The organism is Breznakiella homolactica (assembly GCF_016616095.2).
Lineage (GTDB): Bacteria > Spirochaetota > Spirochaetia > Treponematales > Breznakiellaceae > Breznakiella > Breznakiella homolactica.
Map to the genome: position 1 here is coordinate 2,590,413 of NZ_CP067089.2, position 115,343 is coordinate 2,705,755.

The 115,343-nt window shown below is 50.8% G+C and carries 98 protein-coding genes and 2 tRNA genes (2 of these 100 cut by a window edge); 38 read left to right on the plus strand and 62 right to left on the minus strand.

Annotation, left to right across the window (positions count from 1 at the left end; all coding sequences use genetic code 11):
* On the plus strand, positions 1-1,210 hold the 3' portion of the coding sequence (locus tag JFL75_RS11715; RefSeq protein ID WP_223292841.1) for an MATE family efflux transporter. The gene continues 173 nt to the left of window position 1, outside the view; 1,210 of the gene's 1,383 nt are visible here — the last part of the coding sequence; its start codon lies beyond the left edge, outside the window; the stop codon is at positions 1,208-1,210.
* A 34-nt stretch (positions 1,211-1,244) separates the two neighbouring features.
* Here JFL75_RS11715 and JFL75_RS11720 read toward each other — a convergent pair whose 3' ends face one another.
* On the minus strand, positions 1,245-3,398 hold the full coding sequence (locus JFL75_RS11720; RefSeq protein ID WP_215626871.1) for an autotransporter adhesin family protein: 2,154 nt from the start codon (positions 3,396-3,398) through the stop codon (positions 1,245-1,247).
* Positions 3,399-3,654: 256 nt separating this feature from the next.
* Here JFL75_RS11720 and JFL75_RS11725 point away from each other — a divergent pair, with 256 nt between their 5' ends.
* A complete protein-coding gene (locus JFL75_RS11725) occupies positions 3,655-4,212 on the plus strand; it encodes a hypothetical protein (protein WP_215626872.1) in 558 nt (185 codons plus the stop codon).
* A gap of 145 nt (positions 4,213-4,357) precedes the next feature.
* On the opposite strand, the gene JFL75_RS11730 is transcribed toward JFL75_RS11725, so the two are convergent.
* From JFL75_RS11730 to JFL75_RS11770, 9 genes are all read right to left on the minus strand, one after another.
* A complete protein-coding gene (locus tag JFL75_RS11730) occupies positions 4,358-6,586 on the minus strand; it encodes an alpha-amylase family glycosyl hydrolase (RefSeq protein ID WP_215626873.1) in 2,229 nt (742 codons plus the stop codon).
* A 210-nt stretch (positions 6,587-6,796) separates the two neighbouring features.
* Positions 6,797-8,293: a tripartite tricarboxylate transporter permease gene (locus JFL75_RS11735; RefSeq protein WP_215626874.1), complete on the minus strand. Its 1,497-nt coding sequence runs from the start codon at positions 8,291-8,293 to the stop codon at positions 6,797-6,799.
* 121 nt (positions 8,294-8,414) lie between these two features.
* Positions 8,415-9,440, minus strand: a complete 1,026-nt coding sequence (locus tag JFL75_RS11740; RefSeq protein ID WP_215626875.1) for a Bug family tripartite tricarboxylate transporter substrate binding protein — start codon at positions 9,438-9,440, stop codon at positions 8,415-8,417.
* Positions 9,441-9,467: 27 nt separating this feature from the next.
* Complete coding sequence (locus JFL75_RS11745) at positions 9,468-9,968, minus strand: tripartite tricarboxylate transporter TctB family protein (RefSeq protein WP_215626876.1); 501 nt, start codon at positions 9,966-9,968, stop codon at positions 9,468-9,470.
* A gap of 58 nt (positions 9,969-10,026) precedes the next feature.
* Entirely contained in the window at positions 10,027-10,725 is a 699-nt protein-coding gene (locus JFL75_RS11750; protein WP_215626877.1) for a GntR family transcriptional regulator, read from the minus strand.
* Between the two features lie 83 nt (positions 10,726-10,808).
* A complete protein-coding gene (locus JFL75_RS11755) occupies positions 10,809-11,795 on the minus strand; it encodes a phosphoglycerate dehydrogenase (protein ID WP_215626878.1) in 987 nt (328 codons plus the stop codon).
* 18 nt (positions 11,796-11,813) lie between these two features.
* Positions 11,814-12,827, minus strand: a complete 1,014-nt coding sequence (locus tag JFL75_RS11760) for an NHL repeat-containing protein (protein WP_215626879.1) — start codon at positions 12,825-12,827, stop codon at positions 11,814-11,816.
* A 1-nt stretch (position 12,828) separates the two neighbouring features.
* Positions 12,829-13,629, minus strand: a complete 801-nt coding sequence (locus JFL75_RS11765; RefSeq protein WP_215626880.1) for an SDR family NAD(P)-dependent oxidoreductase — start codon at positions 13,627-13,629, stop codon at positions 12,829-12,831.
* Between the two features lie 13 nt (positions 13,630-13,642).
* Positions 13,643-14,782, minus strand: a complete 1,140-nt coding sequence (locus tag JFL75_RS11770; protein ID WP_215626881.1) for an amidohydrolase family protein — start codon at positions 14,780-14,782, stop codon at positions 13,643-13,645.
* Between the two features lie 374 nt (positions 14,783-15,156).
* Between JFL75_RS11770 and JFL75_RS11775 the strand changes: the two genes are divergently transcribed.
* Complete coding sequence (locus JFL75_RS11775; RefSeq protein ID WP_215626882.1) at positions 15,157-16,137, plus strand: phosphoglycerate dehydrogenase; 981 nt, start codon at positions 15,157-15,159, stop codon at positions 16,135-16,137.
* Positions 16,138-16,228: 91 nt separating this feature from the next.
* On the opposite strand, the gene JFL75_RS11780 is transcribed toward JFL75_RS11775, so the two are convergent.
* The 9 genes from JFL75_RS11780 to JFL75_RS11820 form a co-directional block, all read right to left on the minus strand.
* Complete coding sequence (locus JFL75_RS11780) at positions 16,229-17,578, minus strand: helix-turn-helix domain-containing protein (RefSeq protein ID WP_215626883.1); 1,350 nt, start codon at positions 17,576-17,578, stop codon at positions 16,229-16,231.
* 626 nt (positions 17,579-18,204) lie between these two features.
* A tRNA-Met gene (locus JFL75_RS11785) sits at positions 18,205-18,277 on the minus strand.
* Positions 18,278-18,504: 227 nt separating this feature from the next.
* Positions 18,505-19,419, minus strand: a complete 915-nt coding sequence (locus JFL75_RS11790; protein WP_215626884.1) for a reverse transcriptase family protein — start codon at positions 19,417-19,419, stop codon at positions 18,505-18,507.
* Positions 19,406-19,696, minus strand: coding sequence for a helix-turn-helix domain-containing protein (locus JFL75_RS11795; protein ID WP_215626885.1), 291 nt, complete (start codon positions 19,694-19,696; stop codon positions 19,406-19,408). Before JFL75_RS11795 ends, JFL75_RS11790 begins: the two co-directional genes overlap by 14 nt.
* A gap of 503 nt (positions 19,697-20,199) precedes the next feature.
* Positions 20,200-21,252 carry a phage/plasmid replication domain-containing protein gene (locus JFL75_RS11800; RefSeq protein WP_215626886.1) on the minus strand — a complete coding sequence of 351 codons (1,053 nt, stop codon included), beginning with the start codon at positions 21,250-21,252 and terminating at the stop codon, positions 20,200-20,202.
* Positions 21,253-21,537: 285 nt separating this feature from the next.
* Complete coding sequence (locus JFL75_RS11805) at positions 21,538-21,729, minus strand: helix-turn-helix domain-containing protein (RefSeq protein ID WP_215626887.1); 192 nt, start codon at positions 21,727-21,729, stop codon at positions 21,538-21,540.
* Positions 21,730-22,386: 657 nt separating this feature from the next.
* Entirely contained in the window at positions 22,387-23,499 is a 1,113-nt protein-coding gene (locus JFL75_RS11810; RefSeq protein WP_215626888.1) for a hypothetical protein, read from the minus strand.
* 121 nt (positions 23,500-23,620) lie between these two features.
* A complete protein-coding gene (locus tag JFL75_RS11815; protein ID WP_215626889.1) occupies positions 23,621-23,968 on the minus strand; it encodes a hypothetical protein in 348 nt (115 codons plus the stop codon).
* 9 nt (positions 23,969-23,977) lie between these two features.
* Positions 23,978-24,283, minus strand: a complete 306-nt coding sequence (locus JFL75_RS11820) for a hypothetical protein (protein WP_215626890.1) — start codon at positions 24,281-24,283, stop codon at positions 23,978-23,980.
* Between the two features lie 114 nt (positions 24,284-24,397).
* Between JFL75_RS11820 and JFL75_RS11825 the strand changes: the two genes are divergently transcribed.
* Positions 24,398-24,736, plus strand: a complete 339-nt coding sequence (locus tag JFL75_RS11825) for a helix-turn-helix domain-containing protein (protein WP_215626891.1) — start codon at positions 24,398-24,400, stop codon at positions 24,734-24,736.
* Positions 24,737-24,868: 132 nt separating this feature from the next.
* Here the strand turns inward: JFL75_RS11825 and JFL75_RS11830 are convergent, their stop codons facing one another.
* The 4 genes from JFL75_RS11830 to JFL75_RS11845 all read right to left on the minus strand — a co-directional run bounded on the left by JFL75_RS11830 (position 24,869) and on the right by JFL75_RS11845 (position 29,213).
* Positions 24,869-26,887 (minus strand): hypothetical protein, encoded by a 2,019-nt coding sequence (locus tag JFL75_RS11830; RefSeq protein WP_215626892.1) that lies wholly within the window; start codon positions 26,885-26,887, stop codon positions 24,869-24,871.
* 105 nt (positions 26,888-26,992) lie between these two features.
* Positions 26,993-28,303: a tyrosine-type recombinase/integrase gene (locus JFL75_RS11835; protein ID WP_215626893.1), complete on the minus strand. Its 1,311-nt coding sequence runs from the start codon at positions 28,301-28,303 to the stop codon at positions 26,993-26,995.
* A gap of 129 nt (positions 28,304-28,432) precedes the next feature.
* Positions 28,433-28,505: transfer RNA gene (locus tag JFL75_RS11840), tRNA-Met, on the minus strand.
* A gap of 36 nt (positions 28,506-28,541) precedes the next feature.
* Positions 28,542-29,213 carry a PrsW family glutamic-type intramembrane protease gene (locus tag JFL75_RS11845; RefSeq protein ID WP_215626894.1) on the minus strand — a complete coding sequence of 224 codons (672 nt, stop codon included), beginning with the start codon at positions 29,211-29,213 and terminating at the stop codon, positions 28,542-28,544.
* Between the two features lie 636 nt (positions 29,214-29,849).
* On the opposite strand from JFL75_RS11845, the gene JFL75_RS11850 reads away from it, so the two are divergent.
* Both JFL75_RS11850 and JFL75_RS11855 read left to right on the plus strand, forming a co-directional pair.
* Positions 29,850-30,407: a shikimate kinase gene (locus JFL75_RS11850; protein WP_215626895.1), complete on the plus strand. Its 558-nt coding sequence runs from the start codon at positions 29,850-29,852 to the stop codon at positions 30,405-30,407.
* A gap of 57 nt (positions 30,408-30,464) precedes the next feature.
* Positions 30,465-32,513 (plus strand): EAL domain-containing protein, encoded by a 2,049-nt coding sequence (locus JFL75_RS11855; RefSeq protein ID WP_215626896.1) that lies wholly within the window; start codon positions 30,465-30,467, stop codon positions 32,511-32,513.
* 9 nt (positions 32,514-32,522) lie between these two features.
* Here JFL75_RS11855 and JFL75_RS11860 read toward each other — a convergent pair whose 3' ends face one another.
* Positions 32,523-35,117, minus strand: coding sequence for a tetratricopeptide repeat protein (locus tag JFL75_RS11860; protein ID WP_215626897.1), 2,595 nt, complete (start codon positions 35,115-35,117; stop codon positions 32,523-32,525).
* Positions 35,118-35,735: 618 nt separating this feature from the next.
* On the opposite strand from JFL75_RS11860, the gene JFL75_RS11865 reads away from it, so the two are divergent.
* The 10 genes from JFL75_RS11865 to JFL75_RS11910 all read left to right on the plus strand — a co-directional run bounded on the left by JFL75_RS11865 (position 35,736) and on the right by JFL75_RS11910 (position 46,205).
* The gene (locus JFL75_RS11865) at positions 35,736-37,040 is read left to right on the plus strand and encodes an ABC transporter substrate-binding protein (RefSeq protein ID WP_215626898.1); all 1,305 of its coding nucleotides are present in this window, start codon (positions 35,736-35,738) and stop codon (positions 37,038-37,040) included.
* Positions 37,041-37,513: 473 nt separating this feature from the next.
* On the plus strand, positions 37,514-38,353 hold the full coding sequence (locus JFL75_RS11870; protein ID WP_215626899.1) for a MerR family transcriptional regulator: 840 nt from the start codon (positions 37,514-37,516) through the stop codon (positions 38,351-38,353).
* Entirely contained in the window at positions 38,340-38,975 is a 636-nt protein-coding gene (locus JFL75_RS11875; RefSeq protein ID WP_215626900.1) for a GyrI-like domain-containing protein, read from the plus strand. Before JFL75_RS11870 ends, JFL75_RS11875 begins: the two co-directional genes overlap by 14 nt.
* 87 nt (positions 38,976-39,062) lie before the next feature.
* On the plus strand, positions 39,063-39,638 hold the full coding sequence (locus tag JFL75_RS11880; RefSeq protein ID WP_215626901.1) for an RNA polymerase sigma factor: 576 nt from the start codon (positions 39,063-39,065) through the stop codon (positions 39,636-39,638).
* Positions 39,632-39,949: a hypothetical protein gene (locus tag JFL75_RS11885; RefSeq protein WP_215626902.1), complete on the plus strand. Its 318-nt coding sequence runs from the start codon at positions 39,632-39,634 to the stop codon at positions 39,947-39,949. Before JFL75_RS11880 ends, JFL75_RS11885 begins: the two co-directional genes overlap by 7 nt.
* Before the next feature lie 2 nt (positions 39,950-39,951).
* Positions 39,952-40,404, plus strand: coding sequence for a hypothetical protein (locus JFL75_RS11890; protein ID WP_215626903.1), 453 nt, complete (start codon positions 39,952-39,954; stop codon positions 40,402-40,404).
* Between the two features lie 84 nt (positions 40,405-40,488).
* A complete protein-coding gene (aroA, locus tag JFL75_RS11895; protein ID WP_215626904.1) occupies positions 40,489-41,886 on the plus strand; it encodes a 3-phosphoshikimate 1-carboxyvinyltransferase in 1,398 nt (465 codons plus the stop codon).
* A 3-nt stretch (positions 41,887-41,889) separates the two neighbouring features.
* On the plus strand, positions 41,890-43,296 hold the full coding sequence (gene trkA, locus JFL75_RS11900; RefSeq protein ID WP_215626905.1) for a Trk system potassium transporter TrkA: 1,407 nt from the start codon (positions 41,890-41,892) through the stop codon (positions 43,294-43,296).
* On the plus strand, positions 43,293-44,738 hold the full coding sequence (locus JFL75_RS11905) for a TrkH family potassium uptake protein (RefSeq protein WP_215626906.1): 1,446 nt from the start codon (positions 43,293-43,295) through the stop codon (positions 44,736-44,738). Before trkA ends, JFL75_RS11905 begins: the two co-directional genes overlap by 4 nt.
* A gap of 21 nt (positions 44,739-44,759) precedes the next feature.
* Entirely contained in the window at positions 44,760-46,205 is a 1,446-nt protein-coding gene (locus JFL75_RS11910; RefSeq protein ID WP_215626907.1) for a TrkH family potassium uptake protein, read from the plus strand.
* Between the two features lie 106 nt (positions 46,206-46,311).
* Here JFL75_RS11910 and JFL75_RS11915 read toward each other — a convergent pair whose 3' ends face one another.
* The 5 genes from JFL75_RS11915 to JFL75_RS11935 form a co-directional block, all read right to left on the minus strand.
* A complete protein-coding gene (locus tag JFL75_RS11915; protein WP_215626908.1) occupies positions 46,312-46,899 on the minus strand; it encodes a GNAT family N-acetyltransferase in 588 nt (195 codons plus the stop codon).
* Between the two features lie 568 nt (positions 46,900-47,467).
* Positions 47,468-48,976 carry a nitrilase-related carbon-nitrogen hydrolase gene (locus JFL75_RS11920; RefSeq protein ID WP_215626909.1) on the minus strand — a complete coding sequence of 503 codons (1,509 nt, stop codon included), beginning with the start codon at positions 48,974-48,976 and terminating at the stop codon, positions 47,468-47,470.
* A 315-nt stretch (positions 48,977-49,291) separates the two neighbouring features.
* Positions 49,292-49,735 (minus strand): hypothetical protein, encoded by a 444-nt coding sequence (locus JFL75_RS11925; protein WP_215626910.1) that lies wholly within the window; start codon positions 49,733-49,735, stop codon positions 49,292-49,294.
* The gene (locus JFL75_RS11930) at positions 49,736-50,179 is read right to left on the minus strand and encodes a LytTR family DNA-binding domain-containing protein (RefSeq protein ID WP_215626911.1); all 444 of its coding nucleotides are present in this window, start codon (positions 50,177-50,179) and stop codon (positions 49,736-49,738) included.
* A gap of 439 nt (positions 50,180-50,618) precedes the next feature.
* A complete protein-coding gene (locus JFL75_RS11935) occupies positions 50,619-51,014 on the minus strand; it encodes a hypothetical protein (protein ID WP_215626912.1) in 396 nt (131 codons plus the stop codon).
* A 711-nt stretch (positions 51,015-51,725) separates the two neighbouring features.
* Here JFL75_RS11935 and lysS point away from each other — a divergent pair.
* Positions 51,726-53,324, plus strand: coding sequence for a lysine--tRNA ligase (lysS, locus tag JFL75_RS11940; RefSeq protein WP_215628595.1), 1,599 nt, complete (start codon positions 51,726-51,728; stop codon positions 53,322-53,324).
* Positions 53,325-54,158 (plus strand): RNA polymerase sigma factor, encoded by an 834-nt coding sequence (locus JFL75_RS11945; RefSeq protein WP_215626913.1) that lies wholly within the window; start codon positions 53,325-53,327, stop codon positions 54,156-54,158.
* Here JFL75_RS11945 and JFL75_RS11950 read toward each other — a convergent pair.
* The 6 genes from JFL75_RS11950 to JFL75_RS11975 all read right to left on the minus strand — a co-directional run bounded on the left by JFL75_RS11950 (position 54,108) and on the right by JFL75_RS11975 (position 61,494).
* Positions 54,108-54,425, minus strand: a complete 318-nt coding sequence (locus JFL75_RS11950; protein WP_215626914.1) for a hypothetical protein — start codon at positions 54,423-54,425, stop codon at positions 54,108-54,110. The two genes, JFL75_RS11945 and JFL75_RS11950, sit on opposite strands and share 51 nt — an antisense overlap.
* A 435-nt stretch (positions 54,426-54,860) precedes the next feature.
* Complete coding sequence (locus tag JFL75_RS11955) at positions 54,861-56,648, minus strand: glycoside hydrolase family 2 protein (RefSeq protein ID WP_215626915.1); 1,788 nt, start codon at positions 56,646-56,648, stop codon at positions 54,861-54,863.
* 45 nt (positions 56,649-56,693) lie between these two features.
* On the minus strand, positions 56,694-57,539 hold the full coding sequence (locus tag JFL75_RS11960) for a carbohydrate ABC transporter permease (RefSeq protein ID WP_215626916.1): 846 nt from the start codon (positions 57,537-57,539) through the stop codon (positions 56,694-56,696).
* Between the two features lies 1 nt (position 57,540).
* Positions 57,541-58,440 (minus strand): carbohydrate ABC transporter permease, encoded by a 900-nt coding sequence (locus JFL75_RS11965; protein WP_215626917.1) that lies wholly within the window; start codon positions 58,438-58,440, stop codon positions 57,541-57,543.
* Positions 58,441-58,525: 85 nt separating this feature from the next.
* A complete protein-coding gene (locus tag JFL75_RS11970) occupies positions 58,526-59,965 on the minus strand; it encodes an ABC transporter substrate-binding protein (protein WP_215626918.1) in 1,440 nt (479 codons plus the stop codon).
* 74 nt (positions 59,966-60,039) lie between these two features.
* Positions 60,040-61,494: a sulfatase family protein gene (locus tag JFL75_RS11975; RefSeq protein ID WP_215626919.1), complete on the minus strand. Its 1,455-nt coding sequence runs from the start codon at positions 61,492-61,494 to the stop codon at positions 60,040-60,042.
* Positions 61,495-61,641: 147 nt separating this feature from the next.
* On the opposite strand from JFL75_RS11975, the gene JFL75_RS11980 reads away from it, so the two are divergent.
* Positions 61,642-62,559, plus strand: a complete 918-nt coding sequence (locus JFL75_RS11980) for a helix-turn-helix transcriptional regulator (protein WP_215626920.1) — start codon at positions 61,642-61,644, stop codon at positions 62,557-62,559.
* A 466-nt stretch (positions 62,560-63,025) separates the two neighbouring features.
* Here the strand turns inward: JFL75_RS11980 and aspA are convergent, their stop codons facing one another.
* The 5 genes from aspA to JFL75_RS12005 all read right to left on the minus strand — a co-directional run bounded on the left by aspA (position 63,026) and on the right by JFL75_RS12005 (position 70,039).
* Positions 63,026-64,462, minus strand: a complete 1,437-nt coding sequence (gene aspA / locus JFL75_RS11985; RefSeq protein ID WP_215626921.1) for an aspartate ammonia-lyase — start codon at positions 64,460-64,462, stop codon at positions 63,026-63,028.
* A gap of 326 nt (positions 64,463-64,788) precedes the next feature.
* Positions 64,789-65,646: a carbohydrate ABC transporter permease gene (locus tag JFL75_RS11990; RefSeq protein ID WP_223292638.1), complete on the minus strand. Its 858-nt coding sequence runs from the start codon at positions 65,644-65,646 to the stop codon at positions 64,789-64,791.
* On the minus strand, positions 65,643-66,533 hold the full coding sequence (locus tag JFL75_RS11995) for a carbohydrate ABC transporter permease (protein ID WP_215626922.1): 891 nt from the start codon (positions 66,531-66,533) through the stop codon (positions 65,643-65,645). The genes JFL75_RS11990 and JFL75_RS11995 overlap by 4 nt, the downstream gene beginning before the upstream one ends.
* Before the next feature lie 39 nt (positions 66,534-66,572).
* The gene (locus JFL75_RS12000; protein ID WP_215626923.1) at positions 66,573-67,844 is read right to left on the minus strand and encodes an ABC transporter substrate-binding protein; all 1,272 of its coding nucleotides are present in this window, start codon (positions 67,842-67,844) and stop codon (positions 66,573-66,575) included.
* An 11-nt stretch (positions 67,845-67,855) separates the two neighbouring features.
* Positions 67,856-70,039 (minus strand): FAD-dependent oxidoreductase, encoded by a 2,184-nt coding sequence (locus tag JFL75_RS12005; RefSeq protein WP_215626924.1) that lies wholly within the window; start codon positions 70,037-70,039, stop codon positions 67,856-67,858.
* Between the two features lie 179 nt (positions 70,040-70,218).
* Here JFL75_RS12005 and JFL75_RS12010 point away from each other — a divergent pair, with 179 nt between their 5' ends.
* Complete coding sequence (locus JFL75_RS12010; RefSeq protein WP_215626925.1) at positions 70,219-71,115, plus strand: helix-turn-helix transcriptional regulator; 897 nt, start codon at positions 70,219-70,221, stop codon at positions 71,113-71,115.
* A 101-nt stretch (positions 71,116-71,216) separates the two neighbouring features.
* Here JFL75_RS12010 and JFL75_RS12015 read toward each other — a convergent pair whose 3' ends face one another.
* The 8 genes from JFL75_RS12015 to thrS form a co-directional block, all read right to left on the minus strand.
* Entirely contained in the window at positions 71,217-72,470 is a 1,254-nt protein-coding gene (locus JFL75_RS12015; RefSeq protein WP_215626926.1) for a CotH kinase family protein, read from the minus strand.
* A 124-nt stretch (positions 72,471-72,594) separates the two neighbouring features.
* Positions 72,595-73,206: a DUF3157 family protein gene (locus JFL75_RS12020; RefSeq protein ID WP_215626927.1), complete on the minus strand. Its 612-nt coding sequence runs from the start codon at positions 73,204-73,206 to the stop codon at positions 72,595-72,597.
* Positions 73,203-73,649 (minus strand): C-GCAxxG-C-C family protein, encoded by a 447-nt coding sequence (locus JFL75_RS12025; RefSeq protein WP_215626928.1) that lies wholly within the window; start codon positions 73,647-73,649, stop codon positions 73,203-73,205. The genes JFL75_RS12020 and JFL75_RS12025 overlap by 4 nt, the downstream gene beginning before the upstream one ends.
* 9 nt (positions 73,650-73,658) lie before the next feature.
* Positions 73,659-75,509 carry a 2-aminoethylphosphonate aminotransferase gene (locus JFL75_RS12030; protein WP_215626929.1) on the minus strand — a complete coding sequence of 617 codons (1,851 nt, stop codon included), beginning with the start codon at positions 75,507-75,509 and terminating at the stop codon, positions 73,659-73,661.
* A gap of 10 nt (positions 75,510-75,519) precedes the next feature.
* Positions 75,520-76,617, minus strand: a complete 1,098-nt coding sequence (aepY, locus tag JFL75_RS12035; protein WP_215626930.1) for a phosphonopyruvate decarboxylase — start codon at positions 76,615-76,617, stop codon at positions 75,520-75,522.
* 43 nt (positions 76,618-76,660) lie between these two features.
* Positions 76,661-77,959, minus strand: coding sequence for a phosphoenolpyruvate mutase (gene aepX, locus JFL75_RS12040; RefSeq protein ID WP_215626931.1), 1,299 nt, complete (start codon positions 77,957-77,959; stop codon positions 76,661-76,663).
* A 236-nt stretch (positions 77,960-78,195) separates the two neighbouring features.
* Positions 78,196-78,792, minus strand: a complete 597-nt coding sequence (locus JFL75_RS12045) for a hypothetical protein (protein WP_215626932.1) — start codon at positions 78,790-78,792, stop codon at positions 78,196-78,198.
* Between the two features lie 107 nt (positions 78,793-78,899).
* Entirely contained in the window at positions 78,900-80,687 is a 1,788-nt protein-coding gene (thrS, locus tag JFL75_RS12050) for a threonine--tRNA ligase (protein ID WP_215626933.1), read from the minus strand.
* Between the two features lie 786 nt (positions 80,688-81,473).
* Here thrS and JFL75_RS12055 point away from each other — a divergent pair.
* The 6 genes from JFL75_RS12055 (at position 81,474) to JFL75_RS12080 (ending at position 87,519) form a co-directional block, all read left to right on the plus strand.
* Entirely contained in the window at positions 81,474-82,514 is a 1,041-nt protein-coding gene (locus tag JFL75_RS12055) for a tetratricopeptide repeat protein (RefSeq protein ID WP_215626934.1), read from the plus strand.
* Positions 82,515-82,528: 14 nt separating this feature from the next.
* Positions 82,529-83,116 (plus strand): hypothetical protein, encoded by a 588-nt coding sequence (locus JFL75_RS12060; protein WP_215626935.1) that lies wholly within the window; start codon positions 82,529-82,531, stop codon positions 83,114-83,116.
* A 91-nt stretch (positions 83,117-83,207) separates the two neighbouring features.
* Entirely contained in the window at positions 83,208-83,852 is a 645-nt protein-coding gene (locus tag JFL75_RS12065) for an SH3 domain-containing protein (RefSeq protein WP_215626936.1), read from the plus strand.
* 47 nt (positions 83,853-83,899) lie between these two features.
* Entirely contained in the window at positions 83,900-84,925 is a 1,026-nt protein-coding gene (locus JFL75_RS12070; protein ID WP_215626937.1) for a hypothetical protein, read from the plus strand.
* A 10-nt stretch (positions 84,926-84,935) separates the two neighbouring features.
* On the plus strand, positions 84,936-85,700 hold the full coding sequence (locus tag JFL75_RS12075) for a hypothetical protein (protein ID WP_215626938.1): 765 nt from the start codon (positions 84,936-84,938) through the stop codon (positions 85,698-85,700).
* 826 nt (positions 85,701-86,526) lie between these two features.
* Positions 86,527-87,519 (plus strand): hypothetical protein, encoded by a 993-nt coding sequence (locus tag JFL75_RS12080; RefSeq protein WP_215626939.1) that lies wholly within the window; start codon positions 86,527-86,529, stop codon positions 87,517-87,519.
* 411 nt (positions 87,520-87,930) lie between these two features.
* Here the strand turns inward: JFL75_RS12080 and JFL75_RS12085 are convergent, their stop codons facing one another.
* Both JFL75_RS12085 and JFL75_RS12090 read right to left on the minus strand, forming a co-directional pair.
* On the minus strand, positions 87,931-89,328 hold the full coding sequence (locus JFL75_RS12085; RefSeq protein ID WP_215626940.1) for an MATE family efflux transporter: 1,398 nt from the start codon (positions 89,326-89,328) through the stop codon (positions 87,931-87,933).
* Positions 89,325-89,774: a MarR family winged helix-turn-helix transcriptional regulator gene (locus tag JFL75_RS12090; RefSeq protein ID WP_215626941.1), complete on the minus strand. Its 450-nt coding sequence runs from the start codon at positions 89,772-89,774 to the stop codon at positions 89,325-89,327. Before JFL75_RS12090 ends, JFL75_RS12085 begins: the two co-directional genes overlap by 4 nt.
* A 234-nt stretch (positions 89,775-90,008) precedes the next feature.
* Here JFL75_RS12090 and JFL75_RS12095 point away from each other — a divergent pair, with 234 nt between their 5' ends.
* Positions 90,009-91,244 carry an NHL repeat-containing protein gene (locus JFL75_RS12095; RefSeq protein WP_215626942.1) on the plus strand — a complete coding sequence of 412 codons (1,236 nt, stop codon included), beginning with the start codon at positions 90,009-90,011 and terminating at the stop codon, positions 91,242-91,244.
* A gap of 68 nt (positions 91,245-91,312) precedes the next feature.
* Here JFL75_RS12095 and JFL75_RS12100 read toward each other — a convergent pair whose 3' ends face one another.
* From JFL75_RS12100 to JFL75_RS12110, 3 genes are read right to left on the minus strand one after another with little or no spacing between them, the layout of a single operon-like run.
* Entirely contained in the window at positions 91,313-92,065 is a 753-nt protein-coding gene (locus tag JFL75_RS12100; RefSeq protein ID WP_215626943.1) for an SDR family NAD(P)-dependent oxidoreductase, read from the minus strand.
* 9 nt (positions 92,066-92,074) lie between these two features.
* Positions 92,075-93,058, minus strand: a complete 984-nt coding sequence (locus JFL75_RS12105) for a transketolase family protein (RefSeq protein WP_215626944.1) — start codon at positions 93,056-93,058, stop codon at positions 92,075-92,077.
* A 12-nt stretch (positions 93,059-93,070) separates the two neighbouring features.
* A complete protein-coding gene (locus JFL75_RS12110) occupies positions 93,071-94,123 on the minus strand; it encodes a transketolase (RefSeq protein WP_215626945.1) in 1,053 nt (350 codons plus the stop codon).
* Positions 94,124-94,370: 247 nt separating this feature from the next.
* Here JFL75_RS12110 and JFL75_RS12115 point away from each other — a divergent pair, with 247 nt between their 5' ends.
* From JFL75_RS12115 to JFL75_RS12135, 5 genes are all read left to right on the plus strand, one after another.
* Positions 94,371-95,372: a TRAP transporter substrate-binding protein gene (locus JFL75_RS12115; RefSeq protein ID WP_215626946.1), complete on the plus strand. Its 1,002-nt coding sequence runs from the start codon at positions 94,371-94,373 to the stop codon at positions 95,370-95,372.
* 63 nt (positions 95,373-95,435) lie between these two features.
* Positions 95,436-95,906 (plus strand): TRAP transporter small permease, encoded by a 471-nt coding sequence (locus JFL75_RS12120; protein WP_215626947.1) that lies wholly within the window; start codon positions 95,436-95,438, stop codon positions 95,904-95,906.
* A 1-nt stretch (position 95,907) separates the two neighbouring features.
* A complete protein-coding gene (locus JFL75_RS12125) occupies positions 95,908-97,185 on the plus strand; it encodes a TRAP transporter large permease (RefSeq protein ID WP_215626948.1) in 1,278 nt (425 codons plus the stop codon).
* A 17-nt stretch (positions 97,186-97,202) separates the two neighbouring features.
* The gene (locus JFL75_RS12130) at positions 97,203-98,228 is read left to right on the plus strand and encodes a zinc-dependent alcohol dehydrogenase (RefSeq protein WP_215626949.1); all 1,026 of its coding nucleotides are present in this window, start codon (positions 97,203-97,205) and stop codon (positions 98,226-98,228) included.
* Positions 98,229-98,255: 27 nt separating this feature from the next.
* Positions 98,256-98,945, plus strand: coding sequence for a GntR family transcriptional regulator (locus JFL75_RS12135; RefSeq protein WP_215626950.1), 690 nt, complete (start codon positions 98,256-98,258; stop codon positions 98,943-98,945).
* A 15-nt stretch (positions 98,946-98,960) separates the two neighbouring features.
* Here the strand turns inward: JFL75_RS12135 and JFL75_RS12140 are convergent, their stop codons facing one another.
* The 3 genes from JFL75_RS12140 to JFL75_RS12150 all read right to left on the minus strand — a co-directional run bounded on the left by JFL75_RS12140 (position 98,961) and on the right by JFL75_RS12150 (position 102,716).
* Positions 98,961-101,024 carry a methyl-accepting chemotaxis protein gene (locus JFL75_RS12140; RefSeq protein ID WP_215626951.1) on the minus strand — a complete coding sequence of 688 codons (2,064 nt, stop codon included), beginning with the start codon at positions 101,022-101,024 and terminating at the stop codon, positions 98,961-98,963.
* Between the two features lie 142 nt (positions 101,025-101,166).
* Positions 101,167-101,877, minus strand: a complete 711-nt coding sequence (locus JFL75_RS12145; RefSeq protein WP_215626952.1) for an MBL fold metallo-hydrolase — start codon at positions 101,875-101,877, stop codon at positions 101,167-101,169.
* An 8-nt stretch (positions 101,878-101,885) separates the two neighbouring features.
* Entirely contained in the window at positions 101,886-102,716 is an 831-nt protein-coding gene (locus JFL75_RS12150) for an acetate and sugar kinases/Hsc70/actin family protein (RefSeq protein ID WP_215626953.1), read from the minus strand.
* A 149-nt stretch (positions 102,717-102,865) separates the two neighbouring features.
* Between JFL75_RS12150 and JFL75_RS12155 the strand changes: the two genes are divergently transcribed.
* The 5 genes from JFL75_RS12155 to proC all read left to right on the plus strand — a co-directional run bounded on the left by JFL75_RS12155 (position 102,866) and on the right by proC (position 107,942).
* Positions 102,866-103,381, plus strand: a complete 516-nt coding sequence (locus JFL75_RS12155) for a GNAT family N-acetyltransferase (protein WP_215626954.1) — start codon at positions 102,866-102,868, stop codon at positions 103,379-103,381.
* A gap of 13 nt (positions 103,382-103,394) precedes the next feature.
* Positions 103,395-104,564 (plus strand): DNA glycosylase AlkZ-like family protein, encoded by a 1,170-nt coding sequence (locus JFL75_RS12160; RefSeq protein WP_215626955.1) that lies wholly within the window; start codon positions 103,395-103,397, stop codon positions 104,562-104,564.
* Positions 104,565-105,014: 450 nt separating this feature from the next.
* Complete coding sequence (locus tag JFL75_RS12165; RefSeq protein WP_215626956.1) at positions 105,015-106,277, plus strand: glutamate-5-semialdehyde dehydrogenase; 1,263 nt, start codon at positions 105,015-105,017, stop codon at positions 106,275-106,277.
* An 11-nt stretch (positions 106,278-106,288) separates the two neighbouring features.
* Positions 106,289-107,077 (plus strand): glutamate 5-kinase, encoded by a 789-nt coding sequence (gene proB, locus JFL75_RS12170; RefSeq protein ID WP_215626957.1) that lies wholly within the window; start codon positions 106,289-106,291, stop codon positions 107,075-107,077.
* 37 nt (positions 107,078-107,114) lie between these two features.
* On the plus strand, positions 107,115-107,942 hold the full coding sequence (proC, locus tag JFL75_RS12175) for a pyrroline-5-carboxylate reductase (protein WP_215626958.1): 828 nt from the start codon (positions 107,115-107,117) through the stop codon (positions 107,940-107,942).
* A gap of 29 nt (positions 107,943-107,971) precedes the next feature.
* Here proC and JFL75_RS12180 read toward each other — a convergent pair whose 3' ends face one another.
* Genes JFL75_RS12180 through trxB form a run of 5 tightly spaced genes read right to left on the minus strand, consistent with a single transcriptional unit; the run spans position 107,972 to position 112,832 of the window.
* Positions 107,972-108,892, minus strand: coding sequence for a DUF4349 domain-containing protein (locus JFL75_RS12180; RefSeq protein ID WP_223292639.1), 921 nt, complete (start codon positions 108,890-108,892; stop codon positions 107,972-107,974).
* Between the two features lie 39 nt (positions 108,893-108,931).
* Positions 108,932-109,336 carry a secondary thiamine-phosphate synthase enzyme YjbQ gene (locus JFL75_RS12185; RefSeq protein ID WP_215626959.1) on the minus strand — a complete coding sequence of 135 codons (405 nt, stop codon included), beginning with the start codon at positions 109,334-109,336 and terminating at the stop codon, positions 108,932-108,934.
* A gap of 52 nt (positions 109,337-109,388) precedes the next feature.
* Positions 109,389-110,219 carry a GNAT family N-acetyltransferase gene (locus JFL75_RS12190; protein ID WP_215626960.1) on the minus strand — a complete coding sequence of 277 codons (831 nt, stop codon included), beginning with the start codon at positions 110,217-110,219 and terminating at the stop codon, positions 109,389-109,391.
* The gene (locus JFL75_RS12195; protein WP_215626961.1) at positions 110,212-111,894 is read right to left on the minus strand and encodes a glycoside hydrolase family 3 protein; all 1,683 of its coding nucleotides are present in this window, start codon (positions 111,892-111,894) and stop codon (positions 110,212-110,214) included. The genes JFL75_RS12190 and JFL75_RS12195 overlap by 8 nt, the downstream gene beginning before the upstream one ends.
* The gene (trxB, locus tag JFL75_RS12200; RefSeq protein WP_215626962.1) at positions 111,891-112,832 is read right to left on the minus strand and encodes a thioredoxin-disulfide reductase; all 942 of its coding nucleotides are present in this window, start codon (positions 112,830-112,832) and stop codon (positions 111,891-111,893) included. The genes JFL75_RS12195 and trxB overlap by 4 nt, the downstream gene beginning before the upstream one ends.
* A 200-nt stretch (positions 112,833-113,032) precedes the next feature.
* Here trxB and JFL75_RS12205 point away from each other — a divergent pair, with 200 nt between their 5' ends.
* Positions 113,033-114,532 carry a hypothetical protein gene (locus JFL75_RS12205; RefSeq protein ID WP_223292640.1) on the plus strand — a complete coding sequence of 500 codons (1,500 nt, stop codon included), beginning with the start codon at positions 113,033-113,035 and terminating at the stop codon, positions 114,530-114,532.
* 9 nt (positions 114,533-114,541) lie between these two features.
* Here JFL75_RS12205 and JFL75_RS12210 read toward each other — a convergent pair whose 3' ends face one another.
* Positions 114,542-115,343 carry the end of a right-handed parallel beta-helix repeat-containing protein gene (locus JFL75_RS12210; RefSeq protein ID WP_215626963.1) on the minus strand. The gene runs 2,189 nt beyond the window's last position, so 802 of the gene's 2,991 nt are visible here — the last part of the coding sequence; its start codon lies beyond the right edge, outside the window — the gene reads right to left on this strand; its stop codon occupies positions 114,542-114,544.

Here is a 115,343-nt window from a genome sequence, read left to right on the forward strand (position 1 = left end):
CGCCGGTGCTGTGATGAACATTCTTTTCTTTCTCATATTTGGTATTTCCATGGGTGCTTCCGTGATAATCGCGCAGTATTACGGCGCGCGCAGAATTGCTCTGGTAAAAAAAGAAATGGGGACTGCCTGTACAGCGGGAATGCTCTTTACGGTTTTTATAATAATACTTTCTTTTTCATCGGCGGACTGGGTACAGAGAACCATAAAAACCCCGGATGAAATTCTGCCGCAGGCGGTACAGTATTTACGGATTATAATAGGCGGGCTCATTTTTACGTTTATCTATAATATGCTGTCATCGGCGATGCGGGCGCTGGGTGACGCCAACGCGCCTGTGATATTTCTGATACTATCATCCGGATTGAATATTATTCTTGATCTCATATTTATCCGCTCTTTCGGCATGGGAACTTCCGGGGCCGCCTGGGCAACAGTTATATCCCAGGCGGCGGCGGCAATCCTGTGCGTTATCCATATCCGGCGTAAGGTTCCGGCTCTCAGGCTGGCCGGACAGGATTTTACAGTCGACCCGAGGCTGCTCCGGCAAACCATACGGTTCAGCGGAGTATACGCCGTCCAACAGTGTGTGCTGTACTCCGGGGTACTCCTGGTGCAGGGTACGGTTAACAGCTTAGGCATTGACGCGATGGCGGCTTATAACGCTGGGACAAAAATAGACAATTTTTTTCTCATGCCCGGGGACAGTCTGGCAGCCGCGTTGTCAACATTCGCCGCACAGAATACGGGCGCCGGAAATACCAAAAGAATCAAGGCCGGCCTGGGGTACACCATCGGTATCGGATTGGGTTTCTGCGGAATACTCGCGCTTCTGCTTCTTCTTACCGCGCCGCGGATGATGGGACTTTTTCTGGATTCCAGCGATTCCGCAGTCATCCTCCTCGGTACTTCGTATCTGAGGATGATGGCAGTGCTCTATCCCCTGACGGCATTGTGCAATTCCTTTCAGGGCTTCTTCCGGGGAATCGGCAATATGAAGGTCACCCTTATCGCGACACTGCTCCAGATACCCATCCGGGTCGTTCTTTCGGCAATCCTGGTACACCGTTTTGCGCTAAACGCGGTCCCCGTCGCTGCGGGCATCGGGTGGATTGCCATGATTCTGTATGAATTTTATGAGTACAATAGATACCGGAAAAGCATCAGCTCCGGAAATCCGGCGGATAAAACCGCGGAGCGTTCTCTTGCCTGAATCGGGATCAGCCTCGCCCGGCAGGGCCTGCCGGTCAGGGGTTTGTCTCGTTAGGATTATTGCCCGATACAGTGCCGGTTCCCTGGTTAAACACTGAACCGGATATTCTATAAACTCCGCCGCCGTCCAGAGCGGTATTGCCTTCACCGTTATTGCCGGAATTCAGGCCGATCGCGGAAGTGCCGGACATGGTAAGGTTTCCATTAAATGTGGTCCCACCAACAGAAGGATTCCCCAGATATGCGCCGCCGCCGTATTGGGAGGCGTGATTGCCGGAGATATTGGCGGTCCCGGACATATTCACCGTCCCGCCGGAAATCGAGACCCCGCCGCCGTTATTCGCGGCGGTATTCCCCCTGCCGCCGCCGGCCAGGGTTTTCCCCACGGATCCGCCGGACATGGTAAATGTCGTATTAGCCCCCACATGCACGCCGCCGCCGCCGCCGAGTGCGGTATTTCCGGAAATAATTGAGTTCCCGGACATGGTGAAGGATTTACCGTCCGTACGGCTGCTATCGAAGCATAACCCGCCGCCGTCAAGGCGTGCCGTATTCGCATCGGTTTCAGCGGTACCGCCGATGGTGCCGCCATTCATGATAAACGCAGCAACTCCGATAATGTACGCCCCGCCGCCGAAAGAATTCGTATAGTTTCCTGAAATTACACTGGAATCGTTCATGGTCATCGTGACCGGGGTACTGGCGGTGCCGGAAATCCATAGCCCGCCGCCGCTGTTCCCGCTCGCGGAATTGCCGGAAATTCTTGAATTTCCGTTCATGGTAAAGGTTCCGCCCTCTATAGTTACCCCCCCGCCGCCGCCGGTCGTAGAGTTCCCGGATATTTCAGCGGTGCCGTTTAACACAGCAGTGCCGTTAGTGATACGGAGGCCCCCTGCATAAAATGAAATGTTGTTGCCGGTAATCCGGACCTTATCGTTCAGTTCAATCTTACCCAGGCTGTTGACAACGACCACGGACATATTGTTGTTCTTATTGCCCTTGAGGGTTAATCCCGCGGCAGCTCCCGCTTCGCCGAGGATAAGTTTTGCCCCGGACTGGACCGTAAACAGGCTGCCCCGGCCCGTAATTTCCACGGTTTTTGACCCGTTGGGGTCTGCGAGTATGGTGACGGTTTTGGAATTATCTATAGTATATCCAGCCGCAGTCTGAATATCCTTAAGAATGGTTATTTCCGCGGTATCCCCGGCGGAAAGAGCTGACAACGCGCTGCCCAGGTTCTCGTAATAAATTTCATCCGAAGGAGCGGCGCTTTTTACCATCATTACCGCGTGGTTTCCGCTGAGTTCCGTAACGCTTTCAAGCTCGTCTTTATTTGTAAAAACAAATTCGCAGGAGAACGACGTGATGCTGCTGTCGGGATTGTCAATTTCCGCATCGTACAGCCGCGTATGGGGAGAAGCGGACACCATGGTACTCGGGGACATCCGGATCAGAGGATCAGCCGCCGCGGGGGTCCAGTCATAGGAACCGTCCCGGGTAAACTCCCATGTTTTTTCGGCGCCTCCGTTGACGGCGCAGGTTATTTTCAGGAAACCCGCGTCCTGGACGGTGCCTTCAAGATCCTGATTCCAGGAAAATTTTACGGTCTTCCGCACGTTGGGATATTGAATTTGCACGTTTTCCATTCCTGAAGGAAAATCGTTATAGCATATTCTTGGAAGCTCGTAGGTCTCGGCGAAATCCCGGCCGGTGGCAATTTCCTTCAGCCGGAGGAGGAAGTAGTATTCATCCCCGATAATGGGGAAATCAGCGGCCTGCCCCAATACCACTTTTACCAGATTCGGCTCCGCGAACTGGGTGCCTGTCCAGGCCTGATGGGCGCTTCCGCCGAGATCATCCAGAAGCGGATCGATATCGTACAGCCGCGGATTCCGGAGGCGCAGGGTTAAAACAGTAGCCTCACTCCCCGGCCGTATTACCTGTGTTCCGTCGCTTTTTATATGAACCGGCGGCGGATAAATAGTCAGCAATTGTTCCGCCGCAGCGCTGTTCACGTATTCATCAATATATTCCGGAACGGAAAGATTAAACACATCACAGGCAGACAGGAGCAGCGCCGCGGGAATAAGGATCCCGGCGGCGGCAATCCGCAGGAAAACGCGGATTTTACGGGTTTTATTGTTGGGAAGCTGCGGCCTCAATCTGAAAAACACTGCCTTTTCTCGCACAGCGGATATTCCTTCTCGCGGATGCATACATCGGGACATTGTACAACGGAGTAATTATACCGCAATAACGGGGTTAAGAAAAACTATTTTTTTAGTTTTATATTTGGTTTAGACTTTTTAGAAAGAATAGCTTTCCGGAAAATATCCCTCCGGCGTAACAACCCATTCCAAAAAATCCAGCAAATTGATTTCCGGTATCTGCCGGTATATATTGGATGTATCAATTTACAGTTCAAAGAAATTCTAGGAGGATACATTGAAAAGGGGTTATTACGTTCTTGGTGTTGTTTTGTTTCTCTCGCTGCTGATGAGCTGCGGGTCATTCTCCGTGGCCGTATTTGATCCGGACCTGCCCGATGAAGAGATCACAACCCTATGTTTCGTTGGAGGGATGACATCCGCTCCAAGGAACTTCTATGTCAGATCGATTAACGGAATAGCGGCAGAGAAGAAATATACTTATTTTTTGAAAATTCCCGCTGGAAAGACAACATTAGTGGGTGATGTAAAGGTTGAGTCGTTCACATCGTCAATAGTTTATACCGCCGATGATGTTGAATTCACCTACACTTTTGAACCGGGGAAGGCCTATTATATTGATCCCATAGTCGAAGGGTCAGCCACTTTTACCGGCAGCTCATTGACGGGTGTTAAGGTTGACAGCGGCCAAATGGATATGTATATAAAGATATATCAAGTTGAAGTGGAATATAACGGAAATAAAATAAAAGGCGTTAAGGATTATAACGAAATGTTTGATGGAGAACCGCTGGCAAAGGTGCCTACCGGTGTGGTCTTTAAGAAAGAAGAATAACGTTAATACCGCGGTTCTCCGCAAATAAAAAAACCGCCCCTTCTGGTTTTCAGGTCCTGCTTCACAGGTATCCATCTGTACCCAGAAGAAAAACGCCTGCCCCTAATTAGGAGCAGGCTTATATCATACTCAGAAAGATGTTACGTTACTTCAAAAGCTCCCAAGCCTGATAGCCCCATCCGGCAAGACTGACATCAAGTGATTCCCCGCCTTTAACGGTTTTTCGTTTGGAAGAGAAGTGATCGTAGAAAACGTACTCTTTACCCTTTTCGAGTCCAAGGGCGGAAACATCTATCTTCACTTCTTTTAAATCTTCTCCGCTGAAATTGAGCACCGGAATTACAACTTGCCCTTCATAATCGCGCAGCATCGTAAAGACCATATCCGCGTCAGCCTTGATAGCCAGATAATCACAGGAGCCCCGTAACAGCGCCGGCACTTTTTTGCGGGTCGCGATGAGTGTCCGGTAGATAACCTCACTGCCCTTTTCGGCTTCCGAAAAATTGAGAATGCCGCCGCCGGGCGCAAGGCAGCAATAGGCAAACAGGTTGCGCGCCTGCTCAATACCGAACAGCTCTCGGCGGTAGATACCTTTGCGGGAACACAGCTCATGGGTGTCATGGGCGTCGCAGAAATGCACCTTGATTAACGTTGAAGGCAGGACCTTCTGACGCATGGCGAACCAGTCCGCTATTTCGCCGGCATTGAGGTACCGCATGTCCGGGTGATTAAAGAAGGACAAACTCGTAACGCCGAATTTCGGATCAGGCCTGTAGATGTTATCATATACCCAGATTTCATCGTAAATATACGCAAGCTCACAGGAGCTTCCCGGGAGCGGCCCGGTCGGTTCCGTAAAGAATACACAGTCCGGCTTAATCTCACGGCATACGCGGCGGGCATTTACAAGCAGTCCATAGGCTCCCAGGAAGCTTTCATAGCCGTGGTAGGGAAGCCCCTTATCGTAGTTGGGAAAGGAACTCCAGCTCGGCGCGTCAACACGGAATCCGTCGACATCCCATTCGCGGACATAGTACGCAAACACGTCTTCCAGATATTTCCGGACTTCCTTTTTGCGGAGATCAAAGGCATGGGTGTATGTATGGGCGAACTCACCGTTCTCCTGCCGCATGAACCAGTCGGGATGTTCTTCGAGCATGGGGTGGCGGTCCCAGATGGGATCGTCGGGCGCGCGGTTCGCGTCGGCGGCGCGGAGCTCACCCATGTATTTAATGCTTTCCCTGTCCATAACGCCGTGGAGTACAATATCAAAGAAAACCCGCATACCGAGCTCATGGCATTTGTCAATGATCTTTTTAATCCAGACGGGATCGCCGTAGCATTGCAGTATGTTGTAATAATCATACACGACGTATCCGGGCCACGGGAATTTCGGCATAAGTTCAAGGACCGTATACCCGAATTCCTTGAGGTATTCCAGATCGTCATACATATCCTTCTCGGTCGGATACGCTTTATGCCAGCGCGATTCGTCGCGGTATTTCTTTACACCCACATGGGCTTCGCAGATGAAGACTTCCTTTCCCCAGTCGGGGGTTCTGTCTTTGAGTACAAGGCCAGCTTCATCCAGGAAGGCGCTGACATTATTGAGGCCCTCAAGAAACTCGCCTTTGCCGGCATAGAGATACTGAGTCTCAAGGGTGATCTCGTCAGCCGGGGCAATGCGGCATCCGCTCAGCCATTTCTGTTCAAACCAGGTTCCTGTCATGCCGCGCCAGATCCTCCAGTATATCGGCATGGTGTCTCCGGCGTATAATTGGGAAATCATGTGGAATCCCTTCTGCGCCAGTCCGATGACGCCGGCATTCCAGTCAGGGGCGGGATGGGTATCCTCAAAGACACGCTTCATCGAACCGCAGTAACCGTAATTTACCTTTTCGTGCAGGAAGCTGGCAAACCCCGGCATCTCCATAAGCCAGTCGTCTTCGTCGGCGATTACGGGCATCCTGGTCGCGGTCCAGCGCATCAGTTCTTCTTTTTCGCCATGGTGAGCAATACGGAAGGTCCGCTCTACGCGGACTTTTGAAGCGTTATACGCGAAAGTCTCGGTAATGGTCCATTCTTTATTGCCGTACGTGAGGATAAGGGTATCCTTTTCTTCCTTATAATTATTCAGAAGAAAATCCGCTCCGACCTCAGTACAGTCGCGAACACTCCACACCTGCTCGCGGCCAAACGTCTGGGTCATCACTCCGTTGAGGGTGAGTGTAATGGGGGCAAGGCCGGAGCTGCCCCTGAGGATTGTTTTACCTTCGGCGCTGAAACCCGTCCATGCGCCGTTTTTTTCGCTGAACTCAAGGTTAAATTTTCCCGCAGAAAAAAGTATTTTTCCGTCTTTTATTGTAACTGACATGTATACTCCATGGATTTAAGGATAGCGCATGCCGCGTGAGCGGCCGTACAATCGAGGTGATTTCAGAAAATGAAATTTTGAAATCACCTCCCTAGATGCAGTATGGAAAGCGTGTTTATCACGTTTTCTGCCGAGCCAAGTTCAAACCCAGCCTCAGACTGAAGGTCCGCGTTTTGAACTTGGCTCGATCAATACCTTTTTTGAACTGACTTAGATTGCCTGCGCTGCTTTCTTTTTCTTAATGTTTGAATAAACCATTACGGCCACAAACAGTACAAAAATCCCCAAGACAATAAGGCAGATCGGCCGTCCCAGTATAAACATAGGCAGAGAAACTCCCTGGGAACCTGCGAGCGCCACTGACCGCCGGTAATTCAACTCAATAAGATTTGACAGCACGGCGCCTATCATAAGGGGTGAAAGGGGTATATCAAAAGTGCGCAGCACAATTCCCAGAATCCCGAAGATGAGAGCCACAAACACATCGAACATACTGTTGTTTATGCTGAATGAACCAAAGATGGAAAAACACAGGACAAGGGGAATAAGGTACTGCATTTTGACTTTAAGTATTTGATTGAAAAACCGTATGCCGAAAGTTCCGATTAAACCCATAGCTATGGTCACAAAAATCATGCCATACATAAAAACGTACGCCACATCGGGACGTGTTATAAAGAGATCCGGGCCCGGTATAATACCGTGCATCATCAATCCCGCGCCGACGAGCGCCGCGTTGAGCGAGCCCGGGATGCCAAGGGTCAGGAGCGGTATACACGCTCCGCCGACAACGGCGTTGTTGGAAGCTTCCGCGGCGATAACGCCTTCGATATTGCCTTTGCCGAAACTGTCGGGATCCTTGGAAGAACGCTTGGCTTCACCATACGCAACAAAATTACTTGTTCCGCCGCCGATGCCGGGCAGTATCCCGAGAAAAATCCCGATGACCGTTGATTTAATCAGGACCCGCCATTTCGCAAACATCTCCCGCAGTACGGTTAACCTTTTTATGGGGATGTCCTTAAACTCGAAGGTAGCCGCTTTTTTCTGTCCGATGTTTTTAAACATTTCACCGAAACAGTAAAACCCCATAACCATGCTTATCAGGTTTATGCCCGCGCTCAAAGGCCAGATTCCAAAGGTCATGCGCCGGACGCCCGAAATGCTGTCGGTACCGATGGTGGCAATAAAGAGTCCGAGGGCGGTGGCAAAAAGGGCCTTCCAAATATTTTTACCCGCCAGGCTGCCGACAATGCTTAAGCCCACCAGCGAAACAAGCAGCATTTCCGACGCGCCAAACTTAAGGGATATACTCGCGAGGGGCGGTGTAAAGAATACCAGGCACAGTACGCCGACAATGCCGCCGAAGGTACTGGCAAAAATCGAGAGATAGAGAGCCTCTCTGGAGCGGCCCTGCAAAGCCAGCGGGTGTCCGTCCCAGGCGGTTGCGGTGTTTTCTACCGCGCCGGGGACATTAAGGAGAATCGCCGTAATAGACCCTCCGTACTCCCCGCCCATATAGATGCCGCCAAGCATCAGAACGCCCGCTGCCGGTGAAAGAACATAGGTAACCGGGAGAAGCAGGGATATCCCAATTGCAGCATTGAGTCCCGGAATAGCGGAGAAAATGATACCTAAAATAGTCCCAAACAATGAAAAACCAATTACTTCGGGATTTAATAACTGCAAAAAAATATCCCAATTCATATTAGGTTACCTCCATATATCGATTACTCGAACCAATTTCAAAAGACAGATCTTCGGTCTGAAGTTGGTTTTGAAATTGGCTCCGCGGAAAGTGTGACGAACACACGTTCCGCGCTTTTTATCAGTAATTCGGACGAATTTCATCTCCGTAGGTCTCAACAAGATTTTTAGCTTTATTATAATACCCGGTAAACAATGCGGTTAAATCGTCACCGAAAACCGGTTCGTATAAATAATTAAGATCTTCGATTCTTTTACGGAAACCATACGCGGGATCCTGGGCGATTTTTTTACAAGCGTCGGTGAGTTTATCCAGAATTTCCTGGGGCACATCCGCGGGCGCGACTAAGGTAGTTCTTACACCAAGGAAATCAAGAATAAGACCCGAGGCATTCGCCAATTCAATGTTGGGATAGCTTGGAGGGGGAACCGGGTCGCCCCACAGGATGGGGAAAGCGCCAAGAGCTTCCATACTTGAAAGAGCGCCTGCGGTGGTACTCAGAATATCCACATGGTCTCCCAGGAAAGCCGCCTGGGCGTCGCCGCCGCCGGGGTAACTGATGGGACTGAATTTGATATCGTAATGCTTCATAACAGAAACCGCAAAAACACGGTGCATAAGTCCGCCGGGGGCCGTGGAGGTAAGTTTACCCGGATTGGCTTTGGCGTATGCGAGGAATTGATCCCAGGATGTTATGCCGTATTTATTATTCTTCTTCATAAAATACGCGTTTATGGTATTGGGAAGCGCCGCGATGTAGCGCACACTCGTAGGGGTGCTGAATTCCTTGGCAAAGTCAGGATTAGACAATTCCGAAAGAAACATATCCGGGCAGTTCATGATACCAAGGGTATAGCCGTCCGGTTTGGCTTTTACAATGTTCAGGGTGCCCATTTCACCGCTGGACCCGGGTTGGTTCACCACGACAAAGTTAGCTCCCAGCTCCCGGTTAAGGGCATCTGCCCACATCCGGCCGATAAGATCAGCCATCCCACCCGGGGAATAGGGGATTATCAGAGTAATCGGCCGTGCTGGCCAATTCTCTGTTGAGGATGACTGCTGACCGCCGGCAAAGGCGAAAGTCCCCGCGCACAGCAGCAGAACCAAAGAGAACATGATCACGCTTGTTGCTGATGTCCTTTTCATGAAAAACACCTTCCTTAAAAAAGAAATTTAAAACCCCCAAGGGCCGATTGGTACTGGTAACCGAAGCAAAACGGAAAAACAGACATAGAAAACTACGCAAATTGCCGTTGTGCTTATCAGGAGCGTAATCACATCTTTTCGTTTAAGGGAAAATTTCCCCTTTATGATTACATCCTGTAAAATGTAGATGACAATAAAAAGAAGGAAACAGCCTAAATAGAAGCCTATGACTGTCATCAAAGCGCAGATAGCAAACAAAATGCCCGAGGGTATTAAGGCGATCAGCACAAACTCCTTAAAGCTGATGGACTTCTCTTCTCTTTCTTCCGCTTTGCCTTTTTTCTGCCGCCAAAGCGATCTGACGATAATTCCTACCGCCGCTATAAGCATTAAAGCAAGCAGCACCCGTGGAAACTCCGCGGCTTTCGGAGGCAGGTTCACGGTCTGGCTATAGAATATTCCGACAAATACAATGATACCTATGCCGAAAAATACATCCTTGCTTTTCATCCGAACTTCGTTTTCCATCTGAACCTCTCTTTAAAAGGTATTTCACCGCGATGCGGCTAACACACTGCCTGAACAGTCAGTCTCCCTTATGCTTTATGTTTTCAAGCGCTTCGAGATAAATATCCCTTGAACCGCCCATAAGATGTTCTTCAATAACCTCAACTGAATTAGGCCATTTTTGAATAATGCAATCGGAAAGTAATTTATGTTTTCGGTAGGTTTCATCCGCGGGAACATGGGATCCGTTTATATTGATAATTTCCTGCATTAATGTAGACGCCGATTTCCAGGCCATGAAGATTGCTTTGTTGCCGCACATTTGAAACATGGCAATGTGGACATTAAATCCCAGCTCCGCCATTTTGACAGGATCGGCAGTGCCGCCTTTATTATTTTCTTTATTTAATAAATTCATGATCTGGACCAGCGGACTGTAATCCACATGGTCTTTTTCCAGGAGTATCTGCATGGCCCTTTTTTCAAGCCAGAGCCGCATATCGTACATATCGATAATATCCTGAACGGATATTCCGATTACCGATACTCTGCCGTTAGGTTCGCTTTCCACAAGACCTTCCATTTCGAGCTTGTGCAAGGCGCGGGTTATGGATCCCCGGCTGACCTGATATTCCTGAGCAAGGACTTCCGTTTTTAAATGCTGCCCAATTTCATACTTTCCGGTGAGTAAATCCCTTCGCAAACTGTGCAAAGTATCCAATGAGGTGGGTGAATGCATAAACATATTATCAAAAATGGACATAATTAATATTACCATACCTTTGAAAATTGTCAACATTTTTTTTATAATGTCAACAGAATATAACCGTAACAATCTGAGCTAATACCGACGGTATCAGCTCAGATCTTCTTTTCAAGAATTTCGGGATTACGGAATCCCTTGGGATGTTCTCCGTCCGCAAAACGGATGAGGTTTTGTATTGCCGCGCCTACCACCGCGTTTTTTCCTTCGTAGGAAGTACCGGCGTTGTGGGGAGCCAGCAGCAGATTGTCCAGTTCCAGAAGGGGGCTCGTGGGCGGCAGCGGTTCTTTGTCGAAAACATCCAAACCGGCGCCGAAGATTTTTCGTTCCTTCAGCGCATGGTACAGCGCCGCCTCATCTATAAGGCCGCCCCGGGCACAGTTGATCAGAACCGACAAAGGCTTCATCAAACCAAAGGCCCGCTCTCCGATCATCCCCCGGGTCTCATCAGTTAAGGCTGTGTGGATACTGATGAAATCACTTTCCCGCAGCAGATCGTCCAGAGGAAGGAAGGTAATCCCGTGCTCCCCGGCAAAATCCATGTCCGGAAACGGATCATACGCGACCACCCGCATCCGGAAACCCTGTACCAGCCGTACCAGCCATTTCCCGATATCCCCGAGGCCGATAATGCCAAGGGTTTTACCGTATACACTGGGACCGATAACTTTCTCCCATCCATGGCGCACCTTGTAATCCCCCTGTATCATCTGGCGGCCGACGGCAAGCATCATGGCAAGCGCCGCTTCCGCGACAATATGGGAGTGAGCGCCGGGGGTGGTTAAAACCGCGATTTTCCGTTCCGTGGCGGCTTTTACGTCCACCGAATCGTAACCGACGCCGATGCGGGAAATTACCTTCAGGGAAGGAATCCGGTCCATTGCCCGGGCAGTCCAGCGGTCGGAACCGCAGACCACCGCATACAGGTCGTCCGGAAACTGAAGGACCTCTTCTTCAGGCATGTCGATCTCTTTGGGATGAAGCATCACCGTGAAGCCCTTGGCTTCAAGGCTTTCAATCATCCTGTCAAACTCGGTGACATAGGAGGCCGGCCACGGCTGGGTTATCAAAACTTTTCGTTTCACAATGGTACCTTCTATTTGTTAAGCGTTATTGCGGCTGGTGAGCCTTAAGATTGGGTAACCCGGGAAAGAATGGAGGGTGAACCCATACAGGACACCCTGCCCATTGCCGCACAATCCATGAAACCGCAGAGAAGAAAAGGGAAAGCCCAGCTGGGCAGCAATGTTCAGATCCATGTCGAATATGGTTAAACCACCTCCCCGTTCTCCGGCGTAGATATACTGGCTGTCGCCCCAAAGACTCGAAGGCTGGTAAAAGCATTCGGCAGCATACCCCAGAAGTTCTCCGTCCCCGGAGAAAACATGAACAGCGCTGCCTTCCCGGTCGGCGACCCAGACCCGGTCAAGGACATCTATCCAGATGCTGTGCACCACAAGAAATTTCCCGGGACCTTCACCCGGTTCTCCCCAGGTCTTGAGCAGCTGGCCGTCCTTGCTGAATTTATGCACGGCTGCGTTTCCGTATCCGTCGCTGAAGTACATTTCTCCTTTGGAGTTGAAAGCCACGCCGGTAGGTTTGTTGAAAGGCGGCGCGGTTCGTTTTATGGTTCGGACCTTTTCCAGAAATTCAAGATTAGGATTGGAATATTGATCATACGTTACCAGCCGGCCTGCTGCCCGCAGCTTCTGCCAAATATTCGGATCGTAACCGGTATCGCTGGGCTTGCCGAGATTTCCGATATCCCGGATCAGCTCTCCGGTCATACTTAGTTCCCGTGCTCCGTGCAGCCCGTCATCAACACACAAAAGAGTTCCCGCCGGTGTTATTTTGATGTCGTGAATGGTTTTGAAAAGCCCTTTGCCAAAATCGCGGAGGTAATTTCCATCGCTGTCGAGTACAACAACAGGGTGATCGATGTCCCTGCAGACGGCGTAAATAGTACCTGTCTCGTCACAGCAGCCGGTGGGAAAACCGGCTGCCGCTAAATGGGCAGGCACCTTGGCAAAGTCCGGCTCCAGCTGATAGCTGAAACCGTTATTCCGGTAAAACTGTTCAGCTGATTTTGTTCTGTCGTTCCCTTGTATCCGCTTCATATCAATTATCCCCTAAATATGTACTAGGACGGAGGAGTTCCCCTCCGTCAGCTATAACCGTGGAACCGGTCATAAATGAGTAAGCGTCGGTGACCATGGTGGCAATGATATTTCCGGCATCCGCGGGAACTCCCAGACGGCCGACGGGCAGTTTCTTCACCTTGTCATCGAAAATTTCCTGTTTTGAAAAAATATCCTTGTTAATGCCGGTGAGTATGCATCCGGGGGCGAAACTGTTGACACGTACCCCATAAGGCGCCAGGGTCGCTGCCAGACTCTGCATCAGCGACTGCAGCGATGCCTTCGTGGTAGAATAGATCGCCTGATCCGACAGCGGGAAAAGGCCATTGACCGAAGTAACAATCACAATACTGCCGCTGCGCTGGCCCTTCATGATGTTTCCGGCATGCCGAAGCCCGAACCAGGCTCCTTTAAAATTAGTCGTCATTAACGCGTCAAATTCTTCTTCCGTAATGTTCAGGGCGTCTTTCCGGATCTGGCGGCCGGCGTTGGAAATATAGATATCCAGCCTTCCCTGTTCTTTGCGGTACTTTTCAAAGAAAGCATCCACCTGTTCTTTTTTGGAAACATCCACGATATGGGATGAGCTTCTGCCGTTTATTTTGGCAATTTCCTCGGCGGTGGCGTCGAGCCCTTCGGCGCTGCGGCCGATGAGCGCGACCTCGGCGCCAAAGTTAGCTAACGCTACTGCCGCTGCCTGGCCGATTCCCGAGCTGGCACCCGTAACAACAGCCTTCCGGCCGTCCAGAGAGAAATATTTCCGGATATATGATTCGTTCATTTCTTTCTCCGCTTTAGAAAAAATCAGTTTGGCGGAAAACAGGTTCCCCGCTTTTAAGAGTCATCTCGCAGCGGATGAGCCGGCTGCCTTCCAAAACTTCGCCTAAATAGTCGGTAAAGCGGACCGGTTTTTCCAGAACCCGCAGAATAGCCAGATCAGCCGGCGCACCGGGCCGGATAAATCCGGCTTTGTTGCCGAGGAACGCCTTCGCGGGGGTTTCCGTACTCAGCCGGATAAGCTCTTCCACAGAGAAACCCAGGTGAAGGTATTCGCTGAGAATATAACCGAGCGAATGAGCGGGCATGCGGTACAGGGAAAAACGGCTCAGGTCCGAAGTGATCAGATCCGGCTTAAAACCCTGATCCAAGGCGGCCCTGGCCATCTTGATAGAAGCGCCGCCCCGCCCGTGGGCCACATCGAACAAAACACCCCGGCGCTGTGCCTCGAATACCTCCGGCAGAACGTTTCCGTTCTTGTCGAGAATCACGCCATCCCCTGTATTATGGAAGACGTGACAGTACACATCCCCGGGCGCAAGCTGCGGCAAGACCTCATCCACCGGGAGCGGGCAGTCGATCATGTGAACCACCAGCGGCAGGCCCGCCTGCCGGGCAAGCTGCACTGAAGCGGTCAGCGCGCCGGTACCGTGGTTTTTCAGCATGGGCGCCCCAAGGCGGAGTTTGATGCCAACGATGTTGTCCCGGTATTTTTCACAATAACGAAGGATCTTCTCAGTCTCAAAACGGGCGGGATCCAGTTCCTCCGGATTAAGATGTGAAGTCTGGCCCACGGAGCCGACGTTCAGGAATGATTTGATCGTAACCTGGCTGCCCGCGATGACAGAATTATAGAAATTCTGAAAACCGGATACACCGCAGGTCCCGCCGTCCAGCACGGTGGTGACACCGCTCGGAAAGCAGCCGGTCTCTGCCTGAAAGGAATTATCACTGGAGCCGTAGTTAACATGGGCGTGGGCGTCAATCAATCCGGGAACCACCAGGCATCCCGCGGCGTCGATTATCTGAACATCCTCAGCGGCGCTGGAAGATTCCGGCATAACAATAACGCCGTCCTCAACCGCGAGGTCCATCACCGTATCCACACCCGAAGATGGATCAAGCACACGGCCGTTTTTGATCAAAAAAGAATACATACGTTTTCCTATTTCTCCTTATTAGTGCAATTTCAATTAATCCATCCAATAAGTGGAGTTATCGGACAAATTTTCTATAAATTACAAATTATATAAAATAACTATTGCAAACAAACTGGATTGATTATACCATGTCTTTATGAATTGTCAACAATTTCTGTTTTATGTCAGCATTTTATCTGGCCACAAAATTGAAGCTGTATTTCCGCCATCTTTACAGACAGCCTGCAATACCATTAAATCAGTGGAAAAAATCCGCCCGCAGTGGCCAGCGTGGAAGGACCATTTTCGGTAAATTCCAAACCGGTCAGCCAAAGACTGGAACCGGACTATAGATACCTGATGTTTTGTCAGGTTAAGGAGAAGGAGAAAAAATGAAAGTTCTGATCTCTTTGCCATGGAAACGGGATGATATTCTGCGCTTGGATGAATTTACGAAAAAACTGGAAGCAGCGGGCTGCCGCGTAACCGTGAGCCCGGGAACCGCGCGCATGACAGAGGAAGAGCTCATCCGGGCGGCGCAGGGCTGCTGTGCCCATATATGCGGCGGCGATGCCTGGACCTCCAAAGCGATGGACGCGCTGCCGGAGATACGGATTATCTCACGGATCGGTGTTGGACATGAAACAGTGGATATTGAAGCCGCCAGAAACCGGGGTATCGCGGTTACAGTGACTCCGGGCGCAGGGGCTCAATATGTTGCGGAGTATGCCTTCACCGCGCTGCTGGCCCTTTCCCGCCGTCTTTATCAGAACGATACGCAGATGCGGGAAGGGAACTGGAGTCCGGTGATCGGCAGGTCGGTAAGCGGGAAAACCTTAGGCGTGGTTGGATTCGGGCTGATCGGCAGACAGCTTGCCCGGTGGGCCCAGGGTTTCGGAATGAAAATCACCGCCTATGATCCCAAGGAAGATCCGGATTATGCCCGGTCTAATCAGATTACGTATCTTCCGCTGGAAGAACTTCTGCGGACCAGCGACTATATCAGCCTGCATCTTCCTCTGCTGCCTTCAACCCGTAATTTAATCGGGGAAAAAGAATTAGCCATGATGAAAAAAACCGCGGTTCTCATCAACACTGCCCGCGGAGGAATCGTTGACGAGGATGCGCTTTTCCGGGCGCTGCAAAAAAAACAGATTGAAGGAGCGGCTCTGGATGTTTTCTGCAATGAACCTTTGCGGGAGAAAAGCCGCTTTGCCGCTTTGGATAATATTCTGCTGACCCCGCATATTGCGGGCGGTACGTATGAAGGGCTTACCAGTATTGTTGAGATGGCGGTGGACAACGTTCTTAAGATTATCAACGGAGAAACTCCGCCCGGCCAAATCACACCATTACGCCGTAATAAAGAATGACCTTATATGGGCATATCAGCAGCAAAGTTTTTCCGAAAATAAAAAGCCGCCCGCAGAACAGCCTCAGGTTTAAAAAAACATAGCGGAAAACTTATCGTGATATACAGTAAACATCGGTGTTGACCGGAAAGGCTCCGCCGTTTTCCCGGTATTTCCCAGGGCTGGTTTTGGTGTATTGTTTAAATATCTTGGAAAACCAGCTTTGGTCCTCAAAGCCACAATCTGCGGATATTTGGCTTATCGAGGCATCGGTCTCAATCAGCATGCTGGCAGCCTTATCCACCCTGAGTCTATTCAGATAGGTTGTAAGGGTTTCCCCCATTTCGTTTTTAAAAACAGCACTGAAATAGGGAGCTGACAAACCTGATGCGGCAGCAACTTCCCGCAGAGTTATTTTTTTGCTGAGATGCTCATTGATATACCGATCCGCCTTGCGGAGTGCCGTTGCGTGCCGTATCCCCTGGAAAGAAAACAGCCGGTTCGAAATGTGATCCACCGCAATGTTAAGCAGTTCCCGTAAGGCATCGGTGGTTTTTACTTCCTGAGCCCACCGAAGGAAATAATTATTTTCCTCCATCAGAACTTTCCTGCCGATTCCGGACTGAATAGAAGACCGGGAAAGAATCACCAATAATTCAATTACCCGGAACTGTATGGCCTTAAAATTATTGGTGTTGGTGAAAAATAAATCATCAAGCAGTTCATTGAGAATGTGTTTTCCCATGGAAGTATCGCCCCGGCGCAGCGCCGCAATGAGATTTTTTTCCTTTTCCCAAGGATATGCCGGCAGATCTTGTTTGGAAGGATGCTCACTCTCCGGGATATCCGCAAAACGGTCTGTTTTAAATTGATGTTCCGTACTCCGTTTAAGGGCTTCATACCCATCATTTTCTTTTATAAGGATTTTACTATTTATTAAGAGCATTTTGGCCAGAGCCTGGATTCGGTCAGTGCTGACATCAGGAATGTCTTGGAGCATTTCCTCTGCTTTTTCAAAGGAAATGGTACCGCTGCTCATACGCTGAACCGATTCTATTGCTGCAATTCTGGAAACTGACAATACATGACCGCTTGAGAAGGCTCCCATAAAGCGGCCCCGGTAAACCAAGCGGCATATCCAATACATAAAACCACGATTACATCGGTATATATATACACCGCCAAAATTCTGGGCTTCTTCAATGGCATACTGATGTAATTTTACACAGGGATACTCATCCTGCTCCAGGAGCTTTTGATTATCCGCATAATAATGCCTGCAATGGTTGCAAAAAACCTTCTGTAACCCCTTCTTGTCATCTCCCACAATATGACCGTCCGGTCCCAAAACGCAGCAACCAACCCCGGTTGATTTCCGGTACATATCGACAATCATTAACGCATTTCTATAAAAAGAATCTGTTTCCCGGCGGTATGTCACCGTATTCACCCCATTCAACATATCGATTCTCCTCTCAATCTGTATTTATCTTAAGAAGACTATCTTTATCCCGCATCACCCGAATGGGTAAAAAATGAAAGCTTCTATAAAACGACTCGAAGGCTATATCTATAGCCTCTTTCTCGGTTTCTTTTTTAGTGTTGGTTTCCGGGAGATATTTCCCCGTTTGTTCGCTTTTAAATCTGACTGTGCAGAATCTTCGATCGTTTCGTTTTAAGACGGTAAAAGGAAGGCGTTTTTTCATGTCCATAACCTTTACAGCGCCGTTGAAAATGGGATTTACGCCATTTTTTGCGGTACTTTTCGCTATATGCGATGATTAAGGACATCGTTGTTTGGCAGTCCTGCCATAATTCTGTATAACAAAGGTTTGGAGAATAACGAAACAAACATTGCTATCCTCCGAAAATAAAAAAACGTCCCGTTTTGGGACGTTTTGCATTCCTAGCAGGGACAGGACTCGGCTTCCGGTCGCTGACTTCCTGTCAGCTCCCTACAGCCCGCCTCCGTTCCTAAACCGGCATCCATGCCGGTTTGCGCTCCCTTCCAGTCGCGCCGGAACTTCGTTTCGAGTCCTGCTTTACAGGCACAAAAAAAACGTCCCGTTTCGGGACGTTTTGAATTCCTAGCAGGGACAGGACTCGAACCTGTGACCTCCGGGTTATGAGCCCGACGAGCTGCCAACTGCTCTACCCTGCGTCGTGTTGCGATGTGCTTAAATCAACTATAGCCAGTATTTCTAAGCAAGAAAAGGTAAAAAAATTGCTGATTTAGAGGCCTACAATGGTTCTTAGAAAAGCCCAAACTGTGTTTCTATGTACGTTTTCTGTTTACTTTTTCAATAAAAAGTATAGTAAATCAAAAATTGATTACATAAAAATGATTTTAATAGTTAATTTATTGAATGGCTTTTATCTATGATAGAGCTAAGCTAATTGCTTCTTAATAATTTGACTTAATCGTTTTTTAGTATTAATGAAAATATCTGGCTCAATTTGTTGCGAACTACTTATTAATCCAGTTAACTTCATTAGCTCTCCTTCTGGAATAGTATTCAAAGACGGATATTTTCTCATAATCGAAATTAACTTTTTTCTGTGTTTATTAGGTACTCTGAATTTGTGATCAGACGTGATAACACAACCAGTAATATGTTTATTCTCTCGCTTATTATAATATCTTATCTTTTTCCTTTTAAGATCTAACCTATATTTCTTTACGATTGCTTGAACTTGAAGATGCAAATTTTTAGCCAAAGATAATTCTACAGATGAAATAGTTAAATCGTCAACATATAATGTAAATATTTTATCTTTATTTAAGATAGCAATTTCATCAAACATTTGTTTATAAGACCAATAAGCTATCAATTGACTTATAGGACTTCCTGTAGGTATTATCTTTCCATAACAAGAAATATTTGCCAGAATATGTGCAATATCATCACTCTGATTTAAACGATAACGATAAAACCGAAAAACGTATTCTCTATTAGCGTTCTTATAAAATCCTTTAATATCCATTTTCAAGAAATATGAAGAATTAATGTGTCTCTTAGCATTATCTACGTAAGACAAACCTCTTTTTCCTGAATATAGGTAAGTAGGGGTATCGATTCTTGATAGATATCGAAATAATCTATCATGAATTTTTCGAAGTAATCCTATAGGTTCTTGAATTTCCCTCCCATTAATAGAAAATATTCTATAAGAGTTAGTAAGTGGTAGATGGATTAATTCTTCATTAGTACCTATGTCTAATAGCTCACGTAATTTTCTTTTATTCTTAATTCCATATAGAGGGCTAAAAGTAATGTCATATATTTTATTAACTTTCCTCATTTGCATATTTCTCAACATTTTGTAATACATCTATAATTTTATTTCTAAAAATATTTCGAATTTTACCATCCTTTTTATCGTATTCTTTAACGAATGCAAATAAAGCAGATGAGGTTGTCCCAAAAACACTAGCATATTTATCAAGTAATTCTATGGAAATTTTTTTCTTGCCTTTTTCAATTTCAGATAAATAGCTAGTTGAAATTTCTAACTTCTCAGCTAATTCATATGATTTCATATCGTTAAAGACACGCAACAATCTTAATGCATCGTTCATATATGATTTATCCTATTAAAAAGTTCACAGGCGCTAGTCATTTTAAAGTTTTATCCTTGGGAAACAATGCAATAATCTGGAAGATAAAAAGGATAAACTTAATTATCTCTTTTCTGTTCTTCCAGCACCACTTATAAAACTTTACGATGACAGGATCTCGTTTTGAGACCTTTCTGCTATGAAGTCTTTTCTTCATAAGCGACCTCTTTACCCCTTTGAAGATTTAGTGCTTTTACACACTAGAAAGGGTTTACGCTAAAGAGGTTGTGGAACGATCTCTTTTCGCTAACCTATAACCTTTGTGTGGCGTTGATTACGCAACGCCACATTGCCGACGATGGCTGCCGTGACGGTGATGGCCGTCGGGCGCTTCCCCCGGGCAAGAATTGACTACCTATACAGGCAGTCTCGGGTTTTATCCCACATTTACTATAAAAGTATGCGTAAGGCCACTTGCGGTCTCAAAAATATACTATCATGACTACTATACCTTGTCAACAATATTATTCGCTATTTGCGAATTTTATTCGCAAATATTTTCTATCATTTTCAAGAGCTTCTTCAACTTTACGATCTAGCTCCGCAATGATTTCAATAGGTTCAACGGGTGTATAATTCAAATCTTCTTTCCAGGTTACATTATTGATATCTCCGAATGTCTCTTTATTGATGATATTATTATCATAGAGGGTTTGAACAAAAGAAGCATATTCATCAAAATGCCTTTGCCGTTGATAATAGGCCCATAACTTTAATGCTTTTGCCTTCGTAATCTGCTTAAGGGATTCTTGCCTACTCTCAAAATCTTTAGGCTTACATTGTTCATTTTTAAAATTGTCTGGTTTCAGCGTTTCTAGTGAATCTATTAATAATCGCCTACCCATCTTTGGAATAGATTTATAGAACTGATAAAGTAAATCTTGTAATTTAAAATAAATCTCTGGATTGCAAAGGTCCGTCAGCACTAAATTTCTTTTAAATTTACGTTGAATACCTACGCTGCCTATTAGTCTGTATTCTAGGCGTAAAATATTCTTACCTTGAAAATCAACAGGTATAGAATGATTGTGTGCTTTCATTTCATTGGTTTTATTATAACAGGTAAACCAAATACGACCGGTCTTTGAACCCTGGCCTGATGTTTCAAGATCAATTACCCTAAACATTTCTTCTCCATAAATAGTACCCATTCTATGAGATTTGTACCTACGGGGATATGCAAATGTTGAAATATAGCTATTCACCTTATGATCAAGAATGACGCAGAATCCTATTTCAACTCTTGTCAATTTGGCTTTTGTTAAGTCTATGCCAGTTATAATGCCAAGTCTTTCTATAGCCTGCTTAACATCAAGCCAGGTAAATTTAACAATATTGTTACCATGAAAATATTTACCAAGGCTGCCTTGTATCTTTATATGGCTATTCGTTTGATTAATTTTTAAATTACCTAACTCAGCAGAATAAGAGTTTTCACTATAATTTCTGCTTGGAATTCTTTTATACCATTCATTACCGGCCTCAAGTGGAACCACAAGATTAATATTGTCAATCATTTGTAGTCTCCTTAAACAGTGTACGAACCCCCCAATTTTTACCCCTATCAAGATAGTTCCTCCTGAAAAACGTTAAAAACTCTATGTTATTCAATTCCGCAAGGTGTTTAGTGACTGATACCTGGCACTCCCTACAAAAGATTGTTCCAGTATGATTTGATGCTAAACAAGAGGCATATCCAATTTGCTGAATATTGGTCTTAAACCTGAAATAAGTTCTGTCATGTTCCAGGTGAAAGTAATACATTTGGGTTTGTTTTGGCCTGATAATATAATTTTGCTGGTTCATTTTGAGACCGCCGAATTACTTTGATTTTCTTCAAGCCATTGGTTTACTACAGATTTTCTATAGATAACCCGTTTCCCAAGCTTTACATGCGGTATGTTTTGCTTGTCTAATGTAGTTAAGCAAATCCTCAAATATTCTGCGGTTTCTTTCCGGGTGAGTATTTCATCCGGCATGTTTTCGTAATCCATAATTTCTCCTCCCGCTTTTTAAGCGTCTTAGATTGGTTACTTAAATAGGTGGAGAAATTTAGTTGGTCCGATTTATTTGTAAAAAACAAGTTCTGTAAGATTTATACATAAAAATGCATTGATATATGTCTTATTGTATTTTTATCATAATTTAATCTTAGATTAGGGCATATTTAATGTATTATTATACATTTCTAGTAGCAATATGTGATAATTCTGTTCGTCGAGTTTTTAAGAAAAAGCATCTTTTTTCACTTTTTTAGCTAATATTTTACAAGATTTAAGAAACAGTACTAAAAGTCTGATCAGATTATTAATTTCTTGATAGATATTCTCATTTTAGGGCGTTGATGTATGATTGTAAAAGTCTGTGCTCGACTTTTTATATTGAATATACCTCTTAATAACATCTTCAAAAGGTTCATCATTAGCACATAGAAGCTGATAAAATTTATATTCTGCCAGAAGGTATTCAGTCCCTTCTATGAATTCATTAGGTTTTAGTTCCTTGTAAACCCTTAAGTGATTGTTAGATTTAGAGTGTTTAAGTAATGTCATATAAAAACAGGTTGTTTTAAGAGCTAAATAAAAAAGCCCCGTTATGGGGCATTGATTAGAATATATAGATACTATGCATCTATTCCAGGTTGCCCAATCTCACTTGTCGTAATTGTTTAAAATCCAATCATCCGCAAAATAACCAATATTACTACTACTCATGTCATTTAAATAAGTTTCTTTGACATCCTTATTCAAAAGATCAGCAAGTAAGATATAATCATCCACATTGTACCCGCTACTTGTTTTACTTATGAAAAATAAGCAAGGGTTAGTTTGATTCTGTTGATTCAAATATGGTCCAATATCGAACCATAAATCTTGAGATATTGATACATATACCCATCTGCCGCTTAAATTTGAACCAGATAAATATAGTATTTCTTGAGAAGACTTTTTTATATAACCAAATACAGCCAACTTTTCAAAATTATCTGGCAGATTATAATATTCAGTGAGACTACCAAAACATGGTTTATAACCACTATGAACTGTTCCTGTCCTTAATATTCTATTTCTTGCATTCAAGGCATCTCTTTCTTGTCTGCGAGTCAGAGCTTCTTCTTCAGCTTTTTTATCTTCCTCGGCTCTTTTTAATGCTGCATCTTGAGCTTCTTGGTCTGCTGCGGCTTTCTCCATTGCAGCAATGAATTCTATTTTTTGAGCTCGCTGTTGGGCGTATGCTTTAGCTCCGGTAATTCCTTCATTTCTAAATGTATCATATATTTTCCAGCCACCCTCATTTCTAGTTTTTTGCTCCTCAGATAAAATTATTTCTTTTACATTATTAGGCATTTCAGCTAATATCTCAGAGTATAGAATTATTTCATCAACAGAAAAACTATATGATTTCTCAATATCCTGTAAATACTTTAATTGGCCCTGCTGATCACGCCCATAATCATCAAAATTTATATATTGCCCTTTTCTTTGATATAGTAAAATTACCATGTCTTTATTGTCTTTTGCCTGTCTTAATAAAAGTGATTGGTTTGAAGTTGTAGAAAGTCTTAGAAATGATGTACGGTTTAATCTATATCCCCATACTCCCTCTGAGTAAATAAAGTTGTCCGATATATCTCGTAAAATAAGAAAAGCAGGGTTCCCTGGTACAGAGGCAAAAGGTTGATCACTATATTTTGTCTGGTCAATTGAATAGAGGGTATTTAAGATGAGAAAACAGAACGCCAATATTCCTATAATTTTTTTCATGAAATGTTCTCCTTTCTATGAGGGTTATATGGTGCAAATTTAAGCTTATACGGGTTTCTTGATATAAATGAATTATTTCCTTGAAGAAAGGTAATAATTCTATAACATTTCTCCTTATTTCTTATCCAATGGTTGATTTAATCATTCTTAATATGTGCTGATTATTTTGATTCTCTGCTTCTTCTTTAATGCTAGTCAGAGTTGTTGGATCAAATTCATATATCTTTTGAATAATTGATATCGAGGCATTCTTTATTGGTGTAAGTCCAGTAACATCTTCCTGTATTGGGTCTAAATCCGGTATAGTAGCAATTTTCCAATCATACAATGCTTCCCGTATTTTCTTGACCCTTATTTCAGAAGCTTTATTCAATCTGTCTCTTGTTATCTTTACAACAAGAAAAAACCTGATGAAGAATCCAATAAATCCAAATAGAATAATAATCGCTATTGTTAATCCAGTATCCATAATAATCTCCTACTTCACTGAAACGTGAATGAGTTTTAATACATAGCTTTTAGCCGGGTACGGTACTGTTTCAGTCCATTCCAAAAGCTGTTCAATTGTGGTTGGTCTGGTTTTCGCTACCTGGCGTATTATCTGCATGGTAGCCACAGTTGAAGGTGTAAGCTCAACTTCTTCACCATACATCATGTCCGAGGCCTGTTTTATAGTTTGTTTTCCCTTTTCATTTGACTTTTTCCAAGAACGGGCAGCCCAGCGTATTCCCAAAACAATACCTACGATGAATAACATAAAAACGAAAACTACAAATATCCACATAAAATTAGCCTCCAATAAAATGTTCTATTGGAGAAATCATAAATCCACTATTGGGTGTTGGTCAAGTTAATCACACCAATAATAAGATTAATTATTCTCTAAAAGGGTGATTTTATGACTGAAAGTGAATTACGTGCTATTTTAAGTACAAATATAAAAAGGTACCGCAATGCTTATAATTTATCCCAGGCTGAATTATCAGAAAAACTTGATATTTCCATCAATTTCCTAAGTAATATAGAAAGCGGTAAAAAGTGGGTATCTCCGGCTACACTGGTAAAATTTGCCAATACTTTTAATGTTGCTCCTTATGAGCTATTCAGACCAGAAGAAGCACTGCCGCCTAGCACTGTAGATGTTTTATCAAAATTCTCAGATGAGGTAATTATCGCTCTCGGAGAGACCGTAAAAAATATTCAAAACTATTATGTTTCAGAAGGCAAAGAAGAGTAAAAATAGATGTCTGTCATGAAAGGTGTGCTTTCTTGGTTTTCATTTCAGATGAGATCTCACCTTATTTGGGAAGAATACCGATAACAAGAGAAGAATCTGTCTTTCACATCTCAGGTACCCAAATACAGTATCTTAAGTACTACTATTAATTTCTTCTTCTAGAAGAGAAATTTCATATTTAATTTTTTCAAATGCATCTATATCAAAACCATTTTTTGTGACAGTTTCTTTTTTCATTCTGTTAATAATATTCTTATAAAATGCAAATGGATTGATTTTATGATTGAAAAGACAGCTCAATATATATGCAATAAAATATGGGGCAATTCCAATGATTATTGCCCATCTATCTATTTTATCAGTATTAAAAGAAAAAAGAAATAACCCGATTAATATAGATAATATTATTAATAAACTATGATGAAAAAGTTTAAAAAGAAAAATCTTTCTTTCGCCATTTTTTAAATTTTTATTATATACATTTTCCATAGAATTTTTAATTATTTGTTTGCTATTAAGAAGTTCTTGTTTTGTCTTTTCTTCATTCTCTTTTCGCAGATTTATTTCTTTATTATTTTCCTCTATTTTTTCTAGTAAGACTTTATTTTGGTGCTCTGTCTCGATGATATTCTTTTTTAAAGAATCTTGTTCTTTGGCATATTTTTCAAGATCTTCTTGATTAAGAAAATCAATTATAGTTTCAATATTTTGATCAATTTCTTCTGGTCGTCGTGCGTGACTCCTTAGTACTAGTATTCTACTTTGAGCTTGTTCCTTAGTAAGATTACCTTTGTTGATTTCATCTTTCAATTCTTCATACTTTTTTTCAATAGAATCACTAATAATTGAAGATAAAACAATTTTCGATTTAATTATAATATCTGTATTATGAGGAATTGCGTCTTGTCCAAAACCTTTGTTGAGTTTAAACCAAAACTTATTTGTCATCCAATCTAATGTAGTAGCTAATGGCCAAGAACCATCAGATTTTATCAAAGGATGCCAAGCTAACTTAATTATTTTTGAATTTCCCGTCAATAAGATTGAATTAACTTCTGAATTAGTTTTTTTCCCTTCAGGCCCTCTTCTAATACTTATATTATTTAATAGAAGAAGATCTTCATAAACATCATAACCAAATTCTTGTGATAATTTTTGAATAATATCATTATTAAAAATATTTTTTTCCCTAACAATATCTATGTTGGCGTCTTCATTTATTTTATTAATATTTAATATATTATAGAGATCGGCTTTTTTCATTATGATATCACTTTCTCGTTTGCAGCCGGTCACAATCGAATTCATGGCAGTACTTTTAGGGTTAAGTGTGCCCTTACCAACTAAAATATCACAAGCCTTATTAAAAAAAGACTCGATTTCTTTTTTCGTTGATTCAAAATATTTTAATATGATTATATCTTTTTTATTTTTTATATTAATCTCTTTTACATAATTAAAAAAATCGTCAAAATAAGATTTATAAATTGAACCATTATAGCCAACCATATGAAAGATAATTTCAGTATCAATATAAATCTCTAGTGGACTATTCCAATAACCTAAATGGTTAATATCATAATAATTTATACCAGTATATAAAATCAGACCTTCTCTTATTGTTCTAATTACATTCGAAAAATCAGAGTTATTTTCAACAAGTAAAAAGGAAGAAATATATTTTATATATTTGCCTGTTGTTCCATTATCAATGAGAAAATTATAAAAATTTTCTGTTATATTATCAATTTCATTCTTATTTAATTCTTTCTTTTCAATTTTTGAGATATAATCGCATAATGCGTCAATAATAAACTCAGTATCACTCTGAAAATCAGTTTGAATTTCTTTTATTTTATCATCCGAATTTAAAAAAGACCTATCAACAACAAAAACTCCATGTTCACGTTTTAAAAAAGGTAATCGCCTTAATGTTGTTTTTACAACAGCATCAGGAATAATAAATTCATATTTTAGTTTTAATTTTGATGTTATTTCGGTACTGCTTATAGAAAAAAGCCCATCTTCAATAATAATTGTATTAATAAATTGCCCTAAAACATCATAAATATCTTTTTTCTGATCATAAAGTTCTCGAAATACAGCTAGAGAAGAAACAAGATTATTATTGTTATAGCGATTATCAAACATAGATTATCATTCCTCGTTCTTGATTACAAAAAAGAATGTGATGAAAGTAATATAATCTCATAATTCAATTAAAAAATCAAATATTTTTTGTCATAAGTATCTTTTTTATAATGCCTCCACCAGCTCCCCAAATGCCTCTACCTGGGCCAGTCTCAGCTGCTCCTTTTCGCCCTCTATCTCATGCCCCGCATAATGCTCCAGCATAGCCAGAGTCTTATGCCCTGTCTGTTTCTGCAATACCTTCTTATCCACCCGAGGCCGCATATATGAGGTAAAGTAATGCCGCCAGCCATGAAAGGTATACTGTTTAGCCGCTTCCTCACTCATACCGGTTTTCACCAAGGCATCACGCAATGCATCCCTGAATATACTGGCCTCTATCGGTTTATTCGGTATTGAGGCATAAAAGATATACCCCTCAATACCCTCACCATAGGGGTTTGTTTTGGCAAGCTCAACAAGTTCATACATGATTGACTTGAACGGTATCTGAACAATCCGGTTTTCGTTGGTCTTGGTAGTTTTGAGGCCATCTATGGCATTCCATGAATGCCTGATGTATAAACACTCATCCCCTAAATCCTGTACCCGCAAACCCTGTATTTCGCCTGCCCTTAAACCCGTAACCATAGCCAGCATATTTGCCAGTTTTGCCCGTTTATCGCCCCATTCAAGAGAGAAAATTGCTTTGGTAAGTTCCGGGCTTAATATCTGTCGTTCTGCCCCTTTTCCTGAAAACCATACGATCCCCGTCGTAACGTCCTTTTCTATATATTCCTTCTGAAAGGCCCATGCTAAAGGTATAGTCCCGGCCCTGATAATTATATTCTTCCGTTTAGCTGACTGCGGTAGGCATATACCCCCGTTCAGTGATGAAGGGCGGTCAAAATAACTGATAAAGCTTTCTATATCCTGCCGGGTTATTTCACCGAGTAATTTATCCTGAAAATAGGGTATCCAGTACCGCTTCACTATTCCTAACTGCTCAAAGACGTACCGCCGGTGTATACCGTGGTTTTTCCGTAATTTCTCCTGAACATAGGGTGATTGCTCGTAATCCCAGAAGTTAAGCAAATAGCCGGTAAAATCAATATCCTGCTTGGTACCTGCCAGCACATAACTTCTGAGATACCCCCGGCGCTGAAGCTCTTTTACAATGATTTCAGCCTCAGCCTTCGAGAGGTCTGCCTGTTTCACCGTATCCAACAATGAGTATTGTTTTAGGTTTATCCGTGAATCTTTCTGCGGTATGCCCTCTCTGAGCCATTCCAGGGCTGTTTCAATAGCCTCAGCCTCGGTAGCCTTGCGGGTACTGATGCCAGGCATAAACCTGCCTGTGTCCGGGTTCTTAAACGCGACGTAATAATTGGTTCTGATTTTCGGCTTATAAACAGAAAACGGGTAACGCCCTTTCATGCTCTCAACCTTTGCGAGGTACACAAAAAAGCACTTTTCTGTGTACTTTTTTAGTATCGCAACAGTTGTGAACTACCCCTTTCAGGGAGGCATCACCCGTATTTCATTACAACGTAATAAGTTACTCTTTAGCAGGGACAGGACTCGAACCTGTGACCTCCGGGTTATGAGCCCGACGAGCTGCCAACTGCTCTACCCTGCGTCGTATTTGTTACTATACAAATTTACCCGTAAAAGGTCAAGTCCGGGGCTGCCGGTTCCTCATATTAATTAGATATACCGCGGATATAAGAGAAGCGAAGGACACAATCAGGGGAACAAAAGCGGGAATGCCGGGATGGATAATAAGGAAATTGTACATTCCGTGTATCAGTACCGCTAAAACAAAGTTTTTAAGGCTTCCGGGACGCCGGCTGCACAAAGCCGCGGCGGTCATACCGACCCGGGCGCCGCAGCCGCCGTGAAGCGGCGCCGCCATAAGACCGCGGATAACCGCGACCTGGATATCCGCCGCGGCGTAGGAAGCGTTTTCAATAAAGGCGAAACCGAGACCCGCGACCAGTCCCGTAGCGGCGCCATGGGAAGGCGATTCTCCGCTGCCGATCCGCGGCCAGCGCCGTCCTATGATAAAGAAAACCGCCAGCGCGAGGAGCCGCCCCCCTTCTTCCGTAAGGGCGATTTTTACAAAAAGCCTGAACAGAAGCGAACCAAACCCGGTTCCGGAAGAAACCGGGAAAAGCCCCTGCAGAAAGGCGGCGATCAGGAGCGAAACAATCCCCGCCAGCAGGGCGCAGAGGAACCATAAAATGCCGTAGGGGTATTTGCGCAGGGAAAACCAGAGATATGCAACCAGTACGGGCAGAGCTGAGAGAAATAACAGCAGAATTAAAGAACCGAATCCGTTCACCACTCTAGGCTAATAGTAGCGGTTTCGGCGGTGAATAGTCCATGGGTAGGGGGAGCATCGAGACTTTCAAACCGGAAAGCACCCGGGGTTGCTGGTACTGCGGGTCCTGGTATGGGAAAAAGGGTATGGCTCCTCAGCGGCCTGCGGCCTCGAAAGTCGCTCATACCCTCTTTCCCATACCACCCGGTGTTACCATCATGCCCGGGTGCTTTCCGGCTTAACCGGCTCGGTGCTGCCCCGTAGAGAGGGCTGCTCCCCCTGGTTCCAAAGCTGCTGTGCAGCTTTTCCACCACCCCCACTCCTGGTTCTGCCCGCATCACTGCCGGATTCCGGCAGCACAGCACAAAAAAAAATCTCCCATACCCAACACCCCTCCAAGGCAGGGCACGCGCAGTATCTCCCTGGCGGCGGCACAGAAGCATGGTACAGAAAAGGTAGCATGGGGTGCCGGGAAGAATGGGGTATGAGCGACTTCGGAGGCCGCAGGCCGAGGCAGGAGCCATACCTCATTCTTCCCGGCAGGACCCCAAACCTTATTTTTACCATGCTTCTGTGCCCGATAACAGAAATACTGCGGGTACCCTGATTCCGGCCTTGAGACTCCAGCCGCTTTGGGTTAGATTTTACGGGAGGTACTCCATGGGGAAAAAACCGACTTCCGTCATAATCGCGCTCACCGGACCGAAACATTGCGGCAAAACCGAAACCGGCAAAGCGTTGGCGGACCTTTCCGGAGGGACCTTCCTCGATCTCGATACGGTTGCCGAAGAGCTGTCGGGCATATCCCCCCGGGAGCTTTATAAAAAAGGCAGGGACCTGTTTCAGGAGGCGGAAACCGGGGCAGTATCGGAGGTTCTCAGGAGGGCCTCGGAAGATCCGGGACTGTACATTATCGCCGCCGGCGGAGGGATAATTGATAACCGCCGCGCGTTTGAAACCCTGAAGCAGTCCGCTGTTCTCGTTTACCTGGATATTATAGAAGAAACTGCCTGGAAACGTATTGAAGCGGCATCGAGCGGCGGGCTTCCGGCATTCCTCGAAGGCGCCGAAAATCCGAAACAGGCCCACGGAGAACTGCACCGGAGACGGAGCGGTTTATATAAAAACCATGCAGAAATAACACTTTCAGCGGAAAATAAAGATCCCGCCGGGATATCCGCGGAAATATGGGATATAATAAAGGTACGGTATCTTTAAAAGTCTTAACTGCAGCGATCTTGACCGAAAAAAGTAATAAGATATACTTAGGTTGCGATGGAAAATTTACGCATTCTGATCATCGGAGATGAAGAAACAGTATCATTGGGCATTCAAACCCAGCTTGAAGAGGCTGGGTATATTGTCTTTGATACGGTTCCCCAGGGAAAAGACACCCTCCTTATCGTGGAAGAATGCAATCCCGGCTTAATAATTATCGATATGCAGTCAAAGGGACGGGTAGATGCCTTTGAAACAGCCCGGGTGCTCAAAAAACAGACCGATCTGCCTATGATCTGCATAAGCGAAAACGGCAACGAAACCGTTATCGACCAGGTAAAAAGCCTTAAGCCGGCGGGATATTTACTCAAACCGGTCAAAGAAAAGGATCTTTTTTCCGTAATAAAAACAGCCAAAAACCGTAAGGAAGCCGAACGGACTACCACAACCCAGGGCCGGCTTTTTTCCGCTATTCTGCATTACGTAAATGACGGAATCGTAGCCATCGATCCGCAGCTTACCATAATGTTCATGAACCCGGTGGCCGCCAAGATGAGCGGCTGGACCGAAGAAGACGCCCAGGGAAAACCCATACAGCAGGTTTTTTCACTTATTGATTCCCATAATCTGTCGCATCTCATACCCAAGGCGCTTCCCGAAGAGGATAAGCCCAGCCTTTTCCGGGATGTGATCATGAAAAGCCACCACGGCAACACGATCATCGTGGATGGTTCCATAACGAAAATCCAGTCCAACGAAGATGAACCCTCGGGATACGTCATGATGCTCCGGGATATCAGCGAAATGAAGAAGCTGTCCGCCACCATCGACTACCAGGCTACCCATGATACCCTTACGGGTCTCTCAAACCGGGAGGGCTTTACGATAAAACTCCAGGACCTGCTGGAGGGGCTCAAGCGGAACGGCGGATTTCACACCCTGATGGAACTCGATATCGACCGGTTCAAGGTCATCAATGAAACCGGGGGAACCGCGGCGGGGGATGAACTGCTCCGCCAAGTAACCGATATACTGCGGTCTATTCTGCAGCGTCAGGATATTTCCGCCCGGCTCGGCGGTGACGAATTCGCGGTGGTTCTCCGGGACTGTATGATCGAAGACGCCATCGGTGTGGCCCAGAGACTCCAGAATCTTATCCAGTCCCATAAGTTTGTGTGGAATAAAAGAATGTTCCCCCTCTCCCTCAGCATTGGTCTGGTACCGCTTACGGACAAGGACCACGACACCCACACGGTGCTGGCCGCCGCCGACGATGCCTGCACTATGGCAAAGGAGGAAGGGGGCAACGGGCTCAATGTCTTCCAGAGCGGGGATGAACGGTACCAGATCAGGCGGGGCCAGATGCAGTGGGTCAGCCGGATCAACGAAGCCCTGGTACGGGACCAGTTCAGGCTGTGGTACCAGCTGATCGACGCCCTGCAGGACCCCGATGATCCGGGAAAAATCGAACTTCTCCTGCGCCTTGAAAATGAGGATGGGACCTTCTCCAGCCCGACGGATTTTATCCCGCCCGCGGAACGGTACGGCCTGATCAAAAACATCGACCGCTGGGTAGTGGAAACCGCGGCAAAAGAATGGAGACGCCTCAAGAAAAAACGGCATCCCATCACCAAACGGGTTTTCTCGGTAAACCTTTCCGGCCAGACGGTCCTGGACCTGGCGTTTACGGATTTTATAGTAAAGACATGCGAAACCTACGGTGTCCCGCCGGCGGCATTCTGTTTTGAAGTAACCGAAACGGTAGCCATGCAGGATCTGACCTTTGCGTCGAAATTTATCACCACCCTCAGGGAAAAGGGATTTACCTTTTCCCTGGACGACTTCGGTTCAGGATTCTCCTCGTTTTCATACCTTAAAAACCTGCCCGTGGATTACCTCAAAATTGACGGATCCATTGTCAAGGATATCGATGAAAACCGGGTCAACTACATAATGGTGGAATCCATAAATTCCATGTGCCACGTAATCGGCCTCAAGACCATCGGCGAATACGCCCGGAATGAAAAGGTCGTTAAGAACCTCAAGAAAATCGGGGTCAACTACGCCCAGGGATATTCCATATCCGAACCCGCTCCCCTGCCGTAAGCTTCAGAATTAATCCTGTTTTTTAGGAGGCCTGCCGCGCTTCTTCGGCCGGGGCAGGGTCTCCTGAGCCCAGTCATATATGATCTTCTTGAGCCCCTCATCGGTAAGCTTAAGGGTTTTTCCGCAGTCCGGACACAGAAACCGGCTGTCTGCGTCGAGATGCTGTTTTCCGCAGCCTATGCAGTAGGTTTTTCCGCAGGAAGGACAGGTACCGGCGGGCATATCGTCGGGCGGTTCCGTGTACAGGCGGATCGGCGGCACCGGGCCGGGATCCCGGAGCACCTTCCATGACCGGCCGCAGGAGGCGCAGGAAATAGCCCTGGTTCTCGCTTCATCCAGCTTATTCCGGAGTTCCTCCCTCGAACCGGCAAGTTCTCCGGCAAGGGACAGTTTGTCCAGCCTGACCAGAAGTTCCTCCAGTTCATCCCAGCGGAAAGCTCCGGCGTATATCCACCCCAGGGAAACCAGGATGGACGGATAGTTGGGATCTATCGCCAGGGCCGCCTGGCACGCCGCCTCAGCCCGGGGATACTCGCCTTTTTTCGTTGCCACATAGGCAATGAGTTCCAGTATCTCCGGCGAAGGCGCGGCGCTGTGGGCACGGGCAAGCAACTCATCCGCTTCACCGTAGAGACCGATTTCAATAAGGCAGGACGCGCGGTTGGTAAGATACTCCGTGTTGTCCGGCGAAGCCCGGAGAGCCCTGCGGTAATAATCGTCCGCGTCCTCATACCTGCCGGACCTGACCAGCAGATTGCCGGCGCAGTTGGCCAGAACCCCCTCGGGATCTTCGGCCTTGGTCGATTCCAGGATAGAAAGGGCGTCCTCCAGGGAGCCGCTGAGAAAGGTATACACCGCCCGGTTTACCCGTATGGGCGGGAGATCCCCCAGCGCCGCGGAGGCTTTTTCGAGATACGTTCCCGCGGTCTCAAGGTTCCCCTTGCTCAGCTCAATCTGCGCCGCCAGATTAGCGGTCCATCCGTCCTCCGGAGACAGCGCGAGGGCCGTCCGGATATGCTCTTCCATTTCACGGTCCCCGGGGTCGCCGTACAGGAGGAACCGGTTCTCCGCGAGCTTAAAATGAAAAAGCCCGTATTCCGGTTCCATGGATACCGCGGCTTCAAACAGGGGAAGCGCCTCCTTCCGTCTGCCCCGGCGCACCAGGAGAAGGGCTTTAAGAAAAATCAGCGCGGGATCATCGGCAGCCTTTTTGGCATGCTTCTTCTTTAACGCGTCCGCCCGGGCAAATTCCGATTCCGCCGTATCCCAGTCCTCGATACCGAAGGCCCATTTTCCCGCCAGGGCGTGGGCTTCCCAGTTTTCGGCGTCCAGGAAAAGCAGCTTGGGTATTACGGTCCCCAGATCGGAGTAGTTATCCTGATTGAGGAATTTCCGGCCCGCCTCTAAGTAGCGTGAGAACGCAGTCTCCCGGTCCCCCAGAAGCTCATAGGTATTGGCGGCGTTTTTTACGGGCAGGCCGCTTTCGGTATCCAGGGAAGCGGCGCCGTCATAGGCGGCAGCCGCGGCTTCGTATTCCTTTGATTCAAAATAAGCATGGCCAAGCAGGGTCTGCACCGTCGCGTCAGCGAGGCCTTCGTCATGCAGTTTTTTTCCGAGCTCCTTGAGCGCTTCGGAGTTTCCCTGGAGGTACAGAAGCTTTGCCTGTTCGCCCAGGGCTTCACCGCGGAGCCGGGAATCCGCGGCAATATCCAGGCAGTCCGAAATATACGTTTCCGCTTCGTCCAGGAGCGCCAGCTGCAGCGCCGCCCGGGCGGCCAGGAGCAGTTCATCCCCGGTGCGCATGTATCCGGGGAACTCCCAGTTTTTCTTAAGCTGCTGGAGCACCGAAGCGGGCAGCCCCATGGCGGCGAAAGTTTCCGCCAGGGCGACGCGGCTGGCCGGGTCCGCGGGAAAGTCGCTTTCCCAGGCGGAATAGGCCGCCGCCACTTCCCTTACCCGGGATTCCACGGAAAACGAAGCCAGATACGCCTCTGCGGTATAAGGAGCCGGGGTTGTTCCTTTCGGGCCGGCCCCGTAGCACGCGCAGGCAAGCCCTACCCTTCCTTCGGAAAGGGTGGCGTCATTGAGTTCCACCGCCCAGCGGCCGTTCAGGGCGATACGGAGATGCGTACCATAGACGGCTATGGTAAAGGGAATCGGTCCGTCCATAGCCGGCGCCCCGGGAATCTCGGTCCAGCCCGACAGGGCCAGGGGCGTCCCGTTTCGGATCACGTCAACTCTGAAATATCCCTTTGATGAAAGGAGCAGCAGATAGCCGGTCCGTTCATCAACCATTCTGAATCCGATACCGGCGGCGGCATAACCGCCGTTGGGCTGAACCCCGACCGAGCCTTCGAGTATGCAGTCACCGTACCGGAACTGCATATCCAGGACAAACGCGAGACAGTTGGGGCGTTTTATTCCCAGGACCAGGGCACCGTCCCTGAGAAACCCGTCGTGGGAATCCTCCGACGGGAGTTCGAAACGGTTTTTTTTTGGTTTAGAAAAATCCGCGGTCCACTGTTCCTCGATTATTTCATTGGGATCCGCGGGTTTGGTGAAGTATTTCCGGAAGAAAGGAAGCCGTTTTAAAAATCCGAACATACATATCTGTACCCTAAATGGCCTAAAAAGTCGAGGTCGCCGCAGGACACCCACAGAATACGCCGGAGCGGCACAGAAGCATGGAGATACAAGTACCAGGGGTCCTGTCATATGAAAAAAACACCGCAAGCGGTATTTCTTTTCATATGACACCCCGCGCTGCCTTCTTCCACCATGCTTCTGTGCCGAACACCACACACTGCGGGTATCCTGCCATTGCAAGAATGCCGGGTAACAGAGGGCCGTCCCCGTAGCTGCGGTGGCCGGGAACAGATAATTCCGACAGCGATGCGGAGGAACTCGAAGAGGGGGCAGCGGAGAAGCGTTTGAGTCACACCGTGACACAAACCTTCGCAGCGAGGGGGAGCAGCCCTCCCGCGAACGGGCAGCATCGAGCCGGTTAAGCCGGAAAGCACCCGGGCAGTAATGGTAACGCCGGGTGTCATGAAAAAGGGAGGATGAGCGGTTTTCGAGACCGCAGGCCGACGCACCGCCAGCCTCCCTTTTTCATGACGGGCCCCGCGGACCCGGTATACACGGGTGCTTTCCGGCTTGTCAGACTCGGTGCTCCCCCGCATATTGTCCTGATCCAAACTGAACGTGTATAGTAGAATGGATATGAAAAAGATCAGCCTCATCTTATTAATCGCCGCGTGCGTTCTCTGGGCAGGGGCGGCGGTATATAAATTCACCAGTATCAGAAACCAGCAGTCCCAAAAAGTCACCATTACCTTTGCCCAGTACTGGCAGGACGAGACGGACACCCGGTTCCTCGATTCCCTGATCGCGGATTTTGAACAGGAGAATCCCCTGATTACGGTGCAGGTCCTGGACATGTCCGGGGCCGCGCTGCAGGACCGGATTTTGGGTTTTATCAATGAAGAAGATCCGCGGAAAAGAAAACGGAATCCGCTGCCGGATATACTGGCGCTGGACAGCCGCTGGTCAGGGGTGTTCGATTTTGGCGAACTGCTGCTCCCGCTGGAACAGTATATAGCCGGCGACAGCCAGCTTTCCGCGGAATTGGCCTTCAGCGGCGCGGTCCAGGATGAACCGGTTCTGATTATGCCGGCGGTTTCCTTCAGCTATCCGCTTTTTTACAATATAAAACTGCTGCGGGAATCCGGGTTTGACCGCCCGCCCAAAAGCCGGGAGGAATTCCTGGCATACGTCCGGACAATCGCCGGCGGCGGTTCCGGAATATACGGAACGGCTCTGGCCCTGTCTCCGGAAAATCCCTACGGGATCACCGGCGATCTCTACGCGTGGCTGTGCGCGTCAGGTCCGGCAATCACGCAGGGAAATACCCTGGACTTCACCTCCCGGGAAGCGGTCCGGGGGCTTACGTTCCTCAGCGCTTTTGCGGAAGAAAACAGCCTGGATCCCGGATTCGCCGGTACCGCGGACCGGGAGAAACTCGACTCATTCGCGGCGGGAAAAACAGCCATGATCATCGGTTCGGTGGGGGACATTGCCTGCATCCGCGGTAAAGCCCCGGAGCTGGATTTCGGCGTCACCGCGGTCCCGGCCCAGGCATCCTATATCGGCAAACCCTATTTCGCGGTCCGCAGCTGGTACCTGGGTATACCAAAAGAAAGCCCCCGCGACGAAGCGGCCTGGCGGTTTATCAGTTTCCTCCTGGGAAAGGACCGGAATGAATACCTGGCTTCCCGGGTGTACGGGATTCCCGCCAACGGAAACGCCCAGCCGGAACGGCTCAACCATGACGACCTGTATGAAAAGCTCCTGTCTTTGACGGACAGCGGAGAAGGTATCGCGGAACTGTACGGGTTTTCCCAAGCCGGGGTTTTGGAAACCATTATCCGGGAGGAAACCATCCGTATGCTGAATGGGGAGCAGTCCCCGGAGGAAACCGCCGCCGCCATCCAGTCCCGCTGGGACGCTCCCGGAAGCGGGGACTAGCGGCACTTCGTATTGCCGGCCGCCGCGCCATCACGAAAACATCCTCCCATACCCATCCCCCGCAGCGGCAGAACAACCGCAATATACATGAAAACGGCACAGAAGCATAGCCGGAAAGGCGGCCGAGCCGAGGGACCAGAAGTGGGGGTAGTGTAAGCCCCGCGAAGCGGGGCTGAAACGAGGGGGAGCAGCCCTCCCGCGAAGGGCAGCACAGAGCCGGTTAAGCCGGAAAGCACCCGGGCCGTAACGGTAACACCGGGTGTCATGTAAAAGGGCGGATGAGCGGTTTTCGAGGCCGCAGGCCGACGCACCGCCATCCGCCCTTTTACATGACGGGCCCCGCGGAACCGTTCTCCCCGGGTGCTTTCCGGCTTGTCAGTCTCGGCGCTCCCCCGCATATTGCGGTTATCCTGATAATTCTCTTGACCCTCCGGTGCACTGGATAGTGTATACTTGTATCTATGAAGGATTCCATGTATCGGATAAGCGATTTCTCCAAAATTACCAGCCTCACCGTAAAAACCCTGCGGTACTACGACGAGGAAGGTATCCTCTCCCCCTCCTACCGTGACGGAGCGAACGGATACCGGTATTACAACGAAAAGGATTTTACCCGGGCGGGCCTGGTGACCTTTCTCCGGTCCCTGGATTTTTCAATTTCTGAGATGAAGGAAGTCCTGGCCGACTGTGAAACCGATGAGGATCTTTCGTATTTTCTCAGGGAAAAGAAAAAACAGGTTATGGGAAACATTGCCAGGGAACAAATGATCATCGATAAAATCGAGCAATTCGCGCGGCCCGCGGCGCCCGTAACCGGGCTTACGGAATACACCGTAGAACTCGGAACCGCGGATCCGGTTCTCGTCGCGTCGGTACGGTATACCGGTGCCTACGCCAATACGGGGGATTATTTTTCTATTCTTTACAAAGCGGTAAAAGGGAACGGCGCCGGTGTTCCCTTCAATCTGCATTACAACGATGAATATGCGGAGGAAGCGGAAATCGAGGTATGTCTTCCTATCCGCAGGCATATCCGGGGCGACGGGATACAGGTCAGAACCCTGCCGGCGGTGCGGAAGGTTATCCGGACGGTTCACCGCGGCCCCTATTCAACAATAAACCTGGCGTACAAGGCTCTCCTGGATTACGCCGGGGAACATTCCCTCACCTGCGCAGTCCCCTCCAGGGAATATTACCTCAAAGGGCCGGGCATGCTCTTCAGGGGGAACGAAAATAAATACGTCACAGAGATTCTGATTCCCGTGGAAAGCGGGCCGGATTCCGGAAAAGGAGAAAACCATGGCGGACAGTAAATTCGATTTTAAAAAAGAATACAGGGACCTCTACCTTCCCAAAGGAAAGCCCATGCTCATTGAAGTGCCGGCGATGAACTTCATCATGGTCGACGGGCGGGGCGCGCCGGAAGGAGCGGATTACCAGGAGGCGGTAGGCATACTCTACGGCCTGAGCTTTACCATAAAAATGAGCAAACTCAGCGGAACGAAACTCAAGGGCTACCGTGAATATGAAATGCTTCCCCTGGAAGGTATCTGGTGGGGCGACGAGGGTGTATTTATCGTCGAAGACCGTTCTACCTGGCGGTGGACATCCATGATCCGGCAGATGGATTTCGTTACCCCCGACGTGTTCGCCTGGGCTTTGGAGGAATGTTCCCGGAAAAAACCGGAACTCAACCTTTCCCGGGCCCGGCTGGAAACATTCCGCGAAGGGACCTGTGTACAGATTATGCATACCGGCCCGTATGCCGAAGAACCGGTATCCTTCAAACTGATGGAAAATTATATGGAAGAACAGCGTCTCATCAGGGAGCCGGGCTGGGAAACAAAGCACCATGAGATCTACATTAAAAACCCCATGAAAACAAAGCCGGAAAATCTTAAAACCGTACTCCGGCAGAAGGTTAAAAAACTATAGCCCGCGGCAGGTCCGGGCGTTTCCCGGACGGCGGAAAAAAACACAAAAATCCCAACACTCTGCCCATTCTTACAGTAATCTTACTATATGGATGAATTGGACGGCCGGGCTCTGCGGGAGGATGCCCTGGCGGGGGGAGAACAGGCACGGGAGGCGTTCCTCAGACTCTGGGAAACCTATTACCGGCGGCTGATGTATTTTGCCCTGTCATTCCAGGGACTTCCCCGTTCGGAATACGACGACCTCGTATCGGATGTACTCATCCGGGGGTTCACTTCATTAAAAAGCTATAACCCGAGCCGCCCCCTTTCACCGTGGCTGTACAAAATCGCGGCAAATTATTTCCGGGACGCCCTGAAGCGGGCGGGGAAAATCTCCCCGGTCATCGTCGGTGCCGGTGACGGCAGGCATCCGTCCTATGATCCGCCCGACGCCGCGGACCATACAAAGCTGCTGGAAGAACGGGATATGGCGGAACGGTGCAGGGAAGTCATCGGAACACTGGAACCACCGGACCGGCGTATCGCGTTCCTGCGTTTTTTTGAAGGCATGAACGCCTCGGAAATAAGCCGGGTTATGAAAATTCCCGCCGGAACGGTCCGGTGGAAAATACACGAAATCAGGAACAGGATATCCATCCTGACGGGAGAAAAACCATGGTAAAAACGGATGATCCCATCAGCAAAGCATTCGCGGATGAGCTGGAAAGTATCGGGGACCGCGGTCCGTCACCGGCGGAAATCCGGGAAGCCCTGCACTCCCGCCGGAAGGAGAAGAATATCTCCCGGTTTGCTTTTTTTGAGCCTTCGGGAATTCTCGTATGTTCGCTGCTTTCCTGCCTGGCGCTGGTAATTTTCAGCGGGTCCGGGCTTGAAATAATACGGCCTCTGGCGATGGATATTGCGCAGTCCGTTCCGCCGGACCTGGATGAGCAGATAGTCTCATTTATTTCTTTATTACGGAGGTTTATTTAATCATGATCAGAAGAATTATTGTACCTATTGCCGTGCTGCTGGCGGGTTTCGCGGCGGTGTTATTTTCGACCGGAGAAGCGCGGCTGGTGCTTTTTATCGACATTCCCTCATTCATTCTGGTTCCGGTGCTGGCGGTCCTGTATACCGCCGGGTCCTACGGATTCAAAGGAATCGGCAGGGCCTACCGGGCGGCCTGCTCCGGGGACGCTTCCCGGGAGGATATGGAATACGGAGCCGCGGTGTTCAGGGACATGGGACGGAATTTCTGGATCTTCGCGATCCTGACCTTCGGCATAAGTCTTATGGTAATTTTAGCGAATCTTACCAGCCCCGAAACGCTGGGCCCCAACCTGGCGGTGGCAATTCTAACCGCATTGTACGCCGCGTTCTTCAACCTGCTTTTGGTCCAGCCCTTCCTCAGTACCATAAAACACCGCCTGAACCAGCCGCGGTAACGGGTTCATCCGCCCGTACCCGCCGAAAGCGGGTACGGGCTTCCCTATCTTGTCCGTCCCGGCGTTACCTGGTATTTTAACACCATGCGCGCCATTGTACGACCGACCCCTTTTTCCGGGACCCTGCGGATTCCCGCCTCGAAATCTCATACCATACGCCGGCTCCTGATTGCCGCCATGGCGGATGGAATTTCCGAAATCCAGTACCCGCTGGATTCCCTGGACAGCCGTTCCTGTGTTTCCGTATGCCGGGCCCTGGGAGCGGATGTGGAGGAAATCCGGTCGTCCGATGGAAACTGTCCCAATCCCGCCGACGCGGAGGGCAAAAAACTCGTCAGCTGGAAAGTAACCGGCCTCGGCCTCGGAACGGCGGGTTCCTCCGTCACGATACCGGCCGCGCCCCTGGATGTGGGGAATTCCGGGACTACCCTTTTTCTGGCCCTGGCCATGGCTGCCCACGGGACCGGGGATATAGTGTTTACCGGAGATGAACAGATCCAGGCCCGCAGCGCCGCTCCCCTGCTCACAGCCCTCTCCGGTCTGGGTGTCTCCGTGGATTCGAAAAACGGTACGGTCCCGTGTACGATCCGCGGCCCCTGGAAGGGCGGCCGTGTAACGGTGGAATGCACCACCAGCCAGTACCTTTCGGCGCTGCTTCTGGCGGCGCCCCTGGCGCCCGCAGGGACCGTAACGGAAATCGATGTTCCCCTGCTCAACGAAAAACCCTATGTGGAAATTACCCTGTCCTACCTGGAGAGCCACGGCATTCCCTATGAAAAATCCGACGATTTTTCATACTTCCGCATTCCCGGAGGGGCTTCCTACAAACCGGCGACCGGGACCGTGTCGGGTGATTTTTCATCCGCGGCGTTTCCCGGCTGCGCCGCCGCGGTCAGCGGCGGTCCGGTTACCCTTCTCGGCCTTGACCCCGAAGATCTCCAGGGCGACAAGGCGGTCTTCGATATGCTGCAGCGCATGGGCTGCAGCGTGGAATGGACGAAACGGCCGCCGTCGGTGCCCAGTATCAACGAAACCGCAATAAAGGAGAGCCCCTGGGAACTTACCATAAGCCGGGAGGGCACACTCCGGGCGGGAGAGCTCGATTTAAACGCCACCCCGGATCTGCTGCCGGTGCTGACCGCGGCGGCGTGTTACGCGTCGGGAGAAACGGGGCTCGTCAATGTGGCCCATGCCCGGATCAAGGAAACGGACCGCATTGCCGTGATGGCCCGGGAGCTGGGCAAACTCGGGGCGGTCATTGAGGAATTGTCCGATGGGCTTATTGTCCGGGGAAAAGGCGGCCAGGGGATTCCGCCGCTCCGGGGTGGGAAGGTCGACGGCCACGGGGACCACCGGGTTATAATGGCCCTGGCGGTGGCGGCCCTGGGCGCCGATAAACCCGTTGAAATCGATACCGCCGAACGGGCCGCCGTAACTTATCCGGGGTTCCTGGAACAACTCGGGGCCGATATACTAGAATAAAGTATGCGCGTTGTTATTGTCGGTGCCGGCCTCGTCGGGACCCAGCTTGCCCAGTACCTTATCCAGGAAAAGCACGATGTTTCCCTGATTGAATCAAATGAGGAACGGGCACGGCACGCGTCCAACCGCCTGGACTGTCTGGTAATCCATGATGAAGGAAACAGCCTCAGCGCCCTGGAAGAAGCGGGGGTCGCAAAAGCCGACGCCCTGGTCTGCGTCACCGATTCCGACGAAGTCAACATGATCATCTGCGGGCTGGCGGCGTCCCGGCATCCGGACCTTCTTAAAATAGCCCGGGTCAGGAACGACGATTACGTGCGGCTCAACCGATCCGGGGAACGGATCCTCGGCATAGACCATTTTGTGCACCCCGACGTGGAAGCCTCCCGGTCGGTGCTCAACGCCGTGGAGCACGGCGCGTTAGGGGATGTGCTGGAATTTTCAAACACCCCCTACGAACTCGGGTCCATTGATATCGCCCCCTCCAGCGCCTTTGACGGACTTTCTCTGATGGATTTCCGGTCCCTGGTAAAAGGCGAAAGCCTGGTTACCCTCATAGAGCGGGAAAGCGAAAGCCTGCTCCCAACGGGCGCAACGGTCCTAACAAAGGGCGACCGTATCCACGTCCTGGCCAAGGAAAGCGAACTTGAGAATATCTTCCGGCTGGCGGGACGCTCCCAGAAACACCTCCGGAAAATCGGCATCGTCGGCGGCGGCCGGATCGGCGCCCTTGTGGCGGAGGGACTCCTGGGCCAGGAAAACGGCCGCCAGGCTTCACTGCTGTCCTTCTTCAAATCCCTCGGGGCGAAAAGCAGCAAACACGTCATCATCATCGAGAAGGATTACGCCCTCTGCAAGGAACTGTCCGTGCGGTTCCCCGAAGCCCTGATCCTCAACGAGGATATTTCCGATGAAAGTTTTATCGCCGAGGAACGGATCGATGGTCTGGACCTGCTCATCACCACCACCGACGACCAGGAGCTGAATATTATCGCTTCGGTGTACCTTAAATCCCGGGGAGTGGGCAGGACCATAGCCCTGGTCACCGGATCGGGATACGCCGCCATATCCCGCCAGCTCGGGGTCGATGTGGTGATACCCATGAAGTCGGTAATAGTGGATTCCATACTTTCACATCTCATGGGCAAAGGCGTTAAGGGCGTCCACCGGATCGGGGACGGCAGCATCGGGATAATCGAAATCGAAGTCCCCCAGGGCGTTCCCGTGGAGGGCAAATCCCTGGCGGAGTTCCGGCTGCCCGCCGGGGGCCTGGTAATGCTGGTCAAACGCGGCCCCGTCTCGTTTATACCCCGGGGGGACTATGTCTTTGAATCCGGGGACCGGATCATCCTGATCGCCAAGAACGGAAACGAAATGGAAATAGAGAAGCTCTTCGGTTCATCAAAATGAAAACGGGAGTCTTTATCCGTATACTGCTTATTCTTCTGGCCGTGGTCGCGGCGGCCATGGTTTTTCCCCTGATCATTGCCGCTGCCTCCGGAGAATCCCGGATGGTATTGGCCTTTCTTATCCCCGCGGGAACCGCCGTAATCGCCGCCGTGCCCGCGGCGGTAAAAATAAGAAAACAGAAAATCAGCTTCAGTGTTTCCGACGGATTCCTGCTCGTGTTTCTGGCATGGGCCCTTATCGGGGTTTTCGGCGCGGTTCCGTATATGCTGTCGGGGCTCTTCGGAGGTTTTACCGACGCTGTTTTCGAAAGCGTCTCGGGGTTTACCACCACCGGGGCTACGGTAATCGGAGATATAGAAGCCATGCCCCGGTCTCTGCTGTTCTGGCGGGGTATGACCCACTGGCTCGGAGGGATGGGTATCGTGGTACTCACCGTGGCCTTGCTTCCACTTCTGGGAGTCGGCGGAGCCCGGATGTTCCAGGCGGAAAGTCCCGGCCCGGAAAACGACAAGGTTACCCCCAAGGTAACGGAAACCGCGAAAATCCTCTGGTTTTTCTATATTATCCTTACGGCGGCCCAGTTCCTGCTCCTTTTAGCCGGCGGCATGGACTGGTTCGACGCGTCGGTCCACGCGTTTTCCACCATGGCAACCGGCGGATTCAGTACCCGGAACAGCAGCATCGCGGCGTATAATTCACCCTGGATCGAATGGGTCTGCACGGTGTTTATGGTCCTGGCGGGGTTCAACTTTATTCTGTACTACCGGCTGTTAAAAGGAAAATTCCGGGATGTCCTGAACAATACCGAAGCGAAAGCCTACTGCCTTATACTGCTCACGGCCGTAACCATTATCACCCTGAGTATACTGCCCGGGGCGGCGTCCTTCGGCGAGGCCCTGCGGCAGGCGTCGTTCCACGCCGCGTCGATCCTGACCACCACGGGGTTTGCCGTCACCGACCATAACCTGTGGCCGTCCCTGGCGCAGGCGGTACTTTTTCTCCTCATGTTTGTCGGGGGGTGCTCCGGATCCACCGCGGGTGGCATCAAGGTGATCCGCCAGGTGGTGCTATTCAAGCAGGCGGGCAACGAGATGAAAAAGCTCATCTACCCCAAGGGGGTATTCAGCATTAAACTGAATAAGAAGGAAGGCCGGAAGCACGTTGTGTACGGGGTGGCGGGATTCGTGTTTCTGTACCTGGTGCTGGTACTTGCGGTCACGGTCTTTACCGCGACAGCCGGGACGGATATCTTTTCATCCCTCAACGCGGCGCTTATCACCGTGGGGAACATCGGTCTCGGCCTGGGACGGACCGGGCCGGCATACACTTTCGGTGATTTTCCCGGGTATCTTAAATGGGTCTTTTCGTTCGCCATGATTGCCGGCCGGCTCGAACTGTGGACCGTGTTCGTGTTCTTTTCCCGGGATTACTGGCGGAGGTAGTATGGGAGGACAGGCGGAACCATGAGACAGCTGATGCTGCTCCGTATTTTAGTACTGCTCCTCGGGATAGTGGCTCTCTTTATGGTCCCGGCTCTGGGACTCGCCATTGCCGGCGGCGACCTGCCTATGGTTAAGGCCTTTGCCCTGCCCATGGGAATTGCCCTGATCCTCGCCGCCCCGGCGGCTGTGTTTACCCGTAAATTTCCATCCCGGCTCAGCGCCAGGGATGGGTTCCTGCTGGTGTTCCTGATCTGGGTTTTCTCAAGCCTCATGGGGGCGCTGCCCTATTATCTGTCCGGCCAGGGTATAACTTTTACCGACGCGGTTTTTGAAAGTACCTGCGGGTTTGCCACCACCGGGGCGACCACCATAAACGATGTGGAGGTCCTCCCGCAGCCGCTCCTGCTCTGGCGGAGCATGACCCACTGGTTCGGCGGCATGGGTATCGTGATGCTTACCGTCGCCCTGGTCCCCCTCCTGGGTGTTGGCGGATTCCAGCTGCTCAAGGCGGAAACACCGGGACCGGAAAAGGAAAAGATCACCCCCAAGGTAACGGCCACAGCGAAAATTCTCTGGCTCGTGTACATGGTCCTCACCGCCGTACTGACGGTTCTGTTTGCCCTCGGCGGCATGGAATGGTTCGACGCGCTGTGCCACGCCTTTACCACCATGGCGTCCGGAGGAATCAGCACAAAGAACAGCGGTATTGCGTACTACGACTCAACGTTTATCGAAACAGTGTGCGTACTCTTCATGCTCCTGGCAGGGCTCAACTTCAATCTGTACTATAAACTGTTTAAGGGAAAATTCCGGGAGATCCGGGAAAACACCGAAGGCCGGGTGTACCTGTTTATTTTCCTTGCCGCCACGGTTATTCTGACCGTCTCCCTGGTGCCGGTCTACGGGTCCGCCGGGTCGGCCCTGCGGTACGGCGCATACCAGGCGGCATCGATCCTGACCACCACCGGGAGTTCCACCGCCGATTACATGCAGTGGCCGGGCCTGGCCAAGGGAATACTCCTGTGCCTCATGTTTGTGGGGGGCTGCTCCGGATCCACCGCGGGGGGAATCAAGGTTATCCGCCACGCGGTACTCTTCAAACAAGCCGGGAACGAACTCCGCCGCATTATCTATCCCCGGGGGATTTTTTCCATCACCCTCAACAAAAAGGTCGGCCGCCGGGATGTGGTCTACGGGGTGGCGGGTTTCTTTTTCCTGTACATGGCGGTCATCGCCGTGACGGCCCTCATTGTTGCCGCCTCGGGAACCGATGTGGTTTCATCCTTCAGCGCCGCCCTGGCAATGGTCAGCAATGTGGGCCTCGGTTTCGGCACCGTGGGCCCCGGCCAAACCTACGCGGCTTTTCCCAACCATATCAAATGGCTTTTTTCCTTTGTCATGATAGCGGGCCGCCTGGAACTGTGGACGGTGTTCGTATTGTTTACCCCCGAGTACTGGCGAAGGTAGAGGGAAGCACAGAGCTGTCCAATCAAGCGGGAGGCCAATCCTGCGTTCCAGCCTTGCTGCACCATCAAGGCTTGCCGCCCAAAAAACAGGACCCCTGGCATGTTATTTATCCACGCTTCTGTACTGAGCAATCGGTACCGCGGGTGTACTGCTCCCATTCCGGACGGAGCAGCCGGTACTCGACCCGGTCTTTGGGTCTGCCCTCGTGCCAGGTATGGTCCTTGAATTCCGCTTCCTTGATCATTCCGCATTTTACCATCACGTTTTCCGAAGCCCGGTTCTCGGACAGGCAGCCGCAGGTGAGGCGGTACACGCCGCCTTCCTCAAAGGCGTACCGCATCACCTCCCGGAACGCCTCCGTAGTGTACCCCTGCCCCCAGTGCCGCTCCAGGATAAAGTACCCGGCCCCCGCGGTCTTTCCCGCGGGGGTTTCGGCGGTAACGGTATACCCGATCTCGCCGATATGTTCCCCGCCGGATTTACCTTCAATCCTGAAAAAATACAGCCGCCGGTCCGGGGAGCCGGCTTCCGCCACCGCCGATTCAAGATCACGCTTTGAGTCTTCCAGCGTATCGGCCTTGATATCCAATAGGTAGCGCATGACCCGGGGATCGGAAATAAGTCCGTGGTGGCCGGCCAGATCATCCATGGTGTGGTCCCGGATGCACAGCCGTTCGGTATACAAAACAACCATGGGATAATCCTATCACATATCCGGCGGCGACGCAGTATAACGGCGGTTATTAAAAACACACCCGAACCGTACCCAGAACGCGCGGACCAGCCGTTTCCCGGCCGTATAAGCGGCAGTGGTACGTTTCGGGTACGGATCGGGTCCCCTGCGGATACAGCGGAACCGGGTTCCGGGAGGAGGCGGTTTTTAACCGCGGTTATTGGAAATCCAGGGACAGGCAAGTATAGTAGATGTACAGCCGTCCGGTGGTGGTGGTTCCGCATCGCCGGAGAACAAAGGAGGACAAAGATGGAAAACCGGGGTGATACAGAGGTTGATGTATATTTGCTATCTTGTCCAATTATGGAGGTGCCGGTGATGTTGCTGCCGAGCTGACCTAGCCGCAATTAAACCCGAGGAGGCTCAAAAGCCGACGAAGCGTAAACATGTTGTTAGGTGCTTGTTTTTCCGGTTTTATTATTTCCAGCTTTTTTCTCCTTTGCAAAAAAGTGTAAACCGTTTATTAAGCAATGTACTACCTGCTACGAAAGCCCGTCATGGACAGCGGGCAGGCTCTTTTTTAATCCTGTTATAGGCCGTTTTTACTGACCCTATTCGTTACCAAGCTGCGTAATAACAATACAACCAACCAAGCCAGATTTAACCAGGCGAACCAATCTCCAAGCCTTGAGTAGACAGTTCGGGCACCGTTGATTGGTATGTAAGCCACAATGCTTTGGTTATCTGTCAAAAAATAATCCATGGCGGATAATCGATGTCCCTGGTAATCATACGCTTCTGAAATTCCATTGTTTGCAGCGCGTACCTGATTAAACCCCTGTTCAATACCTCTAAAACTTGCCATACGTGAATGCCAGGGATTAATATCAGGCCAATCATTAGCCGGGTTGATTAGAATGTCCGCATTTAATTTTCCGGCTTGGGCCGATAATTGCGGAAAATCAGCATCAAAGCAAATAAGAGCGCTCATGCGTCCGTATGGCGTATCAATGCTTTTAAGTTTCCCATCATCTCTGATTGAAATAGCCGCTTCAAAACCGGGTACCGGATGTGCTTTGAAGTATTCCCAGGCGATCCGTCCCTCAGGTGTTATCATAACTATTTTATTTTCCAGAAATCGATTGTTGTTCAAGCCTATATTAAAACTTAATAACGTCATTGCGAAATAAATTTTATGGGTAACCGCGACTTCCAGACCGCGGTTTATCAACGCCGGTTCATCTTCCTTAAGTATGGCGGCGTTACCTTCCCCCCAAAAAACAATTTTTGCTCCCCCCTCTGCTTCACGTACTGTCCTTGTGAGCAGATCTTCATTGTTTGCATTTGACCATATCCTGAATTGTTCTTTTTCAGTATCCGAAACTGTATTTAGAAACATATTCGCCAAGATATTCTGAGGCGCATCATCTTTTGAAAGAATTCCGGCTATGCGTACGATTTGAGAAACAGAAGGAAAGAATGTCAAACGAATCCCGCCGAACATTATTACTCCTGTTAGCAAAGATGCATAAAGGACAGCTGTTCTTTGTATTTTTGACGAACCAAAACCTTCATCCCATACCCAGTTACAAATTGAGGCGAACCAGCCTATCAGGAATGTAATACCCCATAATCCCGTTACGGACATAATCTGCAACAACTGCATGTTTCCGTATTGCGAATATGCTATAGCCCCCCAGCTCCCGTATGGGGCTATTGAAGTAAGATATTCTACCGTAACATAGGCTGTGGGAAATATAAGTGTGGATGCCCAGCCATTCAATTTTTTGCTGAATAATCGGTCTAAAGTATATGGAAGGGCGATAATAATGCCGAAACCTGCAAGAAGCAGGTAGTAAAAAATACCCGGTATTGGTATCATGCCGCGAAATTGAAAAGCAAATCCCGCGACAATAGCTACATATACAAACAAAATAGCGCGCCACGTTTTCTGTTCACGTGTAAATCGGAGCAGAAAAACCGGAGCCAGCCATGGCGCGATTGGAATCGAGTTAACGCCGTTCGAAAACAACAACAAACCGGTTGCGATCAGCCATATAGCAATAGGTTTTACCTGTTTTCTTAATATGAATAACATTCTAATATCCTCCGTAAAAATGCGTACCACATCCCATTTGATGTTTTCTTTATTTAATACGCAAATTAACAATAAAAAGGGAACTTACATTGCGGGATGAAATTAATCTGCATGTCTCCCAGCGTCGATGCATAGAATGATATATCTAAGCGGTTTTCTGTTTGCGGAAATGCAGCCCTATAATTCATAGTACAGAACATAGCGATTACTTACTTCATAATACTTGGATATTCCCTTTATAACTTTGAATTAGAACTATAGAGATAAATCTAAGCCGTGAGAATCATATAACCGGTAAGATACACGAATTAAATGTTAAGATGCACTATGGGTATTTTTTTTCTTTCGTTTCTGCAATATTTTATTCATTTCTTCTGCATCATTCCGGACCTTGACGAAATTAATCGAAAGACCAAATATATACACCACAATCCCCGTGACAACAAGAACCCATTGTTTTTCTTCACGCCAGCCGAAGAAAGCATTGCAGACAAGAATAATGACGACAATTAAGATTATATCGAGCATATACTCCAGAACAGGGTATTTACTTTCAAATTTGCGGGCAAAAAAAAGACCCAAGTGAATCAAAATGTTTGCTCCAATCAATTGAAAAAGTAAAGATACCGGGAAAGATCCATTCCAGACATCCTTAATAGAATATCCGTCAATTACCACACCAACAATTGCCAGAAAAAGCAGAACAGCACAGGAGGTTGCCAGAATATCTACAATCATTTTTTTTATTGCAGTTATCAATTATGCATCCTCCTGCAGTTTCCGCTTTATATCGTCATAATATTTTCTGGTAATAAGCAGGTGAATTCCATTGAACAGTGTTGCCTCCATGCGTCTGTTGAGCAGAGGCTTTAGTTTATCGAGTTTGTTTATATTTAGAATACAGTATTTGCTGATTTGAATAAAATCATAGTCCGCTAGTTTCTCCTTAAGCTGATACAGGCGGAGTTTAGTTTGATAGTTTTCCTTTTCACCGTAAACAAACGTTTTGTTGTCAACGCTTTCAATATAATAGATATCGGAAATATTTAACCGCTTCAAAGTGTCTTCCGAATAGCAATCGATTCTTACTTCGACTCTTTTCAACAAAGAAACTATATGCTCAACAGTTTTATTTTTTTCCGGATATTTTATAATTATTTCAATATCCTTTTGTAAAGGACACTGTTCCAATTTGATGGTCATTTTGTTGATTATTCCCATAATTTATGGTTATTATCAAGATGTTATTTTTAACATTTTACTTGGGTGATTTCAGTTTATATTTTGTTTACCGTTACAGCTACACGACGCGGCTTGAGCGCAACCGGTGCAAACTAAATGTTGTTGAGGGAGTCCTGGGAAGTGCCGGTAGCAAAGCTACCGGGCTGACCTAGCAGCAGCGGAATCGGGTGCGAGACAAATGTGTCTCTGGATATTTATAAGCGCTGTAATTATACTTCTCATTCTTCCAAGTATGTCCGCTTAGAATGTCCAAGGAACGAGGATGCCTGACCGGACGCAGCCAAAGAACCTGCAGGGCGGCGCGGTTTTAACCATTATTTTATGAGCGTCTCTTTCAACACAGGTAAACAATTTTCCGCCACGGATGGCGGAAAATGATTCTAATACTCTTTGCTGTCTTTTATGGCTCTATCCAAATCCATAATGTTTTTGCCGGCATATAAAAGCCACTATCATACTCTTTATTTGGGAAATAGCTTACATAAAACCTTACAGAAAGTGTATGTAAGTATGATTCTACAGCATCCGCTTGCTCCTGGCTTTTATCTGACCATACCATATTGAGATCACCATCATTATACCAACCAAGATAATTACTGTCGCCGGCCTGTACCAAAATTTCTGAATACTCTGCTTCTGTAATAATACCGGAATCCCCAACTAGAGTTGAAGGAGGAGTTGATATACTGAGACCCCAAGTTTCAAGAACATTGGTATCAGAATCACCATTATCACAACCAATTAATCCTAAAACCAAAAGCCCAACAAGTACCAATAATCCAAATTTAGATTTCATAGAAAACCCTCCAAAAAATATTAAAATCCCATACGAGACTTTATTATTAAAACGCCAATTAAGAACATATGTAGAATAGGCTCCACCACAGCCCCAAGCTAGGGAGTTCCACTTACTGTTGAATTTTCCGGGGAAACCCCACCACCCGGAAGCGCTCCCCGTTGCGGTCGATCGTATCGTCCCGAAGGAGAATTTCCAAAAAACCAGTATACCACGGACCTGCGGAAATTGGAAAACAAAAGAAAAAAACATATTGTAGCAGGCGTATTCGGAATCCGCATAGCAGTGCCTCGAACCTGCCCGGGAAAGACACCTCGTCCCCAGGAACCCGAAGTGGGGGTGGCGTAAGACTTGCCGCCTGCAGCGCCAAGTCTTTTAGGAGTTTTGCTCTGCAAAACTCCACAGATGGTCCGGCAAGGCTGGAGCCAGGGGGAGCAGCCCTCTTGACTGGGCAGTACCAAGGCGGTTGAGCCAGGAATCATCTGTGCCGTACTAATATCACCGGGTGTCGCGTATAAAAGGGTATGAGCGACTTTCGAGGCCGCAGGCCGCTGAGGAGCCATATCCTTTTATACACGACAGGCCCCGCGGAGCTAATTACACATGGATGATTCCTGGCTTGTCAGACTCGATGCTTCCCCTTATCTTGTTAAGAGGCCCCGTAACCCGGTATAATCCCATACCATGGATTATACGAAGAAAACCCACGACATGCCCCGGAGTGTAAAAAACCCTTCCAACCAGCACTGGGCCGACCAGGCCGCTGAAAAGGTTATCCGCGAGAAGGGCGAAAAGGACATATATACCTGCGCTTCGGGGATCACCCCGTCGGGCACCGTGCATATCGGCAATTTCCGGGAAATAATCTCAGTGGACCTGGTGGCCCGGGCGCTGCGGGACATGGGAAAACGGGTCCGGTTTATTTATTCCTGGGACGACTACGACGTGTTCCGGAAGGTTCCCAAAAACATGCCAAACCAGGAGGAACTTGAGAAATACCTCCGTTTCCCCATCACCATGGTTCCCGATCCCTTCGGCGCGGAGGAAAGCTTTGCCCGGCACAATGAGGTTGAAGTGGAACAGACCCTTCCCAAGGTCGGCATCCATCCGGAATTCATTTACCAGGCCAAGCAGTACCGTTCCTCTAAATACGCCATGGGCATCAGAAAAGCCCTGGAGCAGAAGGAAGAGCTCAAAACTATTCTCGATAAATTCCGGGACGAGGAACATAAGATCCAGGGTGAATGGTGGCCCATCAGCGTGTTCTGCGACAACTGCAACCGGGACGATACGGATATAGATTCCTGGGATAACGAATGGGCCGTGGCCTACCACTGCAATCTCTGCGGCCACAGCGAAACCGTGGACCTCAGGACGGCCAAGGCCGTCAAGCTCGGCTGGCGGGTGGACTGGCCCATGCGCTGGGAGCACGAGAAGGTTGATTTTGAACCCGCCGGCAAGGACCACCACAGTCAGGGCGGTTCCTTTGACACCGCCCGGCATGTGTGCAAGGACGTGTACGAGTGGGACGCGCCGGTAACCTTCCGCTATGATTTTATCGGCACCAAGGGAACCCCGGGCAAGATGTCCAGTTCCAAGGGGAACGTCATAAATCTGGATACGATCCTCAGGGTGTACACCCCGGAGGTGACCCGGTTCCTCTTTGCCGGCACCAGGCCCAACACGGAGTTCACCATTTCCTTTGACCTGGATGTGATAAAAATCTACGAGGATTACGACAAGACCGAACGTATCGCGTGGAAGGTTGAACCCGCCAAGGATGAGGCGGCCTATGAAAAGACCCGGCGCATCTACGAACTGTCCCAGACCGGTGAGATGCCCGAGAAGATGCCCTACCAGATTCCCTTCCGGCACCTGTGCAACCTCATCCAGATTGCCGACGGCGATATCGATAAGACCATCGCCGACCTTGAGGGCATCAGCCACAGCCAGATACCGGCCTTCAGGCAGCGGTGCGAATGCGCGAAATACTGGGTACAGGAATGCGCCCCCGAGGATTTTAAATTCCAGCTGCGGCCCGCGGGAGAAACCGCGGACTTAAGCGACGCCGAGAAGGCGGCGGTCCGGAGCCTGCGGGACGAGGTGGTCGGAAAGATCGAAAGCTTCGCCGACGACAAGGCCTGCGCCGAAGCTATCTACAAGGTCGCGGAAAACCACAGCATGGACGGGAAAGCCCTGTTCCGCGCGGCGTACCAGGCTTTGGTCGGCAAGGATCAGGGCCCCCGGCTGGCGAACTTCCTGAGATCCATCAGCAAGGACCGGCTTCTGGGAATCCTCAAAGCGTACTGAATGGCAGCGGACCGGCAGGGTTTCACCGAAGGAGAAATCCCCGAACTCTGGAATTTTATTTTCAACATTTCCCTGGGGATGCTCCACAACGAAGCGGACGCCGAGGACGCGGCCCAGGAAATCTTCCTCACGGTGTCCCGGAATATCGGCGGCTTCAGGGGCGAAAGCTCGGTTAAGACCTGGGTGTACCGTATCGCGAAAAACCATCTCCTGGACTTCCGGCAGAAGCGTTTTAAAGACCCCATCAGTTTCGAGATCTTTGAAGGGGATGTGCGGAACTTCAAACCCTATAACAACGAACTGGGCCTCACCGCCGAAGAAGAGAAGCAGTACATCGAAGAAGTAAAAACCGGATGCACCGCCGCCATGCTGCAGTGCCTCAGTCCCGAAGACCGCTTCGCCTATATCCTGGGTTCGATCTTTGGGTTAGATTCGGAGACCGCCGCGGACATCTGCGGAATTACGGAACCGGCCTTCCGCCAGAAGCTGTCCCGGGCGAGGCGGAAGATCGCGAACTTCATGAATAAAAACTGCGGCCTCCTCAATGAGGAGGCTCCCTGCAAATGCGGGAAGCGGCTGCTCATCGCCCTGGAGCGGGGCCGGATTGATCCTGACAGGATCCGGTTTAAGACGGAATCCCGGACCATACGGGACTACCTGGGAGAACTCAACACCGTCGATACGGTGGCCGCGGTTTTCCGGGACAATCCGTATATTGATAAGAAGGCTCTCTTCCATTCCATGCTGTCGGACGAAAACGCCCCCTACTCTGAAGGAATAAACTTACTTCAGAAATACATGGGAAAGGAAGCCCACCAGGGCTCCGAGAATTAGGGTATTCAGCATAATAAACGGAATCCCCTTTGGGTCAAGCTTGTAAATGAGAAACAGCATAGGCACTATAAAGAGCAGCGCCGTGACCATGCCGTTGAGCCAATGGACGCGCACCAGGCCGATCCTGGGAATAAAAAACGCCAGGATGAGCCAGGTGGCAAAGGCCGAAATGCTGAAAAACTTGTCCAGCTTCATGACGATCATGGGGACCGTATCCAGAATGGCCGCGCCTAATCCGATGGCCAGGGAAATAAAAAACTGCCGCATAAAAACTCCTAACCGTTGTTGCTTACCCGGGAACTCCCCGGGACTTATTAAACAGTTAGACGGATGCAGGTTCTGTTCTGTGACAGGAAAAACGTTTTTTTTCGTAATTTTTTAAGCGGGAATGACCGGGGCTAAATCCGGCCAATACGGGCTTCCTCATGATAGCATAAAGAACTAAACACGGAAGGGCAGAATCACCGGCCGATGGTTTCAGCAGTATAGAGGAACGAGTATCCGAGACCATAACCCCTTCATCCGCGGCAGGGTCCGCAGCATATCCGGGTATGGCACAAAAGCATGGCGGGAACAGTCCCTGCGGAATGTCTGCTGGAAAAAATCCCCGTGCCCGGGGATTTTTTCCAGCAGACGGGCCCCCGGGATTGGTATCTCCATGCTTTTGTGAGGGAATCTAAGTATACTTCGGTTACCCTGCCGCTAGAACCCCTTTGGCACCCGGGAAAATACCTTCCTGATCCGGTCCATATCAAACTTCTCGGAACGATCATAGAAATAGATTCCATTCTTCTCCTGCTCCACATCGGTCAGTTCGGTATAGCAGTACCCGCAGTTGAACGGAGCGTTGAGCACCGCCTCGGTGAGGCCCTCAAGGCGGGTGTAGAAATCCTCCAGGCTCGTGGGGGAATCCCCGTAGCCCCAGGATACGAGGTTCTGGCCGTGCATTGCCGACTGATCCAGCTGGGTTTCCGGGTCCCATTTGATTCCGCCGTACTCATCCATAAGGTAGGGCTGCCCGGTGTACTCCGGTTCAAAGTCGGGGTAATTCTTAAAGGGCTGCCCCTCGGCGCTAAGTTCCAGTTTTTGCGTAAGCTTGGCCGGATCCTGTTCATAGGAATGGGCGGTCCACACATCGGTTACGTAATGGATGTAGCCGCTGGCGTCGTTAACCGGCCGGGAGGGATCGATCATCTTGCACAGCTGGTACGCGTCCCGGTGAACCCGTTTGTGCACCAGGGGATTGGTGAACTGGTATGTTTCATTGAAGGGGGTCCAGATGAGGATGCTGGGATGGTTGCGGTTCTGGGTGACCAGTTCGGCCCATTCGGAGAGGAAGTTCCGCGGGGGAAGCCCTTCGGTATTGTAGTCCAGGCCCCAGCTGGGGCTTTCGCTCCAGCAGATATACCCCAGGCGGTCGGCCCAGTAGTAGTACCGCTGCTCGAACACCTTCTGGTGCAGCCGGGCTCCATTGAACCCCGCGGCGATGCCCAGTTCAATGTCCTTCTTTAAAGCGGCATCGTCCGGCGCCGTCCACAGTCCGTCGGGATAATAGCCCTGGTCCAGGACCAGCCGCTGGTAGAGAGGCTTATTGTTGAGGAAAATTTTTCCGTCCGCGATATGGACTTTCCGCATGCCTGCGTAGGACACTACGGAATCAACGGTACGGCTGTCCTTGTCCGCAACGGAGGCGGTCACGTTGTACAGGTACGGATCCTCCGGAGACCAGAGCCGCGCCCCGGGAATCTCAAGGGCGACGGGCCCTCCGTTGGAAGCCGTTCCGCGCCAGGACGCCGCGGTGCCGCCGCCGGCATCGGTTACGATAAGGGACAGAGCATCCCCTTCGGACTGGCCGTAGAATTCCGGGATAACCGTGAGTGTATTGGTATCGATATTCGGGATAAGCTGGAGCTGCCTGACCGCGCCGGGTTTGACCGCCTCCATCCACACGGTCTGCCAGATACCGGTAATCCTGGTATAAAAACACTTGTAGGACTGGAGATAGGAACTCTGCTTGCCCGACGGGATGGTTCCGTCCCAGAGATTGCTCGTGACCTTAACCACAAGATCGTGGGTGTTCCCCGGCTGTACAGCCCGGGAAATATCCACGGTAAAACTGCTGCTCCCGCCGTCATGGAAATCAACCAGTTTTCCGTCAATGAATATTTCCGAATGGTAGAACACCGCCCCGAAATGGAGCAGGATGATCTTATCCGTATATTCCGCGGGAATGCTGATCTTCCGGTGGTAGAACATATAGTTGATGATGTCCTTCTCTCCGGTGCCGGACAGTTTGCTTTCCGGCGGATAGGGAACGATTATTTTTTTGTCAAATCCCGCGCTGTTTTCGTGTTCCGAATAATCACCCTGGGCCGCGAAATACGGCGGCCGCATGACGATTTTATAAGTCCATTCACCGTTGAGGTTGATCCAATCCTTCCGCTCAAGCTGGGGCCGGGGATACTCATTCCTGGGCACATGCTGGTCCATATACCAATCCTTATAGTTATTCTATAGGGCGGCTAAAAACCGCTTTTATCCTTTTACCGCTCCGGCTATACCGGAGACGAAATACTTCTGAAGAACAATAAAACAGACCACAATCGGAATGAGGCTCATGGTTCCGGCGGCGGCCATGCCGGACCAGTCGGTCTCGTTGGCGCCCTGGAATGCCATCATCCCTACCGGCAGGGTCCTGAGGGACGGAGTCCCGAAGGTAAACACCAGGGGAATCATGAAATTGTTCCACGCCGTCATAAACGTAAGGATGGTAACCGTGGCGGTCACCGGTCCGGTCATGGGCAGCATGATCCGCGAGAACACCGTAAAAAATCCCGCGCCGTCGATGACCGCCGCCTCCGGCAGGGATTCGGGAAGCTGTTCAAAAAAACCTTTGTACAGCAGGATCGAAGTCACCTGTCCTCCCCCGGCCATGGCCAGGATGAGCCCGGTCCGGCTGTTGAGGAGCCCCATTTTCTGACTCAGCTCCACCGTGGGAATAATTGTGGTCCCCACGGGTATCAGGAATGTTGCAATCAGGACCGACAGGATTATTGTCTTCCCTCTGAAATTATACCGGGCCAGAACATACCCTGCCAAGGCGCACCGGATCACCACGATCAGTATGGTAAAGACCGTGGTAATGACGCTGTTCATAAAGTACCCGCTGAAACCGCCCTTTACCCAGGCCCGCCAGTAATTCTCAAAATGGATACGGTCGGGGATCAGGTTGAGGCCCTTCTGGAATATTTCCATAGTTGTCTTGAACGAAGCGCTGACCATCCAGAGAAAAGGATAGATCCAGCAGAAACAGAAGAACGCGAAGATAGCGACCAGGATCCAGATGAGCTGCTTTCTGCTCAGTCTCGTTTGGGAATTCATGTCAGTCCCCCTTCCGGATGATTTTATTCAGGGACAGCTGCACCACGGTGAGTACGATAAAGAACAAACCGAAGACGGTCGCTGCCGCCGAGGCGTACCCGAGCCGCGGAATGGACGAACTGAAAGCCCAGCGGTATATAAAGATTTCAATAACTTCGGTCCTGAAGAAGGGGCCGCCCTTGGTGAGGGTGAGCATCAGGTCGAACACCCGGAGGGCGTCGCTCAGGGTAAGGATCAGGATAATGACGCCGAAGGGAACCAGCAGCGGCGCGGTGATTTTTGTGAAGGACTTCCAGGCGTTGGCCCCGTCGATCTTCGCGGACTCATACAGTTCCTCGGGGATACTCTGGAGGCTGGCGATCCAGTAAATCAGGGAAATACCCAGCCACTTCCAGCACCAGATAACGCCGGAGGTAACCAGGGCAGTGTCGGCGTTCCCCAGAAGGAAAATATTCTCCTTCATAAGTCCGAGTTTCATAAGGATAATATTGACCGGCCCCTGGGAGGGATCGAAAAACATATTCATAATCGTGCCGATGATGGCACTGGTGGTTACCACGGGAATAAAAATCATCACCCGGAAAAAGGATTTGAATTTGAACCGGCTCCAGTTTAACAGGAGCGCTATGGCCAGGGAAACGAAAAAGCGGATCGGCACCACAATAACAAGAAAAAGAAAGGTTACGGAAATACTGTTCCAGAAAAGGCTGTCGGAAAAAAGTTCCCGGTAATTTTCCAATCCGGTAAAGGTCCCGGAGCTCTGGAATCCGTTCCAGTCCAGCAGGGAATACCAGAAGGTCGCTATCACCGGCCATATCGTATACATACCGTAGAGGATCAGCGTAGGAGCCAGAAAAAGATATATCCATCCGTAGGGGACTTTTTTTAAGGATTGCCTCATCTCCGCCTCCGCCCTATGGTATCCGGCCGCCGGACCGGAAAGGCTCCGGTGTGTTCCGGAGCCTTTATTTCAATCCAGCAGTAGCTTAATACTTATCGCTGGTATAGTTCATACCGTACTGCCAGTTGGGGAATTTCCAGTCATCGATCGAAACTTTGACTCCCTGGTCCTGGATCTTCTTGATCGCCCGGTCCCGTTCCCGGGTCATGGCATCGTTGTATTTTACGAGCTCCGCCTTCCAGTCTTTGATCGCCCCGGAGTAGTACCCCTGGAGGATTTCCGCGGGATTGGGATGAACCTCCCGCATCTCCGCGTACACCTGGGCGGTGTCGGGATTTTTCAGGATGGGATGGGGTTCAAAGCCCATGGTACGGCCGAAGATGTCGATTACTTCAACATAGGTGGAATGTACATCCGCCTGCTTAACCGCCGACAGTTTGAGGGGCGGCTGGTCCATGCGGTTCGCCAGCTGGATGTAGTACTCATCGGAGGTAAGTTCTTTGAGAATATCCGTCGCGGCCTGGACATTGCCGGAGTTGCTTGAGATGAAGAAGGTTCCTCCCGGAGGCATCCGGTATACGGTGTAGGGAATCCGGTCGTTTTTCCGGGCCGGCTCCGCCACGCCCATCTGGTCGAGGATTGCGGGGAAATTGCTTTTTACCACCCCGACATTCCAGCTGCCGTCAAAGAGGATCGCCGCTTCGCCGGCGGCCCAGCGTTCCCGGGCGGCGCGCATATCCAGGTTCACCGAAACCGGGTGCACACTGCCGTCGTCCTTGAGGCCCGTGAGGAATTCAAACACTTCAAAATACGCGGGGGACGCGAACTGGTATTCGCCGGTTTTCCAGTCCACTTCCCGGGCGCCGCCGGAGGCGTTGGCCCAGTCCTTAATGGAATCGTTCATCCGGGTGGTAAATGAAATCGGCAGAACCACGCCGTACATTTTGCCGCCGGACTGCTGGGTTACTTTTTTTGCCAGGTCACGGATTTCGGCAAAGCTCTGGGGCATGGTCCTGTAGCCCGCGTCGGCCACGGGTTTTTTATGGTACCAGGTGGCAACGTTGTGGTTGAGGACGTTCATGGTCGGGAAGGAATAGACCTTTCCGCCGAATACCGTAAATCCCTCAAACAGGTTTACCGTGACGTAATCCGGGAGATCCTTGAGTTCCAGGGCCATGGGAGAGAACCAGCCTTCCTTCTGCATGGAAGGAACCGTGTTCTGGGGAAAGGTCATGGAGAATACGTCAGGGCTCTGGTTCGAGCGGAAAGCCAGAAGCAGGGCTTCGCTCTGCTTCGCCGGATCGTACTGGGTGTAATTCACTTTTATTCCGGTCTGCGCGGTGTAGGCATCCCATATCTGCTGGTGCAGCGGTGCGATAGGCATAAAGTGGTCCCACCACTCAATGGTATCACTTGCCCGGTTTCCCGCGCCTCCTGCCTGGCCGCCTTTGTCACCGCCGCCGCCGGCGAAACAGAGAACCGCCGCTGAAAAAAGCAGTACCATTAAAACGGTAAATTTTCTCATACATTCCTCCAAAATTTTTATACACTCTCCAAAACCCGGAACGGCAGGCCGGCCCGGGCTCCATTACTAAAAAACTACCAGTCGGATTTTCGGACCGGCAGAGGATCCGCGGTATGGCACCAGCGGTTGAGCAGTTTTTCAAGGAGTTCGGTTTTTACCGCGGCGTACCGGGGACTGCCGTACTGGTTGGTATGTTCGCCGGGGTCTTCCTCAAGGTCGTAAAGCTCCCCGGAGTTGTCGCTGTGGGCGGCCACCAGTTTGTACCGGTCCGTCCGCACCATGGTGGCGAAGGCTTTCGGGTCCTTGTGCCAGGGCATGGCGTTGAGGTATTCGCAGTACACCGATTCGTGATGGCTGTCGCCGGTCCGTCCTTCCAGAAGCGGCTCCAGGGACTGTCCCTGCATACCTTCATACGCGGGCAGGCCGCAGAGGTCCAGAAGTGTCTGGGGCAGATCGTTGAGTTCCGCCAATGCTTTGTACCCTTTCGGCGCGATACGGTTTTTCCAGTGGATGATCAGGGGAACCTTCACGCTGCATTCGTAGAAGAACGGCCCCTTAAGGTATATCCCGTGGTCGCCCAGAAGTTCCCCATGGTCGCTCATAAAAATTACGATGGTGTTTTCCCGCTGGCCGGTCTCGTCCAGGGCGTCCAGCATGCGGCCGACCTGCATGTCGATGAGGTCGCACATGGCCCAGTATGAAGCCCTGATCAGACGATGGTCCGTATCGGACATTTCCGTATAAGGATAACCGGCGTTGTGGTTGTACGCCCCGGTATGGTCCTGGCGCTGCCACACGGGTTTTTCCAGTTCCTCCCCCGCGCGGTAGGACGGCAGGGGGATATCATCCAGTTTACCGAGATACCGCTGGAGCAGCTCCTCCGGCGCGTCAAAGGGATGGTGGGGATCGTACATATTCACGCTGAACAGCCAGGGTTTGCCTGAATCCTTCCTCTGTTCAATAAAATCTACTGCCTTTTGGGCGCACCAGTACGCCTGGGTTTGATCGACGGGCATACCGTTCTGCACCCATTTCGTATCGCTGCGCTGTTCCGTTTTATACCCGGTATTATGGACTTCCTTAAGCCAGCGGTAATATTCATTCTGAATCCCCCATGATGGGCTCGTATCGTGGGACCAGTGGAATTCATCGTATCCGTCGTTTATTCTCGGTTCCATTTCCGTGGCCCCCGCCGCGGGATTGCAGGCGCTGAGGTGGAGCTTGCCCGACAGTCCGCAGTAATAGCCGGCGTCATGGAAGATTTTGGTAACGAGTTTTTCCGTGGGGGGAATATCCGCCCCGTTCTGCCGTGTGTGGGAGGTCACGGGATACCGGCCGGTTAAAAAACTCCCCCGGCTGGGGGTGCACACCGGCGACTGGCAGAAGGCGTTTTCAAAAAGAGCGGATTCCCGGGCAAGGGAATCCAGCACCGGAGTAGAAACAAAGGTATTCCCGTAACATCCCAGAGTGTCAAACCGCTGCTGGTCCGTGCAGATCCACAGGATATTGGGGGATTTTCGTGCATCCATAGTACAACCCTTTCAGTAAAGATCACTGTTCTTGGTAGTATAAGCTTAGGGGCGGTTCCGGGATCCAGCAATCGGCAAAGGTATCAATGTTTTATGAATTCGTCTCATTATTTGTAAAAAAACAGCAACCCGTGCTACACTGATACCATGAGGATTGTCAGAGAATACAACCGGATTCCGCAAAGCTGTGTGGAACGGTTCATCCCGTCCCGGATGCTCACCGATACGGTTTTCTCCAAAATGGGAATTTTAAACGGCGGAATCAGTACTTTCCATGAAGGTTCATACATAAAAAGGCCGACGAAACGGGCGTACCACATATTGATTTTTACAATATCCGGAAAAGGTTCCTTTACCATGGAAGACGATACCACGGTGGTCACCAGCCTGCCGGATATCTTTTTTTCTCACGCCGACGGCCAGGGCCATATTCACCTGCCCCACACCACTCCCTGGACCATTCTCTGGTTTCAGATCAGCCGGGAATGCGCCTGGCTTGTCCCGCCCTTCGACGACTGGGGCATCCTCACCGCCAGCACCCCGGAACACGCGGTGCGGCTCCATACCATCCAGGAATCGATCCTCAGCGAGGAACTTTCCACCCACGACGAAGGCCGGCGGGTCCAGGAACTGTACGCGGAACTCTTCATGATTTACCTCAAGCGGGAACTCAGGATGCAGCAGAACCACGCCCTGGGGCGGCACCAGGTACAGATGAACCGGCTCTGGAAAGCAGTGGCCACATCCCTGGATAAGCCCTGGGATCTGCGGGATATGAGTGATTTTACCGGCATAAGCCGGGCTCACCTGTCCCGGCTCTGTATGGTATTTTACGGCAAGCCGCCGGGAGAAAAGGTCCGGGAAATAAAGATGGAGCATGCCCGGTCCCTGCTGCGCCACTTCAACTGCCAGGTATCGGAGGTTTCGGAATTGATCGGCTACGAAAATACATCGTCATTTTCCGCGGCCTATAAAAAACACTTCGGCTATTCACCGAAACAGGAGACTTTGCTTGCCGGCAAAGCAGCATGGCTGATACCGGAATCGGGGGTCCTGCCGGGATAGTATGGGGTATGGCTCCTCGTCGGCCTTCGGCCTCGAAAGTCGCTCATACCCCATACTATCCCGGCACCCCGCGTTACCCGTAAAACCCCATGCTGCTTTGCCGGCTCATCGGAGGGATGGGTGACGGAGGCCATTTCCGGGTAAGTATGGTACCGGACGCAGGTGGCATAACCCAGGAACCAGAAGTGGGGGTAGCGTAAGACTTGATGCCATAGGCGTCAAGTCTGGAGCGAGGGGGAGCAGCCCTCCCGCGAAGGGCAGCACTGAGCCGGTTAAGCCGGAAAGCACCCGCCGATGATGGTAACACCGGGTGGCGTATAAAAAGGGGATTGTGCGACTTTCTAGGCCGAAGGCCGACGAGGAGCCAATCCCCTTTTTATACGACAGGACCCGCAGAACCGTTATCCTCGGGTGCTTTCCGGATTGCCAGTCCCGGTGCTCCCCCGCATACTGAAGGTGCCCTTACTCAGCAGCGGTCGCCCTTTCGCCGGGGTTTCACCATATTCTCGGGCAGAAGAACGCAGTCCAGATCTTCCTTGCTCATGAGGTTGTGCTCCAGGACCAGCTCGTAAATACCCTTGCCGGTTTTCTGTGCTTCCTTGGCGAGTTCCGTGGACGCTTCGTAGCCGAGGTAGGGATTAAGGGCTGTAACCAGGCCGATGCTGTTGTACACCATGTCCCGGCATATCTGCTCGTTGGCAGTGATGCCGGTGATGCATTTGTCCCTGAGGGTATCCATGCCGTTGATAAGCATTTCGATGCTTTCAAAGAGGCAGTGGACAATGATCGGCTCCATGACATTCAGTTCCAGCTGCCCCGCCTCCGCGGCCATGGTAACGGTGAGATCGTTGCCGATAACCCGGTAGGCGATCTGGTTTACCACTTCGGGAATAACGGGATTCACCTTGCCGGGCATTATCGACGAACCGGGCTGCATGGCAGGAAGGTTTATTTCGTTGAACCCCGCCCGGGGACCCGAAGACAAAAGCCGGAGGTCGTTGCAGATTTTCGACAGTTTTGCCGCCAGGCGTTTCTGGGCGGAGGAGTTCATGATAAACGCCCCGGTGTCGCTGGTGGCTTCGATCATGTTTTTCGCGGCCACGATGGGAAGGGTGGTGATACTCCGCAGATGCTTGACACAGAGGCCGGTATAATCCGGGTCGGAGTTGATCCCGGTCCCGATGGCGGTGGCGCCCATGTTGACTTCCAGGAAAAGCTTCATGTTCTGTTCCAGCCGGTCAACTTCTTCGGCCAGGGTCGCGGCGTAGGCTTCGAATTCCTGGCCAAGGGTCATGGGAACCGCGTCCTGGAGCTGGGTCCGGCCCATCTTGATCACATGGGCAAATTCCGTTCCTTTACTCTGAAAAGCATCCACAAGCCACTTGAGGGACGTTATGAGTTTTTCGATGCTCCTGATCAAAGCTATCTTAATAGCCGTGGGGTACGCGTCGTTGGTGGACTGGGACAGGTTGACGTGGTTGTTGGGGTGGCAGAATTTATACTCACCCTTCTGATGCCCCAGGATTTCCAGGGCCCGGTTGGCAATGACCTCGTTGGCGTTCATATTGGTGGAAGTACCGGCACCCCCCTGGACCATATCAACCACGAACTGGTTATTGAATCCGCCCTCCCGTACTTCGCCGCAGGCTTCGATAATCGCGGAGGCGATCACCGGATCCAGGAGCCCCAGATCCCGGTTCGTCATGGCGGCGGCTTCCTTAACATCCGCCAGGGCTTTGATGAATTCCGGAAAAAAATACAGCCTCACCCGGCTTATGTGGAAATTCTCCAGAGCCCGCATGGTCTGTATGCCGAAATAATACTCCACCGGAACGTTCATATCCCCGAGAAGATCGTGTTCCAGGCGTACCTTGCCCGAAAGCGGGCGCTGCGTAATGTCCATATATGGATAGTAAGACAAAGAATGAATATCCGCAACAGGCGGGGGAGCGCCGAGTCTGACAAGCCGGAAAGCACCAGGGGGTGACGGGTCCGCGGGTCCTGTCGTATAGAAAGGGGATTGGCTCCTCGTCGGCCTTCGGCCTAGAAAGTCGCTCAATCCCCTTTCTATACGCCACCCGGCGTTACCGTTACGGCCCGGGTGCTTTCCGGTTTAACCGGCTCGGTACTGCCCTTCGCGGGGAGGGCTGCTCCCCCTCGCTCCAGACTTGCCGCCTTTGGCGGCAAATCTTACGCTACCCCCACTCCGGGTTCCCGGGTATTTCCGGCCTACCCTTTCACGGCCCCGGAGGTTAGTCCTGCGATGAAATACTTCTGGAGGAAGATGAACATGATGGTTACGGGGATCGACGAGAACAGGGACGCGGCCATCATGTTTCCCCAGTTGCTCTGGAATTCTCCCAAATAGGTAAGCTGCAATCCGGGGGCAAGGGTCCGGAGATCCGACCGGGTTATCAGGGTCAGGGAATAAATCAGATCGTTCCAGCTCCAGACAAACCCGTAAATAGCGATGGAGATCATCCCCGGTACCGCCAGGGGCAGAATTATCCTGAAGATCGTCATCACCGTACCGGCGCCGTCCACCTTGGCGGATTCTATCAAGGAATCAGGAATCTGGTCGAAATACGATTTAAGGGTCCAGGTCCCCACCGGCAGGGTAAAGGTGATGTAGGACAGGATGATCGAAAGGTAGTTGTCCAGGAGCCCGAGCCGCTGCATCATGAGGTAAATTGAAATAAGCAGTACCGCCTGGGGAAAGGCCTGGCTGATCATAACCAGGGTCATCAGGGACTTCCGGCCCCGGTACCGGTATTTGGAAAAACTGTAACCCGCGAAGACCGAGACGAAGGTCGCCAGGAAACTCGACGACAGGGACACGAAAAGTGAGTTCTTCAGGTATGTCAGAATCTTCGGGTCCGACACCACCTTGCGGAAATTTTCCAAGGTAGGGTTCGAAAAGAAGGTAAGCTTGAAGGTGTCCGCCGATGTTTTGAAGGATGTATTGATCATCCAAAGCTGGGGGAAAAATACAAAGACACCGATGGCGATTAAAAACACGAAGAAGAACACCCGAAATCCGGGAGTCGGCAGGAACAGTTTTGTTTGGGATCCCCGGCTTCTTTTCATTTTCCACCCTCCTGTACCCGTTTGACGTACACAAAACTGAAACATCCCAGCAGGATTGCCCAGACGGTTCCCACCGCGGCGGCAAACCCCATGTTGTAGTATTTGAAGGCGTTCCGGTACACTTCAATTGAAAGTGTGGTTGTCGCCCGGGCGGGACCGCCTTCGGTCATGACCCAGATAAGGTCGAAATGCTGGAGATTCCCGATGGTCCCCAGGATGAGCACCAGGGAAATAATTCCTTTCATCTCCGGGAGCACTATATACATGAAGGACCGGATGTTTCCGGCGCCGTCCATGCGGACCGCTTCGAGCTGGTCCCCGGATATTCCCTGGAGCCCGCCCAGGAGGAACGCCATATACCAGGGCAGCATCTGCCAGGTCCTGGCGATAACCACCACCCCCATGGCGGTTTTGGTCTGGCCAAGCCAGTTTATGTTTTCATTGATGAGGCCGGTCATTTTCAGGATCCCGTTGAACACGCCGTATTCCCCGTGGAATATCCACATCCAGAGAAACCCGATGGCCACCCCGGGGATGATCCAGTTTACCAGGGTTATTCCCCGGAGCAGCTCCGATCCCCGGAATTTCATGTTCAATATGATGGCCCAGACAAAGCCCAGGGCAAAGGGCAGCAGGGTGGCGGCCAGGACAAACACAAGGGTATTTTTCAGTACTCCGAAAAAGTTCGTGTCCGTAAAAAGCTGAATATAATTCTGCAGCCCCACAAAAGCGACCGACGGCGAAAGAAGGCTCTTGTTGGTAAAACTCATCCCCACGGAATTGATAAAGGGATACAGAATAATCGCGCAGAAGACGGCTATCGCCGGAAGCGCCAGCAGAAGGCCGGTCTGGCCATCACTGATTCCCTTTCGTTTTCCTGTGTCCATACAAGGGTCCTCCTTCCGCCGCCGGGGCGGTTCTCAATGTTAGCGGACGTTCTTCATCCGGGACGCCGCGTCATCCGCAGCCTTCTGGGGTGTTTTGTCACCGGTAAGGCAGGCCTGCAGTTCCTCAGCGATTATCGTGGTGAGCTGGTTTTTCTGGGGGTTAAGATCGAACTCGCCGATTTCTCCCGTGGCGGTAATCCGGCTCCAGTTGCTTACCCAGTAATCGTTCTGCACCTCGGGGCTGGCGATAACCGGCTTGAGCACCGGCGGCATGCCATTCCGGGAGAAATACCGCATGGAAACATCCTTGCTCACCAGATGCTTGGCAAAGGATACGGCATCGTCCTTATCGTTCGATTTATTGAAGACCACCAGCATGTGGCCCCACATCATGGAACGGGGTTTGTCACCGGTATTCAGCACCGGGCGGACCATGGGCCGGGCGACCTGGGGCAGCCGGTCTTCGGGAACGCCGTTGCCCACTGCGATTCCCTTGGCCAGGATGGCGTCGTCGTAGAACGCGATCCGTCCCTGGGCAAAGAGCTGCCGGGCGTCGAACCGGCTCATATTGGTGCGGATCAATTTTTTGTCCATCAGGTTCTTGTACCAGGTCAGGGCCTGCACACCCTGGGTGTTGTTGACCGTAACATTTCCATTGGCGTCGTACATGCGTCCGCCGAACGTCCACAGCCAGGGCATGAAGTCATTGGCCGCGGTGGCGTCCTTTGTAGCCACACCATAGGGAATAATGTCCCCGGGGAGTTTCGCGATTGCCTCCAGGCACTGCTCGAATTCGGCCACGGTTTTGGGCGGTTCGGAATAACCCGCTTTCGCCAGGATTTCGGGGTTGTAAATCATGCCAATGGATGCGATGGACCAGGGAAGACCGAGTTGTTTTCCACCGATTTGCCCCACTGCCAGGGATGCTTCCTCAAAATTATCTTTGAGGTACCCGGTACCGGCCAGGTCGTTCCAGTCGGCCAGGCTGCCCGTGGCGGCAATGGTCGCGAAGATGCCGATATCCACCTGGGCGATATCGATCCGCTCGTTCCCCTGGTTCCTGATAACCAGCTGGGTCGCAGTTTCCGCCCAGGGCCAGCCGATCCAGGTAACGGTCTTTCCGGGATTCTGTTCCTCCCAGCTCGTCCGCATCCAGGTAAAGATTTCCCGGGAAGCCTCTTCCTCGCCGGACCAGCCGCACCAGACAATTCCGGATCCCTGTTTCGCGGATCCCGAGTCGCCGCTTCCGCCTGCAAAAACCGCCGCGGAAAAAGCGAGGAGCATACATACTACACTAATGGCTTTTTTCATAATCTTCCTCCTTAATAAATCTCTATCTCAAATACTTCCGCCCGGGGGCTTCCGTATGTTGATTCCACAATAACACGCAGGGCGTCGCCGCTGGTGACTTCGGCGAATCTGCACACCGACAGCCGCCGCCAGTTATCCCGTACTTCCGCGGCGGTCTTCCAGGCTCCGCCGGAACGGATCTCCACCCGGTAGCCCTTTACCAGTTCCGGGGGCATTCCCGTCCGGGGTGTAAAGATATGGTTCTCGTCCAGGGAACAGGTAATAGAGGAAGGCAGTTCCCGGCTGAGATCGGGATTGAAGAACAGCCGGACTTCTTTTATTTCCTTCGGGGAATCCCACTCAAAGGTGACGGATGGTTCTTTTTCAGCGCCGGAGAGCCACGACCGGGGCATGGTATACGGCCGGGTGGCACCGTCCCCCAGGTTCTCCGCACCGTACACACCGGAGATATCGGCCCTGATTTTCGGATACCGGTAATCCGCCGACCATTTGAGTCCCGCCAGAAACCCGGTGGTCTGAATATCCGTTGTTTTCAGTGAAACCCCCGAAGCCGCTTCGCCGCTTACAACTACGAATCCTTCATAATCACTATAGGACTGCGGGAACGAAACCGTCACCCAGTTTTCTCCGGCGGGAATCTCCAGCACCGTCGGTTCCGCCAGGGGGTCGGCCGCAAGCCGGGAGGGGACCGGCTGCTTCGAAATGGTGCAGCGGACCGGGACCGGCTTTTGGCTTACCGCCAGAACGGCGCAGTCCCGGGCACCGGCTTTTTTTGTGAGTACCAGGAACCACTCCGCCGTCAGCGCGAGATCCTTCCCGCCCTGTTCCGGCAGGGAACCGAAATCTTCAAATACCGAAGAGACGGTAACCGCCGCGGTTCCGGCAAGGTTGGTCACGGCGCTGCGCTTCTGCCCGGGAACTTCCAGATCGCCGGAAATAAGAAGATCCTGAACTTCACGGATCTGCGGAACCCGCATCCCGGCGGGGGGCAGATTGTTCACCGCGGAATACGCCGCCGCCTGCCCCGCCGCGTGGCCGGTAAGGGCACAGGTGTTCATGATCCGCGAAGAGGAAAACACCGCGTGGCTTACGCTGATATCCCGGCCGGCAAAATACAGGTTTGGGAAGTCAGGATTGTACAGACTGCGGAGGGGAATATTATAGATGAAAACCGGCAGCTGTACGCAGTTATCCTCATCGGTGTACACCCCCCCGGCGGGATGGAAGTCCATGTACCAGCCGCCGTACGCCACGGTATCCTCAAATTCTCTGCGGGAAACCACATCCTGCTGTTTGAGCACATAGGCTCCGGTAAAACGGCGGGACTCCCGTTTCCCCGGGATTGATCCGACCCATTCTAGGGTAAGGGTGTCCGCGTCAAACTGTCCGCTGTTCTTTATATAGTTCCAGACCCCCAGGGCAATCCGTTTGAGCTCCAGGGCAATATCCTGGCTGTCCGCTATGGTGTGTTCCGTACCGCCGAATTCGAACCACCAATAATCGCAGCCCGTAAGGGTCTCGTTAACCAGCCGTCCGCCCCGGGAAATAATCTCACCGATTTTTTCGAGACCATGGACATACTCCGGGGGATGGAATACCACGGGGCGGTCTGTCCGTTTCGTCATGAAAAAGATGGTACTCCCCAGGGTTCTCGAATCTCCCTGCTCTGGAGCGTCCGCTTCGCCGTAGGTGTCCCGACCTTCCCGGCCCATGGTAAAGGGAACCCCGGCCTGGGCTCCGATACTGCCATCTCCGGTGGCATCGATAAAGTACTTTGCAGTAAAAATGAATTCCTTCTCCGACCCCATCTGAAATCCCCGGACCGATTCAATCAGCCGGTCCGGCCCGAGGGATGTTCCGGTAATATGGGTATTGAGGAACAAAGTAATCCGGGGTTCGGCGAGGACCGCATCCAGGAGGGTCTCATCCCAGAAGACCACGTTGGCTTCGGGGTTCATACAGAGGTTGCGGAGCTTTAGCTCCCCGAGGATGCCCATTTCCTCACTGTAGAGGCTGCCGCCTCCGGAAGCGCCCCGGGTCCAGACCCTGATCTCGCTGCTGGAATTCCCGCCGATCACCGGCCTGTTCCCGGCAAGGACCACCGCCGCCCCGCCCCGGGCGGCGGCTAGGGCGGCGCATACCCCCGCGGGACCGGCGCCGATAACAGCCACATCAGCCGAAACTGTTTCAACCATACTAATCCCCAAAATAATTGCAGAATTTTCAGGAAAATATGTTACAATAGAGTAAGAAAACCGGTATTATCCCGGTTTTTTGCTGTTTTTTCCTAATTCTATTTAAGAATAGCATAATTCAGCAGTATGACATTAAATAATCTGCAGAATATCTGGATTATTCTGCAGAGGAGTAGGACATGGACGCACGGTACGCGAAAATGGCGCAGTTTCTGGAGTATGTTTCCAATCAGTACAGCCTGAGCATATGCGTGAAGGATTTTTCGGGATTCATTCCCATAGACAAGGAACTCGACAGGGTTCTCCAGCCCTACCTTGCCCATACGAACCCGTTTTGTATGTATATCAAGGCGGACCATAAACAGTATTTCTGCTGTGTGGATATGATGCGGCCCATGGCCATCAAATGCGCCGGGGGTAAACCTTTTTACGGGGTCTGCCACGCCGGAGTCGGCGAATACGTTATCCCGATTAAAGCCGATGATATTGTTCTCGGCGCCATTACCGCGGGATTTTTTATCGAACGGCCGGATCTGTCCCGGCATCTGATCCTCAGGAGAAGCCGGGCATCCCAGAAGATCGATTATGAAAAAGCCTGCGAGCTGTTCGACCGGTACATTGTCCCTTCCGCCGTCGGGCTGGAACAGATGCTCACCTTCCTCGAGATTGTGGCAGAATACCTGGCAACCACCTATCTCCATCTTAAAAACATCCACTCCGGGGAAAAGCTCCCCGCCAGGCGGTACAACTCCCACGAGGATACGATCGTAGCCCATGCCCTGGAATACATAAGCCGGAACTTCGCGTCCCAGATCCTGGTCAGGGATGTGGCCAGTTACTGCTACTGCAGCGAATCCTATATAAACCACAGTTTCAAAAAACGGGTCAGCATGAATGTGAATACGTACATAAATAAAGTACGGATAGAGCACGCCAAGCACCGGCTCCTGCATACCAAGGACAAGATGACCGCCATCGCCATGGATGTGGGATTCAATGACCCGAATTATTTCTCCAGGGTTTTTACCCAGCTGGTTGGCAATACGCCGTCGGAATTCCGGCGGCGGTACTCCTGAGTCTGTTGCGCGGGAATAAAAAAAACGCCCCAGGATTCATGAAAAATACCGGGGCGGCAACGGCGGAAATGATATTCTCTCCAGTCCTATGGGACGCCGGTTCAGAAGTTCTGGTTTATTTCAGTATTTAAATACTCAACCCGGTTTTTCCACCAGGTTTTCATTTTTCCGATTTCTTCCAGGTAATTGACCTTATTCCACCACCAGACCTTGGAGTTAAGATCCGATGATTTTTCCAGCATTGGCCCCATCTTTTCTATAAACGATTCCATGCTCGCGATATCAGCGTATTTCTCATTCCAGCGGGCTTTGTACATCACCCTGAAATCGGGATCCTCAAAGAACCGGTTGAAGAATTTTCCGCCCGGGCCTTCCCGGTAGACCGTGTTGTAAAACATCCCGGTGGCGTCCTTAAAATACTCGCCGGCGCCGTTGAACCCGTAGTCAAAATCCCACAGAGGCCCCATACCGATCCGGGCTCCCTCGGTGCCGTCCCGGTACATATACACGCTGCCCGGCATCTGGAGATCCACGTTTTTCAGTATTTCGTTAATCATGACGTAATCAATAAAAATATCTATATCTATGAGGTCGCGGTAATTGTTATTGGGAAACGAATCGGCGAACAGGGCCGCTTCCAGTTCATTCACTGCGTCGATGATAAAAGCATAACTGGATTGACCGGACAGCCCCTCAGGGGATTTGATCATCACCGGCAGTCCGAGAATAGCCGATCTAAATTTAGGTTCGTCGTCATAGTACCGGTCCAGTTCCAGAAAAAAGCCCGTCTTCTCATCAATATCGACCCGGCCCTTGTTAACCTGCACCTGCTCGGTCAGCACATAGCTGCCCTGGTATACTCCATTCAGAATCACTTCAACGTGGTTATAGTGATTGGTGAAAGGAAGGCCAAACCGGTGGCCCAGTTCAAAGGCGACGGTATTCATGATCAATGTCGGGTCCTGGTAATTGGCCAGCAGCACCCAGCTTTTGGCTTTTTCAAGGCCAAAGAGTGAAATTTTTTCATCAAACTTAAGCCGGTACGGTTTTTTCGGGTGGGTCCATGTGGTATTTCCCCGCCCGCGGATACCCGTTGTGGTCTCAATATTGTTGTCCGCGTTATTCGGATCGGTGATTGTTATATCAGCGTTTATATACGCTCCGCCCTTGGTGGTAATGGGCACACCGCCGGCGGTGTTAATGTGCACCACCGGTATTCCGGTATTGACCTGCTCCAGCTTTACGGTACCCCGCAGCCGTTCCCTGGCGGTATCCTTAATTTCCGTCCTTGAACAGGAGGATAACAGCAGCAGCACGAGGCCGGCGGCAAATACGGATTTAAACGTTACTTTCATTGGTATATTCCTAATTTAAGGAAAATATCTTCTATAATATATTTTCCCGATTATAACCTATTTTCTGTATAGTACACTAAATTAAAGCATGATGTAAATCAAACTGCCCGGCGCGCCGCCTCGATTAAAAAATGAGGCCCGCCATGGCCCGCTGGAACTGCGGTTTGAGCTGGTCGAAAACGGAATCCAGGGTATAAAAAGTAAACTGTATGGTCCCTTTTTCGTTATTCGTTACCAGGGCATAAAAGATAAACCGCAGGGTTTCGAACCTGGCGGCATAAGTGATAATTTCGCCCTCGGCTCCGTTGACAATGGCCTTTTGGGATTCGAGTATTTCCGTATCGGGATCAATGTTCCGCGCGTTGAAAATCAGAATACTCTTCATCTGTTCCGGTGAAATCGAAAGACCGTCGTGAAGGACAATACCGTAACCGGTGTTATCGGCATTCTGGAACTGGAATTCCGCATCGGGGTTAAGACCTGTCGCCGGGACCCATTCGGAGGGATTGTAAAATACCGAAAACTTGCCGGTTTTGCTCCGGAGTTCCGTGGTCAGATCCGGGGTCGTATTCAGTTCCAGAATGCCGCTTTCGGCGGATCCGGTTTCCGCGTAGCTCCAGGTAAAATCATCGCGGAGAATTGCCCGGCGGCCGTTCCGCAGGATTACGGTTTCCTCGGCGAAAAGAGCGCCGCACAGCAGAACCAGGGCGCAGCCCCAGAAAAGTTTTATCTTCATTTTTCCTCCATGGCTTCCTGCGCCAAATCACAGGAAAGGCGTATACAGCTGAGGCAGGTTTCCTTTAAGTTATGTTCTTTGAAGTAAGCCTTGCCTTCCTCCGTGGACAAATCGCAGCCGGAAAGCAGCTCCCGGCATTGGGTTGAACCCGCTTCGGCGGCAAAGGCGCGGAGAAATTCCTGAACCCTGTTGTAGCAGTCCTCAATTTTTTCCCTGCCTTCGGTATCATTCCGTTTACCGTATTTGAGACCCAACGCCATGACGGCACCGCTTGCGGCGCCGCAGATTCCCTGGGTCCGTCCGATGCCGGCGCCGAATCCCGTGGATAAGGCCATACCGGTTTCCGCATCCAGACCGCAGTCCGCCGCGAAGGCGTACAGCACCGATTGGGCGCAGTTGTACCCTTCCTTGTTTTTTTCCACGGCTTTCTCCGCTCTCGTCATGGCAGCTCCTTATTTCCTGATACCTTCCATATAATCGCTCAGCAGTTTCACGAAACGTTCCATTTCTTCTATTTGAATGTCCCCGATATTCGCGATGCGGAAGGTATTCGCGTCCGACAATTTACCGGGATAAATCGTAAAACCCCTGCTCCGGGCAAGATCGTGGAGGGCCTCAAAATCGTACCTGGGGCTGTCCGGTTCCAGTATGGCGGTTATCAGTTTTGACTGGGCGTTCTCCGGTACGAGCATGGAAAGCCCCATGGCTTTTACGCTCCTGACCAGAACGTCCCAGCAGCCGGCGTACCGCGCGTACCGTTTCTCAATGGTCTCATTCTTTGTCTCGATGATCGCCTGGCGCAGGGCGTACATGGTCTGCACCGGCGGCGTAAACCGGGTCTGCCCGGTTTTGCTGAAATACAAATACTGCTGCCACAGGTTGAGATAAAAGCTCCTGGGCGGATAGTCCCGGATTTTTTCCAGCGCCTGCTTCCGGCAGAATACAAATGCCACACCGGCCATGCCCTGGATATTCTTATTGGAAGTGGAGGCCATAAAATCAATGCCGTCCCGTTCCATATCTATGGGGATGGCCGCGAAGGCGCTGACCGCGTCCACAATGGTGGTGATACCGTGTTCACCGCAGAAACGGCACAGCTCAGGCACGGGGTTAAGCAAACCCGTGGTGGTTTCGTGGTACACCACCGCGAAATGGGTGTATCCGCCGGCGAGGAGCTTCTCCTTGAGCCGGCCGACGTCGGGCAGTTCATGGCTAGAGCTTTTTTCCACGTCATGGGGAATTGAATAGGAGGCGGCGATTCTGGCGAACCGGTCCCCGTAGGCGCCGTTATCGAGGATCAGCAGCTTTGCCCCCTGGGGCACGCAGGAAGAAATCATCACCTCGTCGGCGGCTGTCCCGGACCCGCCGAACAGCACGGTTTCCACCGTACCGGGAGCGCCGACAAAGGAGGACAATTCCGTGCTTATCCATTCCATAACCTGGCCGAATTCCTTTTCCCGGGGGCAGATATCGGCGCTGACCTGGGCGTATTTTACGCTGTCCGTGGTGGTGGCCGGTCCGGGATTGAGAAGCACCTCCCGCCGGACCATTCGGAGGGATTCGGACTCCCGGATCCTGGGGTATACTTCATTGACCGCCATAGTGAAATGGGATTCATCGTCAATTTCCCGCCAGGGATAATATTCAATCTTGCGCACCGCGATGGGTTCATCCCCTGTTTCCAGGGCTTTACGGCTGACCGCGGACATGGCTTCTTCGTATTCCATTTTCGGCTTCTCCCGGAGAAGCGATTTTGAGTAAGCGGTCATGGCATCGAGGGTACCTTTGCTGAGTTTGGTGACACCCACCAGTTCGGCGTACACGGAGCCCAGGGAATCCTTGTTTTTTGAATTCATCAGAAGGTACTGGCTGCTGTTGGTTTCGAGGTATACCTCATCCCCGGATTTTGTCTTTCCCGACGCGAGGATCACATTGGGCCGGCTGTCGTTTATGAGCACGAAAAGGCCGATGCTGTCGTATATGAGATCCGACTCCAGCACAAGGACCGTACCGCGGGCCTTCTCCGCGCAGATGGCCAGGGTTCCCATACTGCCCGTGTCCGCGTACTCGGGATTATTCACCAGAGTGATACAGGGGTATTTCCGCGCGAGTTCTTCGTACCACTCGGCGCAGTGGCCGGTGCCGATGATGATTTCCTCAATGCCCGCGGCTATCAGTTTCCGGACCGACCATTCAACAATGGGAGTCCCCTCAATTTCAAGAAATCCCTTGGGCATTTCGGCGGTCCTGCCCTTCAGTCTGGTCCCGAGACCAGCCGCCATAATTATCGCCTGCCGTACCATACGTATATCCTTAATTAATAAATTTTCTGAACCGTTCCGCCACTTCCCGGGGCGTTATTTTCGGGCGGCCGAGGTTTTCCGGCGCGCCCGCGGCAATGGGCACGTGAATAAAACGGAGTCCCCCTTCCGCGGACCAGAGCCGGACCGCCTGCTCAAGGGCGGCCGGGTCCGTGGTCTGCAGAACAGAAGGATAGCCGAAAGCCTCCGCGAGCATGGGATAGTTTATCCCCGGAGAAACCGTAAACTGGCAGCCGGTGGATTCGTGAACCCGGTTGTCGAAGAGAATATGGAGCATCCGCCGCGGCTTGTACCAGGCGTTGACCCCCAGGGAACCGGCGCGCATAAGCAGGGAACCGTCACCGTCAAGGACAATCACCGGTTTGTCCGGCCGGGAAAGGCTGACACCGAGGCCAAGGGAGGAGACACATCCCAGGGAACCGACCATATACAGGTTATTCGGCTCATCCCCAAGCTGGTACAATTCCCGGCCGGTGAATCCCGTGGTGGCCAGGAAGAGCGCGTCCTCCGGAGCCCCCGCTTTTACCCGTTTCAGCATTTCATACCGGGTTCCGAGATCATCCCGGGATACCGGCTTTTTATCTTCCGCCAGCTCAACCGCGGAAAAGGTCCCTTTCCTGACTATAAAGAAAAAGGGCTTGCCCGAATCGATTGTCTCAGCCGCTGCGGAAAGCTGCTGTTCCGCCTCAGCCTGATCGGATGAAAGAACGGCATAGTCGATTCCCATAACTTCCAGCATCCTCTCGGTAATCAAACCCATGAGCCCGTGCTGCGGCTCATCGGGGATGCCCTGCTCTCCCCGGAGGGAAACAAATCCCAGCACCGGGATTCCGAACACGGCGTTTAAGGAAGTTAAGGGAGAAACCGCGTTTCCCAGTCCGGAGTTCTGCATGAGAACCACGGACCGCCTGCCGCCGAGATACGCTCCCGCGCAGACAGCGACGGCGTCGCCCTCGTTCGCGGCCATCACATACTCACAGTCGTTGATGGCGTAATTGATCAGATCCTTGAGAAATGAACAAGGCACTCCGCTGTAAAAATCGAATCCCGCTTTTTTCAGCTGATCCCCAAATTTCCGGGTGTCCAGCATGGTTAGGCTCCTTTATCTATCGCGGGGCTTGCCCCGAGAAGTCTTATTTCGTTCCGGGTATAAGTTCCAGTATTTCCTTGATGGGCATGCAGATGGCATCCGCTTCCTTGGACCGGCTGTGTTCAAGGATCAATTGCGCCGCGGCACGCATAGCCGGATAGGACGCCCGGAGCATGTGGTTCGCGTAGATGATGATATTGGCTCCCCAGCCGGCCAGCTCTTCCTCGGTAAACTGGTTGTAGGTGGTGGGTACCAGCACCAGGGGAATATTGGTATATTCCCCGCGGAACCGCAGACAGAATTCCCTGACATCCTCCCCGGATTTTTCCTTGCTGTGGATCATGATTCCGTCCGCGCCTGCCTGTACGTAGGCCAGGGCCCGGGAAAGGGCGTCGTCCACGGTTTTCCCGGCGATAAGACTCTCCAGCCGGGCGATGATCATAAATTCCTTGGTAACCTGCGCCTTTTTCCCCGCCTGGATTTTTTCGCAGAATTCCTCCACCGGGGCGAGCTGCTGCTCCACTTCGGTTCCGAAGAGGGAATTTTTCTTGAGGCCGGTCTTATCTTCTATTATAACGGCGGATATTCCGTTGCGTTCGAGGGTCCGTACCGTAAATACAAAGTGCTCGGGGATACCGCCGGTATCACCGTCGTAGATAACCGGCTTGGTGGTGCATTCCAGGATCTGGGTTAAATCCTGAAGCCTTGTGGTGGTATCAACCGCCTCAATGTCGGGCTTCCCTTTGCTGGTTGAGTCGGTAAGGCTCGATGACCACATGCCGTCGAACCGGTGTACCCCATCTTCTTTAATAACTTCCAGGTTTTCGATAATAAGCCCCGAAAGGCCGGAATGGGCCTCCATAATCCGCACTATGGGTTTTGCCTCGATCAGGCGCCGGAGGGTTCTGAGGCGCAGATCCGGGGTTGTCCCGATGGAGGTCGCCAATTCGTTGAGAGCGGTGGAATTGATTCCCTGGGTATAGGGAATTTCAATAACCTCGCCGCCAAGCTCTTCCATGACCCGGTATACATCCTCCCGGACCTTGCTCAGTATACCGGTTTTCCAGTCGTCACCGTGGATGATCGCGTCTGGCCGGTATTTTTTCAGATTGGGGACGTAGCTCCATTCATCCTGAGGCACCACCCGCGCCACGTGTTTAAGGCTTTCGACCACCTGTTTCCGCTGTTCGTAGCTGAGATAGGGAAGCCGTTTATATTTCGCGATGGCTGAATCCGTCAGCAGTCCCACCATCACCTCTCCATGGAGAGACGCCTGCTGGATAATATTCACGATTCCGGGATGTATAATATCAGCGGTCATACCGACATACACGGTTTTCATTGCATACCCCCTGGGAAAAGTCCTAAGAATATTGTAAACAAAAAACTTCGAAGTAACAATGAGGGCCGGGACAGGCTGTTTATCAGCCCGGATTCCCAGGATCCGGGTTCCCACGGCACGTAAACGATCTCCGGGTTTTCACACGAAACAACAGAAGGATCGCGTTCCGTGCGGCTGATCATGTTCACGGGACTGATGTGCCTGACCTATGGCGGACGGTGTTTTGATCAGCGAAATCAGTTAAACACAACTTCAAGTTCATTGGACTCTATTTCAACACGATTCCCGGATTGTATGAATTTAATCGCCAGCTTTATATAATATTTCCCCGGGTTAAAAGCCAGAATGGCGCCATTGCCTTTCATTGATAAGATCATTGCATCTAACGGTACCATACAAGTTACGCTTTCTCCGGGCGGCACCAGTATCCAGTCCTCCGGCAGTATTTTAAACGCAGTATTCCAATACATATACGGCGAGTATTCTTCCGCCAGGATTTCTCCTTTGCCATTCTTAATAGTAATAAAGAATGAAATAGGAAAATCCAATGTTCCATGGTAATCATGATAATTTTTTAAAAGGATATATTCAGATGAAGATGAGGTATTGGTTATCAGACATTTCAGATCAATAGTATTCTCCGCGCTGCGGATGGTCTCTATTGCTGCCGTAAAAAACGATTCGGCCGCGGGTTTACGTTCAGGATCGGGAACAGCATACTTTTCCATGGGATTAACAGAAGGAATCGGCAGTGCCATATAATTTTTATCCTTTTCCGCCGGGAGCATGCCTGCGCAGGACAAAAAAACGATAAACAATACTTTCGCTCTCATCTGATCTTTCTTCCCGCCAATCGATTTAATAAAGATGAAAATGAAACGCGGAGTCCCCAGAATCCCCGCGTTTCATTATGTACACCTATGCGCCGGAGATCCGGCGTTTACAGCTCGAGAGCCTGGGACGCGGCCTTATCCGCGGCGTATGCCGCGAATTCTCCGACCTTCATGGCCGGGAGCTGGCGGCCGTCCCGCAGGCGGATGGAGACTGTACCTTCGTCCATCTCCTTCTGGCCCACCACCAGCATGTATGGGATCTTCCGGTTCTGGCAGTCCCGGATCTTGGCGTTGAGCCGGCTGTCGTCCAGCTCCGCGGAAACCCGGAGATCCCGGGCTTTAAGTTCCGCGGCAATCTTTTTAGCGTAGTCGTTGAAGGTTTCCGCCACGGGAATAACCGCGATCTGCTCGGGGGCGATCCACACCGGGAAGGCTCCGCCGAAGTGCTCGATGAGCACCCCGAAGAACCGTTCCAGGGAACCGAGCAGCGCCCGGTGGACCATATAGGGCCGCTTGTGCTGGCCGTCGGCGTCAACGTAGGTCATGTCGAACCGTTCCGGTTCGTTGAAGTCGAACTGGATGGTGGTCATCTGCCATTCACGGCCCAGGGCGTCTTTGATCTTGAGATCGATCTTGGGACCGTAGAAGGCGCCGCCCCCTTCGTCCATTTCGTACTCCAGGCCTTCGGCGTCAACAGCCTTGCGCAGGGAATCCAGGGCCTGGTCCCAGCGGCTCTGCTCACCCACGGAACCTTCGGGCTTGGTAGCGAGGTACGCCTTGATATCCTTAAACCCGAAGACCTTCCACATCTTGAGGCTGAACCGGAGGACTTCCAGAATTTCACTTTCGATCTGTTCCGGAGTGCAGATGATGTGGGCGTCGTCCTGGGTAAAACCCCGGACCCGGAGCAGTCCGTGGAGAACACCGGACCGCTCATACCGGTAGACCGTACCCAGCTCAGCCCAGCGCAGGGGAAGATCCCGGTAGCTGTGGCCTTTATTCTTATAGATAAGTATATGGAAGGGACAGTTCATGGGTTTTACGTAATAGTCCTGGCCATCGATTTCCATGGGGGAATACATGTTTTCCTTGTAGAACCCCAGATGGCCCGAGGTTTCCCAGAGCCAGGATTTTCCGATGTGGGGAGTATAGAGAATTTCGTAGCCGTTCCGGTAATGCTCGGTGCGCCAGAAGTTTTCCACCGCCACCCGCATGCGGCCGCCGTTGGGATGCCAGTAGATGAGCCCGGCGCCGGCTTCCTCATGGATGGAGTACAGGTCCATCTCTTTGCCGAGCCGGCGGTGGTCCCGTTTCTCAACTTCCTCAAGGAAGGCCAGGTACGCCTTGAGTTCCTTGGGATTTTCCCAGGCGGTCCCGTAGATCCGGGTAAGCATGGGACGGTTTTCGTCGCCCCGCCAGTAAGCGCCGGCGATGCTCATCAGTTTAAAAGCCGCGGAGTTTATTTCCCTCGTATTAAGGACGTGAGGGCCCCGGCAGAGGTCGGCCCACCCCGAAGAACCGTCACTGCCCTTCTGTTCGTAGATTGAAATTTCCGCATCAGCGGGGAGTTCTTCGATGAGCTCCAGTTTGAAGGGTTCACCGGCAAACCGCTGTTTCGCCTCCTCCCGGCTTACCGCGGTCCGGACGAAATCCCGCTTTTCGTCAATGATCTTCTTCATTTCCGCTTCGATGGCGGAGAGATCCTCCGCGCCGATGGATTTGGGAAGCTGGAAATCGTAGTAGAATCCGTTTTCGATGGACGGCCCGATGGCGACTTTGGTCCCCGGGAAGAGCCGGGTTACGGCTTCGGCCATGATGTGGCTTACCGAGTGCCTGATGGTGGCTAGTTTCTCGTTTTTCTGATTTTCCTTGGATTTATCCAACGCGTCTGACATGACGTACCTCGCTGCGGCCGTAACACACCCCGCCCCTGCGGTTGCCGGCGTTCTGGCCGCCGTTAATAACGCGGGGACGGGAAGCGTGCCCATTCTTCCGACGGAAGAAATGACGCCGGAATAAATTCCGGCGCTGAGCCGCAGCCCGCGGTACCACCCTGCTTCGCCGCTCCTCGACGGAGGGCGCGCTCTTCGCCGCTGACGGGGGCAATCCGGCCCTGGTTACTCGGAATTCATCCTTTCCCCGGGCAGCTCGGGAGGGGTTTTCGGAAACTCCTGAACCGGCAGCGCTTTCAGCCTATGGCGCCGCCTCTCTTTGGTCCGGTATGGATCTTACTCGTCTCCGTCAAAGCTTTTATCCGCCGGCCTTCTCGAAGCCGGCGGTTCTATAAAATTTCCACTTTTTTACGGGGAAAGTCAAGGGGACGGCAATCCAAATGTGATTTCTTTGTATTAGTTTCACTACTAAAGCGTTTTTATTTTACGGGTCAGCAATTGGAATATTCTGGGTGTTTTATGGAAAAGACAGGATAGGGCTTACCCCCAAGAGTTTATAGTTTATAGCGCTGTACAGATTGGTTCATATTTTTATTTATTAAACTGGGGGTAAGTTTAATAAGAGGAAGCTTTGATAATAATTTTGACTATTATTATTTAACTTAATTACCTTTTAATATTATTATCATGGTATTGTTAAACTGCCTGTTTGTTTTAATATATGAGAAACTGCGCTCAGCCTTTCAAAAACCCGTATATAGCTAATAACCTTACGTATGGAGAAAACATTTGACAGACCTTACCGAAGATTTTGAGCTATTAAAAAACAGCAAAAAAGCTCTGCGAATACTTAACTCTATAAAAGAACATGACTATAGTCCAGGCAATGAGAAAAAGAAATTTGACCTTTTCATGATATATCTTTACGGGAAAGATAACGTTACTGCTAATTACAGGCAGGCAATTCTGTGGCTTAAAAAAATACACTCTGATGATCCAAAGGTAAAAATGCTTCTTGGAGAAGCTTATTATCATGAGGGGTTGTATTATTCAAAACTTCCCGAACAGAACAGTAATACTATTGATAAAATGATCCGTTGTTTTTATGAATCTGCGGAGAAAAAATATATTCCTGCGATTAAAAAACTGGAAGCCATTGCTGAAAAGGGAAATGTTGAGGTTATGCTGTTTCTTGCGAGGGAATACCGTTTTTTCAATAACTTTGAAGCGCAAAAATATTGGTATCAGAAAGCGGCCAACGCTGGCAATACTGGCGCAAAACGCTGGCTTGGAGATTATTACAGAAAATCAGAACCTGAACTTGCGATACAATGGTACAGGAAAGCCGCGGAAGATGGTGATAGCAGCGCAAAAGCAATGCTTGGAGAGTATTATTTCTACGGCAAAATTGTTCCGCAGGATTACAAAAAAGCGATGGAACTGCTTTTGGACTCTGCCAAAAATGGTAACGAAAAATCGCAAAGACTTATTGGCGATATGTTCTTTTTTGGACTCGGAGTTGAGGTTGATTATGAAAAAGCAGTTAAATGGTATGAAGAAGCTGCAATCTGGAGTCCAGGATATTGGGTTGATTTCGAAGCTGTATATAAACTAGCAGTAATCTATTTTTTTGGCATTGGAGTTGAAAAAGATTTGCAGAAAGCTGACAGATGGTTTGAAAATCTTGCCAGCAATCTTGGCAACAAAAGCATTTTTAACTGGGGCAAGATATCAGATATAAAACAGGAACTTATTAGTATATTTGATCCAAGTCTTGACCTTACCGAGAACTACCATACTGCTGATAAATTCCGGCTGGAGAATACATAGGAGCTATAATAAAAATGCAAAAAGATGATATAAAAATTATCCCACATATATCTTCCCTATTTGTTGAAGAGCCAAGAGAATGGGGTTTTCGCGGTGATCCATATCTTTGGGATGAGATGCGCCTTAAATCAAAAGATGTTAGCCTGCCAGAAACAGAAGAGCTGATGAGAGAATATTTATTCAAGTTTTTTTATACATTAACAGGCTCCGTTGTTTCTTCTGATAAAGATATTTTTATTGAAAGATTTTTTTATGGCTCAGGTATGTCTGGAGGAGTTGTAAACCCCAAGTGGTGGCATGAAAAAGGGATCCCTTTTATTCTGGAAAGATATAAAAAAATAAAGCATCAGATTGCCGGAACAGATTACCAGATAAAAGATATCTACTGGAAAAATGAAACAAGCAAAGGCTTTGCGAACAGTATAGAAAACGCTGTAAAAAGGCTGATGATGTTTGAAGATTTACATAACACAGACTTACTGAAGCTGCTATCTCTGGAAAACTCCATAGATATGTTAACAGAAGAAACCAGATTAGAATTAATTGACAGAATAAGCAGTCTGGCAGATAGCTATACTAAATTGCTGGAAAAATTAAAATAGGAAATCTCCTCTAAACGCCTGTATCAGCTCTTAAAAAAAACGCATATATCAGCAATAATAAACTGTTAATAAATTCTTTGCAGGATGCTTTATGAAACAAGCGCTGATAATATCTTTTTTACTTTTTTTTGCACTCAATATTTTTGCGCAGATTAATGATGATTATGAAGATGAATTAAAGCCGTTTGAGTTTGAAAATGGTATTTATTATATGCTGGACTCTCCGGTAAATATAAGGTCTCAGCCAAATCTAAAAGGAACAGTTGTGGGAAAACTTGGCCTGCATGATGAGATTGAGATAATTGAAAATATAGGAAACATTCAGGAGCTTAAGGGCGTTACCCAAAACTGGTATAAAATTAAATTCAATGATATTACCGGCTATATCTGGGGCGGCTATATTTCAGCAAGCAGTATAAAATCCAGCTTAGATAAAATTGATACAGATTATTATATATATTACAGAATCTCATTTATCGATCCTGAAGGTTTACCCGCAGTCTACTTAAAAGATATATTTATCTACAACAATAATATAAGATTAACTGTTCCGGAGGACAATGATTCATACTATCGTCCATGGAGAGATGTTTATGGGGCGTTTTCTGAATCAGGTAATACTCCAGGTAAATACAGCGGATATCTATATCTGTTTAATGATACAAACTACGAGCATTGTGATGAGTTTCAATTAAAACTTGATGAAATAATCTACGTCGGAAAAAATGGCAGATAGTAATTAAGAGCCCTTCCCTTTTACTTAATAATATATAAGGAAAAACTGTGAATAAAAAACTGATTTTAATATTTGCTATTTTAATGGCAATAACTTGTATGATAAACGCGGATGATATTGAATATGATGATGAAACGTTAGCTATTTTTGCGGGAGTTCGGCTTGGCCTGAAGCTGCCGGCACATGATGTAATGGATGAATATCATGCTAATTTAGACAGGACAATAACCTGGGAAGGCGATCTTGATTTTGATCCGGAACAGACAATTTATTTTAATCACTATATTTATGATTATTTTTCCCATGAATCCGGCAGGCTTTATAAAATTGAGTTAAACGGCGCAATTAAAGTATGGGAAGATAGTCATAATACTTTAATTGATGGTTTTGTAAATGTGGATGGATTGGAAAATATTAAACAACTTATATTTACAGTAACGGATGAGAATATATTCCAGTTTAATGATGGAGCCAGGATTTACTCTGATGAGGATTTTTGGGAGATGGATAATATAATAAAAACAGCAAATACAAGAGGAGACAGCAGGTTAGTTGATAACAGCAATCAGGCTGTTCTGCTATTTCTAATCCCAGTTCTGCATTCTTATGGAATCTCTTTTGATGCCAATGAAAACAAAGAAGAAAATATAACAATAGATTTAGTCGACACCCAAATACGTTACTCATTCAAGGGATTCCATCCAAATGCACAGTTGCTGGAAACATTATACCTGAAGCTTGATGTCGAGCTGTGGGGAGATTTTATCTTTTCCATAGATGATGAGAATAATAGTGACGGTCATTATTCTTTTAACGGAACTCTTTTAGATAAGTCGCAGGATGCGAAAATATCAAATATCAGATTTGAATCCTGTCAGGTTGATAGTGATAGAATTTCTGAAATCAGGGGAAAAGTTTTTATTGATAACAAAGAATACTCTTTTTATGACTTCTGCCATACAATGAAACTTTTTCTGGAAGAGACAGATCTTGCGAGCCTTAGAACAAAACTTCCTGATTTTTTCGGAACTGCTTATCTTAATACATTTTTAATGGCAGGGTTCAGAGAGTAAAGGAGGACATATGGCAAATTCCAAGAAGAAGAATTTCTGGATACCGAAGAAAAAGAAAGAAATAATATATCGCTCGCTTCCTTACCGCGCAATGCTGCCGGATAAAGTAAATATGGATTGGCTTGATAACTACCGTGTTTCACATTTTCCCAATCTTGAGATAGAAGAGTCCCGCGAATATTACAGCTTTTTTCAAACTGAAAGTAAACCGGAGTGTAAAAGCACTTTTGATATGGACCCTTTTTATCTTGAATTTAACCATAAATCCCAAAAAGGAACTTTGAGAATACGGGACGCCGGAGGACACGCAGACAGCTGCCCCAGAAGCTATGAGCAGCTTGCGTGGATTGAAGAGAGAATCAAACCTCTTGCTTTTAAAGATACATGGACAACAAATTGGGACATAGGAGACGCAGCATCATATGCAAAGTTTAACGATATGCTTATTGACGATCGAAGTTATTTAATAAGACTGCGGTACAAAATAAAAAAAGATGATTTCTGCGATTTTCTGCTGCAATCATATATATATGATAATCCCCTTCCCCGGTTAGCAAAAATATATGGGGAGGTTGAAAGTTTTATTCTTGATCTTTCCAATTTTGTATATGAAAGAACAGCGGTAGAATTACAGGAAAAGGAAAATCTGTCGCCGGAAGAAAAATTCAATATTTTTGAAAAACACCTGAAAATCGGGACTGCCAAAGTTATTATCGACACTTTAAAAAACACTAACGAGATTTACGTTAAAATGGTTGATAAAGAGTTTTATTAAAAGCTGATATGTTTTATTTAAAGCAATCAATCCATTACAGGCTTTCCGGCAACGTATGGATACTTGACCCGTCCATGCCGTAAGTAGATGTTATTCCGCTTATCCAAGCAATCAGCGCAAAGGAGGAGTCTATGGGCTGGAACAGTAAAATCTATAACTTTTATTTAATATTTGGTACTAACCCTCCCAATAAATAGCCATGGCGCAGGGATGAATGGTTTAACAGCATTGAGCCGCTATTTGATAAAGTTATTGAAATATCGCCTAATAAAAACAATATAGGAATCAGGGTTGTTGAAGACCATGGGGAGTGTAAATTAGGAAGGTTAAAATGGGACGAAAAATCCCATGAAAAGTGGACATTAAAGAATAACGATGAGAGATCGTTTGAGCATTTTGAATTATGGGCGCCAATATGGACAGTATGTGCGAAAAACAATACATCCCCTGATATTTATATATCTATTGGGAATGAGCATCATTTTGGAAAAGATAAAAAATATATCTTTGATACGTTAGTTACAATAGCAATCACGGAAGAGATTGGGGAGCTGTCAAAAGATTTAATAAAAGAGTTATCAAAAGCGTTTAACTCAAAAAAGACTGTCTATAATAAACGCAGATGGGAAACAGCAAAGCGTGATGAAGACGGAAAATGGAAGTTTATAAACAGCATACAGGATACAATCAGCTATGGAATATATAATGATGATGCAGTTAAAAATCTTAATATGCATTCGATAGAATTTGATAAGATACAATTTGAGCCATATTGGGAAGTACTGTATTAAAACCAATTTTATAGTAATAGGAAGGAGACCCATATATGAGGATTAGCAGTGCGTTTAAAATATTTCATTTAATTACGTTACTTATATTTATAACAGCAAACAGCTGGGCAGCTCCGGATATATATATCGCCGGATATGAAGATAACGGCAAAATAACATCGGCAAAATATTGGAAGAATGAAAAAAGAATTTCGTTGACAGATGAAATTTATGAATCCATGGCTCTTTCAATATTTGTTATTGATAACGATATATATGTAGCAGGATTTGAGCGGAACAGCGATAATCAGGCTATAGCAAAATATTGGAAAAATGGGAAAGGAATCGAGTTAACTGACGGAACTTTTCATTCAGGCGCCTATTCTATCTTTGTACAGGGAAATGATGTATTTGTCGCAGGTGAAGAAAATAGCCAAGCTAAATACTGGAAAAATGGTCAGGCAGTAGATTTAACAGAAAACGCCAATTATGCTTCTGCAAATTCTATCTTTGTTACAGGCAATGATATATATGTCGCTGGATATGAACGGAATGATGATTATGCTGTTGCAAAATACTGGAAAAATGGAGAAGAAGTTGTCTTAACAGATGGAAATAATTCAGCCTATGCCACTTCAATCTATGCAGCAGGCAACGATATATATGTTGCTGTCAGCGAATATATCGAAGAAAGAATTATTGCAAGATACTGGAAAAATAAACAGGAAATTATACTGACAGATGATAACAGCGCGCAGGCTTCTTCTATTTTTGTAGCAGGTAATGACATTTATGTTGCAGGATGTGAATATATTGGCGAAAATAATGTTGCAAAATACTGGAAGAACGGGCATGGAGTGGAACTAACAGCCAGTAATAATTTTGCCGCTGCTATGTCTGTTTTTTTATTGGGGGATGATGTTTACGTGGCAGGAAATGAGATTGATGGTGATATGACTATCGCAAAGTATTGGAAAAATGGAGAAGAAGTTGTCTTAACAGATGGTTTTTATGATACGTGTGTTTATTCAATCTTTGTGGTAGAATAACCATATATTACGTTACTTGCTTTTACAAACTGTTTATCCTGTTACATTTTACCCCTTAAACAAACGCTTTTTGCAGTTTTGCTAGAAAAAGGCTGGAAGCTTTTGAAAAGATCTGGTCTTTTTTCCAGACTATATTCAGGTTTGATTCCAGTCCCGGCACAGATTCGGCGATGACAGAGCGACCGCTGTTCCCGGGTATAGCAGGATTCAGGGAAACACTGCCTGAGGCATAATTGCAAGGGACAATGCAGACCTATTATAGGTCGAATAATACTATTATCCGGACGTAATTAAGAAAAATACGGCTTTTTTCCGCAAAAAAATTCCGCAGCCAGGAAAGACGCGGGATTTGAGTTAACCAATTGAAGACCATGATGTATCTGACTGGAAACTGCTCTCTGCCGCCGGATATCAGTACTGCTCCGTCACAGGCTCCGCGGGCAGAACCGGATCGTCCTGGTCCCCGGCATTGTCCGACAGCTTCCGTATACCGAAGAAGAAAGCTATTCCCGTGACCAGGGCGGATACAGCGTCCGCGAAAGGCGCCGCGTGGAGAATCCCGTTGAGGCCCCAAATCCGGGAAAAGATGAGTATCGACGGTATCAGAAGAATTACCTGCCGCGTCAGGGTAAGGACCATGGCCATCCGTGAGCGGCCGGTGGCCTGGAAAAAATTGGCGCCCAGGATCTGGAAACCGATCACCGGCAGGCAGAGGAACCAGGCACGGAGGGCATAGGACCCGAACCGCAGCAGTTCGGGTTCCCGGTTGAAGAGGGAAACGAGCTGTTCCGGGAAGACCCGGGTGGTTATCCATCCGGCCGCCACGATGATGGTGGCTACGGTCATGGCCAGCCGTTCCGCGGTTTTAACCCGGCTGTATTTCCGCGCCCCGTAATTAAAGCTGATGATCGGCTGCACACCCTGCATAAGACCGGTGATGGGCATGAGCAGAATGGTCTGGATACTGTTGACGATCCCCATACCGGAAACCGCCAGGTCCCCGCCGTACATAAACAGGGTTTTATTCAGCACCGCGTTGAGCATGCTGTTGCTCAGCTGCATCAGAAAGCCCGGCATTCCCAGGCTGCCGATACGCATGATAACCTTTGACCGGAGGACCATATACCGCAGCCGCAGCCGGTGGTTTGCCCGGGAACTGAGAAAATAGGACAGGATCCATATCATGGAGATGGCCTGGGAAATAATGGTAGCCAGGGCAGCCCCGGCCATTCCCATATCAAAGACGTAGATAAATATAGGATCCAAAACAATGTTGACCCCGGCGCCCATGAACATGGTCAGCATAGCCAGTTTGGGCTGGCCGTCGGCCCGGAGAAAATTGTTCATCCCCATGCTGGTGACCTGGAAGATTGCGCCGAAGAAGATGATCCGCATATATTCCGTGGAATAGGGCAGCACCGTATCGCTGGCCCCGAAGAGCCGCAGCAAAGGATCGAGAAAAATCTGGCCCAGCACGAGGAAAGCCGCGCCGCTGATAAGGAGCATCGAAAAAGCGTTCCCCAGGGCCTGGTCGGCTTCCTCGGGCTTTTTTTCCCCGAGCTTCATGGAGAAGAGGGTCGCCCCGCCGGTTCCGAAGAGGATACCGATGGAGAGGAGAATAATCATAATTGGAAACCCGATGGTAATCCCCGCGAGTCCGTTCGCGCCGATGCCGGGGGCGTTGCCGATATAAATGCGGTCCACCACATTGTAGAGGGCGTTTACCACCATGCCGATAATAGCCGGTATGGAAAACCGCGCCAGCAGTGATGAGACTTTTTCGGTGCCTAAAGGATTTGCCGCAGTCATTGTTTATCTCCCCATTTTTTCCTGAAATCCGTGTGCTCAACTTTTTCAACCATCCGTTCCAGCGCTGTATACACGGTGTCGGATACTTCGGGACAAAGGTCTTCGGTAAGGAAACGGCTCCAGCGGCGGAGTTTTCGGTCGATGCCGCGCCGGGCTGAACGGGCCTTATCCGTCAGGTATACCCGGTTGCGCCGTTTATCGGTTTCGTCCTTTTCCCTGTACACATACCCTTTTTCCGTAAGGGACTGGATCGCCCGGGCGGTGGAAGCCTTGTCAATAACGAGATACGCGGACAGATCCTCCTGGGATATACCGTCACGTTTGTAGAGATAGAGAAGAAAAGGAGACTCCGCCGAAGTGACAGCGTATTCTCTAAGGACAATATTCAAGTATACCTGGTTCTTGCGGTATAGAATTGAAATAAGCCGGCCTACAGCGTAATCCATAAAGGTCTCCGTTAATTAGTTGACACAACAACGAATAATAATCACAAACCGTTGTCATGTCAACTATTTTAAGCAAAGAAAATAATACAACAATCGGCGCCCATTGAGACAGGAAACCGGCAATATACCACTCAAACCAGTTTTTCAGAATAATTCACATTTTTTATTTTTTTGTTTTTTGGGATATAAATGATATATTTATATTAGGATTGATACAATCCAAGGAGTGACTGTATGAAAGGACGTATCTCAATTCTTATCCCATTAATTGTGTTATGTTGTTTAATCGGATGTGATAATCCCAGTAGCGGATCAAGTGAGGCAAAAAAGCTATCACTCATTGATATAACCGGTGCAAAAGCATTGATGGTCGCACCGGGAAGTGCTGCATCACGAAGCAGCTCCGGCAATCAGTTCCTTAAAATCCTGTCCGATGGAACCATTACCCAGGTTAATATGGTTGATGAAAGCGGCAGTTCAACCAGTACAGCGGTTCCATCAGAAATTCACGATGTTACTGATGAATATATGATCATAATTATAGAGAATAATCCGTACCTGGTGAGTAAAACCACCGGATCTGCGTATGACCTATCCCCGGTGGGATCTCCGCAAATTCTGCGGGCAAATATGGGGTATAACGGGGAAGTGCGGAAAAGCTTCTACAGTGACAAAAACGGTAATATATATTACCTAAGCGCAGGAATAGTAAAAAAAATAAATATTTCCAACCCAAACAGTATTACCGCAAGTAACTATACACCGGATATTTACAATATCACTTCTGCAGATGAATTTTGTGTAGATTCCGACGGAAATGTATTATTTTCACATTCCAATGGAACGGGCAATACAATAACACGGTTTAAAACAACAACGAATTCCATAAAAAATTTGAACGAACCCCGGACGCGGCTGAGTTTTACCGGGTATGATGGGAATATTTATTTCCAGCCCGATTCTTCAACAACAGCGCTGCAGAAACTTGAATTAGATGTAAACAATAATCTAACCTATACGGATTACGGCACTATTTTTGTAGGTGATTCCCAATCCGGAATTGGTTCTCAAGGCGTCCGGTGGCTGTATTTTGATGATATGATAATCACTATTGGAAAAGAAGGCGGCAAGGTTGTCTACAAAACTGGCGGAGTACCCCGGATAATTAGTGTTGATCTCAGTACAGCAAAATATGTCAGTGCCAGCAACGCTTATTACTATGTAGCGACCGAGAATGGCAGAATAATAAAAATAAATCCCAATGATGATGCCGTTTCGGAACTGCTTGGAGCGAATAACTATGATATTTTCAAAATGACCGTTACTAACGATGATGAAGTTATTTTCAATGCGCTGCGGTATTCGGACAGTAAAAAACTTCTGATAAAAATAAACAGCGACGGCACCATTGAACAGAAGAATGTAATTGATGTGGGAACTGAAATAACGGTTCTCGAAAAGGTAAATTGACCGAAAAAATTGCCCGCCCTGTTCAATGCAGAATAGGACGGGCTGCTTAAACGCAGGTTCGCCAAAAATCAGTACGCCGTCAGCCCGCCATCCACGGGCAGTTGGACGCCGTTGATAAACGCGGCTTTATCAGACGCGAGGTAACTCACCGCGCTGGCAACGTCCCCGGGCAGCCCAAGCCGGCCCATGGGGACCTCATCGAGACGTTCCTGCTTCTTTTTGGGATCCTGAAAAAGAATCTTTACGATTTCCGTATCCACCGTACTGGGATGCACCGAATTGCACCGGATCCCGTCCTTGGCGTACCGGGTGGCCACGCTTTTCGTCAGCAGCGTCACGGCGCCTTTGGTGGCGGTATAGGACTCGTTGGTGTACAGATGGCCTACGAGGCCGCAGATCGATGATATGTTGACGATGGAACCGCCGCCCTGGCTGCGCATGACCGGCAGGGAATGTTTGATCCCCAGGAAAGGCCCCCGGACATTCACCTGGAACATCCGGTCCCACTGTTCCACGGTGCATTCCTCAATAACCACCCGTATGTTGATCCCCGCGTTGTTGACCAGTACATCGAGCCGCCCCGTATCGGCCAGAATCCGCCGGATCGCCTCCTGCCAGTCCTTTTCCTCGGAAACATCCAGGTGGAGAAATACAGCCGTCCCGTATTGGGCAAGGTCCGCTTCGGTTTTCGCCCCCGCTTCATCATTGATATCACAGCAGTAGACCGTAAATCCGTCCGACAGCAGCTGCCTGCAGATATCTTTGCCGAGCCCGCCGGTGCCGCCGGTGACCAGGGCGGTTTTTTGATTTTGTTCAGCCATGGGTCCTCCTTATTTTGCGGCCTTTACCGCTTCCACTGCCCGGGCGACAACATCGTCGGAAGTCATCTTGTACCGGTGCATCAGATCGTTTTCATGGCCCGTATGGATAAAGTCCCCGGGGTCTGTTCCGATGGGAAGAACCGGCAGATACTTTCCGTGGGAAATACAGTGTTCCGCCACCAGCGAGAAAAGGCCGCCGCTGGTGCAGTGGTTTTCCAGGGTAACCATGGCGGAAACCGAATCCGCCATAATGTCCAGGAGTTCCGTGTCAAAGGGTTTGAGGGACGGGTGGTGGTCGATCCTGACCGAATACCCGAGATCCCGCAGTTTCTTTGCCGCGTACTTCGCGGTCCGAACCATAAACCCGGTACAGAGGAGCCCAATATCGGCGCGGTTCTGGGACGGCGCTTCGATGGTGACACCTTTGCCGATCTTAAACTGGTATCCGTCATGGGCTTCGTTGTAATTGACCTTGCACCGGACGAGCCTGAGATAGCAGGGCCCCTGCATCGCGGCGGCGGCATCCATGGCCTGCTCCATTTCCATGTTGAAACCCGGCTCGATGACGGTCAGGTTGGGGATGCGCAGCAGCAGGGACAGTTCCTTGTCGCTCTGGTGGGTCGCGCCGGCTTTGCCCGTAAACAGGCCGGCGTAGCTGCCGATGATTTTCACGTTGAGGTTACTGTAGCATACCGAAACATAGAGCTGGTCCATGAAGCGCCGGCAGAACGCGTCAAAGGTGCAGGGAAACGGAATAAACCCTTCCTGGGAGAGACCCGCGGATACGGCCATGAGGTTTTGCTCCGCAATACCAACCTTGACGACCCGGTCGGGATAAAAATGGTCCACGATATGGAGCCCCGTGGAACTCCGGAGGTCCGCGTCTACAGCCATAACCGCGGGGTTTTCTTTTACCATGGAAAGGAGCTTATGTCCCATCTGGTAGCGCATTTCCCCCGCGTTGTCGAATGCCGGTATTGTAAACTGTGCCATTGAATTCCTCCTTTATGCCTGGGCGTCGGAAAATGAATCGGGATTGCCGTGCAGGGGCGGAACTTTTTCAATGAGTTTCCCCAGGGTATCCACGAATGTCCGGGGAACCCCCAGGCGGCTCCCGTCCTGCTGCCACAGCTGATCGAGCCATACCGCCGCGGTTTCCCGGTCCCGGGGCGCGGAGGTATGCCAGTTCGGATTAAAGAGGGCTTCGGCGATTTTTTTCCCTTTGATGGTATTGGCTATTACGGAAATAGGTTTTCCGTTCCGGGAGTTCTTGAGTTTCGACACGAGGTCAATAAGCTCCGATACATTGTGGCCGTTTTCTGCGGTAAACACCGAATGGCCGAAGGCCCTGAGCTTGTCCGCCAGGGGTTCGATTCCCATATCGTTATGAACGAACCCTTTGGCCTGGACCTTATTGTAATCAATGATGAAAACAATATTGTCGAGACCGTAATGCCCCGCGGCCATAAAGGCTTCCCAGACGGAACCTTCATTGCATTCCCCGTCGCCGACGATTACATAGACCATACGGTTCGCCTGGTCCGGCCCTTTCTTGGCCATGCCCAGGGCCCGGCCGACGGCAACCCCGGGGATCTGCCCCAGGGAACCGCCGCTGATTTCAATCCCCGGTGTTTTCGTGCAGTCCGGATGGGACTCGAGCATCGATCCCCAGGAGCCGTAGAGTTTGAGTTCTTCCATGGGAAAATACCCGAAGAGCGCCAGGGCCGTATACAGGGCCGGGCAGCAGTGGGCTTTCGATAAATACAGAACATCCCGGTTTTCCCAGCCCGGGTCCGCCGGATCGTGGCGCAGCAGGTAATTGAACAGGACCGCCAGGATTTCAGCCTGTGACATGCTGCCTCCGGGATGGCCCAGAGACGCGCAGGTCATTTCATATACCGTATAGCTCCGGATCAGGTACGCCAGGGTCTCCGTATTTTTCAGCAGCTCGGAGTAATTTCCGTGAAAGGGGAGAACATCCTGATTGTAAAGAGTCGATTCGCGGAAGGGCCGCCAGAATTTTTCATAACCGGTGAGTTCGGCAATGGATTTGCTCATGCACTCCTCCTAATTGTATACACTTTTTAATAGTAATGCATGCAATTTTTAATTCTGTCAAGGAAATTTATCACACATATTTAATATATTTTGAAAATTTTAATTCCCTGATTCATCATAAAAAATAAGCTAATTCGTTTCAATGTATATATTTAGTTGAAATAATATTTTTGTTGACAGCTGAAATTTATGTGTATACAATTATACCAATTTTCCAGCGTTATATGACTTGTTTCAAGGAGGTTCTATGAAAAAGTCCGTGGTTATCGCCCTGATAGTGTCTTTAGCAGTCCTGCAGGGTGTTTTTGCGAAAGGATCCGAAGACGGAGCCGGAAAAGTCCATGTGGTTAAACTGGGGACCACCAATCAGGCCAACCATCCCATCACAACATCCCTCAAACACTTCGGGGAACTGCTGGACCAGTATTCCGGCGGAACAATCAAAGTTGAAGTGTATTCCGACGGCCAGCTCGGCAATGAGCGGGATTTGGTGGAAGGCGTCCAGATCGGCACCCTGCTGATGTCGTTCTCCTCAACCGGCCCGGTGGGCGCCTTCGCGCCGAAGATGGAAGTGATAAACCTGCCCTACCTGTTCCGGGACAACGACCACGCCTATAAAGTACTGGACGGCGCAGTCGGACAGGAAATCTCCGAGGAATTGCTGAAGAACAACATCCGCAACCTGGCGTTCTGGGAGAACGGCTGGCGGCAGATGACCAACTCGAAACGGGTTATCAACGGTCCCGCGGATCTCCGGGGACTCAAGATCCGGGTCATGGAAAGCCCCATCATGGTGGCGACCATCAACGCCATGGGCGGAAACGCGGTTCCCATGGGATGGTCCGAAGTAATCACCTCCCTTCAGCAGGGAATCATCGACGGCCAGGAAAACCCGATCATCAACAATGTGTACAACGGCGCCTATGAAGTGCAGGCGTACCTGTCCCTCACCCGGCATTTCTACAATCCCTCGGTTCTGCTGATCAACGAGAAATTCTACCAGGGCCTGAGCGCGGAACAGAAATCCGCGGTGGAACGGGCGGCTGCGGAAGCCAGGGATTACCAGCGGAAGCTGTCCCAGGAAATGGAAGCGGAGGCCCTCAAGGAAATAGCCGCCAAGTTCGGGCTGAATATCAACCACAACCCCGACATTGCGGCGTTTACCAAAGCGGTGGAACCTGTGTACAACCAGTTCGCGGATTCCCTGGGCGGATGGGAACTTATCAACAAGGTCCGGAATGTCCGTTAAATCCTGAACAGCATTGGCGGGCCGCTCTTTGAGCGGTCCGGTGCTGAACAATCGGAGCCAAAGATGAAGAAATTTTTAAGCGGACTGGACACGGTAATTAATATAGTAATCGTTATCCAGATGATTATCGTAGTGGCCACAGTTCTGCTGCAGATACTGTTCCGGTCGGTGATTGTCAAACCCCTGAGCTGGTCCGAGGAGCTTTCCCGGTACGCGTTCATCTGGATTGTGTACCTCGGCGGATATTTAGCGGTCCGCCACAAAAGCCAGCTGGGCATAACCCTGCTTACCGACCGCTTGTCCGGAAAATCAAAGAAAGCAGTAATCTTAACCGGGAAAGCTTTGATGATCGTGTATATGGCGATCGTTACATTTTATGGAACGAAACTGTCCTTACAGGTAATGGGACAGCCCTCAGCGGTTATGCGGATGCCCATGGGCGTAGTGTATATGGCTATTCCGCTGGGAATGTTCCTGATGTTTATCGGGACCGTTGCGGAATCCGTCGAAATCATACGGGAAAGGGACAGCTAATATGGCAGGCGCGTTATTTATCAGTTTCTTCATTTTTGTTATCATTGGCATTCCCGTCGCGTTTTCACTGGGACTGGGAAGCCTGATCAGTATCATCATCGGCGACACCATGCCGCTGATGATCATCCCCCAGCGGCTGGCCACCGGAACGGATTCCTTCATACTGCTGTGTATCCCTTTCTTTGTGCTTGCGGGTGAATTAATGAACACCGGCGGAATCGCCAAACGGCTGTTTCGGTTCTGCAGTGTCCTGGTGGGCCACATCAGAGGCGGACTGGGGCACGTTAATGTTCTCATAAGTATGCTCTTTGCGGGAATCACCGGAGCGGCCGCCGCGGACAGTTCCGCCATCGGTTCCATGCTCATTCCCGCGATGAAAGACGAAGGCTACGATCCGGAATTTTCCAGCGCCATCACCGCGTCATCATCCACCATCGGCGTCATCATACCGCCCAGTATTCCCATGGTACTCTACGGCGCCTGCACCGGCGTTTCCGTGACCACCCTCTTTGTGGCGGGGCTGATCCCCGGTATCCTGGTCGGCGTCGCCCAGATGATCGTGTGCTACGTCATCAGCGTCAAACGGGGATATCCCAAGAATCCCCGGGCAACCTTCAAGGAAATTCTGGTCGCCACCAAACAGGCGCTCCTGGCGCTGGGCATGCCCCTGATTATCCTCGGCGGTATCCTGCTGGGGATCTTTACACCCACCGAAGCCGGAGCCATCGCGGTACTGTACGCCCTTATAATTTCGCTGTTCGTGTATAAGAGCATCAAGATTAGGGATCTGGGGAAAATACTGCTCAACGCCGCGGAAAGCACCGCCACGGTTATGCTCATTGTTTCGGCGGCGTCCCTGTACAGCTGGTTCATCACATACACCAACATTCCCGTGAAGCTCGGCAATTTCCTGGAAATGCTCCATATGGGAAAGACCGGAATCTTCCTTTTTATAGTCCTCATCTATCTGCTGGCCGGCTGTCTCATGGACATGGGTGCGAATATCATCATGCTTACACCAATCTTCTATCCAATAGCACTGGCCGCGGGAATCAACCCGGTCCAGTTCGGGCTGGTCACCATTGTGGTTCTGTCCATCGGTCTGGTAACACCGCCGGTATGCGTCTGTACGTTTATATGCGCCAAGATCGCCAATGTATCGGTGGAAAAATCGGTAAAGGCATCGATACCGTTCCTGCTCAGCATGGTGGCGGTAGCATTGATGCTCATTTTCATCCCCCAGCTTACCACCGCGCTTCCCGCGGCATTGGGTAAGTAATATTAACGGAGAATCTTATGCACGGTTTGGTATTCGATGATATCGGTTCCATGGTCTGGAAGGAAGTTGCCGCTCCCGGGCTGGATGAGTTCCATAACATTCTGGTAAAAATCTCCGCGGTGGGAATCTGCGGATCCGATATCCACGGATACCTGGGCCTCACGGGCCGGCGTATTCCCCCTATGATCATGGGCCACGAAATGGCCGGTATTGTGGAAGCGGCCGGTCCGGGGACCAGTCTTAAAAAAGGCCAGCCCGTGGTGATCCTTCCCTTTGTTAACTGCGGGAAATGTGAATTCTGCAAAAAAGGAAAAACCAACTTCTGTACGGACCCCGTGGAATACTACGGCATTCTCAAAGACAACGGCGGCATGGCTGAATACCTTGCCGTTCCGGAGCACCAGCTTGTTCCCATTCCGGATACAACGAACCTGGTCCACGCGTCCCTGGCTGAGCCCCTGGCGGTGGCCTACGGCGGCGCGCGGAAAATCACGGACCCGGAAGACAGCCCCCTGCTGCTTTTCGGCGCGGGAGCGATCGGACTGCTGAGCCTCCAGGTTCTCCGGGCTCTGGGAAACCGCAGCGTCTATGTCTGCGACGCCAATGAGCGGCGCCTGGAAAAGGCAAAAACCCTGGGGGCAAAGGAATGCTTTGTCCCGGGGAATGCTTTGCCTGAGACGGTCAGGGACATCATTGAAAACGGCGGCTTCCCCCGGGTGCTCGACGCGGTGGGCGTGCCGGCGACCTACGAAAACGGCGTACAGTGGGCCGCCATCGGGGCGAAAATCGTGTGGGTGGGAAACGCCTGCAAAACGGTTACCCTGGAAATTCCCGATATTGTAATGAAGGAACTCACCATTGCCGGATCCTTTATTTATACTAGACAAGAAATTGCGGATGCGATAGCTTTGATAAACAGCGGCAGCATCGACTGCGGCATTTTGGTTGAACTGACCGAAAAAATGGAAAACGGCCCGGAAGTATTCCGGAGGCTTGCAATAGAAAAAGAAGACAGGATCAAGGCCGTTCTGGTAAATGGCTGATACATTCCGGAGTGATAATCGGTTTATATGGCAAAGGAAGAAAATTCCCTAAAAGCCTGGGATTACGCGTACAAGAAAATAAAGGAACGGATCCTGGACCTTTCGGTAAAACCGGGACAGAGCATTTCCGAACTGACCTTATCAAAGGACCTCGGCATCAGCCGGACCCCGATCCGTGAAGCCCTCCGCAAACTCGAGCAGGAGGGCATCATTGTCAACATCAACGGCCGGAAAAAAGTCGCGTCCCTTTCATACAAAGACCTGAGCCAGATTTTCGATTTAAAGATCGCCATCGAAGGGTACGTCGCCGAATACGCCACCATGCGGAAAACCGTGGGCCAGAGCAAACGTCTCGACACTATCGTTAAACGGATGGTCCAGTTCAATGACGAGTACCGGCTTCTTAAAACGAAACCCCACGGTGCCCTTGACGACTGGCTCAAACTCGACTGGGAGTTCCATACACTGTTGTTTGAGATGAGCGAAAACCAGCGGGCCTATTCAATAATAGAAAACCTGAATGTCCAGTGGCACCGCTGGCGGATGGGGCTTCTTGCCATGGAAGGCCGGGTCGAAAAAAGCATCACCGAGCACATCAACATAGCCCAGGCGGTTCAGGCCGGCAAGGCGGACGAAGCGAAACGGCTGATGGTTGAACACCTTGAAGAACTGCACCGCACCATAATCAATATCGCCAGCGCATTCGGCCTGAACTGACCCAGCCTAGCCCGCCTATACCGTAAACTTATCCACCGCGCCGGAGAGCGTCGCCACATTCGCCTTGGTCTCTTCCGTTACGATACTGGCATCCTGGACCGCTGAATTAATGTGGTCCACACTGCCGGACATTTCATCCATGGCGGTATCCACTTCCTTGGTGATATTAATAACCTTGCCCATTTCATCCAGTACGGTGCTGCTGCCGGAGATCATCCGGACCGAACCGTCCCGGACCTGGGTGGTAATATCGTTTATTTCCTTCATGGCATCCAGAATCTGGCCGCTGCCGGTGGTCTGTTCTTCCATGGCGTTCTTGATTACCTCTTCGTTGCCCTGGACCTGACTGACCAGACTCAGGATCTGATCGAACTGCATCTGGGCCTTGTCCGAAACTCCCACGGCGCTGTTTATTTTCTGTTTGAGACTTCCCAGAACATTGGTTATGTTTTTTCCCTGGGCCGAAGAATTTTCCGCCAGTTTCCGGATTTCACCCGCCACCACCGCGAACCCCTTGCCGGTCTCACCGGCGTGGGCCGCTTCGATCGCCGCGTTCATGGACAGGAGGTTCGTCTGCTGGGCAATATTCTGGATGATATTGCTCGCTTCAATAAGGCCCTCGGAATCGCCTTCGATGGTTCTGATGATTCCCGTCACTTCCTGCAGCTCGGCGCGCCCCACTTCGGAGGCGTCCAGGAGTTCCTTCATTGAGAGGGCGCTTTTCTGGAGAATCTCGGTGACGGATTTTATATTGGCGACCATCTCCTCAATCGCGGCGGAGGATTCCACAATCGCCGCGGACTGGCTGCCGATAAGGGAGTTGAGCTTGTCCGCGTACTCCTTAATCTCCTCCATGGTCCGGTTGGTTTCGGAGACCGATTCCGACTGATTCCTGGCGTGCTCCTTTACGTTCGCGATATTGACGGTGATCTCTTCCATTGAAGCCACGGTTTCGTTCATCCTTGTGGAAAGATCGCCGGCCATACTGTCAAGCTTACCCGCCGATTCCTTGGTAGTGGCGACCATCTGCGCCAGACCGGAGATGGACCGGTTGAAGGTATCCGCCATAATCCCGAGCTCGTCCTTTGTAGAGACGGCAATCTTTTCGGTAAGGTTGCCTTCGGAAACGGTTTCGAGAACCGGGAGCATCCGGGAGAGGGGCCGTGAAATCGACCGGCCGATAACGAGGGCACTGATGATTCCCACAATGAGGAACCCCGCCGTTCCCAGGGTCACAAACAGAAACAAGGTATTTATTCCCGCCATAAGTTCGCTGTTTTCTATGGTAACAACAAAAATCCAGTCCATGCTGTCCACCGGAACGTACCCGGCGACAACGTTGCTGTCATTAAAATTATAGCTGATCAAACCTTGTCTGGTCCGTATAATTTCGCCGAACGCGTCGGCAATAGAACGGTAGGACGTATCTTCCTTCACCGCTTCCAGGGGAGAAAACTGGTTCATCACCAGGTCCCGGTCCTTGTGGGAAATGATCACCCCCGCGCCGTTTATCAGATAAGCGTATCCGGTTTCACCGAACCCCATGGTATTGGTAATATCACTTAACGCGTTCCCGCCCCGCCGGGCAACCAGCACCCCCACGACGGTATCATTATTGAAAATAGGCACGGCAAACATAACCACCGGCGCGTTGATGACTTTGCTGATAAGCACATCCGATACATTGGAAATTCCCTTGAAGGCCCGCTGCACATAATCCCGTTCGCCGAGGTTTGATACCTCGTCGCCGAGAACGTACCGTACGGTACCGTCGGGAACAATTACGCCGAAATCAATATACCCGAGGCGCTCAACATCATTGCGCAGGGCTTCCCGCTGGATTTCCCAATCCATAGTTTTGACTTCGGGCTGGGACACAACTTCTTCCAGTATGGTCAGCTGGGAGGATATGGTGACATCAAGGAGTTTTTTCCCGGATTCGGCCTGCTTCATCAGGGACTGGTCCGCCGTGGACTGTATTACGTTATATGATATGACGAGGGACGTAATCCCGATTCCCAGGGAAATAAACAGTATGATGATTACGATATAAAGAATTATCTTTTGGGACAGTTTCATTGTCTTCCTTTGAGATTCTCTGAGATGAAGAGAATATACCTGCGAAAACAAGAATCTCTATAAAATATATTTGCTCTATAGTTAAATATACATTTTTTGTTAACTACAAGTCAAATACAGAGAAAGAGTTACACATGAATTGCTAAGAAGTGATTCTGCGGCGGATACTCTCCAGGCGGCGGAGAAACTGTTTATTTGAATAAATTTTATTCGCGTGGGATTCTATATACAATAAAGCGCCGTATCCGAGCAGTTTTTCCGCGGTTTTATCGAATTGAGGCTGTTTGTATCCGTCCGTATACAGCACATCCCCGAGAAACAGCACCTTTTCGGTTTCTTCAAAAAGCACCACCGAATCCCTGGCGTGGCTGCCGCCGAAGGATTCCACCCTGCATTTGAGCCCGCCGAGATCAATGGTTATCTTTTTCCGGAAGGTCATATCCGGCAGCTTAAAATCGATATCTTTCCGCTTCATGCCGAATTCGTTTTCCATCATCCGGGCGGTTTCCCGGGGAATAAGCCCCTTTTCCGCCCGGTCCCACACGGCGTCGGAACTCCAGTCCAGGGCTGTCTGCCGCCGGATCTCTTCCAGGGTTTTTTCCGAACACAGGGAAACCGCTTTATAGGCCTTAAGGCCGAACCAATGGTCCCAGTGGTGGTGGGAAATCACGATAAAATCCGGCTCCGGCTTGCGGTGTTTTACGAGCTCAACCCGGATGTCGCCGGCGTGGCGGTGGGAATTGCCCGCGTCAAACAGCAGGCTCCGCCGCTCTCCCTCGAAGTACCCGATCACAGGTCTCCGGGAATATTCCGACGGTTCAAACATAAAAATCCGGCTGGTCACCGGTATCATACCGGAAGTCATCCCGCGCCGCTTCTGCCCAGCCCGTTGGAAAGGGCGGCGCCGATGGCGGTGGTATATTCCGCGTTGGCGGGGTATTCAAATTCCACCGAGTACATCCTGGTGATGCCCGCCAGAATGTTCTTGCCGATAGGGTTATTGCTGCCGTTGCCGGTAATGACAACTTTGCTGAGGTCGTTGTTCCGGGCGGCGAATACCGACAGCATCCCGATTACCTGGTACACCATGTTGTGGATCCCCAGGGCAATATCTTCCCGTTCCGCGGTATCCAGCATCTTGCCGAAATTCGACGCCGTGGTTTTGCGGTTGAAGAAACTGATATCCGTTTCCATGATATCCTCGATCAGGAGATCCACCCGGCTCAAATCCCCGGATGACGCCAGCTCGATGATGGTTTCGAAGTTTTCGGTCAACAGCAGTTTTTTGGAAAGCCCCATGATCGTTCCGCCGCCCACACCGGATCCGCCGAAGTGGGCGATCCGGTCCTTGCTGGCTTCGATGATCACCGTCCCGGTGCCGATGTTGGCGATGATGATATTGTCCTGTTTAGCCAGGAACATGCCCCCAAGGCCTATGGCGGTTAGTTCGTCAATTTTTGAGGTGGGAATCCCAAAGATATCATTGTTTATTTTGGATGACCCCGCGCCGGTGATAATTATTTTTTCGATATCCTTCATGGACATTCCGTTTTCAATAATCATTTTCCCGAAGGCACCCGTGGCGGAGGTTACGGCATCATTGGCCTTTGTCTTTATTTTTATGGCAATATCCGAACCCTTGAGGGCGATCGCCTTTGTGGTGGTACTGCCGATATCTATTCCAATAATCATAGGCATTCCTTTTGCTGCGCCGTTAGATAAGTATACAATACTTAAAAATTCAGCTTTATTCAAATATACAGGAATATGTGTTATTTTACTATGAAGTATAGTATGCTGAACCATATTGCCGCCAGATTCAGCGCATGCCGGAGGAACACATGGAAAAGCGCCGCATAGATGAACATACAATTTTCCGTTTTGCCGGAGAACAGGATACCGCTTTGATTCTGCAGTTTATCAGGGAACTGGCGGAATACGAAAAAATGGAAGACCAGGTCAGCGCCACCGAAGATCTGCTGAAGAAAACAATTTTTACCGACCGGAAGGCGGAAGTCATTATCTGCGAATACGATTCCCATCCCGCGGGATTCATGCTTTTCTTCCATAACTACTCAACCTTCCTGGGCAAGCCGGGAATCTACATCGAGGACCTTTACGTTAAACCATTCCTGCGGGGAAAAGGTTTGGGCGGAAAACTGCTGTCCTACGCGGCGGAGCTTGCCCTGGAACGGGGCTGCGGACGCCTGGAATGGTCATGCCTCGACTGGAACGAACCATCGATATCGTTCTACAAAAAGAAAGGGGCCGTTCCCATGGATGAATGGACCGTGTACCGGGTTTCCGGAGAAGGCTTGAAAAAACTGGCGGAAAACGGACAGACCGCCGGGGTTTAGCGGGAACAGTGTTATGAACAAAAATACCGAAACCATTCACGCTTCAAAAGAAGAAATCCGCAGGTACCTGCTCAGCTACCAGCACCTTGCCGGTACCGGGGAATTTCCCGGAGGGCCGTCCGCGTTTATCAGAAGAGCGGGCTGCATTCAGTTTGATCCCTTAGATACGGTGGGGAGAAACCCCGACCTTGTCCTGCAGTCCCGGTTCCCGGAATACCGGAAAGGTGACATAGACAAGCTCCTGTATGAAGACAGGGTACTCTTTGATGTGTGGGATAAAAACATGGCCATCTGCGCCGTGGAGGACTGGCCGTATTTTTCCCGGTTCAGGAACCATTTTAAACCCCACGCGGAAAAGATGAAGGGTGCCATAAAAACAATTACCGCGTATCTGGAAAAAAACGAGTCCGCCTGTTCCTCCGACTTTGCCCTGGAAGACAAAGTTCCCTGGCATTACGGTCCCCAGCGGACCGCGAAGGCCGCGCTGGAATGCATGTGCTACACCGGCAAAGCGGTGGTGCACCATAAAAAGGGAACCCGGCGGTATTACGCCCTGGCGAAAAACCACATCCCCGGGGAGTTCTATTCCATGAAAGACCCCAATACATCGGACAGCGCGTTCTATCAATGGATGGTGCTGCGGCGGGTCAGCAGCATCGGGCTCCTGTGGAACCGGGGCAGCGACGCGTGGCTCGGGCCGGTGGGCTTCAAAAGCGAAGGCCGCTCAAAGGCTTTTGAAACCCTCGCCAAAAAAGGCTCCCTTATAAAAATCCTGGCGGAAGGAATATCCGAGCCCCTGTTCATAGCGGCGGAGAACCTTCCCCTCCTCCGGGCGGCCCGCGAAGGGGCGCCTCTGCCGGAAACGGTCCGGTTCATCGCGCCCCTGGACAATCTGATCTGGGACCGGAAACTGATCAAGGCCATCTTCAATTTCGATTACACCTGGGAAGTCTATGTTCCCCAAAACAAACGCCGGTACGGGTACTACGTACTGCCGGTACTCTGCGGGGAGAGTTTTATCGGAAGAATCGAAATGAAAACCGACAGGGAAACGGACACCCTGGCGGTGGAGAATTTCTGGCCCGAAGAAGGGGTCTATGCTCCGGGGAAACACGGAAAAGCCCTGGACCGGGGACTCGAACGTTTCGCCGCCTACAACCGGTGTACGAAGATTACCCGCTAGGACGAAAAAGCACAGCAGCATGGAGACACCGGATTCGGGGGTCCTGCCGGGAGGTATGGGGTATGGCTCCGTGTCGGCCTGCGGCCTCGAAAGTCGCTCATACCCCATACCGCCCGGGAACCCGAAGTGGGGGTAGCGTAAGCCTTGCCGCCCCTGGCAGCAAAACTCCACACATGATGCGGCAAGGCTGGAGCGAGGGGGAGCAGCCCTCTTGACCGGGGCAGCACAGAGCCGGTTAAGCCGGAAAGCACCCGGGCCGTAACGGCAGCGCCGGGTGTCATAGAGCAATGGGTTTGAGCGACTTTCGAGGCCGCAGGCCGCTGAGGAGCCAAACCCATTGCTCTATGACGGGCCCCGCGGCACCGGCATGCCCGGGTGCTTTCCGGCTTGAAAGACTCGGTGCTCCCCCGCATCTTGCAAGAGCGCCCAAAGACTTTTATGATAAGTACCATGAATTCACTGGATCACCTATTCGATTCCCTGAAGAAGGCTCAGGCCCGGCTGGAACTCCAGACCCGGCACGCCAAGGATAATGCCCTCCGCAGCGTCATGGCCGCCCTGGACAACGCCAGGGAGGATATACTCGCGGCCAACAGAGCCGATGTGGAACGGGCCCGGTCGGGCGGCATGAAGGAAGCCCTGATTGACCGGCTGGCCCTGGACAGCGGACGTATCACCGGAATAATAGACAGCATCGATACCATTATCCGCCAGGAAGATCCAATACAGAAAGTGAAAGCCGGCTGGACCATGCCCAACGGGCTTTTTATCGAGCAGATCACCGTACCTCTGGGGGTGGCGGCAATTATCTATGAGTCCCGGCCCAATGTTACGGTGGACGCGTTTTCCCTGGCTTACAAGGCGGGATGCGCCATACTGCTGCGGGGTTCCTCCGCGGCCCTGGAATCGAACAGGACCATTGTACGGGCGATTAAGGACGGACTGTCCCGGGGCGGCGGCATTGCCGACGCGGTGGCTTTGGCGGATTCCGGCAGCCGGGATGAGATCGATATTATTCTCAATGCCCGGGGAAAAATTGACGTGGTACTCCCCCGGGGCGGAAAGGAACTTATCCGGCGGGTGGTGGAAAACGCCCGGGTCCCGGTCATCGAGACCGGCGAAGGGAACTGCCATATTTACGTTGAACCCAGCGCCGATATCGGGAACGCGGCGGGTATAATCGAAAACGCGAAACTCCAGAAACCCGGGGCCTGCAACGCGGCGGAAACCCTCCTGGTCCGCCGGGAGATTGCCGCGGATCTTATGCCTTTGGTTGCGCAGCGCCTGGCCGGAAAAGCGCAGCTCCGCTGCGACGAACGGTCCAAAGCCGCCATCGGCAGTGTTCCCGCCGGGCTCGATCTCAGGGACGCCGACGACTCAGACTGGGGAACGGAATTCCTCGATTATACCCTGGCGGTAAAAACCGTCGATTCCCTGGACGAAGCCATAACCCATATCAACACCTACGGAACGAAACATTCCGAAGCCATCCTGACGAAAAACCTGGATTCCGCCGGGGAGTTCCAGCGGCGGGTGGACGCCGCCTGTGTGTACACCAACGCGTCCATCCGGTTTACCGACGGCGGGGAATTCGGATTCGGCGCGGAGCTGGGAATCAGTACTCAGAAGTTCCACGCCCGGGGCCCCATGGGCCTTGAAGCCCTGACCACCATCAAGTACCGTATCAGCGGCTCAGGCCAGATTCGCCCATAGGATATTTTTGCATGATTCCCCAATTGATCGCGGATTCCCGCAAAATCGTAATAAAGATCGGCTCCAATACCCTGGCGGACAAGGACGGCAGGGTCAACCGGAATTTTCTGAATGAATTCGCGGAACAGGCCGGCCGGTTTATCAAAAACGGCAAACAGCTGGTGATTGTTTCCTCCGGAGCCCGCATCGCGGGACTTTCGGCAATGGGGAAATGGGCCCGGAAGCAGGATCTCCATTACAAACAGGCGCTCTGCGCGGTGGGCCAGGTGGAACTCATGGAGGCGTGGAAAACGGCCTTTGAGCCCATGGGTATCCACATTGCCCAGCTGCTTCTGACCAGGGATGACTTCGGTGATTCCATCCGTACCCTGAATATGCGGAACACCCTCTTCACCCTGGTGGACGAAGGCATTGTTCCCATCATCAACGAAAACGATTCAGTGTGTGTGGATGAAATCAAGATCGGCGACAACGATACCCTGGCGGCCCAGTCCGCGGTGCTCTGGAGCGCCGATCTGCTCATACTTTTCAGCGATATTGACGGACTCTTCAATAAGAACCCCAAGGATCATCCCGACGCGGAACTCCTTCCCGAGGTCCGGGATATCTGCGCAGTTAAATCAGCCATAACCATCGGCGGCGCCAACAGTTTCGGAACCGGGGGTATCGCCACAAAAATCGAAGCCGCGGAACGGGTCGTTTCCTACGGGATACCCATGATCCTCGCCCACGGGGGAAAACCCGGGGCCCTGGAAGCCCTGGCCAACGGCAGCCAGCCGGGGACGGCCTTTCTCGCCTGACCCGGCTTTTCCGCGCTGAATAAAAACGGAGAAAACCATGGACATACGCATCAGCTGCATCGGCAGCGGAAATATGGGAGGCGCCCTCATGCGGGGGGCCGCAAAAATAACCGGCGGAAAAAATATAACATTTACAGACGCCGATACGGCCAAGGCGGAAACACTGGCCCGGGATCTGGGGGCATCGGTACTGCGGGACAACAGCGAAGCCGCCCGGTACGGAGATTATATTTTCCTGGCGGTTAAACCCCAGATACTCCCCGGGGTGCTTAAAGAAATTGCCCCAGTTCTGCGGGAACGGTTTGACGCGGGGAATCCCGGTATTGTGGTTTCCATGGCCGCGGGTTTTACCATCGGGGCGATCCTTTCGGAGCTGGCCAATCCCGGACAGCCCGCGGTGCGGATGATGCCCAACACTCCGGCCCTCATTGCCAGGGGAGTTATCGCCTATACCCCGTCCCAAGGCGTGCCGGATACGGCATTGGCCCGGCTGAATGAAATACTGTCCGAAACGGGAATCGTGGACCGCGTCCCGGAAGAGTACCTCGACGGGGTTACCGCCCTTTCCGGGTCCGGGCCGGCGTTTACCTATATGTTTATCGAAGCTTTGGCCGAAGGGGGTGTCCGGGCGGGGCTCCCCCGGGAGCTTGCCCTGAAGCACGCGGCTCAGACGGTTCTCGGCGCCGCCGCCATGGTGCAGGAAACGGGCCGCACCCCGGAGGAACTCACGGCCATGGTGGCATCCCCGGGGGGAACGACCCTGGCGGGGATCGGCGCTCTGGAAAAGGGCGGATTCACGGATACCGCGGCGGCGGCGGTGGACGCGGCCTTCCGGCGGGCGGGAGAACTGGGACGGCGGGAATAATTTCCCGCCGGATCACAGACAGCGGAATCCTATTCCGCTGATTTCTTCCCGCCTGTTTTGGAACCGCCTTTGCCTTTGGCAAGGCGCCACAGTTTTTTCAGCAGGCCGATCTTTCCGAAGAGCAGCCAGTAGAAGAGCGACAGCAGCAGTACTATGGGAATTCCGTATACCACGATTCCTATAAGCACCACCACCACCGTGGCCGAAAAATCGCCGAAGGATCTGAAGATATCCCCGATCCGGTCGCCCAGGGTTGGTTTCGAATAGGACACCGCCGTGACAGGTCCCAGCAGTTCCAGGTTTACCGTAGCGTAATCCACGAGATCCGAAAGGCCCTTGAGTTCCGTACCCACCCAGTCGATTTCATTCTGAAGTTCGGCGATGCGTTTTTCCACCGACAGGATTTCTTCAATATTCGCCGCCTTCCCGAGGTATCCCTGGAAGGTCCGCAGAAGTTCCCGCTTGGTTTCGAGCCGGCCTTCAAGGTCGTAATACCGCAGGGTGACATCCTCCGCGGTCTCGGTGCGGTACAGCGGCCGGCCTATGGAATCCAGGGACGAAAGAAAATCGCCGTAGGACGCGGAAGGAATCCGGATGGTGTAGCTCCTGGAGTTTTCATATACCGTACTGTACGAAATATACGCGCCATATTGTTTGAGGGTATCCGTCAGGCTCTGCACGGTTTCATCCAGGTCCTGGACACGGTAGCGGATGGTGGCCTGCCTGACGAGCTTCCGCTCAACCCCCGCGGCGGTGGCGGCCTCCGCTGATTGGGGAACCTCGGGAGAAGCCTCCGGTGCCGCCGCGTTCCGGGACATCTGCGCCGAGCCGCCGGAGGCCATATCGGCGGCAGCGAAGGATTCATACGAGCCCTTTCCGCCGCAGGAGACAAAAGCCATCCCCAGGATCACAAGCAACGTGACAGCAATCCATCTGTTCTTCTTCAGCATACATACTCCTAATTATTAATAAATACGGAAACACTGCGTTTATTCACCGAGAACCCGCACATGGACGTGCCGGGTCCTGGGACCGTCGTATTCGTTGAACCAGATGCCCTGCCAGGTTCCCAGGAGCAGGCGGCCGCCGGTAACGATAACGGTCAGGGACGGACCCACCAGGGCGGTTTTAGTATGGGCCGCGGAGTTGCCTTCGCCGTGGCGGAATTCCCGGCGGTCCGGGGAAATGGAATCCAGGGCGAAGAGCACATCCCGGGGAACGTCGGGGTCGGCGTTTTCGTTGATGGTAACCGCCGCGGTGGTATGGGGAACGAAAACCACGCAGATACCCTCCCGAACGCCGGAACGGGAAACGATGGACTCGACCTCCCGGGTAACGGCAACCCATTCATCCTTTGCCCTGGTTTTTACGTTGAAACTTTCTAAAATGGTCATGGTTCCTCCCATGGCAACCGCATTATATTTGTACACCAATGCCGGGGGCCCGCTAATAATAGCTTATGCGGAAATCGGCGATTGTTTTAAACCCGATGCGGTCATAAACCGTCCTGGCTGGTATATTACTCTTTTTAACAAACAATGAAAGGCCCCAGCCTTTGGAGCAAAGCTCCCGGGCGAAGGCGGCGGCCATACTGGTCGCGATTCCCCTGCCCCGGAATTCCGGAAGCACATAGACACCGCCGATCTGGTACCGCGTAAAGGAACGGGCATTGGTATTGATCTTCCCGATAAGCCTGCCGCCGAGTTCCGCCACGAGAATTTCCTCCTCCGCCGCAATCCGTTCCACCGAACGGCGGCACGCCGCCGGATTGAATTCGGCCCCCTTGGGAAGGACTTCCTCCTTTTCGTATGCCGCCTGGAGTTCGTACAGGGAATCCATATCCCCGGCCGCGGGACCCCGCAGGACAGGTCCGCCGGTACGCTCCGGCGCGGCGGGAACACCATCAAGAGCCATCAGGTCGTAGTCGATACCTTCGGCAAGCGGGAGTCCTTTCCCGGCGAGGATACGGTCCAGGACCGCGACATCGGCGGCGAGTCCCTGGACCGCGTGGATACTATATCTGTTCAGGAACCGGTCAAGGAATTCCGGCTTCGGACCTGTTCCCCAGGAAACCGGAAACAGGGAACGCCGGCTGTGCATGAGCAGCGCCTCGATTGTCCCGGCGTCATTGTACCGTCCCCAGATATGGTTTCGGCCTCCTTCCCGAAGGAGCCGTCCGCAGGCGGAAACACAATACGGCTCATGGTCCCGGAGAAAGGCCTCAAGGCCGGGATCTTTTTCCCGGCGCATGCGTTTCCAGCGCCGGAGGTTATCCATGGGGATCGGTCCAGCGGGGTTCATGCAGAGGGAATGGAATGGTTCCCTTGGCAGGGAAACGGCCCAGGATCGCTGAAAATCCCGCTATAAAGGATTCCGCCGCGTAGCTGTACACCGCCACCGCCCCGTCGATCCAGGGAACCGTATCGAGATACACGGGGCTCAGAACTGAAAAAACGACAACCCGCTTGCCCAGACTGCGCAGGTTCTGGAGAACCCTGAGTCCGGCTTCGTCGGAAAGGCAGAAAATAATCGTATCCGCCTGCCGGGCGTAGCGCAGCATTTCAGCAGTCCCCTGGGACGGGGAGTACCAATAGGACAGGGCATCGGGAAAGGCGGCTTTTCCGGCGGAAAAGAACTCCCGGAACTGTCCCGCCAGGAGCACCGAGCCCGCGTCTTCCGGCAGGAGCGGAAATACGGAATCGTCTCCCGGACTCTCCACCAGGGTAACGCTCCGGGCCGCGAGGTCGAGAAAAAACGCCGATCCTTCGGGGTCAGGAATTCCGGTCCGGACTTTATCCAGGTCCGGTATATAGGCAACCGCGGTGCCGCCCCGGAGGAATTCCAGCTTGGCCTTGAGAATACGCCGGGCGGCATCCCGGACACACTCCCGGAACACCGCGTCGGTTTCCATGGAAGCCGCAAGATATCGCCAGATCACATCGTTCATATTGGGAGTCTTAGACAGCATGACGATATCGTTTCCCGCGAGAAGGGCTTCCTTGGCCGCCCGGGAAAGGCTCCCGGCGCTCATGGTGGCGCCGTTCATCATCAGATCATCGGTAATGACAAGACCCGTAAATCCGATTTTATCCCGGAGTATATCCTTGAGGAACCATGATGAAAGCGACGCCGGGGTTGAGCCCGAGGGCGTCATGGGAAACGCGAGGTGGCCGCTCATGATCGCGGGGATACCTTCCTTTGAAAGCATGCGGTAGGGAACGAGTTCCCGGTTCCAGAGCACGTCAAAGGACGCGTCGATTTTCGGAAGCACCCCATGGGAATCGAGGTCCGTATCTCCGTGGCCGGGGTAGTGTTTCGCCGTGGCGATAACCCCGGCATCCCGGTGGCCTTTAACAAAGGCGGCGCCGAGAATACCTGCCTTTACCGGATCATCCCCGAAGGCCCGGGAACCTATCAGGGTTGAATCCCGGTTGGTATACAAATCCACCGTGGGGGCGAAATTCATATTAATCCCGAGGAGCGCCAGCTCCCGGCCGATGTAATACCCGGAGTAGTACGCGTCCATGGGATAACCCGACGCGCCGATGGCCATATTCCCCGGGGTTTCGCTGGTGGCTCCCTTTACGTGGCGTATCCACCCGCCTTCCTGGTCGGTGGCCACAAAAAGGGGAATCCCGAGACGGCCCTCCAGGGCTTTTTCCTGGAGGTTCCCCACGGTTTCCGCGAGCTGGAGGGTATTGTCGGTATTCCATCCGAAAATTTTAACCCCGCCGATATTCCGGTCCCGGATCCAGTCCATGATAAGCGGCGAAGGAGTTGCCCCGACCCATCCGAGCATGAATGTCTGGGCCAGGGCCTCCTCATCGGTCATTTCATCAACCAGGGCCCTGGACAATTCCTCCGGGGTTCCCGGTGAATTAAAATCCAGGCCGAAGAGTGTGCCCGCCAGGCACAGAAGTACGGGAATAACCAGAAACCGGCGCGGTATCACAGGTAGCTTTCACCCTTGAGAGCATCGATATACATTGAAACACTGTGGGCGGCAATGGCTCCTTCGGCGGCGGCTACCACCACCTGACGGAAGGGGCTGGAGCGGACATCCCCGGCGATAAACAGCCCGGGCATGGAGCTGGCCATGGACTGGTCGGTTATTATGTATCCGCCCTCATCCATATCGATCCCGGGTACCAGATTCGTCTGGGGAATGGAACCGATAAAAACAAAAACCGCGTCGGTTTCTTCTTCATAAATCTCCCCGGAATCGAGGCGCTCGAGCACAACCGAAGAAACCTTATTATCGCCCTTTATTTCCAGCATTCTGGTTTTAAACCGTACGTCAATATTCGGGTTGTGTATCACCCGTTCGGCCAGAGCCTTCTGAGCCCGGAAACGGTCCCGCCGGTGGATAAGCACGACCTTATCGGTGAGATTCGCCAGATATTCCGATTCGACACAGGCGGAATCCCCGCCTCCGACAACGAATATTTTCTTGCCCTTAAAAAAGGGACCGTCGCAGGTGGCACAGTAGGAAACGCCCCTGCCGGAAAGTTTGTCTTCCCCGGGGATATCCAGGGTACGGTGTTTTGCTCCGGTGGAAAGAACCACCGTATGGGAGGTTACGGTCTGCCCGTTCCCGAGCCCTATTTTAAAAACATCCCCGTCTTTTTCCAGGGACAGGGCGGATTCTACCATAAATTTCGCCCCAAACTGTTCCGCCTGCTTGTGCAGATCCTGGACGAGTTCAAACCCCGATTTGTTGGATATATTTCCGGGGAAATTCTCAAGGATGTCGATGAGGAGGGCCTGTCCGCCGGGGGCCATCTGTTCCAGAACCAGAACATTCAGGTTTGCCCGGGCGCCGTACTGGGCGGCGGTGAGACCCGCGGTTCCCGCTCCTATTATTATAAGATCAGCGTCAAGCTTTGCCATACCATACTCCTTGGATTTCACATTTTCCGAAAATATGAATACATTATATAATATTAATAGCTTTATGAAACCGTCAATTAACCAGGGTAACCGCAGTATACGGAGGATTCCCCACAGAAGCATAGTGAATACCGGGGCAGGGGGTCCTGCCGGAGTGTATGGGGTATGGTTCCTGCCACGGCGGGAGGGGGATATGGGTTATGTGGCTGCCTGAAAGAAGCCGGCTGTTTACGGGTATCCTCTTTCTGATGCTGGCAGGCTTTTTTCCGGTGTCCGCGCAGCAGGGAACCGCCGAATTTCCGCGGCTCGAGGCCGATCCCCGGGGATACGAATACGCCGCGGAGTTCAGGGAAAAAGGAAATGACTGGCAGATTATGGCGGATACGTCGCTGTGGGCTTCCGGCTGGACCGGCGCCGGCGGAGACTTTTCTGTCCCGGCGGCAATCCGCGCAGCCGCGGAAGAACTGCGGAGCAGCCCCACCCTGCCCCGGGACGCCCGGGCGCGGGGTGAATTTATCCTCGGTTTTATGCATAAACGGTTTCTGAAAACGTACTCCGAACGCCAGACCAGACTCGATATTCTCGTTGAAACCGGACGGTACAACTGTGTCTCCTCCGCGGTGCTGTACGTGATTCTCGCCGAAGCCGCGGGGCTCGATACCCGGGGAGTCATAACCAAGGACCATGCCTTCGTGGCAGTGGATACCGGTGATGAACTGATCGACGTGGAAACCACCAACGAGTACGGATTCGACCCGGGAACCCGCCGGGAATTCCAGGACCGGTTCGGCAGGACCACCGGCTTCGCCTACGTTCCGCCGAGAAATTACCGGGAACGGGGCGATTTAACCGTACTTGAGCTTATTTCACTGATTTTTACGAACAGAATCGCCGGCCTTGAATCCCAGCGGCAGTACGCCGAAGCGGTGGGACTTGCCCTTGACCGGGCGGCCCTGCTTTCCGGAAGCGGCAGCCCGGCTGAGCCGCCTTTTTTTACGGATCCCCGGAAGGATGTCCTTGACCGGGTCTTCAACTACGGCGCGTCCCTGATACAGTCCGGCAAAGAGCGGGAAGCCCTGGAGTGGGCCGCCGCCGCCCGGTACCGGTTTACGGACGAGTCCCGGTGGGAGGATTTTACCTTCACCGCGCTTAATAATATCCTCGTAAAAATAATACGCGCCGGGGACACCGCCGGAGCCCGGTCGCTCCTGGAAGCCAATGCGGGTCAGGTCAATTCCGCCAATTACCGCACCCTTGAGGGAATGGTTCTGGACGCAGAACTGACGGCGATGGCCTCAGACGCGGGCAGGGACGGAAACAGCGGACCGGTTCTGGCAGCCATTGATGCGGCGGAAGTCCGTTCCGCCATACCCGCGGCCAGGGCTTCGGAACTGCGGACTTTCGTAATTCTCAAGGATGGTGAACGGATTGCGGCGGCCGAAGGCTGGGCAGGCGCCGCGGCGTATCTCGAAACCATGATCGGCCAATACGGAAGCAATCCCCGGCTCAGCAATGCCCTCCGGATTTTCCGGGACAACCGGGCGGCGGACCTTCACAATGCCTTCGCGGAACTGTACAACCGGCGGGATTACGAAGCCGCCCGGGACGCGGCCCGGCGGGCCCTGGAAGAATTCCCCGGTCACCGCCAGCTGACCCAGGACCTGAATATGGCGGAACAGGCGCTGCGGAATCAGCGATAAACAGCGGCGCTACGGCGAAGCTGTTGTCAGCTTGCCGTTGACGTCAAGATAGTACGGGGTCATGCCATCACGGGAAACTGAAAATCTTCGGTAATTATCCTGGACCAGCGTACCGCTGCCTTCCAGGACAGGATCCGTGCGGCTGTAGGCATCCGGAGTAATTACCGCGGCGGGATTTCCGGTGAGATTTGAAATAATCTCGATACGGCTCAAGCTGCTCAGATACACATCATTTAAAGGAATATACGCCGCGGCCCCCAAGTGAATATTTTGGTTTGCACAAATTCCGCCGCCGCCTCCGACAGCGCTGTTGTTTTTTATAGTTCCGCCGGTCATGGTAAAGTTGCCGTTACCGATATAGAGTCCGCCGCCGAAGCCGGCGGAATTATTGTCGATAACGGCGCTCCCGGACATGGTAAAAGCGCCGTCGTTCATATGCACACCGCCGCCGTCAGCACCTGAGGACAGTATGTGGTTACGGATGGTTCCGCCGGTCATGGTAAAAACAGATCCGTTATTATGCATATACACACCGCCGCCGCTGACCGCGGAATTATTTTCGATAACAGCGCTTCCGGACATGGCAAAGGTGCCTTCGCTGATATACAGCCCGCCGCCGCCGCTGCCCGCGGGCAGGGTGTGGTTACGGATGGTTCCGCCGGTCATGGTGAACTTGCAGGCAGGGTCGGTCATATATACACCGCCGCCTCTCAGGGCGGTATTGCTTTCGATAAGGGCGCTCCCGGACATGGTAAATCCTGAGGTGGTATGGGAAGAGGTCGCCACACCGCCGCCGTTGGTGGAAGCAATA

What these genes read in the sequence shown, in the direction of transcription:
- JFL75_RS11890 (WP_215626903.1), top strand. Translation starts at nt 39,952, where the DNA reads ATGATCAGAAGAATTATTGTACCTATTGCCGTGCTGCTGGCGGGTTTC.
- JFL75_RS12080 (WP_215626939.1), top strand. Translation starts at nt 86,527, where the DNA reads ATGAGGATTAGCAGTGCGTTTAAAATATTTCATTTAATTACGTTACTT.
- JFL75_RS11780 (WP_215626883.1), bottom strand. Translation starts at nt 17,578, where the DNA reads ATGTTGAATGGGGTGAATACGGTGACATACCGCCGGGAAACAGATTCT.
- JFL75_RS12110 (WP_215626945.1), bottom strand. Translation starts at nt 94,123, where the DNA reads ATGAGCAAATCCATTGCCGAACTCACCGGTTATGAAAAATTCTGGCGG.
- JFL75_RS12120 (WP_215626947.1), top strand. Translation starts at nt 95,436, where the DNA reads ATGAAGAAATTTTTAAGCGGACTGGACACGGTAATTAATATAGTAATC.
- JFL75_RS11990 (WP_223292638.1), bottom strand. Translation starts at nt 65,646, where the DNA reads ATGAAAAGAAGCCGGGGATCCCAAACAAAACTGTTCCTGCCGACTCCC.
- JFL75_RS12205 (WP_223292640.1), top strand. Translation starts at nt 113,033, where the DNA reads ATGTGGCTGCCTGAAAGAAGCCGGCTGTTTACGGGTATCCTCTTTCTG.
- JFL75_RS11825 (WP_215626891.1), top strand. Translation starts at nt 24,398, where the DNA reads ATGACTGAAAGTGAATTACGTGCTATTTTAAGTACAAATATAAAAAGG.
- JFL75_RS12150 (WP_215626953.1), bottom strand. Translation starts at nt 102,716, where the DNA reads ATGATTATTGGAATAGATATCGGCAGTACCACCACAAAGGCGATCGCC.
- JFL75_RS11975 (WP_215626919.1), bottom strand. Translation starts at nt 61,494, where the DNA reads ATGGATGCACGAAAATCCCCCAATATCCTGTGGATCTGCACGGACCAG.
- JFL75_RS12025 (WP_215626928.1), bottom strand. Translation starts at nt 73,649, where the DNA reads ATGACGAGAGCGGAGAAAGCCGTGGAAAAAAACAAGGAAGGGTACAAC.
- trkA (WP_215626905.1), top strand. Translation starts at nt 41,890, where the DNA reads ATGCGCGTTGTTATTGTCGGTGCCGGCCTCGTCGGGACCCAGCTTGCC.
- JFL75_RS11760 (WP_215626879.1), bottom strand. Translation starts at nt 12,827, where the DNA reads ATGAAGCGGATACAAGGGAACGACAGAACAAAATCAGCTGAACAGTTT.
- JFL75_RS12105 (WP_215626944.1), bottom strand. Translation starts at nt 93,058, where the DNA reads ATGGCACAGTTTACAATACCGGCATTCGACAACGCGGGGGAAATGCGC.
- JFL75_RS11965 (WP_215626917.1), bottom strand. Translation starts at nt 58,440, where the DNA reads ATGAGGCAATCCTTAAAAAAAGTCCCCTACGGATGGATATATCTTTTT.
- JFL75_RS12095 (WP_215626942.1), top strand. Translation starts at nt 90,009, where the DNA reads ATGAAAGGACGTATCTCAATTCTTATCCCATTAATTGTGTTATGTTGT.
- JFL75_RS12085 (WP_215626940.1), bottom strand. Translation starts at nt 89,328, where the DNA reads ATGACTGCGGCAAATCCTTTAGGCACCGAAAAAGTCTCATCACTGCTG.
- JFL75_RS11955 (WP_215626915.1), bottom strand. Translation starts at nt 56,648, where the DNA reads ATGGACCAGCATGTGCCCAGGAATGAGTATCCCCGGCCCCAGCTTGAG.
- JFL75_RS11865 (WP_215626898.1), top strand. Translation starts at nt 35,736, where the DNA reads ATGAAAAAGATCAGCCTCATCTTATTAATCGCCGCGTGCGTTCTCTGG.
- JFL75_RS12005 (WP_215626924.1), bottom strand. Translation starts at nt 70,039, where the DNA reads ATGGTTGAAACAGTTTCGGCTGATGTGGCTGTTATCGGCGCCGGTCCC.
- proB (WP_215626957.1), top strand. Translation starts at nt 106,289, where the DNA reads ATGATTCCCCAATTGATCGCGGATTCCCGCAAAATCGTAATAAAGATC.
- JFL75_RS12060 (WP_215626935.1), top strand. Translation starts at nt 82,529, where the DNA reads ATGCAAAAAGATGATATAAAAATTATCCCACATATATCTTCCCTATTT.
- trxB (WP_215626962.1), bottom strand. Translation starts at nt 112,832, where the DNA reads ATGGCAAAGCTTGACGCTGATCTTATAATAATAGGAGCGGGAACCGCG.
- lysS (WP_215628595.1), top strand. Translation starts at nt 51,726, where the DNA reads ATGCCCCGGAGTGTAAAAAACCCTTCCAACCAGCACTGGGCCGACCAG.
- JFL75_RS11995 (WP_215626922.1), bottom strand. Translation starts at nt 66,533, where the DNA reads ATGGACACAGGAAAACGAAAGGGAATCAGTGATGGCCAGACCGGCCTT.
- JFL75_RS11935 (WP_215626912.1), bottom strand. Translation starts at nt 51,014, where the DNA reads ATGAAATCTAAATTTGGATTATTGGTACTTGTTGGGCTTTTGGTTTTA.
- JFL75_RS12155 (WP_215626954.1), top strand. Translation starts at nt 102,866, where the DNA reads ATGGAAAAGCGCCGCATAGATGAACATACAATTTTCCGTTTTGCCGGA.
- JFL75_RS12075 (WP_215626938.1), top strand. Translation starts at nt 84,936, where the DNA reads ATGGCAAATTCCAAGAAGAAGAATTTCTGGATACCGAAGAAAAAGAAA.
- JFL75_RS11950 (WP_215626914.1), bottom strand. Translation starts at nt 54,425, where the DNA reads ATGCGGCAGTTTTTTATTTCCCTGGCCATCGGATTAGGCGCGGCCATT.
- JFL75_RS11765 (WP_215626880.1), bottom strand. Translation starts at nt 13,629, where the DNA reads ATGAACGAATCATATATCCGGAAATATTTCTCTCTGGACGGCCGGAAG.
- JFL75_RS12165 (WP_215626956.1), top strand. Translation starts at nt 105,015, where the DNA reads ATGAATTCACTGGATCACCTATTCGATTCCCTGAAGAAGGCTCAGGCC.
- JFL75_RS12030 (WP_215626929.1), bottom strand. Translation starts at nt 75,509, where the DNA reads ATGGTACGGCAGGCGATAATTATGGCGGCTGGTCTCGGGACCAGACTG.
- JFL75_RS12115 (WP_215626946.1), top strand. Translation starts at nt 94,371, where the DNA reads ATGAAAAAGTCCGTGGTTATCGCCCTGATAGTGTCTTTAGCAGTCCTG.
- JFL75_RS12180 (WP_223292639.1), bottom strand. Translation starts at nt 108,892, where the DNA reads ATGCTGAAGAAGAACAGATGGATTGCTGTCACGTTGCTTGTGATCCTG.
- JFL75_RS12125 (WP_215626948.1), top strand. Translation starts at nt 95,908, where the DNA reads ATGGCAGGCGCGTTATTTATCAGTTTCTTCATTTTTGTTATCATTGGC.
- JFL75_RS12020 (WP_215626927.1), bottom strand. Translation starts at nt 73,206, where the DNA reads ATGAAGATAAAACTTTTCTGGGGCTGCGCCCTGGTTCTGCTGTGCGGC.
- JFL75_RS11885 (WP_215626902.1), top strand. Translation starts at nt 39,632, where the DNA reads ATGGTAAAAACGGATGATCCCATCAGCAAAGCATTCGCGGATGAGCTG.
- JFL75_RS12000 (WP_215626923.1), bottom strand. Translation starts at nt 67,844, where the DNA reads ATGAAAAAAGCCATTAGTGTAGTATGTATGCTCCTCGCTTTTTCCGCG.
- aepX (WP_215626931.1), bottom strand. Translation starts at nt 77,959, where the DNA reads ATGAAAACCGTGTATGTCGGTATGACCGCTGATATTATACATCCCGGA.
- JFL75_RS11795 (WP_215626885.1), bottom strand. Translation starts at nt 19,696, where the DNA reads ATGAACGATGCATTAAGATTGTTGCGTGTCTTTAACGATATGAAATCA.
- JFL75_RS11945 (WP_215626913.1), top strand. Translation starts at nt 53,325, where the DNA reads ATGGCAGCGGACCGGCAGGGTTTCACCGAAGGAGAAATCCCCGAACTC.
- JFL75_RS11875 (WP_215626900.1), top strand. Translation starts at nt 38,340, where the DNA reads ATGGCGGACAGTAAATTCGATTTTAAAAAAGAATACAGGGACCTCTAC.
- JFL75_RS12135 (WP_215626950.1), top strand. Translation starts at nt 98,256, where the DNA reads ATGGCAAAGGAAGAAAATTCCCTAAAAGCCTGGGATTACGCGTACAAG.
- JFL75_RS11880 (WP_215626901.1), top strand. Translation starts at nt 39,063, where the DNA reads ATGGATGAATTGGACGGCCGGGCTCTGCGGGAGGATGCCCTGGCGGGG.
- JFL75_RS12190 (WP_215626960.1), bottom strand. Translation starts at nt 110,219, where the DNA reads ATGGATAACCTCCGGCGCTGGAAACGCATGCGCCGGGAAAAAGATCCC.
- aspA (WP_215626921.1), bottom strand. Translation starts at nt 64,462, where the DNA reads ATGGACATTACGCAGCGCCCGCTTTCGGGCAAGGTACGCCTGGAACAC.
- JFL75_RS12185 (WP_215626959.1), bottom strand. Translation starts at nt 109,336, where the DNA reads ATGACCATTTTAGAAAGTTTCAACGTAAAAACCAGGGCAAAGGATGAA.
- JFL75_RS11905 (WP_215626906.1), top strand. Translation starts at nt 43,293, where the DNA reads ATGAAAACGGGAGTCTTTATCCGTATACTGCTTATTCTTCTGGCCGTG.
- JFL75_RS11910 (WP_215626907.1), top strand. Translation starts at nt 44,760, where the DNA reads ATGAGACAGCTGATGCTGCTCCGTATTTTAGTACTGCTCCTCGGGATA.
- JFL75_RS12010 (WP_215626925.1), top strand. Translation starts at nt 70,219, where the DNA reads ATGGACGCACGGTACGCGAAAATGGCGCAGTTTCTGGAGTATGTTTCC.
- JFL75_RS11835 (WP_215626893.1), bottom strand. Translation starts at nt 28,303, where the DNA reads ATGAAAGGGCGTTACCCGTTTTCTGTTTATAAGCCGAAAATCAGAACC.
- JFL75_RS12090 (WP_215626941.1), bottom strand. Translation starts at nt 89,774, where the DNA reads ATGGATTACGCTGTAGGCCGGCTTATTTCAATTCTATACCGCAAGAAC.
- JFL75_RS11820 (WP_215626890.1), bottom strand. Translation starts at nt 24,283, where the DNA reads ATGTGGATATTTGTAGTTTTCGTTTTTATGTTATTCATCGTAGGTATT.
- JFL75_RS11860 (WP_215626897.1), bottom strand. Translation starts at nt 35,117, where the DNA reads ATGTTCGGATTTTTAAAACGGCTTCCTTTCTTCCGGAAATACTTCACC.
- JFL75_RS11740 (WP_215626875.1), bottom strand. Translation starts at nt 9,440, where the DNA reads ATGAAAAGGACATCAGCAACAAGCGTGATCATGTTCTCTTTGGTTCTG.
- aepY (WP_215626930.1), bottom strand. Translation starts at nt 76,617, where the DNA reads ATGCTGGACACCCGGAAATTTGGGGATCAGCTGAAAAAAGCGGGATTC.
- JFL75_RS11830 (WP_215626892.1), bottom strand. Translation starts at nt 26,887, where the DNA reads ATGTTTGATAATCGCTATAACAATAATAATCTTGTTTCTTCTCTAGCT.
- JFL75_RS11960 (WP_215626916.1), bottom strand. Translation starts at nt 57,539, where the DNA reads ATGAATTCCCAAACGAGACTGAGCAGAAAGCAGCTCATCTGGATCCTG.
- JFL75_RS11805 (WP_215626887.1), bottom strand. Translation starts at nt 21,729, where the DNA reads ATGGATTACGAAAACATGCCGGATGAAATACTCACCCGGAAAGAAACC.
- JFL75_RS11790 (WP_215626884.1), bottom strand. Translation starts at nt 19,419, where the DNA reads ATGAGGAAAGTTAATAAAATATATGACATTACTTTTAGCCCTCTATAT.
- JFL75_RS11970 (WP_215626918.1), bottom strand. Translation starts at nt 59,965, where the DNA reads ATGAGAAAATTTACCGTTTTAATGGTACTGCTTTTTTCAGCGGCGGTT.
- JFL75_RS12160 (WP_215626955.1), top strand. Translation starts at nt 103,395, where the DNA reads ATGAACAAAAATACCGAAACCATTCACGCTTCAAAAGAAGAAATCCGC.
- JFL75_RS12130 (WP_215626949.1), top strand. Translation starts at nt 97,203, where the DNA reads ATGCACGGTTTGGTATTCGATGATATCGGTTCCATGGTCTGGAAGGAA.
- JFL75_RS12065 (WP_215626936.1), top strand. Translation starts at nt 83,208, where the DNA reads ATGAAACAAGCGCTGATAATATCTTTTTTACTTTTTTTTGCACTCAAT.
- JFL75_RS11980 (WP_215626920.1), top strand. Translation starts at nt 61,642, where the DNA reads ATGAGGATTGTCAGAGAATACAACCGGATTCCGCAAAGCTGTGTGGAA.
- JFL75_RS11930 (WP_215626911.1), bottom strand. Translation starts at nt 50,179, where the DNA reads ATGACCATCAAATTGGAACAGTGTCCTTTACAAAAGGATATTGAAATA.
- JFL75_RS12100 (WP_215626943.1), bottom strand. Translation starts at nt 92,065, where the DNA reads ATGGCTGAACAAAATCAAAAAACCGCCCTGGTCACCGGCGGCACCGGC.
- JFL75_RS11775 (WP_215626882.1), top strand. Translation starts at nt 15,157, where the DNA reads ATGAAAGTTCTGATCTCTTTGCCATGGAAACGGGATGATATTCTGCGC.
- JFL75_RS11920 (WP_215626909.1), bottom strand. Translation starts at nt 48,976, where the DNA reads ATGTTATTCATATTAAGAAAACAGGTAAAACCTATTGCTATATGGCTG.
- JFL75_RS12140 (WP_215626951.1), bottom strand. Translation starts at nt 101,024, where the DNA reads ATGAAACTGTCCCAAAAGATAATTCTTTATATCGTAATCATCATACTG.
- JFL75_RS12015 (WP_215626926.1), bottom strand. Translation starts at nt 72,470, where the DNA reads ATGAAAGTAACGTTTAAATCCGTATTTGCCGCCGGCCTCGTGCTGCTG.
- JFL75_RS11770 (WP_215626881.1), bottom strand. Translation starts at nt 14,782, where the DNA reads ATGTATTCTTTTTTGATCAAAAACGGCCGTGTGCTTGATCCATCTTCG.
- JFL75_RS11815 (WP_215626889.1), bottom strand. Translation starts at nt 23,968, where the DNA reads ATGGATACTGGATTAACAATAGCGATTATTATTCTATTTGGATTTATT.
- JFL75_RS11915 (WP_215626908.1), bottom strand. Translation starts at nt 46,899, where the DNA reads ATGGTTGTTTTGTATACCGAACGGCTGTGCATCCGGGACCACACCATG.
- JFL75_RS11810 (WP_215626888.1), bottom strand. Translation starts at nt 23,499, where the DNA reads ATGAAAAAAATTATAGGAATATTGGCGTTCTGTTTTCTCATCTTAAAT.
- JFL75_RS11750 (WP_215626877.1), bottom strand. Translation starts at nt 10,725, where the DNA reads ATGGTAATATTAATTATGTCCATTTTTGATAATATGTTTATGCATTCA.
- JFL75_RS11800 (WP_215626886.1), bottom strand. Translation starts at nt 21,252, where the DNA reads ATGATTGACAATATTAATCTTGTGGTTCCACTTGAGGCCGGTAATGAA.
- JFL75_RS11730 (WP_215626873.1), bottom strand. Translation starts at nt 6,586, where the DNA reads ATGTCAGTTACAATAAAAGACGGAAAAATACTTTTTTCTGCGGGAAAA.
- JFL75_RS11850 (WP_215626895.1), top strand. Translation starts at nt 29,850, where the DNA reads ATGGGGAAAAAACCGACTTCCGTCATAATCGCGCTCACCGGACCGAAA.
- JFL75_RS12045 (WP_215626932.1), bottom strand. Translation starts at nt 78,792, where the DNA reads ATGAGAGCGAAAGTATTGTTTATCGTTTTTTTGTCCTGCGCAGGCATG.
- thrS (WP_215626933.1), bottom strand. Translation starts at nt 80,687, where the DNA reads ATGTCAGACGCGTTGGATAAATCCAAGGAAAATCAGAAAAACGAGAAA.
- JFL75_RS11735 (WP_215626874.1), bottom strand. Translation starts at nt 8,293, where the DNA reads ATGAATTGGGATATTTTTTTGCAGTTATTAAATCCCGAAGTAATTGGT.
- JFL75_RS11745 (WP_215626876.1), bottom strand. Translation starts at nt 9,968, where the DNA reads ATGGAAAACGAAGTTCGGATGAAAAGCAAGGATGTATTTTTCGGCATA.
- JFL75_RS11855 (WP_215626896.1), top strand. Translation starts at nt 30,465, where the DNA reads ATGGAAAATTTACGCATTCTGATCATCGGAGATGAAGAAACAGTATCA.
- JFL75_RS12145 (WP_215626952.1), bottom strand. Translation starts at nt 101,877, where the DNA reads ATGATACCGGTGACCAGCCGGATTTTTATGTTTGAACCGTCGGAATAT.
- JFL75_RS11870 (WP_215626899.1), top strand. Translation starts at nt 37,514, where the DNA reads ATGTATCGGATAAGCGATTTCTCCAAAATTACCAGCCTCACCGTAAAA.
- aroA (WP_215626904.1), top strand. Translation starts at nt 40,489, where the DNA reads ATGCGCGCCATTGTACGACCGACCCCTTTTTCCGGGACCCTGCGGATT.
- proC (WP_215626958.1), top strand. Translation starts at nt 107,115, where the DNA reads ATGGACATACGCATCAGCTGCATCGGCAGCGGAAATATGGGAGGCGCC.